General features: G+C 73.2%; 102 protein-coding genes and 1 pseudogene. 46 read left to right on the forward strand and 57 right to left on the reverse strand.

The window, feature by feature from the left end; genetic code table 11:
* The first annotated feature begins 301 nt into the window (after positions 1-301).
* Positions 302-1354, forward strand: a complete 1053-nt coding sequence (locus ABZX65_RS01855; RefSeq protein ID WP_355333274.1) for an ABC transporter permease — start codon at positions 302-304, stop codon at positions 1352-1354.
* Positions 1355-1521: 167 nt separating this feature from the next.
* Here the strand turns inward: ABZX65_RS01855 and ABZX65_RS01860 are convergent, their stop codons facing one another.
* The 8 genes from ABZX65_RS01860 to ABZX65_RS01895 form a co-directional block, all read right to left on the reverse strand.
* The gene (locus ABZX65_RS01860) at positions 1522-1839 is read right to left on the reverse strand and encodes a hypothetical protein (RefSeq protein WP_355333276.1); all 318 of its coding nucleotides are present in this window, start codon (positions 1837-1839) and stop codon (positions 1522-1524) included.
* A gap of 50 nt (positions 1840-1889) precedes the next feature.
* The gene (locus ABZX65_RS01865; RefSeq protein WP_355333279.1) at positions 1890-3275 is read right to left on the reverse strand and encodes an NAD(P)/FAD-dependent oxidoreductase; all 1386 of its coding nucleotides are present in this window, start codon (positions 3273-3275) and stop codon (positions 1890-1892) included.
* The gene (locus tag ABZX65_RS01870) at positions 3266-4897 is read right to left on the reverse strand and encodes a class I adenylate-forming enzyme family protein (RefSeq protein WP_355333281.1); all 1632 of its coding nucleotides are present in this window, start codon (positions 4895-4897) and stop codon (positions 3266-3268) included. Before ABZX65_RS01870 ends, ABZX65_RS01865 begins: the two co-directional genes overlap by 10 nt.
* A complete protein-coding gene (locus ABZX65_RS01875; protein ID WP_355333283.1) occupies positions 4894-5937 on the reverse strand; it encodes a UbiA family prenyltransferase in 1044 nt (347 codons plus the stop codon). Before ABZX65_RS01875 ends, ABZX65_RS01870 begins: the two co-directional genes overlap by 4 nt.
* A 43-nt stretch (positions 5938-5980) precedes the next feature.
* Positions 5981-7732, reverse strand: a complete 1752-nt coding sequence (locus tag ABZX65_RS01880) for a class I adenylate-forming enzyme family protein (protein ID WP_355333286.1) — start codon at positions 7730-7732, stop codon at positions 5981-5983.
* Positions 7729-9345: a CoA transferase gene (locus tag ABZX65_RS01885; RefSeq protein ID WP_355333288.1), complete on the reverse strand. Its 1617-nt coding sequence runs from the start codon at positions 9343-9345 to the stop codon at positions 7729-7731. The genes ABZX65_RS01880 and ABZX65_RS01885 overlap by 4 nt, the downstream gene beginning before the upstream one ends.
* The gene (locus tag ABZX65_RS01890) at positions 9342-10181 is read right to left on the reverse strand and encodes a methyltransferase domain-containing protein (RefSeq protein WP_355333290.1); all 840 of its coding nucleotides are present in this window, start codon (positions 10179-10181) and stop codon (positions 9342-9344) included. The genes ABZX65_RS01885 and ABZX65_RS01890 overlap by 4 nt, the downstream gene beginning before the upstream one ends.
* Positions 10182-10258: 77 nt before the next feature.
* Positions 10259-10765 (reverse strand): hypothetical protein, encoded by a 507-nt coding sequence (locus ABZX65_RS01895; RefSeq protein WP_355333292.1) that lies wholly within the window; start codon positions 10763-10765, stop codon positions 10259-10261.
* 364 nt (positions 10766-11129) lie between these two features.
* Here ABZX65_RS01895 and ABZX65_RS01900 point away from each other — a divergent pair, with 364 nt between their 5' ends.
* Complete coding sequence (locus tag ABZX65_RS01900; RefSeq protein ID WP_355333294.1) at positions 11130-12380, forward strand: nucleotide sugar dehydrogenase; 1251 nt, start codon at positions 11130-11132, stop codon at positions 12378-12380.
* Positions 12381-12403: 23 nt separating this feature from the next.
* On the opposite strand, the gene ABZX65_RS01905 is transcribed toward ABZX65_RS01900, so the two are convergent.
* Together ABZX65_RS01905 and ABZX65_RS01910 are read right to left on the reverse strand one after the other, a co-directional pair.
* Positions 12404-13567 (reverse strand): DegT/DnrJ/EryC1/StrS family aminotransferase, encoded by a 1164-nt coding sequence (locus ABZX65_RS01905; protein WP_355333296.1) that lies wholly within the window; start codon positions 13565-13567, stop codon positions 12404-12406.
* A gap of 92 nt (positions 13568-13659) precedes the next feature.
* Entirely contained in the window at positions 13660-14862 is a 1203-nt protein-coding gene (locus tag ABZX65_RS01910; RefSeq protein WP_355333299.1) for a DegT/DnrJ/EryC1/StrS family aminotransferase, read from the reverse strand.
* 348 nt (positions 14863-15210) lie between these two features.
* Between ABZX65_RS01910 and ABZX65_RS01915 the strand changes: the two genes are divergently transcribed.
* Genes ABZX65_RS01915 through ABZX65_RS01945 form a run of 7 tightly spaced genes read left to right on the forward strand, consistent with a single transcriptional unit; the run spans position 15211 to position 21652 of the window.
* The gene (locus ABZX65_RS01915; RefSeq protein ID WP_355333301.1) at positions 15211-16257 is read left to right on the forward strand and encodes a Gfo/Idh/MocA family oxidoreductase; all 1047 of its coding nucleotides are present in this window, start codon (positions 15211-15213) and stop codon (positions 16255-16257) included.
* Complete coding sequence (locus ABZX65_RS01920) at positions 16247-17194, forward strand: sugar phosphate isomerase/epimerase family protein (protein ID WP_355333304.1); 948 nt, start codon at positions 16247-16249, stop codon at positions 17192-17194. The genes ABZX65_RS01915 and ABZX65_RS01920 overlap by 11 nt, the downstream gene beginning before the upstream one ends.
* On the forward strand, positions 17191-18657 hold the full coding sequence (locus tag ABZX65_RS01925; protein ID WP_355333307.1) for a M20/M25/M40 family metallo-hydrolase: 1467 nt from the start codon (positions 17191-17193) through the stop codon (positions 18655-18657). The genes ABZX65_RS01920 and ABZX65_RS01925 overlap by 4 nt, the downstream gene beginning before the upstream one ends.
* Positions 18641-19747, forward strand: a complete 1107-nt coding sequence (locus ABZX65_RS01930) for an Ldh family oxidoreductase (protein WP_355333310.1) — start codon at positions 18641-18643, stop codon at positions 19745-19747. Before ABZX65_RS01925 ends, ABZX65_RS01930 begins: the two co-directional genes overlap by 17 nt.
* On the forward strand, positions 19744-20682 hold the full coding sequence (locus tag ABZX65_RS01935; RefSeq protein WP_355333313.1) for a Gfo/Idh/MocA family oxidoreductase: 939 nt from the start codon (positions 19744-19746) through the stop codon (positions 20680-20682). Before ABZX65_RS01930 ends, ABZX65_RS01935 begins: the two co-directional genes overlap by 4 nt.
* The gene (locus ABZX65_RS01940; RefSeq protein WP_355333315.1) at positions 20676-21185 is read left to right on the forward strand and encodes a hypothetical protein; all 510 of its coding nucleotides are present in this window, start codon (positions 20676-20678) and stop codon (positions 21183-21185) included. The genes ABZX65_RS01935 and ABZX65_RS01940 overlap by 7 nt, the downstream gene beginning before the upstream one ends.
* 11 nt (positions 21186-21196) lie before the next feature.
* The gene (locus tag ABZX65_RS01945) at positions 21197-21652 is read left to right on the forward strand and encodes a carboxymuconolactone decarboxylase family protein (protein WP_355333317.1); all 456 of its coding nucleotides are present in this window, start codon (positions 21197-21199) and stop codon (positions 21650-21652) included.
* Positions 21653-21664: 12 nt separating this feature from the next.
* Here ABZX65_RS01945 and ABZX65_RS01950 read toward each other — a convergent pair whose 3' ends face one another.
* The 5 genes from ABZX65_RS01950 to ABZX65_RS01970 form a co-directional block, all read right to left on the reverse strand.
* Entirely contained in the window at positions 21665-22432 is a 768-nt protein-coding gene (locus ABZX65_RS01950) for a methyltransferase domain-containing protein (protein WP_355333319.1), read from the reverse strand.
* Positions 22433-22527: 95 nt separating this feature from the next.
* Complete coding sequence (locus tag ABZX65_RS01955) at positions 22528-22890, reverse strand: DUF742 domain-containing protein (RefSeq protein ID WP_188283832.1); 363 nt, start codon at positions 22888-22890, stop codon at positions 22528-22530.
* A 49-nt stretch (positions 22891-22939) separates the two neighbouring features.
* Entirely contained in the window at positions 22940-23362 is a 423-nt protein-coding gene (locus ABZX65_RS01960) for a roadblock/LC7 domain-containing protein (protein WP_355333321.1), read from the reverse strand.
* Between the two features lie 99 nt (positions 23363-23461).
* Positions 23462-26326, reverse strand: coding sequence for a nitrate- and nitrite sensing domain-containing protein (locus ABZX65_RS01965; RefSeq protein ID WP_355333323.1), 2865 nt, complete (start codon positions 26324-26326; stop codon positions 23462-23464).
* A 285-nt stretch (positions 26327-26611) separates the two neighbouring features.
* Entirely contained in the window at positions 26612-27826 is a 1215-nt protein-coding gene (locus ABZX65_RS01970; RefSeq protein WP_355333325.1) for a transposase domain-containing protein, read from the reverse strand.
* A gap of 271 nt (positions 27827-28097) precedes the next feature.
* Here ABZX65_RS01970 and ABZX65_RS01975 point away from each other — a divergent pair, with 271 nt between their 5' ends.
* The 3 genes from ABZX65_RS01975 (at position 28098) to ABZX65_RS01985 (ending at position 31090) form a co-directional block, all read left to right on the forward strand.
* Positions 28098-28922 (forward strand): ABC transporter ATP-binding protein, encoded by an 825-nt coding sequence (locus ABZX65_RS01975; protein ID WP_355333327.1) that lies wholly within the window; start codon positions 28098-28100, stop codon positions 28920-28922.
* A 28-nt stretch (positions 28923-28950) separates the two neighbouring features.
* Entirely contained in the window at positions 28951-29856 is a 906-nt protein-coding gene (locus tag ABZX65_RS01980) for an ABC transporter permease (protein ID WP_355333329.1), read from the forward strand.
* Between the two features lie 172 nt (positions 29857-30028).
* Positions 30029-31090: an ABC transporter substrate-binding protein gene (locus tag ABZX65_RS01985; protein WP_355333331.1), complete on the forward strand. Its 1062-nt coding sequence runs from the start codon at positions 30029-30031 to the stop codon at positions 31088-31090.
* An 84-nt stretch (positions 31091-31174) separates the two neighbouring features.
* On the opposite strand, the gene ABZX65_RS01990 is transcribed toward ABZX65_RS01985, so the two are convergent.
* From ABZX65_RS01990 to ABZX65_RS02000, 3 genes are all read right to left on the reverse strand, one after another.
* The gene (locus ABZX65_RS01990) at positions 31175-32143 is read right to left on the reverse strand and encodes a pirin family protein (protein ID WP_355333333.1); all 969 of its coding nucleotides are present in this window, start codon (positions 32141-32143) and stop codon (positions 31175-31177) included.
* Positions 32144-32263: 120 nt separating this feature from the next.
* Positions 32264-32455 carry a hypothetical protein gene (locus tag ABZX65_RS01995; protein ID WP_188283824.1) on the reverse strand — a complete coding sequence of 64 codons (192 nt, stop codon included), beginning with the start codon at positions 32453-32455 and terminating at the stop codon, positions 32264-32266.
* Between the two features lie 69 nt (positions 32456-32524).
* A complete protein-coding gene (locus tag ABZX65_RS02000; RefSeq protein WP_355333335.1) occupies positions 32525-34447 on the reverse strand; it encodes an acyclic terpene utilization AtuA family protein in 1923 nt (640 codons plus the stop codon).
* Positions 34448-34573: 126 nt separating this feature from the next.
* On the opposite strand from ABZX65_RS02000, the gene ABZX65_RS02005 reads away from it, so the two are divergent.
* Entirely contained in the window at positions 34574-35116 is a 543-nt protein-coding gene (locus tag ABZX65_RS02005; protein WP_355333337.1) for an NUDIX domain-containing protein, read from the forward strand.
* Between the two features lie 12 nt (positions 35117-35128).
* Here ABZX65_RS02005 and ABZX65_RS02010 read toward each other — a convergent pair whose 3' ends face one another.
* Entirely contained in the window at positions 35129-35461 is a 333-nt protein-coding gene (locus tag ABZX65_RS02010; protein ID WP_355333339.1) for a hypothetical protein, read from the reverse strand.
* Positions 35462-35490: 29 nt separating this feature from the next.
* On the opposite strand from ABZX65_RS02010, the gene ABZX65_RS02015 reads away from it, so the two are divergent.
* From ABZX65_RS02015 to ABZX65_RS02030, 4 genes are all read left to right on the forward strand, one after another.
* Positions 35491-36651: a hypothetical protein gene (locus ABZX65_RS02015; RefSeq protein WP_355333341.1), complete on the forward strand. Its 1161-nt coding sequence runs from the start codon at positions 35491-35493 to the stop codon at positions 36649-36651.
* Positions 36638-36775 carry a hypothetical protein gene (locus ABZX65_RS02020; protein ID WP_355333343.1) on the forward strand — a complete coding sequence of 46 codons (138 nt, stop codon included), beginning with the start codon at positions 36638-36640 and terminating at the stop codon, positions 36773-36775. Before ABZX65_RS02015 ends, ABZX65_RS02020 begins: the two co-directional genes overlap by 14 nt.
* Before the next feature lie 74 nt (positions 36776-36849).
* Positions 36850-37245 carry a DUF202 domain-containing protein gene (locus ABZX65_RS02025; RefSeq protein ID WP_188283850.1) on the forward strand — a complete coding sequence of 132 codons (396 nt, stop codon included), beginning with the start codon at positions 36850-36852 and terminating at the stop codon, positions 37243-37245.
* Complete coding sequence (locus ABZX65_RS02030; protein WP_355333345.1) at positions 37242-37601, forward strand: DUF202 domain-containing protein; 360 nt, start codon at positions 37242-37244, stop codon at positions 37599-37601. The genes ABZX65_RS02025 and ABZX65_RS02030 overlap by 4 nt, the downstream gene beginning before the upstream one ends.
* Positions 37602-37678: 77 nt before the next feature.
* Here ABZX65_RS02030 and ABZX65_RS02035 read toward each other — a convergent pair whose 3' ends face one another.
* Positions 37679-38563 (reverse strand): hypothetical protein, encoded by an 885-nt coding sequence (locus tag ABZX65_RS02035; RefSeq protein WP_355333348.1) that lies wholly within the window; start codon positions 38561-38563, stop codon positions 37679-37681.
* 44 nt (positions 38564-38607) lie between these two features.
* Complete coding sequence (locus ABZX65_RS02040) at positions 38608-39327, reverse strand: FCD domain-containing protein (protein ID WP_355333351.1); 720 nt, start codon at positions 39325-39327, stop codon at positions 38608-38610.
* Positions 39328-39441: 114 nt separating this feature from the next.
* On the opposite strand from ABZX65_RS02040, the gene ABZX65_RS02045 reads away from it, so the two are divergent.
* Positions 39442-39960 carry a gluconokinase gene (locus ABZX65_RS02045; protein ID WP_355333353.1) on the forward strand — a complete coding sequence of 173 codons (519 nt, stop codon included), beginning with the start codon at positions 39442-39444 and terminating at the stop codon, positions 39958-39960.
* Between the two features lie 73 nt (positions 39961-40033).
* Positions 40034-41428: a gluconate:H+ symporter gene (locus ABZX65_RS02050; protein ID WP_355333356.1), complete on the forward strand. Its 1395-nt coding sequence runs from the start codon at positions 40034-40036 to the stop codon at positions 41426-41428.
* 64 nt (positions 41429-41492) lie between these two features.
* Here the strand turns inward: ABZX65_RS02050 and ABZX65_RS02055 are convergent, their stop codons facing one another.
* Complete coding sequence (locus tag ABZX65_RS02055; RefSeq protein WP_355333359.1) at positions 41493-42800, reverse strand: glucarate dehydratase family protein; 1308 nt, start codon at positions 42798-42800, stop codon at positions 41493-41495.
* A 175-nt stretch (positions 42801-42975) separates the two neighbouring features.
* Between ABZX65_RS02055 and ABZX65_RS02060 the strand changes: the two genes are divergently transcribed.
* Both ABZX65_RS02060 and ABZX65_RS02065 read left to right on the forward strand, forming a co-directional pair.
* The gene (locus ABZX65_RS02060) at positions 42976-44055 is read left to right on the forward strand and encodes a phosphotransferase family protein (protein ID WP_355333362.1); all 1080 of its coding nucleotides are present in this window, start codon (positions 42976-42978) and stop codon (positions 44053-44055) included.
* A gap of 6 nt (positions 44056-44061) precedes the next feature.
* Entirely contained in the window at positions 44062-45282 is a 1221-nt protein-coding gene (locus tag ABZX65_RS02065; protein ID WP_355333364.1) for an acyl-CoA dehydrogenase family protein, read from the forward strand.
* 108 nt (positions 45283-45390) lie between these two features.
* Here the strand turns inward: ABZX65_RS02065 and ABZX65_RS02070 are convergent, their stop codons facing one another.
* The 4 genes and pseudogenes from ABZX65_RS02070 to ABZX65_RS02085 form a co-directional block, all read right to left on the reverse strand.
* The gene (locus ABZX65_RS02070) at positions 45391-46374 is read right to left on the reverse strand and encodes an NADPH:quinone oxidoreductase family protein (RefSeq protein WP_355333366.1); all 984 of its coding nucleotides are present in this window, start codon (positions 46372-46374) and stop codon (positions 45391-45393) included.
* 18 nt (positions 46375-46392) lie between these two features.
* Positions 46393-47016 (reverse strand): TetR/AcrR family transcriptional regulator, encoded by a 624-nt coding sequence (locus ABZX65_RS02075; protein WP_355333369.1) that lies wholly within the window; start codon positions 47014-47016, stop codon positions 46393-46395.
* A gap of 112 nt (positions 47017-47128) precedes the next feature.
* A complete protein-coding gene (locus tag ABZX65_RS02080) occupies positions 47129-48793 on the reverse strand; it encodes an AMP-binding protein (protein WP_355333372.1) in 1665 nt (554 codons plus the stop codon).
* Between the two features lie 149 nt (positions 48794-48942).
* Positions 48943-49695, reverse strand: a pseudogene (locus ABZX65_RS02085) (SDR family oxidoreductase); the annotation flags it as partial.
* A 270-nt stretch (positions 49696-49965) separates the two neighbouring features.
* Here ABZX65_RS02085 and ABZX65_RS02090 point away from each other — a divergent pair.
* Complete coding sequence (locus ABZX65_RS02090; protein WP_355333375.1) at positions 49966-51432, forward strand: serine-threonine protein kinase; 1467 nt, start codon at positions 49966-49968, stop codon at positions 51430-51432.
* A gap of 60 nt (positions 51433-51492) precedes the next feature.
* Here ABZX65_RS02090 and ABZX65_RS02095 read toward each other — a convergent pair whose 3' ends face one another.
* Both ABZX65_RS02095 and ABZX65_RS02100 read right to left on the reverse strand, forming a co-directional pair.
* The gene (locus ABZX65_RS02095) at positions 51493-54267 is read right to left on the reverse strand and encodes a penicillin acylase family protein (RefSeq protein ID WP_355333377.1); all 2775 of its coding nucleotides are present in this window, start codon (positions 54265-54267) and stop codon (positions 51493-51495) included.
* 243 nt (positions 54268-54510) lie between these two features.
* Positions 54511-55254, reverse strand: a complete 744-nt coding sequence (locus ABZX65_RS02100) for a class I SAM-dependent methyltransferase (RefSeq protein WP_355333380.1) — start codon at positions 55252-55254, stop codon at positions 54511-54513.
* A 320-nt stretch (positions 55255-55574) separates the two neighbouring features.
* On the opposite strand from ABZX65_RS02100, the gene ABZX65_RS02105 reads away from it, so the two are divergent.
* Positions 55575-57014 carry an amidase gene (locus ABZX65_RS02105; RefSeq protein ID WP_355333382.1) on the forward strand — a complete coding sequence of 480 codons (1440 nt, stop codon included), beginning with the start codon at positions 55575-55577 and terminating at the stop codon, positions 57012-57014.
* 194 nt (positions 57015-57208) lie between these two features.
* A complete protein-coding gene (locus ABZX65_RS02110; protein ID WP_355333385.1) occupies positions 57209-57670 on the forward strand; it encodes a MaoC family dehydratase in 462 nt (153 codons plus the stop codon).
* A gap of 55 nt (positions 57671-57725) precedes the next feature.
* Here the strand turns inward: ABZX65_RS02110 and ABZX65_RS02115 are convergent, their stop codons facing one another.
* Positions 57726-58340 (reverse strand): TetR/AcrR family transcriptional regulator, encoded by a 615-nt coding sequence (locus tag ABZX65_RS02115; RefSeq protein WP_355333387.1) that lies wholly within the window; start codon positions 58338-58340, stop codon positions 57726-57728.
* Between the two features lie 259 nt (positions 58341-58599).
* Positions 58600-59754, reverse strand: coding sequence for an acyl-CoA dehydrogenase family protein (locus tag ABZX65_RS02120; protein ID WP_355333389.1), 1155 nt, complete (start codon positions 59752-59754; stop codon positions 58600-58602).
* An 89-nt stretch (positions 59755-59843) separates the two neighbouring features.
* Between ABZX65_RS02120 and ABZX65_RS02125 the strand changes: the two genes are divergently transcribed.
* Entirely contained in the window at positions 59844-60497 is a 654-nt protein-coding gene (locus ABZX65_RS02125) for a TetR/AcrR family transcriptional regulator C-terminal domain-containing protein (RefSeq protein ID WP_355333392.1), read from the forward strand.
* Positions 60498-60568: 71 nt separating this feature from the next.
* The gene (locus ABZX65_RS02130; protein ID WP_355333394.1) at positions 60569-61114 is read left to right on the forward strand and encodes a DUF402 domain-containing protein; all 546 of its coding nucleotides are present in this window, start codon (positions 60569-60571) and stop codon (positions 61112-61114) included.
* Positions 61115-61199: 85 nt separating this feature from the next.
* On the opposite strand, the gene ABZX65_RS02135 is transcribed toward ABZX65_RS02130, so the two are convergent.
* The 5 genes from ABZX65_RS02135 to ABZX65_RS02155 all read right to left on the reverse strand — a co-directional run bounded on the left by ABZX65_RS02135 (position 61200) and on the right by ABZX65_RS02155 (position 68009).
* Complete coding sequence (locus tag ABZX65_RS02135; RefSeq protein WP_355333396.1) at positions 61200-62282, reverse strand: zinc-binding dehydrogenase; 1083 nt, start codon at positions 62280-62282, stop codon at positions 61200-61202.
* 279 nt (positions 62283-62561) lie between these two features.
* Positions 62562-63962 (reverse strand): aldehyde dehydrogenase family protein, encoded by a 1401-nt coding sequence (locus tag ABZX65_RS02140; protein ID WP_355333606.1) that lies wholly within the window; start codon positions 63960-63962, stop codon positions 62562-62564.
* Positions 63963-64263: 301 nt separating this feature from the next.
* Positions 64264-66504 (reverse strand): molybdopterin-dependent oxidoreductase, encoded by a 2241-nt coding sequence (locus ABZX65_RS02145; RefSeq protein ID WP_355333398.1) that lies wholly within the window; start codon positions 66502-66504, stop codon positions 64264-64266.
* 238 nt (positions 66505-66742) lie between these two features.
* Positions 66743-67348 (reverse strand): TetR/AcrR family transcriptional regulator, encoded by a 606-nt coding sequence (locus tag ABZX65_RS02150; protein WP_355333401.1) that lies wholly within the window; start codon positions 67346-67348, stop codon positions 66743-66745.
* 7 nt (positions 67349-67355) lie between these two features.
* Entirely contained in the window at positions 67356-68009 is a 654-nt protein-coding gene (locus ABZX65_RS02155) for a helix-turn-helix domain-containing protein (protein ID WP_355333404.1), read from the reverse strand.
* A gap of 142 nt (positions 68010-68151) precedes the next feature.
* On the opposite strand from ABZX65_RS02155, the gene ABZX65_RS02160 reads away from it, so the two are divergent.
* The 5 genes from ABZX65_RS02160 (at position 68152) to ABZX65_RS02180 (ending at position 73824) form a co-directional block, all read left to right on the forward strand.
* On the forward strand, positions 68152-69567 hold the full coding sequence (locus tag ABZX65_RS02160; RefSeq protein ID WP_355333406.1) for a DHA2 family efflux MFS transporter permease subunit: 1416 nt from the start codon (positions 68152-68154) through the stop codon (positions 69565-69567).
* Position 69568: 1 nt separating this feature from the next.
* The gene (locus tag ABZX65_RS02165; protein WP_355333408.1) at positions 69569-70390 is read left to right on the forward strand and encodes an SGNH/GDSL hydrolase family protein; all 822 of its coding nucleotides are present in this window, start codon (positions 69569-69571) and stop codon (positions 70388-70390) included.
* Positions 70391-70457: 67 nt separating this feature from the next.
* Positions 70458-71798, forward strand: coding sequence for a homogentisate 1,2-dioxygenase (gene hmgA, locus ABZX65_RS02170; protein ID WP_355333410.1), 1341 nt, complete (start codon positions 70458-70460; stop codon positions 71796-71798).
* Positions 71795-72541 (forward strand): GntR family transcriptional regulator, encoded by a 747-nt coding sequence (locus tag ABZX65_RS02175; protein ID WP_355333412.1) that lies wholly within the window; start codon positions 71795-71797, stop codon positions 72539-72541. Before hmgA ends, ABZX65_RS02175 begins: the two co-directional genes overlap by 4 nt.
* A 14-nt stretch (positions 72542-72555) precedes the next feature.
* Complete coding sequence (locus tag ABZX65_RS02180; protein WP_355333414.1) at positions 72556-73824, forward strand: type ISP restriction/modification enzyme; 1269 nt, start codon at positions 72556-72558, stop codon at positions 73822-73824.
* 277 nt (positions 73825-74101) lie between these two features.
* On the opposite strand, the gene ABZX65_RS02185 is transcribed toward ABZX65_RS02180, so the two are convergent.
* The gene (locus tag ABZX65_RS02185) at positions 74102-74365 is read right to left on the reverse strand and encodes a hypothetical protein (protein ID WP_355333417.1); all 264 of its coding nucleotides are present in this window, start codon (positions 74363-74365) and stop codon (positions 74102-74104) included.
* Positions 74366-74755: 390 nt separating this feature from the next.
* Here ABZX65_RS02185 and ABZX65_RS02190 point away from each other — a divergent pair, with 390 nt between their 5' ends.
* The gene (locus ABZX65_RS02190) at positions 74756-75925 is read left to right on the forward strand and encodes a DUF5925 domain-containing protein (protein ID WP_355333418.1); all 1170 of its coding nucleotides are present in this window, start codon (positions 74756-74758) and stop codon (positions 75923-75925) included.
* 162 nt (positions 75926-76087) lie between these two features.
* On the forward strand, positions 76088-76666 hold the full coding sequence (locus ABZX65_RS02195; RefSeq protein ID WP_355333421.1) for a CoA transferase: 579 nt from the start codon (positions 76088-76090) through the stop codon (positions 76664-76666).
* Here ABZX65_RS02195 and ABZX65_RS02200 read toward each other — a convergent pair.
* The 4 genes from ABZX65_RS02200 to ABZX65_RS02215 all read right to left on the reverse strand — a co-directional run bounded on the left by ABZX65_RS02200 (position 76663) and on the right by ABZX65_RS02215 (position 80373).
* Positions 76663-77034, reverse strand: a complete 372-nt coding sequence (locus ABZX65_RS02200; protein ID WP_188283791.1) for a GntR family transcriptional regulator — start codon at positions 77032-77034, stop codon at positions 76663-76665. The genes ABZX65_RS02195 and ABZX65_RS02200 overlap by 4 nt on opposite strands.
* Positions 77031-78161, reverse strand: coding sequence for a methyltransferase domain-containing protein (locus ABZX65_RS02205; protein WP_355333424.1), 1131 nt, complete (start codon positions 78159-78161; stop codon positions 77031-77033). Before ABZX65_RS02205 ends, ABZX65_RS02200 begins: the two co-directional genes overlap by 4 nt.
* A gap of 36 nt (positions 78162-78197) precedes the next feature.
* The gene (locus ABZX65_RS02210; protein WP_355333427.1) at positions 78198-79859 is read right to left on the reverse strand and encodes a carboxyl transferase domain-containing protein; all 1662 of its coding nucleotides are present in this window, start codon (positions 79857-79859) and stop codon (positions 78198-78200) included.
* Positions 79860-79926: 67 nt separating this feature from the next.
* Positions 79927-80373 carry a MarR family transcriptional regulator gene (locus ABZX65_RS02215; protein WP_355333428.1) on the reverse strand — a complete coding sequence of 149 codons (447 nt, stop codon included), beginning with the start codon at positions 80371-80373 and terminating at the stop codon, positions 79927-79929.
* A gap of 86 nt (positions 80374-80459) precedes the next feature.
* Here ABZX65_RS02215 and ABZX65_RS02220 point away from each other — a divergent pair, with 86 nt between their 5' ends.
* Positions 80460-80834, forward strand: coding sequence for a cupin domain-containing protein (locus ABZX65_RS02220; RefSeq protein ID WP_355333430.1), 375 nt, complete (start codon positions 80460-80462; stop codon positions 80832-80834).
* Here the strand turns inward: ABZX65_RS02220 and ABZX65_RS02225 are convergent.
* Positions 80827-81687, reverse strand: coding sequence for an alpha/beta fold hydrolase (locus tag ABZX65_RS02225; protein ID WP_355333432.1), 861 nt, complete (start codon positions 81685-81687; stop codon positions 80827-80829). The genes ABZX65_RS02220 and ABZX65_RS02225 overlap by 8 nt on opposite strands.
* 435 nt (positions 81688-82122) lie before the next feature.
* Here ABZX65_RS02225 and ABZX65_RS02230 point away from each other — a divergent pair, with 435 nt between their 5' ends.
* From ABZX65_RS02230 to ABZX65_RS02250, 5 genes are all read left to right on the forward strand, one after another.
* Positions 82123-82821: a hypothetical protein gene (locus ABZX65_RS02230; RefSeq protein ID WP_355333434.1), complete on the forward strand. Its 699-nt coding sequence runs from the start codon at positions 82123-82125 to the stop codon at positions 82819-82821.
* A 6-nt stretch (positions 82822-82827) separates the two neighbouring features.
* On the forward strand, positions 82828-84369 hold the full coding sequence (locus tag ABZX65_RS02235) for a DNA polymerase Y family protein (RefSeq protein ID WP_355333437.1): 1542 nt from the start codon (positions 82828-82830) through the stop codon (positions 84367-84369).
* Between the two features lie 136 nt (positions 84370-84505).
* The gene (locus tag ABZX65_RS02240; RefSeq protein ID WP_355333439.1) at positions 84506-87679 is read left to right on the forward strand and encodes an error-prone DNA polymerase; all 3174 of its coding nucleotides are present in this window, start codon (positions 84506-84508) and stop codon (positions 87677-87679) included.
* 73 nt (positions 87680-87752) lie between these two features.
* Positions 87753-87956, forward strand: coding sequence for a hypothetical protein (locus tag ABZX65_RS02245; protein WP_355333442.1), 204 nt, complete (start codon positions 87753-87755; stop codon positions 87954-87956).
* A gap of 28 nt (positions 87957-87984) precedes the next feature.
* Positions 87985-88317: a 2'-5' RNA ligase family protein gene (locus tag ABZX65_RS02250; protein WP_355333444.1), complete on the forward strand. Its 333-nt coding sequence runs from the start codon at positions 87985-87987 to the stop codon at positions 88315-88317.
* On the opposite strand, the gene ABZX65_RS02255 is transcribed toward ABZX65_RS02250, so the two are convergent.
* Positions 88201-89592 carry an MFS transporter gene (locus ABZX65_RS02255; RefSeq protein WP_355333447.1) on the reverse strand — a complete coding sequence of 464 codons (1392 nt, stop codon included), beginning with the start codon at positions 89590-89592 and terminating at the stop codon, positions 88201-88203. The genes ABZX65_RS02250 and ABZX65_RS02255 overlap by 117 nt on opposite strands.
* A gap of 80 nt (positions 89593-89672) precedes the next feature.
* Here ABZX65_RS02255 and ABZX65_RS02260 point away from each other — a divergent pair, with 80 nt between their 5' ends.
* From ABZX65_RS02260 to ABZX65_RS02270, 3 genes are all read left to right on the forward strand, one after another.
* Positions 89673-90386: a winged helix-turn-helix domain-containing protein gene (locus tag ABZX65_RS02260; RefSeq protein WP_355333449.1), complete on the forward strand. Its 714-nt coding sequence runs from the start codon at positions 89673-89675 to the stop codon at positions 90384-90386.
* Positions 90386-90853 carry a PPOX class F420-dependent oxidoreductase gene (locus tag ABZX65_RS02265; protein ID WP_355333452.1) on the forward strand — a complete coding sequence of 156 codons (468 nt, stop codon included), beginning with the start codon at positions 90386-90388 and terminating at the stop codon, positions 90851-90853. The genes ABZX65_RS02260 and ABZX65_RS02265 overlap by 1 nt, the downstream gene beginning before the upstream one ends.
* Positions 90854-90946: 93 nt before the next feature.
* The gene (locus tag ABZX65_RS02270) at positions 90947-91870 is read left to right on the forward strand and encodes a transglutaminase domain-containing protein (RefSeq protein ID WP_355333454.1); all 924 of its coding nucleotides are present in this window, start codon (positions 90947-90949) and stop codon (positions 91868-91870) included.
* Positions 91871-91877: 7 nt separating this feature from the next.
* Here the strand turns inward: ABZX65_RS02270 and ABZX65_RS02275 are convergent, their stop codons facing one another.
* The 5 genes from ABZX65_RS02275 to ABZX65_RS02295 all read right to left on the reverse strand — a co-directional run bounded on the left by ABZX65_RS02275 (position 91878) and on the right by ABZX65_RS02295 (position 98168).
* Complete coding sequence (locus tag ABZX65_RS02275) at positions 91878-92867, reverse strand: YafY family protein (protein WP_355333457.1); 990 nt, start codon at positions 92865-92867, stop codon at positions 91878-91880.
* 173 nt (positions 92868-93040) lie between these two features.
* The gene (locus ABZX65_RS02280) at positions 93041-94066 is read right to left on the reverse strand and encodes a trypsin-like serine protease (protein WP_355333459.1); all 1026 of its coding nucleotides are present in this window, start codon (positions 94064-94066) and stop codon (positions 93041-93043) included.
* Between the two features lie 239 nt (positions 94067-94305).
* Entirely contained in the window at positions 94306-95049 is a 744-nt protein-coding gene (locus ABZX65_RS02285) for a DUF1684 domain-containing protein (RefSeq protein ID WP_355333461.1), read from the reverse strand.
* Positions 95050-95285: 236 nt separating this feature from the next.
* Positions 95286-96338, reverse strand: coding sequence for an FMNH2-dependent monooxygenase (locus ABZX65_RS02290; RefSeq protein WP_355333463.1), 1053 nt, complete (start codon positions 96336-96338; stop codon positions 95286-95288).
* A gap of 588 nt (positions 96339-96926) precedes the next feature.
* Positions 96927-98168, reverse strand: coding sequence for a DUF5685 family protein (locus tag ABZX65_RS02295; RefSeq protein ID WP_355333465.1), 1242 nt, complete (start codon positions 98166-98168; stop codon positions 96927-96929).
* A 457-nt stretch (positions 98169-98625) separates the two neighbouring features.
* Between ABZX65_RS02295 and ABZX65_RS02300 the strand changes: the two genes are divergently transcribed.
* Positions 98626-99069, forward strand: a complete 444-nt coding sequence (locus tag ABZX65_RS02300) for a cell division protein SepF (RefSeq protein WP_188283772.1) — start codon at positions 98626-98628, stop codon at positions 99067-99069.
* A 153-nt stretch (positions 99070-99222) separates the two neighbouring features.
* Here the strand turns inward: ABZX65_RS02300 and ABZX65_RS02305 are convergent, their stop codons facing one another.
* Positions 99223-100422: an acyl-CoA dehydrogenase family protein gene (locus tag ABZX65_RS02305; protein ID WP_355333468.1), complete on the reverse strand. Its 1200-nt coding sequence runs from the start codon at positions 100420-100422 to the stop codon at positions 99223-99225.
* Between the two features lie 243 nt (positions 100423-100665).
* Positions 100666-102252, reverse strand: coding sequence for an MFS transporter (locus ABZX65_RS02310; protein ID WP_355333471.1), 1587 nt, complete (start codon positions 102250-102252; stop codon positions 100666-100668).
* Between the two features lie 394 nt (positions 102253-102646).
* On the opposite strand from ABZX65_RS02310, the gene ABZX65_RS02315 reads away from it, so the two are divergent.
* Positions 102647-103717: a phosphatase PAP2 family protein gene (locus ABZX65_RS02315; RefSeq protein WP_355333473.1), complete on the forward strand. Its 1071-nt coding sequence runs from the start codon at positions 102647-102649 to the stop codon at positions 103715-103717.
* Between the two features lie 19 nt (positions 103718-103736).
* Here the strand turns inward: ABZX65_RS02315 and ABZX65_RS02320 are convergent, their stop codons facing one another.
* From ABZX65_RS02320 to ABZX65_RS02335, 4 genes are all read right to left on the reverse strand, one after another.
* A complete protein-coding gene (locus ABZX65_RS02320; RefSeq protein ID WP_188285797.1) occupies positions 103737-103970 on the reverse strand; it encodes an I78 family peptidase inhibitor in 234 nt (77 codons plus the stop codon).
* A 210-nt stretch (positions 103971-104180) separates the two neighbouring features.
* Positions 104181-105458, reverse strand: a complete 1278-nt coding sequence (locus ABZX65_RS02325; protein ID WP_355333476.1) for a glycosyltransferase family 4 protein — start codon at positions 105456-105458, stop codon at positions 104181-104183.
* A 137-nt stretch (positions 105459-105595) separates the two neighbouring features.
* Positions 105596-106297 (reverse strand): transglycosylase family protein, encoded by a 702-nt coding sequence (locus tag ABZX65_RS02330; protein WP_355333479.1) that lies wholly within the window; start codon positions 106295-106297, stop codon positions 105596-105598.
* A gap of 217 nt (positions 106298-106514) precedes the next feature.
* Complete coding sequence (locus tag ABZX65_RS02335) at positions 106515-107129, reverse strand: transglycosylase family protein (protein ID WP_355333481.1); 615 nt, start codon at positions 107127-107129, stop codon at positions 106515-106517.
* Positions 107130-107606: 477 nt separating this feature from the next.
* On the opposite strand from ABZX65_RS02335, the gene ABZX65_RS02340 reads away from it, so the two are divergent.
* Together ABZX65_RS02340 and ABZX65_RS02345 are read left to right on the forward strand one after the other, a co-directional pair.
* Entirely contained in the window at positions 107607-108419 is an 813-nt protein-coding gene (locus tag ABZX65_RS02340; RefSeq protein WP_355333484.1) for a hypothetical protein, read from the forward strand.
* Between the two features lie 196 nt (positions 108420-108615).
* Entirely contained in the window at positions 108616-108864 is a 249-nt protein-coding gene (locus tag ABZX65_RS02345) for a hypothetical protein (protein ID WP_355333486.1), read from the forward strand.
* Positions 108865-108903: 39 nt separating this feature from the next.
* Here the strand turns inward: ABZX65_RS02345 and der are convergent, their stop codons facing one another.
* The 4 genes from der to ABZX65_RS02365 form a co-directional block, all read right to left on the reverse strand.
* Entirely contained in the window at positions 108904-110370 is a 1467-nt protein-coding gene (gene der, locus ABZX65_RS02350) for a ribosome biogenesis GTPase Der (RefSeq protein ID WP_355333489.1), read from the reverse strand.
* 90 nt (positions 110371-110460) lie between these two features.
* Positions 110461-111117 (reverse strand): lysophospholipid acyltransferase family protein, encoded by a 657-nt coding sequence (locus tag ABZX65_RS02355; protein ID WP_317453018.1) that lies wholly within the window; start codon positions 111115-111117, stop codon positions 110461-110463.
* Positions 111114-111791, reverse strand: a complete 678-nt coding sequence (gene cmk, locus ABZX65_RS02360) for a (d)CMP kinase (RefSeq protein WP_355333492.1) — start codon at positions 111789-111791, stop codon at positions 111114-111116. The genes ABZX65_RS02355 and cmk overlap by 4 nt, the downstream gene beginning before the upstream one ends.
* Before the next feature lie 308 nt (positions 111792-112099).
* Positions 112100-113185 (reverse strand): prephenate dehydrogenase, encoded by a 1086-nt coding sequence (locus ABZX65_RS02365; RefSeq protein WP_355333494.1) that lies wholly within the window; start codon positions 113183-113185, stop codon positions 112100-112102.
* Positions 113186-113487: the final 302 nt, after the last annotated feature.

The raw sequence follows: 113487 nt of genomic DNA on the forward strand, positions 1-113487 counted from the left end.
TTACGCGAGCCCTGAGCGGCGGTGTCAACCGCCGTTGCCGTGATCAATCGAGTCTCCCCATCTCGCCGGTCGCACTATAGGAGAGTACGACCGCCCCAGCGGTTGCAGGTGCCGCATGACTGATACCCAACCCTTAGGCGGCGGTCGGGCGTACGCCGAACGGGTTGCCGGGACGGGCGCCGTGGGCGCGCCCCGGCGACGGACGCCGACGCGGAGCCGAGGATTTGACGACTTCGGCCGGGCTCATGGCCCCGGCGTACCAGAAGGGCGGACAGCGTTGACGGGCACGGGGAGCAGTCGGGTGGTACTCGACAGGCCGGGCAGGCACGGCATCGTGGAGGAGTTGCGGGACGCGATCACATTCAGGGCCGTCCTGGTCATGCTGGGCGTGCTCCTGCTGCAACTGGGCTTCGCGCTGTCCTACATGGGCGCCTTCCACTCGCCCAAGCCCCACCGGGTGCCGATCGTCGTGGTCGCACCGCAGGCCGCGGCGCGGGACGCGGTGGCCCGGCTCAACGCCCTTCCCGGTGAGCCGGTGCACGCCGTCGCGGTCGCCGACCGCGCCGAGGCAAGGGCCCGGCTGCTGGACCGGCGCACCGACGCCGCCGTCGTCGTCGACCCGCGCGGGACGACGGACACCGTGCTGGTCGCGTCCGCGGGCGGCCCCTCCGCCTCGGACGCGGCGACCCAGGTCGTGCGGCTGGCGGGACAGGCGCAGCACCGTGAGGTCGTCGTACGCGACATCCGCCCGCCGGTGAAGGGCGACTCGCGCGGCCTGTCGTCCTTCTACCTCGTCCTGAGCTGGACGATCGGCGGCTATCTGGCCGCGTCCGCGCTGAACATGGCGGCCGGGTCGGCGCGCCCCACCCTGCGCCGCGTCCTGGTGCGGCTGACCGCGATGCTGCCCTACGCCTTCGTCTCCGGCATCGGCGGCGCGGTGATCGTCGGTCCCGTCCTGCACTGCCTGCCCGGCGCCTTCTGGGACCTGGTCGGCATCGGCACCCTGATCGTGTTCGCCTCGGGCGCGGTGGGCGTCGCCCTCCAGTCGGTGGCGGGCACCATCGGCCTCGGCCTGACCATCCTGATCTTCACCGTCCTGGGCAATCCCAGCTCCGGCGGGGTCTATCCGGCCGCTCTCCTGCCGCCCTTCTGGCGGGCCATCGGCCAGATCCTGCCGCCGGGCGCCGGGACGACCGTGGTCCGCAACACCGTCTACTTCGACGGGCACGACATCACCAGGTCCCTGTGGATCCTGGGCGCCTGGGCCTTCGGCGGCATCGTCGTGTCGGTGCTGTCCGCCGCCCTGCGCGACCGTCGCCGCCCCACCCCCATGCCCCTCCCGGCGACGGTCTGACCCTCGGCCGCGTCCTCATGGCGATACTCGGCCTGGACTCGCTCCGCGGGACCATGTTCCTGTTCCGGGGGCCGAACCGCCTCACACCCTGACCGGGCCGGCCGCCCCGCCGTACCACCGCACCCCGACGGCGGTGGTACGGCGGGCGCGCGTGCCGCGACCGGTGGTCAGGCGGAGAAGCTGCCGACTCCGGTGACGTGAGTGCCGTAGCCGGCCGGAAGGACGCCGACGCCGGTGGTGGGAAGGGTCGCCGGGACCGTGCAGAAGGGGTCGGCGAAGACCTTGACCGGCTGGTCGGTGAGGTTGTCCAGCACATGCGCCGTCAACGGGAGTCGCTGACAGCCGGTGGGGTCCTGGTAGACCTTGAGCGGCCGGCCCTCGACGGAGAAGACGACGACCTGGCCGGTGGCGGCCTGGGCGGGAGTGGCCGCGAGGCCGACGACGGCCGCCGCGGCCATCGCGATCATGGTGGTGCTTCGACGCATGACAGGTGCCTCCAGTGCACGTGATTCGCGGGTGGGACATGTGCGCCGAATCACGCGGGTCGACCGGTGGGTGCCGGGCTCACCGCGCGCTTCGGACGAGAGGGGTGGGCCGTGCGCGCGGCGACGCGTCGCGCGGCCAGTTCCGCCGAGCGGACCGCGCCCTCGCTGCTGGGCCGCAGGAGAGTCCAGTCGCCGACGTAGTCGACGGGCCCCGCGGGCCGGGCGGCGAAGGCAGCGCGCAGGCCCAGCGCGGCGGGGGTGGCTTCGGGCAGGCCGTACCGGAAGCGGTGCACGAGCGTGCGGGTGGTGGCCTCGCCGAGCCCCGGCAGAAAGCGTTCTGCCTCGCCGACGAGCGTACGGGTGACCTCGGCGTCGTCGGCGTCCAGCAGGCGGGGGCCGATCGCGGGCGAGGCGAAGAGGCTGACCATCCCGCGGCCCTGCGGGACGCGCCCCTCGGCCTTGAGGTGGTCGAGGAGCAGCCCGCCGCAGATCCGGCTCTCGGTCGCGGGAACGGACAGGGCGTAGCTGGGGGCGCGGGTCGGGCTGGGCAGCGGCCGGTCGAGGAGGCAGACGGCCTTGAGCATGGGGGTGAAGGAACAGGCCGCCAGATAGGCGCGTTCGTCGGGCGACGGGTCGGCGTACAGGGACAGCGCGACCGGTGCCGGTACGGCGATCAGGATCTGACGCGCCGTCAAGATCCCGCCGTCGGCGAGGTGCAGTCGTGCCTCGTCCGCGCCGGCCCGCTCAACGGCCGTGACCGAGCTGCCGAGTTGTACGGGGACCCGTTCGGCCAGGGCGCGCGGGAGGGTGTCCATGCCGGTGGTGTAGGTGGTCCAGTGGGCTCCGGCGCCGCCGACCGCGAGCAGCGTGGCGAGCATGGGGGCGGCGGCCGAGCGTTCCGAGTGCCAGCCGAAGCAGTGGCCCGACAGCGGCTGGAGCAGGCGGTCGTGCACGTCGGGGTGGTAGGCGCGGGCGTACTCGGCGAGGGTGGCCGTGCCGGGCGGCGCGAGTTCGGGCCGGTCGGCGTCGAAGTCCCCGCGGCGGCGCAGCAGTCGGGCGGTGAAGCGCAGCCAGTCCAGCCGCCCGCGCCAGGACATGCCCGCGCCGGTGAGCAGCCCCGCCGGGTGGCCGAGCCGGGCGTGGGCGCGGCCCTCGTGCCAGAGGGCGAATCCGGCCCGCACCGGGGTGAGGTGTGCGGGCGGCACGGCGAGTTCGTCGATGAGGCGCCAGGTGGCCTGGTAGCCGCGGGTGGCGATGGTCTCCGCTCCCTCGTCGACGAGGCAGCCGTCGACGAGGGAGCTGGCCATGCGTCCGCCGACGCGCGGGGCGGCCTCGAAGACCCGCACGGACCGGCCCGCCCGTTGCAGCCGGTAGGCGGCGGCGAGGCCGCCGATGCCGCCGCCGACGACCGCGACGTCGAGGTCCGTCACGTCCATCTCCCGGTTCCGTGGGTGGCGGTGCCGGCGAGGTAGCGGTCGCGCAGCTCGTGGCGGCGGACCTTGCCGGTGGCGGTGCGCGGGACGGCGTCCCAGTCCACCGTGAGGGGTTCGGCGAGCGCGGGCAGGTCGCGTACGGCGTGCCGCCAACGGGCCGGGTCGATGGGCGCGTTGACGACCAGGACGGTCTGCGGGTCGCGGTCCACGACGCCGAGGACGACGGCCTCCTCGACCTCGGGCAGCCGGTCGTGCAGGACGTCCTCCAGTTCCACGCAGCTCAGCCCCGGGATCATGTCGACCTCCCGGTCCAGCAGGATCAGCGAGCCGCCGCGCGTGCGGACCGCGAGGTCTCCGGTGTTGAACCAGGGCCCGTGCGCCTTCTCGTCCCAGCGGTCCTGTTCGCCGAGGTAGCCGAGGCAGCGGGCCTTGGTCCGGGCGAGGACGAGGCCGACCTGTCCGCGCGGCATGGGCTGGAAGGTCCGCGGGTCCACCACCCGCAGGCCGACCCAGCCGGGGACCGGGCGGCCGAGGTCGCGGGTGGTGGGGTGGCGCTCCGCGCGCCGGGCCAGCGCCCCTCGGGTGAGGAAGCGGAAGGTGAGCGGCCCGGTCTCGGTCTGGCCCCAGCCCTGCATCCACAGCGGCCGGGCGCGCCGGCTGGCGTCGAGGAAGACCCGCACGGTCGGCGGGTGGACGGCGTCGAAGGTGGAGATGTACATGCGCACGTCCCGGAAGGGACTGTCGGGCTCGGCGGCCAGGCGCTGCCAGCGCACATACGTGGAGGGCAGCGCTTCCAGGACGGTGGGCGGGTGCGCGGTCAGGGTGCGGCGGGCCGCGTCGGGATCGGAGTCGGCGACGATCACGGCCTCGCGGGGCTGGTGCCACAGCGCGCTGACGGTCCAGGCGAGCGCGCGGCCGTGCGCGAAGGAGATGGCGCTGGCGACGGTGTCGCCGGCGCGCGGGGTGACCACGGGCCAGCGCCTGGCCTCGAATCCGGCGAGCCGCCGGATGAGCGTCGTGGTGGAGTGGACGACCAGCTTGGGCACGCCGGTGGTCCCCGAGGTGTGGTGCACGGCCAGCGGCTCGCCGTCACCGCGGCGGTGGATCGGGGCGAGCGGCCGTGCGGGCAGGTCGCGGAAGGAGCGGACCGGCTGGGGCGGCCGGGTGTCGTCCGGTACCGAGTCGTGCAGGCTCGCGCTGTCCAGGGTCAGCGTGCACGCGCTGTGGCGCGCCAGCTCGACATCGGCTCTGGCGGCCGTGCGCAGCAGGTGCGTCTGGGTGACCAGGACGGCGGGGCGCAGCCGTTCGAGCAGGGTGTCGAGCACCTCGGGGGCGAGGTGGTCGGAGAGCAGCGCGGGGACGGCGCCGATCCGGACGGCGGCGCAGGCGAGCAGGACGTAGTCCCAGTGGTTGCGCTTGACGACGGCCACGTGGTCGCCGGGGCCCGCTCCCGCCGCGGCGAGCCGGGCGGCGGTGTCCCGTACCAGGCCGGCCAGTTGGGGCACCGTCCACCGGGTGCCCTCCTCGGGCGCGAGGTCGAGGGGGCGGCTGAGGTGGACGACGGTCGGCGAGCCGCGGCGGGCGAGCGCGTCGAAGACGATGCCGGGGTCGAGGGGCTTGGTCACCGGGTCACCGCCAGCAGCAGGTTGGCCGCGATCATCAGCGCGGTGGCGAGGCGGTGCAGCCGGATGCCGCGGGTGCGGGCCCCCAGGACGTCACCGCGCCGATTGCCGCGTACCCACTGGCGGGCGCGCAGCACGAGGACGGGCGACATGAGCGGCGGGAACCACCACGGCGCGATCCCGGCGGCGGCGGGGACGACGATCAGCAGGGCCTCCAGCCCGGAGACCCCGGCGATGAAGGCGGAGTTGCCGCGCTCGGAGGCGACGGCGGCCACGGTCAGCCGCCCGACCGCGTGGTCCCCGTCCCGGTCGTTGATGTTGGAGTAGACGCCGAACAGCACGGGGCCGAGCCCGAAGATCAGCGCCTGCACGACGACGAAGCCGGGTGCGCTGCCGTTCAGCAGGCCGAAGAGCGGCAGCACATAGCCCCAGCCGAGCGCGGCCAGGAAGATCTCTTGGCCGCCGCGGTAGCTGAACTTCAGCCACCAGGAGTACTGGAACCCGAAGAGCGTGCAGGCCGCCGTGCCGAGCACCGCCCACAGCGGCCGGGCGGGAGCGGCGAGGACGGCCGCGCCCCAGAACAGCGCGCACAGCGCGACCGCCGCCCAGCCGAACCGGATCGCCTGCCGCTCGGTGAGCGTCCCGGCGACCAGCGGTTTACGGGCGAGGCGGCGGGCGGCGGCGTCCGGGCCGTAGTTGGCCGCGTCGCTGCCGTCGCGGTAGCCGGTCACGTCGTCGAAGGCGACCATCCCGGCCACCATGGTCAGTTCGCCCAGGAAGAACAGGACCAGCACGAGCGCGGCGCGTCCCGTGGTCTCGGGTCGGAGCCCGGCCCCGGTGACGAGCCCGGCCCCGGTGACGACGCCGAACGGGACGAGCATCGCGGCGGCCAGCGGGATGCTCAGGTAGTAGTCGAGGATGTCCAGCTTGGCCAGCTTGGCGTAGGCGCGCCAACTGCCGGGCGCGATCGGCGAGGTGTCGGCGGCGGGAACGGCGCCGACGGGGGGCCTGGCCGCGGTGTCGAGTACGGGCGCGGGTTCCATGGGCGGGTGCTCCTCCTGCGGTGCGGTGTGGCTCAGGCGCTGCTCAGCGCCGGGGGGCGCGTACCGGGTCTTCTGGCGGGCGGGCGAGGGCCGCGGCGGCGAGGGTGCGGCGGCAGACCTTGCCGGTGGCCCCGAGCGGCAACCGGTCCAGGTGCAGCACGAGTTCGGGCAGCTTGCGCCGGGCCAGACCGCGCTCGCCGGTCAGATACGCGGACAGCGCCGCGACGGTCAGCGGCTCCGTGCCCGGTCGCTGGACCAGGAAGGCGCACAGCCGCTCGCCGAGATCCGGGTCGGGGACGGGTACGCAGGCGGCCTCGGCGACGTGCGGGTGGGTGTGCAGCTCCTCCTCGACCTCGGCGGGGCTGATCGTCCAGCCGCCGCGGATCACGGTCTGCCTGATCCGGTCCAGGACGCGCAGCGAACCGTCGGCGTCGAAGACCCCGAGGTCACCGGTCCTGATCCAGCCGTCGTCGGTGCGGTAGCGCAGGTCGAGGTCGGGCGCGCCGACGTAGGCCAGCGGGCTCATCGGGCCGCGGGCCTGGATCTCGCCACTGTGCCCCGCGGGCAGCGGCCGGTCGTCGGCGCCGCAGACGCGCAGGTCGGTGACGCGCGGGTCCGGGTGTCCGACGCGGCGGACGTCGCCGTCAGGACCAGTCCAGGTGATACGGCAGTTCACGCCGTCGCTCGACCCGTAGACGTTGGTGACCGGGCGGCCGAAGCGGCGCAGCGCGGCGGCGAGGACGGTGGAGGTGAGCGGGGCGCCGCTGGAGACGACGGCCCGCAGCGAACCCAGGTCCTCGCCGGGCACGGTGGGGTGGTCGGCGATCCGGCCCAGCATGGTGGGTACGGCGACGACGTGGGTGGGCCGCCAGTCGGTGACGGCGCGCAGGGCGGCGCCGGGGTCGAAGCGGTCCAACAGGTGGAGGGTCGCGCCGCAGCGGGCGAGGGCGACCAGTCCGAAGGAGCCGAAGGAGGAGGCGAGCGGGACGAGGACGAGCGCGGCCGGGCCGCCGTCCTCGGCGCTTTCGCCGGTGCCGGGGTCGCCGCCTGGCGTGTCCTGGCGGGTGCCGGTGGCCGTGTCGTGTCCGGCGCCGCCGCCGCGCAGCACCGCGTCCACGTAACTGCCGCGTCCGCCGAGCAGCGCGTTGTGGCTGTAGGCGGTCATCTTGGGCGCGGCCTCGGAGCCCGAGGAGACCAGGACGCGCGCCGGGTCCTCGGGGTCCACGACGGCGGGGACGCATCCGTCGGGGTCGCCGTAGAGGAGTTCCCCGACCGTGGTGAGGCGTTCCAGGTACGGGAGCGGGCCGTGCCGGTGGTCCAGTGGGGTGTCGCTCACCATGTAGCGGGCGCGGGACAGCTCCAGCAGGGCGTGGCTCTCGCGGGTGCCCTGCCCCGTGGGCCAGGGAAGGGCGACCGCGCCGACGGCGGCGACGGCGAGGTCCGTGGCCAGCGCGGGCCAGCCGCCGTTCAGCCGGATGCCGACCACATCACCGGGGCCCGCGCCGAGCGCGCCCAGCGCCGACGCCATCCCGCGTACCCGCAGGTCGAGTTCGCGGTAGGTCAGCGCGAGGCCGGGAGTGCGTACGGCCGTCCGGTCGCCGTGGTCGCGTACGTGCTCGGCGAAGGCCGCGTACAGCCCCGTGTCGGGACACTCCTCGCGCAGGGCCCAGCGCCGCCGCAGCGGGGCCGGGACCGTGTCGCGCAGCACGAGGCCGTTGCGGGACCGCCAGGTGCGTCCGGTCGCCGCCCGTACGGGAGGTGTCGCGTCGGTCGGCGTCTCCACCGGAGTGGTCATCGGTGGAACTCCCAGGGGTTTGCGGCCCGCGTGCACAGGTCGCGGTCGAGGGCGGGCGCGAGGCGGGGGTCCGCCGCGAGGTCGGTCAGGTCGGCGCGGTCGGGGACCGTCGTCCGCGCGGGAGCCGAGCGGAACCGCGGCCCGCACAGCAGCCGGGCGGCGGACAGCAGCGAGGAGGTGACGGCCTGTCCGCGCCCGGTCCGCCGGGCCGCGAGCAGCCCCGCGACGGCGCCTTCCGCGCAGATCACTCCGCCGAGCACGTCGGTGAGGGTGAGCAGGGACGGTGTCGGCGGCAGTCCCGGCGGGGTGACCAGGGCGGCGAGGCCCGTCCACGCCTGTACGGGGAAGTCGGTGCCGACGGGAGGCCGGGAGCCGCGCTCGTCGCCCCAGCCGGAGGCGGCGGCGTGCACCAGGCCGGGGCGGTGGGCGGTCAGGGTGTCGGCGTCGAGCCCGAACCGCCGGTCCTTGCCGGGGGCCAGGCTGTGCAGGAACACCTCGGCCCCCGCGAGGAGTTCGCGGACCGCGGCGCGCCCGGACGCGGTGGTGAGATCCGCCTCCACCGTCTCCTTGCCGTCGTTCAGGGCCGTGAAGCGGGCCGATGTGCCGCCCGCCATGGGCGGCATGCCCCGCATCGGGTCGCCGCCCGGCGGCTCGACGCGGACGACGCGCGCGCCGAGCAGCCGCAGCAGGTGCCCGGCGAGCGGCCCCTGGACGCGGCGGCACACCTCGACGACGGTCACCCCGTCCAGCGGCGCCCCGGTGCCGGGCGCGGCCTGCGGCGCGGCCGTCGGGCCGGTGGGGCGCAGCCGCCAGGGCCGCTCGTCGCCGTCCGCCCACGGGGGCGGCCCCGCGGCGACCGGGGTCAGATCCACGCCGATCGCGTCGGCGAGGCGGCCGAGTTCGGGGAAGGGCAGCCGGGCGACGGCCTCGTGGAGGGCGGGCGGGAGCGGGCAGACCGCGGTGGCGTACCGCTGCTGGAAGGGGAGCCAGCCGCGTGCGGCGTCCGCGCGGTCCACGCCGAGCGCGGACCAGAAGCCGCGCCACGCCTCGGGGTCCAGGGTCTCCAGTTCGAACCGGACGCCGTCGGCGGCGGCGAAGGGCGGGCCGCCGGGGGCGTGGCGTTCCGGCCAGTCGTCGGCCGCCGTCGCGGCGGCCAGGTACTGGCCGACCGAGAGCAGCGCCGCCTGGGCGACCGAGGTGGTGACGCGGATCTCGCCGCCGTCGTCGGCGGGCCCGGCGGCCAGCGCGGCGAGGGTGCCGGTGGCGGCGAGCGCGCCCGCGACGCAGGAGGCGTAGTCGACGCCGAGCGGGGTCGGTGCACCGTAGCGGCGGCCGTGCACCTGCGTCAGACCGCACGCGGCCTGTACGTCGGCCTCGCTGGTCAGCGGGAGGTCCACGGGCCCGGCCCAGCTCACCTCGCAGCGCGCGCGGACCCGGCCGTAGTGCGCGGTGAACGCTCCCGACCTGTCGTGCTCGGTACCGCAGCCGAGCGCCCGCAGGTGGGCGACGGCGAGCCGGACGGCCGTGGCGGGCGCGCCGTCGCGCGCGGAAACCGGCGCCGTGCCGATACGCGGCGCCGCGGTGGTACGGGGGCCGGCCGCGGTGGCCGTCACTCCGGTCGCCTCGCCTGTACGCAGTACAGGACGCAGGAGGCGGCGCGGAAGTCCGGGTGGCGCATCGCGTCGCGCGCCGCGAGCAGTTCGTCCTCCGTCATCCCGTGCTCCAGGAGCGCGTCCCGCAGGTGGTAGGTGTGGTGCAGTTGCAGCCGCAGGCCCGGGGAGTCCGCCGCCCAGGGCACGAGGTGCGGTACGGGTTCGATGTCGGTGAATCCGGCGGCCCGCAGGTCGGCGGCGCAGGTGCGGCCCCACGCGGGGTCGGCCCCCGCGGCCCGCAGCACGCGGCCCTTGGCGGCCCGGAACGCCTCGTAGCCCGCGCGGGTGCGCTCGTCGGGGGCGAGGAGCACCGGCGCGTAGTCGATGTCGAACTCCTCCAACTGGAGGTGCCCGCCGGGCCGCAGGGCGCGCAGCAGCCGGCCGAGCACGGCCCGCCGCTGGGGCAGGTGGGTGAGCACCAGGCGGGAGTGGACGAGGTCGAAGGCCGCGTCGGGGAGCGGGTCGCGCACGATGTCGTGGCGGCGCTGTTCGAGACCGGGGCGGGCGGGGATGTGCTCGGGCTTGATGTCGGTGGCCAGCACGCTGCCGCCGGGCGCGGTGCGGTCGGCCAGCCACAGGGCGACGCTGCCGCCGCCCGCTCCCGCCTCCAGGCAGTCCCAGCCGGGGCCGACGCCGGTCTCCGCCAGCCGCGCGGTGGTGATCGCGTCGTGCGCGGCGGCCAGGCAGCGGTGCTGCTCGGTGGCGTACGGGCTGTCGTTGTCGAAGGCGTAGTCGCCTTCGGGGCGGTCGGCCGTCGCCGCCGTGGCGGTGGTCGTGCCGGGACTCGCGGCTGGCATGGACTCTCCGGTGCGTGGGCGGGGTGGCGGTGGGCCGCCGTCCGGACGGCGGCCCACCGGAAAGGACTTCAGATCCCTCAGGCGTCCCAGCTCACGGTGTAGACCGCGAGCGCGGTGTTGGTGAAGTGGGCCGCGCCGGTGAGGCCCTTGTAGGCGCCCGTGCCGCCGACGACGACGCCGTCGAAGGACTTCGGGTAGGTCGCGGTGAGCGGGTTCTGGATCGGGAAGACCACCGAGAGGGCGACCTGGTCACCGCCGTTGAAGACGATGTTCGCGTGGCAGAACGCGGTCACCTCCTTGGCGGAGATGGCGTCCTTGTCGCACATGTCGTAGGCGGTGCCGACCGGCTTCCCGGAGGAGTCCTTGACCGTGGCGCTGCCGCCGAAGCCCGCGCCCACGGTGCTGGCGGCGGCGCCCGCGCTGTTGTTGCCGCTGAAGTCCAGCGTCAGCGACGGCGGGGTGGCGCGTACCTGCGTGGCGGTCGCGGTGGCGGTGGCGGAGGAACCGGCCACCAGGGCGAGGGCTGCGGCGCCGGTGGCGGTGGCTGCGACAGCGGCACGCTTCGCCGTGACAAAACGGGTCATGAACTCTCCTCGAACGGTCCGGACCGAATGTCCGGGTTCGCACGAAGTGGACCATATCGGAAGAAGGTTCGCATATGACTGCGGGATGTGCCGCCGTCGCCGTGTCGCGGGGAGCCCGATGGCCCGATCGTGGCCCGGCCCGCTGCTCGTCGGCGCCGAACGCGGGTCGTCACCGGCCGCTCCCGGCTCCCGCGAAGGCCGGACCAGCGCCGACAGGGTGAAGAATTCACCCTCATGACCGCCGCCCGGCCGCCACACGCACGGGCCGGGCGGGGACTGGTTCAAGATCGCGGTGAGCGGGCCCCGGGGCGCCTTCCCGGACCGCCCGTCGCGCAGCGCCCACCGTCCCCGGGGAGTCTCGGTCATGTCCTTCGATCTGCTCGTGGTGGGCCTGGGATACGTGGGTCTGCCCCTCGCCCGCGCCGCCGCCGACGCCGGGCTCGCGGTGGCCGGATACGACATCGCGCCGTCGACCGTCGCCGCGCTGCGCGGCGGGCGGTCCCCGGTCCGTGACGTCACCGACGCGGACGTGACCCGGATGCTCGCCGCCGGTTTCGCCGTCGACACCGACCCCGCGCCGCTCACGCGGGCCCAGGCCGTCGCGATCTGCGTCCCCACCGGTCTGACCCGCGAAGGAGGCCCCGACCTCGGCCCGCTCACCGCCGCCTGTCGTACGGTCGCCGCGCATCTGCGGCCGGGAACGCTGGTCGTCGTCGAATCGACCTCGTTCCCCGGCACCACCGAGGAGTTGGCCAGACCGCTGCTGGAGGCGTCGGGGCTGGTCGCGGGGAGGGACTTCCACCTGGGCTACTCCCCCGAACGCGTCGATCCGGCCAACCAGTTCTTCGGCATCGGCAACACGCCCAAGGTGGTCTCCGGGGTGACGCAGGTGTGCGCCAAGCAGTGCGCGGCGCTGTACGAGCGTTTCGTGGACCGGGTGATCGTGGCCCGCGGCACGCGCGAGGCGGAGCTGGCGAAGCTGCTGGAGAACACCTACCGCAGCGTCAACATCGCCCTGGTCAACGAATTCGCCCGCTACTGCCACGACGTGGGCGCGGACGTGTGGGACGTGGTGGCGTGCGCGGCGACGAAGCCCTTCGGCTTCCAGTCGTTCCGCCCCGGCCCCGGCGTCGGCGGGCACTGCATCCCGGTCGACCCGGTCTACCTGCTGCAAGGCGCGCCCGCCGACGCGTTCCAGGTCGTACGGGCCGCCCTGCGCGCGAACCGCGTCATGCCCGGCCATGTCGTCGCGCGCGCCTCGCGGTTGCTCCAGGACCGCGGGGTGCCGCTGCCGGGCGCCCGCGTCGCGCTGCTCGGCGCCGCGTACAAGCCCGACACCGACGACCTGCGCGAGTCGCCCGCACTCGAGGTGGCGAGCGGGCTGCTCGACCTCGGCGCGCGGGTCGGCTGGCACGACCCGCACGCGGCGGACCTGCCGCTGGCGGACCCCCGGCTGCGGCGGTACGACGACGCGCTGTCGGCCGCGGCCGAGGCGGACCTGGTCGTCCTGCTCCAGGCCCACCGCGCCTACGACCTCGGCGCGATCACCAAGACGGCCCGGCTGCTCTTCGACACGACGGGCCGCCTGTCAGGGGAGCGCGTCGTACGGCTCTAGCGCCTGTCGGCGGACCGCGGGCGTCAGGGGGCCAGGGCGAACTCCCTGACGGCGTCGGCGATGTACTCCACCTGCGCGTCGCTCAGGTGCGGGTAGACGGGCAGGGAGAGGATCCGCTCGCCCGCGCGTTCCGCGGCGGGCCAGCTGTCGCCGGGGGCGGCGAAGCCGGAGAAGGCGGGCTGGCGGGGCAGCGGCAGCGGGTAGTAGACGTGCGAGTCGACACCGCGCTCGGCCAGGTGCGCCTTGAGCGCGTCGCGCCGGTCGCACTGGAGCGTGTAGACGTAATAGCAGCGGCCGTCGCGGCCGGGCGGCGGGGCGAGGACACCGCGCTCGGCGAGGTCGGCGAAGCGCTCGGTGTAGTGACCGGCGATCCGGGCGCGGCGCTCCAGACGGGCGGCCAGCCCCGGCAGGCGGTGGAGCTGGAAGGCGGCGAGCACCTCGTCGAACCGGCTGTTCCAGCCGATCCGGTGGTGGACGAAGCGGTGGACGCCGTCCTGCCCGTGGTTGCGCAGCATCCGTACCGTACGGCCCAGTTCCGCGTCGCGGGTGACGACCGCGCCGCCCTCCCCCGCCGTGCCGAAGGTCTTCACCTGGACGAAGGAGTAGACCCCCGCCTCGCCCGCCAGCCCCGCGGGAACCCCGCCCTGGACGCCGCCCTGCGCGACGGCGGAGTCCTCGACCAGCCGCAGCCCGCGGTCCCGCGCGAGCGCGGTCAGGCGCGGCATGTCCGCCATCACCGAGAACATGTGAGCGGGCATCAGGGCCTTGGTGCGCGGGGTGATCCGGCGTTCCATGTCGTCGGGGTCGACCACCATGGTCCAGGGGTCGATGTCGGCGAAGACCGGTGTCGCGCCGAGCGCCACGACCGAACCGGCCAGCGGCGCGCAGCCGAAGGCCGGGACCACGACCTCGTCGCCCGCGCCGACGTCCATCGCGGCCAGCACCAGGGTCAGCGCGCTGGTGCCGCTGCCGCAGGCGACGACGTCGGCGGCGCCGAGCTGTTCGCGCAGGGCCTGCTCGAAGCGGGTCGTGTGCTCGCCGAGGATGAACTTCTGGGCCGGTCCGGTGCCGGTCTCGCGCACGACGCGCAGCAGGTGCTCGCGGTCGGCCTCGAAGAGGTCGGGGGGGAAGAACGGCAGCCGCGGGCGGTCGCCCCGGGCCGTCGCGGGCGCGGGAGGCGCAGGCACGGTGGTGGGCGTCGGAGGCACGGGAGCGGTCGCGGGCGTCGGCGTGGTCCCGGGCATCGGCGTGGTCCCGGGCATCGGCGTGGTCGCGGGCGTCATGGGCGGGCTCCGGCTCCGGAGAAGAAGTCCTGGACCAGATCGCAGACCCGGTCCACGGCCTCGGTGGTCAGATCGGGGTAGAGCGGCAGCGCGAGGGTGCGCGCGCAGGCGGCCTCGGCCACGGGGAAGTCGCCCGGCTGGTGGCCGAGTTCGACGAAGCAGGGCTGGAGGTGCAGCGGGCTCGGGTAGTACGTCTCGGTGCTCACGCCGTGCGCGGCCAGGTGCCCGGCCAGCTCGTCACGGCGTTCGGCCTCGATCAGATAGACGTAGAAGACCGGATCGGCCGTGCCGCCGCGGGCCACGACCGTCGGCAGCCGCAGGATGCCCGGCGTTCCGGCCAGCCGCCGGCTGTACGCGTCGGCCAGCGCTTCCCTGCGGGCGATGTCCGCGTCCAGCCGGGTGAGCTTCGCGAGCAGTACGGACGCCTGCACGTCGTCCATCTTGCTGTTGCAGCCCGGCAGCGAACTGCTGGTGTTGATGGTGGTGAAGTCCGCGATGGTGCGCCCGAACCGGCCGTGGTGGCGCAGCGCGTCCACGGTACGGGCGATCTCGTCGTCGTCGGTGAGCACCGCCCCCGCGTCCCCGATCGCGCCCAGGGTCTTGGTCGGGAAGAACGACAGCACCCCTCCGGCGCCGAACAGCCCCGCGTGGACGCCCTCGCGGCGCATGCCGATCGCCTCGGCGCTGTCCTCGACCACGGTGAGCCCGTGCCGCCCGGCCAGTTCGCCGAGCCGTTCCACGTCCGCGAGCTGGCAGAAGAGGTGGACCGGCATCAGGAAGCGGCAGCGCGGGGTGAGCACGCGCTCCACCGAGGCGGGGTCGAGGGCGTACGTGACCGGGTCGATGTCCGCGAACACCGGCCGCCCGCCCGCCAGGACGACCGAGGAGGCGGAGGCCACGAAGCTGAAGGCCGGGACGACGACCTCGTCCCCCGGCCGCAGACCGGCCGCGCGCAGCAGCAGGACCAGGGCGTCGGTGCCGCTGTTGACCCCGATGACGTGCCGGGCGCCGGTGTAGGCGGCGAGCGCCCGTTCCAGCTCCGCCACCTTGCTGCCGTGGGAGAACTTCCCGTCCTCGAACATCTCCGACAGGTGCCGCTCGATCCGCGGCCAGAGGGCGGAGAAGGACTCGGCCTGGGTGAAGAACGGCACGTCGGCGGGGGCCGGTTCGCGCGGCTCGACGGTGTGCTGGAGGTCCATCTCCGCCTCTCTGCTGCCCGGATACGCCGGGTACGCCGAATGCGCTGGTCCATCCGGACGCGGTCGTTCGTCCCGGACGCGCTGGAGGCCGACGCTATGCCAGGCCCTCGGCCGGACGGGGGTCGGCGGCGCGGCCGACGGAGGGATTCACACAAAAGGGCGCTATCGGCGCGTTTGTTTGACTTCGCCCGGTTCGGGCGAGCAGGCTGACCGACGTCGTCGCGCCCTGCCCTCTTTTTTCCGCAACTCCCCCCGGCGCCCGGCGCTTTCCCCCCGCTGTCCCGTACCGCCCTGTTCCGCTTCGTTTCCCCCGCCCCCACCGAAGTCGACGGAAGGCTGACGCAGGAGATGCCGCTGCGCACGATGGTCCTCGGCCTCGGCCGCGCGGGGGCGGGTCTCCACCTGCCGGTCCTCGCCAAGGCGCGGGACCTGCGGCCCCGGCTCTTCGCGCCGGAGCCGGTGATCGCCTTCGACCGCGACCCGGCCGAACGGGCCCGGGCGGCGGGCGACACCAGTCTGAGCGTCGTGGACTCGCTCGCGCGGGCGCGGGAGTCGCTGGACCCGGAGCACACGGTCGTGCACATCTGCACCCCGCCGCTCGCCCGCGCCGAGGTCGTGGCCGAACTGCTCCGACTCGGCTTCCGCAGGCTGCTGTTGGAGAAGCCGCTCGCGGCGGGGCCGCGCGATCTCGCGCGGCTGGTGGAGCTGGTGGGGCGGCCCGGTGTCCAAGCCACCGTCGTGGCGCCCTGGTTGGCGAGCACGCTCACCGACCGGCTGATCGCCCTCGTGGAGGAGCGGCCCGGTCTCGGCGCGCTGCGGCAGATCTCGGTCGTGCAGGACAAGCCGCGCTTCCAGCGCACGCTCGCCACCTCGGGGCACCCCACGGCGTTCGACATCGAGATCCCGCACGCGCTCGGCGTCCTGCTGCGGCTGGCCGGGGACGCCGAAGTGGTCGGCGCCTCGTGCACCGACCTGGACGTGGACGGACGGCGGCTGCCCCGGCTCGGCGGCGCCGAGGTGCGCCTGGCCCACCGCGACGGCGTGCTCGCCGACATCCGCTCCGACCTCACCTCCCCGGTGCGCGAGCGCCGGATCACGCTCGGATTCGACGGCGGCACCGCCGTCGGCCACTACCCGGCCGACGCCGGCGACCACTACGCCCAACTGCGGCTGACCACACCGGAATGCCCGGCCGGGGACCGCGAGGTGTTCCGCGACGACGCCCTGACCGCGTTCATGCTCCGCGCCTACGCCGACTTCGCCGGGGACGACGGCCCCTGCCCCACGGACTTCGCGCGACAGGCGCGCGTGGTCGGCCTGCTCACCGACGCCAAGAATCTGGCGGCCCCGCCCGACGCCTCGGGCCCGCGAAGGGAGTTGGCCGGTGCCCACTGAACAGCAGACCGCCGTACGGGCGGACGAGCCGTTGCGCCTCACCGGGATCGGCGACGAGGCCGCGCTCGGCGTGGAGGGCCAGATCGCGGCCGTCAGCGCCTTGGGCTGGCGGTCGGTCGAGCTGCGGACCGTGGACGGCATGCCGGTCGCCGACCTGTCCCCTACCGCCTTCGACCGGGTCGCGGGGACGCTCGCGGACGCCGGGGTGTCGGTCGCCGCGGTGGACGCGAGGATCGGCGGCTGGGCCCGCCCGGTGACCGGTGACTTCGCCGCCGACCTGGCCGAACTCGCGGTCCTGGAACAGCGATGCGCCCGGCTCGGCACCCGCTTCGTCCGCGTGATGTCCTTCCCGAACGACGGGCTCGACGCCGATGCCTGGGAGCGTGAGGCGCTGCGCCGCGTCCGCGAACTCGCCCACCGCGCAGCCGAGTCGGGCCTGACGCTGCTGCACGAGAACTGCTCCGGCTGGGCGGGCGCCGACGCGACCCGTACGGTCCGCCTCCTGGAGACCGCGGGCCCGGGGCTCGCCCTGCTCTTCGACACCGGCAACGGCCCCGCGTACGGCTACGACGGCCACCGGCTGCTGACCGAACTGCTGCCGTACGCCGACCGAATCCTGCACGTCCACGTCAAGGACGCCGTCATCGCCCCCGACGGCCGCCCCGCCTACTGCGAGCCGGGCACCGGCGACCTGCGGATCGCCGACTGTCTGCGCGCCCTGCTGGCCCACGGCTACCGGGGCGCGCTGTCGATCGAACCGCACATCGCCGTACGGCCGCACGAGGACCACCGCGATCCGGAGGAGCGGTGCCACGCCGCCTTCGTCAGGAGCGGGGTGGCGCTGCGGAATCTGCTGGACGCGTGCGCGCGGGTGCCCGGCGGCACCATCGCGCACACCCCGCCGGACGGTGCGGCGTTGCGGGAGCCCGCTCAGTGAGCCCGCTCAGCCCCGCCGACCGCACCCTGCTGCTCGACCTGCTCGCCCTGCCGACGGCCGGCCCGCTCGAATGCGACCCCGACGCGCCCGCACCCGCGCTGTGGGAGGCGCAGCGCCGTTACGCGGAGGCCGCCGCCGAACTCGGTTTCACCGTCCTGCACCACGCGGCCCCGCCGCCCGCCTGCGTCGACCGCGACGACGTACCGCTCCTGGTACGTCAAGCCGCCGCCGAGCGGCCGGAGTTCCTGGCCTGCCAGCCCAGCCTGGTGCTCGCCCTCGGCCCGGCCGGGGCACCGCGCGACCGTACGGTGATGTTCAACGTCCACCTCGACACCGTCGCGGGCCTCGAACCGGTCTCGTTCGACGGTGACCGCTTCCACGGCAGGGGCGCGATCGACGCGAAGGGCCCGGCCGTCGCGCTGCTGGCCGGACTGCGGCGCGCCCTGCGGGAGCGGCCCGAACTCCCCCGCGACACCCGGATTCTGGTGCAGGCCGTCTCCGGCGAGGAGGGCGGCGCGCTCGGCGCCTTCGGCACCCGCCCCCTCGTGGACGCCGGGCACCACGGGCGGCTCAACGTCTTCTGCGAACCCACCGGCGGCCGGGCCCTGACCCGCAGCACCGCGGCCATGACCGCGCGGCTGAGCGTCCGCGGCCGTGACGCGATCGACGACCGGCCCGAGGCGGGGCACAACGCCACCGTCCTGCTCGGCCATCTCGCCCAGCACCTCGCCGCCGCGCTCGACCCGCGACTCGACCCGGCCGACGGGCAGGTGTGCGTGGCGGGCCTGCGCACCGGCGACCTGCACAACCGCGTCTACGGCAGCGGCGACCTGCTGCTCAACCTCTCCTACGGCTCGGCCGCCACCGGACGGCGGCTGGAGCGGCTGCTGGGCGACGCCGTCGCCGAGGGGCTGGAGTCCTTCTGCGCCGCCTTCCGGCACAGCCGGCGGTTCGCCCGCACCGCGGCCGACGCGGCGGACATCCTGCGGCTGGACTGGCTCAAGCGCGGCCTGCCCGCGCTCGACGGCGACCCGTCGTGGCTCGGTCCGCTGCTCGACCGCGCCGAGGTGCCGCGGTGGCCCGCCGCCGAACCCGCGTTCACCTGCGACGCGATCTGGATGTCCGGCGTGCCCGACGCCCACACCGTCGTCCTGGGCCCCGGCAGCCTGGACGCCAACCGCGCCCACGCCGCGGGTGAGTTCGCCGATCTGGCCGACCTGGACGCCTTCGCGGCCACGGTCCCGCGCCTCCTGGCCGCCTTCGACGCGGCCGCGTCGCCTGCCGTGCCCGCGCCCGCCGTACCGCTCGCGCCGTCCGCGCCGCCGTCACTTCCCGCGCCGTCCACGCCACTTGCGCCGTCCACGCCCGTCAGCAGGAGGAACGAGCCCCATGCCGTTGTCGAGCCCGCCGCAGTCGACCCTTCCGGCGCGGGCGCCGGACAGTACCGTGCGCCTCGCGTATGAGGAGTTGCTGACCTTCGTCACCGGCGTCTTCACGCGGTGCGGTCTCGCCGGGGAGCGGGCGGCCACGGCGGCCGAGGCGCTGTGTTACGGCGATCTGGCCGGGATGAGTTCCCATGGCGTGACGAATCTGACCCGGCTGTATCTGCCGCTGTTCGAGGAGCGCCGCGCCGACCCGGCGGCCGAGCCGGAGCGTGCCGTGGATCTCGGCGCCGCGGTCCGCCTGGACGCCCGGCGCGCGCTCGGCCTGTGGGCCGCGGCCGACGCGATGGACCTGGCCGTCGAGCGCGCGGAGCGCTTCGGCGTCGGCCTGGTCAGCGTCCACAACGCCACCCATCTGGGCTGCGCCGGGTACCACGCGGCCCGCGCGGCGCACCGCGGCATGGTCGGCCTGGTGGCCTCCAACTGCGGCCGTCAGCGCATCGCCCGGCCACCGGGCGGCCGGGTCACGATGCTCGGCACGAACCCGCTCGCCGTCGCGGCCCCCGCCGGGCCGCGCCACCCGTTCGTGCTCGACATGAGCACCACCGTCGTCCCCACCGGACGCGTGCGCGCCGCCGCCCGCGCGGGCCGGGCGGTGCCCGAGGGCTGGCTGACCGACGAGGCCGGGCTTCCGGTCACCGACCCGGCGGCCTTCGACCGCGGCCAGGCGTACCTCGGCTGGCTCGGCGGCGCACCGGAGACCGGCGCGTACAAGGGCTACGGACTCGGGCTCGCGGTGGAGGTGCTGGCCGGTCTGGTCAGCGGCTCCGGCCTCGGCCCGGCCCCCGAGGCGCTGGACGGGGACGGGCTCCCCTCGGGCCGCGACGACGACATCGGCACTCTGGTCGCCGCCATCGCCCCCGCCATGCTCCGCCCGCGGGAGGACGTCGCCTCGGACGCCGACTCGCTGTTCGGCAGCCTGCTCGCCTGCCCGCCGGTCGACCCCGCCTCCCCCGTCCGCTACCCCGGCTGGACCGAGGGCGCGACGGCCGACGCCCACCGTGCGGACGGTGTGCCGGTCACCGCCGGGCAGTACCGCGAACTCGGCGATGTGGCAGGGCGGTTCGGCCTGACCGCGCCCGTCCCGCTGGACGGGGGCCTTCGCCGATGACCCGGCACTCGATCGCCGTCGTCGGCCTGGGCGTCATCTCCCGCTTCTACCTGGCCGCCCTCGACGCCTCCCCGGCGGCCCGCCTCGCCGCCGTCTGCGACCGCGACCCGGCCGCGCTCGCCGCCAGGGGCGGACAGGACGCGTCCGGGGCCGTACCCGCCTACCGCGACCACCGCGAACTCCTCGCCGCCGGGCCGCCGCTCGACGGCGTGGTGATCACCGTCCCGAACGACGCCCACGCGGCGCTCTGCGCCGACTTCCTGCGCGCGGGCGTACCGGTGTGCGTGGAGAAGCCGCTGGCCCTCACCGGCGCGGAGGGCGCCGAACTGACCGCGCTCGCGCAGGCGTCCGGGGTGCCGCTGTTCACCGCCTTCCACCGGCGCTACAACGCGGCGGTCAGGGCGCTGGCCGCCGGGCTGCCGCGGGACGTGCCGGTCGAGCGGGTCACGGTCCGGTACTTCGAGCGGATCGAGGAGCACATCGGGCGGGACCGCTGGTATCTGGACCCGGCCCGGTGCGGTGGCGGCTGCGTCGCCGACAACGGGCCCAACGCGTTCGACCTGGTACGGCTGTTGCTGGGCGAGGTGACCGTCGAGACCGCCCGGATCGGCTACGACGGGACGGGGCTCGACCGCACCGCGACGATCGGGCTGCGCTCCGTCTCCGGCGCCGCGCGTGCCACGGTCGAGCTGGACTGGTCGTATCCGGGCGAGTTGAAGGACGTGACGGTCACGCTGGCCGACGGGTCCGTGCACCACGCCGACATGCTGGCCGGGCACCAGGGCTTCAAGTCCTCGCTCCGGCACGAGTACGCGGCGATCCTCGCGGACTTCACCGCCCGGCTCCGCGGTCCGTACCGCGTCGACCACGGCGGTACGGCGGCCCTGGAGCTGGTCGAGGCCGCGTACCGGCGTACGGAGGTGACGGCGTGCTGACCCCGCCCGCGGCGCACGAGCCCGCCACGCACGAGCCCACCGCTCAAGAACCCACCGCTCAAGAGCCGACCCCCGAAAGGGCTGCCGCCCGGTGCGAGGACGGGCTCAAGCGCACCGTCCACGGCTGTCTGGTCAAGGTCCTGATCCACCGCCGCGACGACCGCGGCATGGCCCTGGAACCCCACGCCAGCCGCTGCGTGCGCGCGGGCGAGGTCCATGAGCTGGTCACCACCGACCACACCGACAGCGCGCCGGGGGCGCGGATCGACCGCGTGGGCTTCCTCGGCTTCGTCGAACTGGACCGCGGCGGCGTCATCGACCGCGGCGACACCGTCCGTATCGGCGGACGGACCGTCGGCACGGTCCTCGGCTTTGACGCCTGCCACTTCCCCAACCACTACAACATCCTCATCCACGCCGACGCCCCGGTGACCGGCGCCGACCTGGAGCTCACCCCCGAGACACCGGTCAGCTTCGAACAGACCCCGCCCCCACACCCCTGAGAGCCACGCCCATGCCGCAGGTCAACCCCACCGCCGCCGCCCCCGACGCCCTCCAGGCGCTCACCGAGCTGACCCGGGTCTCCGCCGAGGGCCTGGCTCCCGAGATCGCCGAACTGGTCAGCCTGCACGTCTCGCAGATGAACGGCTGCGCCTACTGCACCGCCCTGCACCACGACGCCGCCCTCGCGGCGGGCCACCCTCCGCTCAAGCTCGCCGCTCTCCCCCAGTGGCCCGACTCCCCCGACTTCACGCCCGCCGAGCGCGCCGCCCTCGACCTGGCGCGGCACCTCACCCGCCCCGCCGACGGCGCCGTCCCGGCCGCCGTCCACGCCGAGGTCACCACCCTCCTCGGCCCCGAAGCCACGGCCCGCCTGATCTGGACCGTCGCGGCGACCAACGCCTGGAACCGGATCGGCATCGCCACCGCGACCCGGCCGGCGGAGGCCGAGGCGCCCCGCGCGAACTGACCGCCCGACGGATCAGGAGGCGGTCAGGCGGGTGCGCCAGCCGTGGCAGATCATGGGCATCACGACCAGGCCGTCCCGCATCTCGGCCGTCTCGCGGACCTTCGCCCCGATCAGGTCCGCGAGTTCGCGCTTCTGGCCGTCCGGCAGGGCGATGTACCTGCTGTAGGTGGCGAACATCGCGACGACCTCCTCGACGGTCAACTCGGCCGTCCAGGTGACGACATGAGCCTGCGGCGGCGCGAAGGGGACACCGTCGGGGAGCCACGGTCCGTCGGACATGCGCTGGATCAGGTCGCCGATCCAGTCGTCGTTGCCCATCTCGTCGTGGACGTAGGCGTCCAGCACGTCCACCCAGGGCACCCGCCGGTCGCGGCGGGTGTAGAGGATGCCGAGCGAGCCGCCCGGGGTGAGCACCCGGGCGATCTCGGGGAGCGTGAGGGCCGGGTCCATCCAGTGCCACGCCGAGGACACCGTGACCGCGGCGACCCGCGCGTCCGGCAGCGGAATGCGCTCGCCGAACCCGTGGAGCACCGTCGCCCGCGGGCAGACGCCGGTCAGCACCCGCCGCATGCGCGCGTCGGGTTCGACCGCCACGACGTCCTCGACCCGTTCGGCGAGCCACCGGGTCAGCAGCCCGGTCCCGGCGCCCAGGTCGAGCACCGAGGGGCAGTCCGCGGGCAGCAGCCAGTCGAGCATCCGGGCCGAGGGACCCACTCGGTAGCGGTCGTAGTCCCGTGCCGCGGCCCCGAAGGACAGGGCGAGGCTGGACAGTTCGGGCACGGCACTCCGTAGGTCGTCGGGCGCGGCCGTCGTACGGCCGGGAACAGGGCAGGACCGGCGCGGGACCGGACCTCGGGTACCGCGACCGCGCGGCCTCAGAGGCCGCGCAGCCCGGTGAGCACCCGCTCCAGCAGCGTGACGTCCGGCCGGCCCTCGGCGTACGTGGGCTGCTGGACGATGACGAAGCCGCTCTCGGCGAGGTCGCCCACCAGGACGCGGGTCACGCCGAGCGGGATGTTCATCAGCGCGGAGATCTCGGCCACCGATGTGAGGTTCATGCACAGCCGGCAGATCGCCTGCTGCTCGGGGAAGAACCGCACACCGCTCTCCCAGGCGAGAGCGGTCGTACCGACCAGGGCCTCCAGCGCGAAGTCGGTCCGCGCCGTCGTCCGGCCGCGGGTGACGGCGTACGGACGGACGAACGGCGAGTTGCGCCTTCGGTCTCGGTCTCCACTCACGAACGCACATCCTTCCGGGTGTGATTCGGACGGCCCATCGCGCCGGCCCTCAGCCGGCCAGCGCGTTCTGCAGTTCCCTGCGCACGTCGGGCGTGAGGACGTCGCCGGTCCGCTCGACCAGCAACGCCATCTCGTAACCGACGACCTTCATGTCGCAGGTCGGCGAGGCCAGCACCACCAGCACGGAGCCGTCGCTGACCGACATCAGGAAGAGGAATCCGTTCTCCATGTCGACGACGGTCTGCGTGACCACCCCGGCCTCGAAGAGCAGGGCCGCGCCCTGCGTCAGGCTCGCCAGGCCCGAGGCCATCGCGGCGAGTTGCTCGCCGCGGTCCCTGGGCAGGGACGCGGAGGCCAGGAGTTGAACGCCGTCCGAGGAGATCACGACCGCGTGCGCGACTCCCGGCACCTGCTTCACGAAGTTGGCGATGAGCCAGTTCAGGTTCTGTGCTTCGTTGCTCAGATCGCTCATGGGTGTAGCTGCTTCCTATGCTGCCGAGGACGTCGTCCGACGGCGCTACGGACAGGGGAAACACGGGAAACACGGAGGTCGTGGGAGCTGTGAGTCCGCTCATAGCGGACCCGATCCGCCCGGCGTCCGGCCGGGCCCCTCGCGGTCGGACCCATCCTTACCCTGTCTGACCCCTTGGTGGAAGTTCGACAGCCGATCCCTCATCAGGTTCGCCGCGCGCGGGGCGGTGGGCGCCGCGTTCGGCTGCGGCACCGGGCCGCGCGGGCGCGCCTCGGCCGAGAGGTTGTTCAGGGGCACCCGCCGGGGCAGACCCTGGGCGGTCGTGCCTCCGGTCGCCTGGCCGCCCGCGTCCTCGGGTCCCGGCCGGGCCCACGAGGGTGAGGGGTGACCGGGGTTGCCCGGCGGCTGGACCGGCGGGCGGGGTTGCGCCTGCGGCCGGAGCTGCGCCTGGGGTTGGGGCTGCGGCAGGGGCTGCGGACGCTGGGCCGGCGGCTGGACCCGCTGGTGGGGCAGCGCCTGCGGCTGCGGCGGGACCTGCGGACGTACGTGCCCCTGCGGGGGCCGCGCCTGCTGCGGTCCCTGCCCGGCCGGCCACTGCGACCTCATCGCGTCGAAGATCGGTAACCGGTCGGACCCGTGCCCTTCCAGGCGCGCGACCGCCTCGGCCTCCTCCTCTTCCGAGGCGAACCACGAGAAGTCGCCGTCGGGGCCGCCGCCCTCCTCCTGGTCGTGGAACCACGGGAAGCCGCCGTCGGGCTGACCGGAGTGGCGGCCCGCCGGAACGTCGTCGTACGACCGGCCGCGCGAGGGCGTGCCCGCGGGCCCGTAGGGGCCGTCGAAGCGCGGGTCGCCCGCCTGTCCGGCCGCGACCCCGCCGCCCGGCAGCCCGGCCGTCTCGCCGGTGTCGTACGGTCCGGGCCGCAGCGCCGACTGGTCGAAGACCTGCGGGCCGTCCACCTCCAACTCGCTCGCGGACACCAGCAAAGTCAGTGGGATCCGGATGAGCGCGTTCAGGCCGGTCCTGCCCGTACTGGTCAGCCGCACCTGGATGCCGTACTTGGCCGCCAGCCGGCCGACCACGAACAGGCCCATGCGGCGGGAGATCGCGACATCGAGGACCGGGGGCTCGGCGAGCCGCCGGTTGATCCGCTCCAGCTCCTCGGGCCGGATGCCGATGCCCGCGTCCGCGATGTCCAGGACCACATCGCCCGCGGTGAGCATCTTGGCGCCCACCAGCACCTGGGTCTCGGGGCCGGAGAACGTCGTGGCGTTCTCGATGATCTCGGCCATCAGGTGGACGACGTCGGTGGCGGCATGTCCGACCACCGCCACGTCGGGCAGTTCGTAGAGCACCACGCGCTCGTACTGCTCGACCTCGGCGGTTGCGGCGCGGACCAGGTCGAACAGCGACACCGGCTGGTCCCAGCGGCGGCTCTGCTCCTCGCCCGCGAGCACCAGCAGGTTCTCGTTGTTGCGGCGCATGCGGGTGGCGAGGTGGTCGAGCTGGAACAGGGCGGTGAGCTGGCCGGGGTCCTGCTCGCTGTTCTCCAGGTCGTCGATGAGCTGGAGTTGGCGCAGCACCAGGCTCTCACTGCGCCGCGAGAGGTTGGTGAAGATCGCGTTGACGTTGGAGCGCATCCGCGCCTGCTCGGTGGCGAGCCGGACCGCCTCGAAGTGCACGCGGTCGAAGGCGCGCGCGACCTGGCCGACCTCGTCCTGCGACTGCACCTCGATCGGCTCGACCCGTACCGGCCGGTCCGTCTCCGAGGGGTTCACGTCGCGCAGTCGGCGGACCGCGCCCGGCAGCCGGTTGTCGGCCACGTCCAGTGCGGACACCCGCAGTTGGCGCAGCGGCCGGACCACGGACCTGGCCAGGATCAGCGCGCCGAGGAAGGACAGCGCGACCACGGCGACGATGATGGCGATGTTCTGGTAGAGCTGGGTGCGCACGGCCGACAGCAGGTGCGAGGACCGGTCGTTGAGGTCCGCCACGGTCTGCCGTTCGACGGTGCGTACGGCGTCGAGCTTGTCGGTGATCTGCTGGAACGCGGTGGCCTTGGTGATGCCGAGGCTGTCGAGCGGGATGTCCTCCTGCGCGGCGGTGGCGACCACCTGGATGGTGCCGTCGGCCGCGCCGACTTTGTCGCCGCTGACCGTCGACTGGTACAGGTTGAGCAGCGAGGTCGACGCGTTGTTCGTGAAGGTGCCGTTGGCGGTCTCGAAGTGCGCCTGCTCGATGTTCTCCTTGAGCTCCAGTGTGAAGCCGCGGTCGAGCGCGTCGACGATGAAGCCGCGTTCGCTCGACGTCTGCTGCTCGATCTGCTCGATCGAGGCGAGCGTGGTGACCAGGCTGCCGAGCGTGTGGTCGGAGCCGACCGCCGCGAGCTGCTGGCTGAAGTCCAGCAGATTGCCGATGATCGTGCTGTAGGCGCTGAAGGTCGGCGTGTTGGCGCCGTGGGCGAGGCCCTTGGTCGAGGCGCGCAGCGGGGTCAGGTCACCGAGCCGGGCCTCGGCGCGCACGCCGATCAGGCGTACGGCGGCGGGCAGCGCGTCGACGCTGCTCCGGTGTTCGTCCAGGCTCTGGCCGAACGCCTTCACCTGCGCGTTGGTGGCCTGTTGCGCCGCCGCGAGCTTGTCGTCCTTGGCGGTACCCGACCCGGTGAGTGCCAACTGGGTGAGGTCGCGTTCGTCGTCGAGCGCGCTGACCAGCGTGGACACCTGCCGGGCGAGTTGCGCCTGCCCTTGGATATGGGCCGCGCTCCGGAGGTTGCCGACCGCGGAGAACACGCGCACGCCCGCCAGCGGAATGATCGCGATCAGCGGGACGAGCACGAGGAGCAGCATGCGATTGCGCAGCCGCCAGTCACCGAGCTTGCGTTTGGTCCAGAGCCTGGAGCCGAGCCCGGTGAGGGGGGAGATCCATTTCGGTGCGGGCGCGCGACCCCGTCTCCGCGCGCTCGTCATGCCGTCGCCGCATCGTGCTGTGTCAAGCGGTCCCCGCATGTCAACGGATTGCCGGCTCCGTGAGACCGCTGGTCTTCCATTCACTAACCCTTAACCCTCATAACGCCGCCGCATGGCGCGGCGACGCTTGATTATCCGGTTCACCGCGATGAGACGTTCGGCTCCGACCGCATACCACTGCGTACCAGGTCGGAGGCTCTTTGTGTCTGTTCACTTCCACGCCCTCTGCGGGAACTTTATTGCAGCACACGCGTGCCCGCAGGAGCAAAGGGTTGCGCTACTGACTTAACGCGGCCTCACCGCCGCCCACTCCCCCAGTCCAGTGGTCGGATCGGTCGAAATCGGACCCACCGAAAGCGGCGGCGATACGAGGTGTCCGACGGCATGATAGGTGCACAGGAGGGCATATATTTCCTGCTGCACGAGTTCAGGGCTTTTCGACCGTAATAGCACCCGTGGCCCGGTGATCTGCTCGACGAAGTGGGCGACCCCGTCACCGCTCGCGACGGCCGCCTGTTCGTAGCGGGCCCTGATCTCGTCGGCCGGCACCGTGCTGTCGAGTACCGAGGTGACCAGCAGCGGAGCGCCCAGCACCGGTCCCGCGGCGGCGGCTCGCGCGGCCGTGCGGTCGCCGCACGGCACCACCCGGACCGCGGTCCCAGGCCCCGGACCTTCGCCGGGACCGGCGTCCGCCGCCAGTTCCGACAGGTAGGAGCCGTCGGGGAGTTCGCGCATCACCGGCAGTGAGTACGGGGCGGGTCCGAGGCCGCCGGAGCGCCAGATCTGGTCGGCGCCGGTCTCGGCCAGCGCCGACCACAGCGCGACCGGGATCAGTTCCTCGTCGCCGACCACCAGCGCCCGCTTGTCGAGAAGGTCTTCCGGCCACTGCGCGAGCAGACCCTCGGCGCCTTCCTCGGCCCGGGGCGTGATGGCCGCGACCGCCGAGACGCGCAGCCGGCAGTCGGTGAGCGAGGACACCCACACGTCGAGCGACCGGTGCTTGTCCAACCGCGGCGCCGTGGTGTCGGGGGAGCCGTAACCTGCCCTGTTCGCGGGGGTGTCCGGCACTTCCATCGCGACGCTCTCGTAGACGAAGACCCGCTCGCCGTCCAGCCGGGTCCCGTGGCCCGCGGCGTCGGCGAGGTGGCCGCAGAGCGCCTTGAGGGGTTCGACGCCGAGCCGCATGCGGGCCCGCGCGATGGCGGCCGCGCTGGCCACGTCGCCCGAGCCGCCGACGCCTGCGCCCGGGAACATCTCGGGCAGACCGCCGGTGAGTTTGGCGAGCACCTCCTCATAAGAGGAGGCCCCGAAGAGCCACATCGCCAGAACGAAATACATCATGAGCTGTGCGGGCAGGAGACGCCTGCGGCGCTCTCGGCGCTCGGTTTTGTCCACGAGCCGGTCCATCACATCCGGCCGGAAAGTCTCCACGAGCATGCGCAGTGCGAGCCGGTCGGGAAGATGCGTTTCAGGCGATATGTCGAGATGGCGAAACGTCATTCGCCAGAAGCTACCCCCGGAGAACCCTCCGCGTCTAACCCACTATGGATAGTCGGGAGAAAGAGGCACTAGACGGAATTTCTCCGGACAACGACGTCGACGGAGAGTGAGGTCAGCGGCCTCCGGACGCTTAAGTCAATGCACCCTTGTTCGACGAGGTTGGTGTCTGCCCGTCGGTTCTGGCAGCCTCACTCGCGTGGCAAGCGAATCCCAGCACGGGCACAGCAATGGTCTAGTCAAATCGCCGCAACCGACGACATCGCCTATCGCGATGCGCGACGTGTGCAAGTCCTTCAGTACCCCGCAGGGCGGAAATCATGACGTCCTGCGCAACATCGATTTCACCGTCAGGCCCGGAGAGTTCACCGCGGTCGTGGGTCCCACCGGATGCGGGAAATCGACGACTCTCTCGTTGATCTCCGGCATGGAACGTCCGGACAGCGGTGAGGTGCTCGTCGACGGGCGCCCGGTGGAGGGCATTGGCAAGGACGTCGGGTTCGTCTTCCAGACGGACGCGGTGTTCCCCTGGAAGACCGTCATCGGCAACGTCGCGGCGGGTCCGCGCTTCCGGGGCGCGTCCCGCAAGGAGGCGCACGCCGCCGCGGCCGAGTGGATCCGCCGGGTGGGCCTCGCCGGGTTCGAGCGGTACCACCCGCACCAGCTCTCCGGCGGAATGCGCAAGAGGGTGGCGCTCGCGCAGACGATGATCAACGAGCCGCGGGTGCTGCTGATGGACGAGCCCTTCTCCGGGCTCGATGTGCAGACCCGTCAGATCATGTCCGACGAACTGCTCTCGCTCTGGGACCTGACCCGGCCCTCGGTCGTGTTCGTCACGCACGACCTGGAGGAGGCGATCTCGCTCGCCGACAAGGTCGTGGTGCTGACGGCGGGACCGGCCACCGTGAAGGAGGAGTTCGAGATCGATCTCCCCCGGCCGCGCAATCCCCGCGAGATCCGGCACACTCCCGAATTCGTCAAGCTCCACGAACGGGTCTGGCAGGCGCTGCGGGACGAGGTGCAGCTCGCGTACTCCCGCACGGCCGCGCGGCCCGAGACCGTGTCGGCCGAGACCGTGACGCCCGAATCGGCGGCCTGAACCATCCGTACGGAAGAGGCATGAGCCTATGAAGACCGACACCGCGACCGGGTCGGCGACCGACGAGATCCTCGCGCGACCCGAACCGCCGAAGAGTGACGCCGGAGCGGCCCGCGCCGCGCTGGCCAGGCGACAACGGGCCAGGCGCCGCGTGTGGGTCAACGTTGTCAGGGCCGCCGTCCTCGCCGCGTTCATCGGCCTGTGGCAGGTGCTCGCCTCGACGGAGGTCGTCGACCCGTTCTATTCCGGCAAGCCGTCGGGCATCTGCTCGAAGCTGTGGGACTGGGTGCGCGACGGTACGTCGCAGGGACCGCTGTGGGACCAGGTGTGGGTGACGTTGCAGGAGACCCTGATGGGCTTCGGCATCGGGGTCACCCTGGGTGTCGTCCTCGGCATCGTGCTGGGCCGGCTGCGCTTCCTGGCCGATGTCTTCGCCCCCTACATCAAGACCCTGAACTCGATCCCGCGCATCCTGCTGGGCTCGGTGTTCGCGATCTGGTTCGGTCTCGGCATCAGCTCCAAGGTCATGCTGGCCGCCGTACTGGTCTTCTTCGGCGTGTTCTTCAACGCCTTCCAGGGCGCCCGCGAGGTGGACCGCAATCTCCTCGCCAACGCCCGCATCCTCGGCGCGAGCAACACCCGGGTGACCTTGCACGTGGTCGTCCCGTCCGCGCTGAGCTGGATCACCACCAGCCTGCACGTGGCCTTCGGCTTCGCCATCACCGGCGCGATCGTGGGCGAACTGCTCGGGGCGCAGCAGGGCCTCGGGCTGCTCATCTTCCAGGCGCAGGCCAACTTCGATCCCAACGGGGTCTACGCGGGACTCGTCATCACCGCCGCGTTCGCGCTGGCGGCCGAGGGACTGATCTCGCTGCTGGAGCGGTGGCTGCTGAGCTGGCAGCCGCGTCCGCAGAAGTCCGGAGCGCAGGCGTGACCGCCGTGACCGGCGACAGCACCGCCGGGACCGGGGCCGCCTCCGGCACTCCCGCCATCCCCGCCCATTCCGCCATCCCCCCGACGGTCAACCGCCCCGCGGCGACTCGCGGCCCGCGGCACGACCCGAGACGGCGCACGACCCACCCGCTTCCGAGGAGAAGACAACGCACATGTGGCACAAGAAGATCGTTCTCGCAGCCGCGACGGTAGTCCTGGCGACAGGCGTGACGGCCTGCTCGGACAGCAAGTCCGACAAGACCACCGACGCGGCGAGCGCGGGGTCGCTGGAGACGGTGACGATCGCCCTGTCGAACCAGGCGAACCAGAGTTACCTCCCGCTGATCCTGGCGCAGCGGATGGGCTACTTCACGAAGCAGGGTCTGAACGTGAAGATCGCCAACCTCCAGGGCACGCCGCAGGTCTCCGACGCGCTGCTCAAGGGTGACGCCCAGGGCATGATCGGCTTCTACGACTCGAACCTCAAGCTCCAGCTCAAGGGCAAGAACACCCAGGCGGTCGTCCAGCTCCTCCAGGCACCCGGCATGGTCGAGATGGCCCGTACGAACGCGCCGTCGATCAAGTCGCCCGCGGACCTCAAGGGCAAGAACGTCGGCGTCACCTCGCTCGGTTCCGCCAGTTCCACCATCGCCTCGTACCTCGCGATCCACAACAACATCGCGGTGGCCGACACCCACTTGGTGGCGGTGGCGGCCGGTGCCACTTTCGTGGCGGCCTTCGAGCACAACCGGATCGACGCGGGTGTCACCACCGAGCCGACCATTTCGACGCTGCTCAAGAAGCAGCTCGGGACGATCATCGCGGACATGCGCACCGCGGCGGGCACCAAGGCCGCGCTCGGCGGCCCGTACCCCGGCACCGCGCTGACCGTCCAGACGGCGTGGGCCAACAGCCACAAGGAGACCGTCCAGAAGATGGTCAACGCCGTCTACCAGACGCTCCAGTGGATGGAGGCCCACTCGGCCGCGGAGATCACCGAGCAGGTCCCGGCCGACTTCTACGCCGGCAGCGGCAAGGACCAGTACGTCCAGGCGCTGGCCAACGAGATGGGCATGTACAACCCGACCGGCCAGATGCCGGCCGACGCCCCGCAGACGGTGCTCCGCGTCCTGACCGCGGTCGACCCGACCGTGAAGGGCAAGACGATCGACCTGTCGAAGACGTACACCGACGAGTACGTCCAGAAGGCGGCCCAGGACCACTCCGCGTCCTGACCCCCGCTCCCCCCAGGGCCCCTGCCCGGCGCGCACCCGCCGCCCAGGGGCCCTGCGTCGTTCCCCGCCGCGCCCCCCGCCCGGTCAGCGCTCCCGGCCGCGCGCCTTCAGCGGGCCCGGCGGGAGGGCGGGGGCGGACAGGCGGTCGCCGTCGTAGCCGTGGACGTCGCCGAAGCGGGTGGCGGACTGCCAGGCGGTACGGGCCTCGGTGATCTCCTCGCTGGTGCGGGCGACGAAGTTCCACCACATGATGATGCGTTCGGCGAAGGGCTCGCCGCCCAGCAGCATGAGGGAGGCGGGGGTGTCGGCGCGCAGGGGGAGTTCGCGGCGGCCACAGCCGAGGTAGAGCAGGGAGCCGGGGGTGAGGGGGACACCGTCGACGTGGGATTCGCCGGACATGGTGAGGACGGCGTACTCGAAGTCGGGGTCGAGCGGGAGCCGGGCGTCGGTACCGGCGGCGAGGGTGAGGTCGGCGCCGACGAGCGGGGTGTGGATCGTGCCGGGCGAGGCGGCGCCGTCGAGTTCGCCGAGGATGACGGTGGCGTGGAGTCCGCCGCCGCCGGTGACCTCGGGGAGTACGGGGTGGTGCTCGAAGGAGGGCGCGGTGTCGCGGGTGGCGTCGGGCAGGGCGACCCAGAGCTGGGCGCCGTGCAGGTAGCGGGCGTGGTCGCGCGGTGATTCCTCGGAGTGGGCGATGGCCCGGCCCGAGGTCATCAGGCCCAGCTCGCGGGGGCGCACCGTCTGGAGGCTGCCGAGGCTGTCGCGGTGCAGGACCTCGCCGTCGTGCAGCCAGCTGACGGTCTGCAAGCCCATGTGCGGATGGGGCGGCACCTGCATGCCGGGCTCGTCGGCGATGTCGTCGGGCCCGTAATGGTCAACAAAGCACCAAGCGCCGACCATGCGCCGTCCGAGGTTGGGGAGCAGCCGCCGTACCTCGGTGCTCTCGCCGAGCTGGACGGTGCGGCCGGCGAGCAGGTCGCGGACCGGGGCGGCGGAGACGTCGGCGCGCCCGCCGCAGCGGGTGGCGGCGGGCGTCGTGTCGAGATTGCTCATGGTGCCGATCATGCCGCGCGCGACCGCCCGAAGCGAGGAGGGGACCGGGCGGTCGCGCGGGTCAGGGGGTCCGTCGGTCCCGGGCGGCGGGAATCCCGAGGCCAGGGGCCGGGCGGGCGGTTACCGGGCGGGCGGCGCGGAGTGGGCGGGGTGGATGCCGTGCACGAGGTCGCGGGCCTCGCTGACGTACATCTCCCGGTCGCCGAGCGTCAGGCCGGGGAAGTAGTCCTTGAGCCTGGTCACGACCTGCTGCTCCGACTCGTGGCACTCACGCAGCAGAAAGATCGCCTTGCGCAGGATGTCGCCGTCCATGGGGACCGCCCTTCACTACCCCCGCGGGCCCGTCGCCCTCGGACGATTCCCATCATGACTCCACGAATGTCACCTCTTGGGCAACGGCGTGTACTGGCTCTGCAAAAGATCCACCAGCTTTTCCGGCACGTCCGCGAGGCATCCCCGAAGCCGCTCCCCCAGCGCCTTGGCCTGCGGATCGGCCCTGGTGGAAGCGGCGACGCCGTCGCCGAGCAGCCCGTGCACGACGAAGTTCACCGCGCGCAGATTCGGCAGTTCCCAGCGGCTCACCGGCAGCGTCGCGGTCTCCGGCAGCAGGGCCCGCAGCCGGGGTACGTCCAGATACGCGCGCAGCCACGCGTACCCCTCGTCGTCCCGCGCCCACAGCCCGACGTTCGCGTCGCCGCCCTTGTCCCCCGAGCGCGCCCCGACGACGGTCCCGAGCGGCAGCCGTACCGTCCGGCCGAAGGGCTCGGGCGGCCCGGTCCGCGCCTGGCGCGGCGCGGGTCCGGTGACCGGCGACACCAGCGGCGGCGGTACGGGGCCGGAGTCGGGCACCGGACCCGGCCGTCCCTCGCGGAGGTCGGTGGCGCCGTGCGGCGGGCGCGGTACGGGCAGCCGGGTGCCGTCGGCGAGCACGGTCACGGCGGTGACCTCGTCGGCGGCCACCAGCGCGGGCCAGTACACGCCGTACTCGGTGGGGCGCGGCGAGGCGTGCTCCAGGTAGAGCCCGGGGTAGCCAGCCAGCGCGGAGCCCGCGACGTCGGTGAAGAAGCCGCGGCCGACGGTGTCGAGGTCCGGGTCCTTGACGGTGAGCGTCAACCGGTCGGCTTCGCCGCCGTGTTCGCGCCGCAGGTCGTACCCGGCGAAGCGGCCCGGCCCGCCGGTCGCGTCGCGCAGGGTGGCCTCGGCGAAGTCCGCCTTCGCGTCGAGGTCGAGGCCGGTGAGCACGAAGGTCGCGGAATTGCGGTAGCCGCCGCGGTGGTTGAGGCAGACCTTGAGGGTGTCGGGCGCGGGCTCGCCCGCGACCGGGCCGACGGAGACCCGGTCGGGGCCCTGCTGGATGAGCCGGACGGTGTCGAAGCGGGCCACGACGTCGGTGTTGAGGTAGCCGGGTCCGCCGATCTCGTACAGGAGTTGGGCGGTGACGGTGCCGATGGTGACGGCGCCGCCGGTGCCGGGGTGCTTGGTGATGACGCTGGAGCCGTCGGCGTGGATCTCGGCGATCGGGAAGCCGGGGTGCACCGGGTCGGGGATCTCGGTGAAGAAGGAGTAGTTGCCGCCGGTGGCCTGGGTGCCGCACTCGATGATGTGGCCCGCGGTGACGGCGCCCGCCAGCCGGTCCCAGTCGTCGAGCGCCCACTCGAAGGCCCAGGCGGCGGGCCCGACGACCAGCGAGGCGTCGGTGACCCGGCCGCAGATCACCACGTCGGCGCCGCCGCGCAGCGCCTGCGCGATGCCCCAGCCGCCGAGGTACGCGTTGGCGGTGACCGGCTCGACGCCGGAGCCCGCCAGCGGGCGGCCGGTGGCCAGGTGCGCGAAGTCGTGGCCGCGGGACTGGAGTTCGGGCAGCCGGTCCAGCAGGTCGTCGCCCTCGACGTACGCCACGGACGGGTGCAGGCCGCCGACCGCGGCCAACTCGGCGAGTTTGGCGGCCAGTCCCGCCGGGTTGAGGCCGCCCGCGTTGACGACGATCTTGATGCCGCGCTCCAGGCAGGTGCCGAGCACCTCGCGCATCTGGGCGAGGAAGGAGACCGCGTAGCCGCCGTCCGGGTCGCGCTGCCGCGCCTTCCACAGCAGCAGCATGGTCAGTTCGGCCAGGTAGTCGCCGGTGAGGACGTCGATGGGGCCGCCCTCGACCATCTCGCGGGCGGCCGACAGCCGGTCACCGTAGTAGCCGGAGCAGTTCGCGATCCGCAGCGGCGCCCCGCGCTCCCGCTGCGCCCGCGGTGCCCGCCGGTCCTGTCGCGTCTGGGGCGCCTGCGGTACCTGGGGCGCCTGGTGTGCCGTCATCCCACACTCCCGTCACTCCCCCGTCTCACCGAACCGGGACGATCATCTTGCCGGTGTCCGCGCCGCGCAAGACCACCAGGGGGCGCGCCCGGGGCGGGTCCGGCGGCCGGTGGTTGAATCGGCTCCATGAACGAGCCCACACCGCGACCCCCGCTGTCCGCCGACGAGATCATCGACATCGTGGACGAGCACGACCGGGTCGTCGGCAGGTCGCCGCGCGGCGAGGCGTACGCCAGGGGCCTGCGGCACCGCTGCGTCTTCATCCTGGCCAGGGACGCCGAGGACCGGATCTTCGTGCACCGCCGCACCGCGGAGAAGCTGGTCTTCCCCTCCCTCTACGACATGTTCGTCGGCGGTGTCGTCGGCGCGGGCGAGTCCTACGAGGAGGCGGCGCTGCGCGAGGCGGAGGAGGAACTGGGGGTGAGCGGACTGCCGCGCCCCGAGCCGCTGTTCCGATTCCTCTACGAGGACGGGCCGCGGACGTGGTGGTCGTCGGTCTACCAGGTGCGGTGCACACAGCCGGTCGCCCCGCAGGCCGAGGAGGTGGCCTGGCACACCTTCCTCACGGAGGAGGAGCTGGCCGCCAGGCTCACCGAGTGGGAGTGGGTGCCGGACGGCCTCGACGGCTACCGCAGGCTGCTCGAATGGCGTGCGAAGCACGGGAGTTGACCGCCCGGCGGCTCAACCGGCCACCAGGAGACCGGCGATGACCGAGGCGCAGTTGGCGGCGACCGAGGCCGCGTACGGCAACGGGCCCCGCAGCCGCAGCAGTCGGCCGAGCAGCAGACCCTCCACGAGGCAGACCGCGCTCTCCGCGACGGCGAATGCGGGCCAGTACGCGGCGCCGTGCGTCTGCCGCAGGAACCACCACAGCGGCGGGTGCGTCACACAGTTGACCATGACGGCCGCGAGAGCGGTCCGCGTCGGTCGGACGGCGGACGCCGCGGTGACCGCCGCGACGTAGCAGGGCACCTCGACGAGCAGGGTGAGGACGAGGGCCAGCGGATACGGCACGGGCGGATCGTGCCACGGGGAGGGGACGAGTGGCCAGCGCGGTGGGGGCGCCCCTGGCGGGCGGTGCGGGCACGGGCGATACGGGCACGGCCGATACGGGACGCGCGGGGCCTACGCTGCCGGTCGCCGGTTTCGTCCTGGCGGCGGCGGTGGCGCTCGCCGTCTCGCTGCGGCTGCCCGCGGGCACGGCCGTGGTGGGCCTCGCGGTCTTCGGCATTCTGCACAATGTGCTCGAACTGCGGTACGTGACCGGCCGGTTCGAAGGCGTCCTGCACGGCCCGTTCCTGCGGCTGCTGGGCGCGCTCATCACCGGCATCGTCGTGTGCCGCCTGCTGCCGCCGTCCTCCGGCACCCGTACCGCCGAGATCCTGCTCGCGTACGTGCTGCTCGCCGCGGCCTGCGTGCACGCGCTGCGGACCAGGCCCGTACCGCTGGCCGCCTCCTGCGCGCTGCTGGCGGGCGCCGCCATGGCGTCGCTGGCCTTCCCCGCCTACCACTTCGTGGTGCTGGCCCATCTGCACAATGTGGTGCCGCTGCTCTTCTTGTGGGAGTGGTCGCGCGCCATGCCGCGCGGCCGTGCCGCCTTCCGGGCGGTGCAGTGCGGGTGGGTGCTGGTGATCCCCGCGCTGCTGCTGTCCGGCGCCCTCGACGGTCTGCTCGGCGCGGGCTCGGGCTGGACGGACCGGCTGGCGCTGTCGTACACCCCGCCCGCCTGGCAGCACACGCACGCCGGGCTGCGCTTCGTCGCGGTCTTCGCCTTCCTCCAGACCATGCATTACGTGGTGTGGGTGTGGTTCATGCCGCGGTACGCGCCGGACGCGACCGAGGCGTTCGAGCGCCGCGCGCCCGTGCTGCGCGGTGTCCGGGCCTGGGCGCTGGGGCTCGGCGGGGCGGCGGCCCTGTCGGTGCTGTTCGTCAGCGACTACACGCGGGGCAGGTCGCTGTACGCGGCGGTGGCCAGCTACCACGCGTATCTGGAGTTCCCGGTGCTGCTGATGCTGGTGCTGGGGCTCGGGGAGCGGGGCCGGGCGGCCGGGGCGGACCTGACCGGGACGAGGCCGACCGGGACGAGCGCGACCGAAAAGAGGCCGCCCGAGAAGAGCCCGCCCGCAATGGGCGTGCCCGAAGAGAGCGCGACCGACGCGCGTGCGACCGACGGAAGGAAGGAGTCCTCCGATGCTGCTCGCTGACGTCGCGCCGCCGCAGGACGGTGGCGGCGGCTCCGCAGGCCATGTGGTGATCGCCGTGGTCGGCGTGGTGCTGCTGGCCGCGGTGCTCGCCGTGATCATCGCGGCGGTCTCCCGCCGGAAGTGACCGCCCGCGCCCGCTTCCGACCTGGTCGTTAGTGTGGACGCGTGAGCGCTTTCGCCCAGGAGCTGCCCGCGCGGCTGCGTGCCGCGCGGGATTCCGTACGTCTGTGGTTCGCCCCCGCCCGCGTGCGGGACGAGGGCACGACCCCCGACTACCGCTTCTCGCTGGCCAACGAGCGGACCTTCCTCGCCTGGATCCGCACCGCGCTCGCCCTGATCGGCGGCGGTTTCGCCGTCGACCAGTTCCTCACCGACCACCTCGCGCACTGGGTACGGGTCTCGCTGGCGCTCGTCCTGCTGGCCGGTGGCGTCGCCTGCACGCTGCGCGCGGTCAACCACTGGGCCCGCTGCGAACGCGCCATGCGCCGCGGCGCCGACCTGCCCGTCTCCCGCTTCCCCGCGCTGCTCGCGGTCGCCATCGCGGTGATCGCCGTCGCGATGGTGTGCGTGGTGCTCTTCGGCTGGGCCGGATGAGCCACGACCGCCAGGACGGCGGCCCGTCGGGAGTCGGCGGCCGACCCGGTGACGACCGGGATCCGGGGCTCCAGCCGGAGCGAACGCGGCTGGCGTGGCGGCGTACGACGCTGTCCTGCGCGGTGACGGCCGTGCTGGCCGGGCGGCAGGTGCTGCATCACGAGGGCGGGGCGCTCCCCGCGGTGGCCATCGGTCTGACCGCGCTCGCGTTCCTGGCCTTCCTCCGGCTGGCGCACCGCAGGATTCAGCAGCTCGGCGGCGCGCCGCACCCGGCGGTGATGGCGCCGGGCGCCGCCGTCGCGGTGGTGGGCTGCACGGTGGCGCTCGCGGTGTTCGGCGCGGCGCTGGTGTGGTGAGGCGCGCCCAGCTGTGGTGACGCGCGCCCTCGTGTGGTGAAGCGCCCAGCTGTGGTGAGGCGCGCCGGCCGCGTCCCTCAGCGTCGTCGCAGCGCGCTCACCAGCGCCCGGACCTCCCGGTCGGCGAAGCCCGGCTCGCCCGCGACAGTCCGCACGAGTCCGTCCCGCACGGTACGGCTTCGGCCGGCCTCCACCAGCGCCAGCGACTCGGCCAGCGCCTGCGGGAGCGCCTGGTGGTACCAGGGTGTGTCCGCGTCCTCGTCGAACCAGCGGCTCGGCGGAAAGGTGCCGTTGAGCTTGGGCTGCGCATTGCCGTACCAGCCCCATTCGGGCCAGGGCAGCGACACGTTGACCACGTGTCCCGCGGGCAGTGTCCGCACCCAGCGGGCGGAATCGGGCGACTGCTGCCAGCGGTCGGCGTTCGGGCCGCTCTTGCCGCGGGGCGTCACCCCGACGTAGCGCAGCTTGCGGCGGATCACCGACCAGGGTTCGCGGCTCTCGGCGATCCACGCGGCCAGTTCGCGGTGGAGCGCGTCGAAGGTGGAGCCGCTGTGGACCACGTCGACCACGGCCAGCGGGCGCTTGCGGCGGGCCAGGGCGCGCGGTTCGAGACCCGCCGCGGCCAGGTGCTCGCGCAAGCGCTCCCGCTGGGGCTGCGGGAGGCGGGCGGAGCGGCGGATCGACAGGGGGAGCCGCAGGAGTCCGCCAGGGCGGTCCGCGTGTTCCAGCGCGCCGGTGAGCAGGTCGTACATGCTGTCCAGCGAGCGGCCGACGAAGCGGAGGTCGGCGGCGCGGGAGCGGGCCAGCACCTTGCCCGTGCACTGTGTGAGCGCCGGAAGGTGCCACAGCCGTACGGGTTCCGAGCCGTCCGCGAGCGTGCCGAGGCGGTCCGGCGGGCGGCCCTCGTACGAGGACAGCGCCCAGCGGAAGGGCTGCGGCGGGGCGGGTTGACGAGCGGTCACGCGTAACAGTGCAGCACTGCCGGGCCGTGCGGGTAAACGGATTTTCAGGGCGCCAGGATGTCCAGCTCGTGCAGGGCGCCCACGCAGATCTCGCGCATCAGGTCCTCGGCGGCGGCGGCCTCGCGGGAGCGGATCGCCTCGGCGACGCGGACGTGGAGGGTGACGGCGGCGGGGTCGGGCTCGGCGAACATCACATGGTGTTCGGTGCGGCCGGTGAGGACTTCGGCGACGACGTCCCCGAGGCGGGCGAACATCTCGTTGCCCGAGGCGTCGAGGACGACGCGGTGGAAGGCGACGTCGTGCACGAGGTACGCGTCGAGGTCGGCGGCGCGGGCGGCGGCGGCCATCTCGGCGGCCAGCACGGTGAGTTCGCGGCACTGGGCGGGACCGGCGGCGGTCGCGGCGAGTCCCGCGGCGACCGGTTCGACGGCGGTGCGCAAGGTGGTGAGGGAGCGCAGTTGGCGGGGGCGGTCGGCGCCGGCCAGGCGCCAGCGGATGACGGCCGGGTCGAAGACGTTCCACTCCTCGCTGCGCAGCACGGTGACGCCGACGCGGCGGCGGGACTCCACGAGGTGCATCGCCTCCAGCACCCGGACCGCCTCACGGACGACGGTGCGCGAGACGCCGTAGCGCGTTTCCAGTTCGTCGATGCGCAGAACCGTCCCCGGCGGGTAGTCGCCCGAGGCGATGGCGGGGCCGAGTTCGGCCAGAACACGGGCGTGCAGACCCCCGGCGTCGTCCCGCGGTGCTTCCTGCTGAGGCATGAGGACAGCTTATGCGGCAGCACAGTCATGTGACTTTTACATCACAGACTCTTGAATAAGTAGTACCTATGGCGTTGAGTGTCCCCGACCGCTTGCACAAGGAGGTTCGAGCGCATGACCAGCTCCCCGCGCCCACCGCACTCCCCCGTCGTCGTCGTGATGGGGGTCTCCGGTTCGGGCAAGTCGACCGTCGGCGGCCTGCTGGCGGATCGGCTGGGCGTCCCGTACGCCGAGGCCGACGACTTCCACCCGGCGGCCAACATCGCCAAGATGTCGGCCGGTCACCCGCTGGACGACGCCGACCGGGCGCCCTGGCTGGACGCCATCGGCGCGTGGATCGCGCAACGCGAGGGCAAGGGCGGGGTGGTGAGCTGTTCCGCCCTGCGCCGTCGCTACCGCGACCACCTGCGTCAGAGCGCGCCCGACCTGTTCTTCCTGCACCTGGACGGGTCCCCGGAGCTGATCGCCTCCCGACTGGCCGCGCGGATGCAGCACTTCATGCCGTCCGAGTTGCTGCGCTCGCAGTTCGCGACGCTGGAGCCGCTGGAGCCGGACGAGGCGGGCGCGGTCGTGACGATCGAGGGCGGCCCGCGGGAGATCGCGGACCGCGCGCTCGCCGCCGTACCCCGCTGACGTCGCAGGGCTGAGCCGCCCCACCTGTTCGAACCCCCTCCCCCTGTCCCCGTCCTTCCCCCTGGAGTCCTCCGTGTCCGCACTCAGCGTGGAGCTGCTGGCCGCCGATCCGTCCCCGATCACCGACGCGGGCAACACCCGCCTGGCACTGGCCGCCCTGGCCGGTATCGCCGTCATCGTGCTGCTGATCACCCGCTGGAAGGTGCACGCCTTCCTCGCCCTGACCATCGGCTCCGGTGTGCTCGGCTCCGTCGCGGGCGCGCCGCTGGCCAAGACGATCACCAGTTTCTCGACCGGCCTCGGCTCGACCGTGGCGAGCGTCGGCACCCTGATCGCGCTCGGCGCGATACTCGGCAAACTGCTCGCCGACTCCGGCGGCGCGGACCAGATCGTCGACACGATCCTGGCCCGTACCAGCGAGAAACGGCTGCCGTGGGCGATGGCCCTGATCGCGGGTCTCGTCGGCCTGCCGCTCTTCTTCGAGATCGGCATCGTGATCCTCATCCCGGTGGTGCTGCTGGTCGCCAAGCGCAGCGGCCAGTCGCTGATCCGGCTGGGCATCCCGGCGCTGGCCGGTCTGTCGGTGATGCACGGTCTGGTGCCGCCGCACCCCGGCCCACTGGCCGCGATCAGCGCCATCCACGCCGACATGGGCATCACGCTCGCGCTCGGCGTGCTGGTCGCGATACCCACGCTCGCCATCGCGGGTCCGCTCTTCGGCCGGGTGGCCGCGGGCTGGGTGGACGTGACGCCGCCGGAGCGGATGACGCCCGCGCGCGCCTCCGACGACCTGGAGCGGCGGCCGAGCTTCGCCGCGACGACCTGCACGATGCTGCTGCCGGTGGTGCTGATGCTGGCCAAGGCCCTGGTCGACGTGATCGTGGACGACCAGAGCAGCCTGACGTACCGGATCTTCGACGTCATCGGCACGCCGCTGGTGGCGCTGCTGGCCGCGGTGATCGTGGCGATGTTCACCCTCGGGCGAGCCGCGGGCTTCAGCAAGGACCGCGTCTCCTCGACCGTGGACGCCTCGCTCGGCCCGATCGCGGGCATCCTGCTGATCGTCGGCGCGGGCGGCGGCTTCAAGCAGACCCTGATCGACTGCGGGGTCGGTCAGATGATCCTCGACTGGTCCAAGAGCTGGCACATCTCGGCGCTGCTGCTCGCCTGGCTGATCGCGGTGCTGATCCGGGTCGCGACCGGTTCCGCGACGGTGGCGATCATCTCGGCCGCCGGTCTCGTCGCGCCGCTCGCCGAGGGCATGTCGTCCTCGCACACCGCGCTGCTGGTGCTGTCGGTGGGCGCCGGTTCGCTGTTCTTCTCGCACGTCAACGACGCCGGATTCTGGCTGGTGAAGGAGTACTTCGGGATGGACGTCCCGCAGACCCTCAAGACCTGGTCGGTGATGGAGACGGTGATCTCGGTGGTGGCGCTGGGCTTCGTCATGCTGCTGTCGCTGGTGCTGTGAGGCGCTGACGTCGTGAGGCGTGTGGGGCGGCGGGCCGTGGGGTCCGCCGCCCCACACGCGTGTGTCACCAGCGCGGCACGGGCGGCGTCCGCCAGTCCGGGTCCGCCTTGCGCATCGCGGCGGCGTCGTCGCGGTCGCGCATGGCGCCGTCGTCGTCGAGCCAGCGCTGGTGCAGCGCCTTGAGCGCGTCCTGGTCGAGTTCGACGCCGAGGCCGGGGAGGTCGCTGACGGCGAGGCGGCCGTCCTCGAAGACATGGCGGCGGGTGATGACGTCCTCGGTCTGCCACGGGTAGTGCGAGTCGCAGGCGTAGTCGAGGTTGGGCACGGTGGCCGCGACATGGGTCATGGCGGCGAGGCTGATGCCGAGGTGGGTGTTGGAGTGCATGGACAGGCCCACGCCGAACGTCCGGCAGATCGCGGCGAGTTGCTGCGTGTTGCGCAGGCCGCCCCAGTAGTGGTGGTCGGAGAGCACCACCTGGACGGCGCCGCGCGTGAAGGCGTCCTGGATCTCGGCGAAGGTCGTCACGCACATGTTGGTCGCCAGCGGCACGGAGGTGCCGCTGGCGACCCGGGCCATGCGGTCGGTGGTGCTGGCCGGGTCCTCCAGGTACTCCAGCACCTCGCCCAGTTCGCGGGCCACGTACAGCGAGGTCTCCACCGACCAGGCGCCGTTGGGGTCGAGGCGCAGCGGCCGGCCGGGGAAGGCGGCGGCCAGGGCGCGTACGGCGGCGATCTCCTCGTCGGGCGGGAAGACACCGCCCTTGAGCTTGAAGGAGCCGAAGCCGTACGTGTCGGCGAAGCGGCGGGCCTGGGCGACGACGCCTTCCGGGTCGAGGGCGGGACCCCAGTCGTCGGCCTCGCCCTGCCCCTCGGGGTGGGCGGCGAGCCGGTAGAAGAGGTAGGCGCTGTAGTCGACGGCGTCGCGGACCTTGCCGCCGAGCAGCGCGTGCACCGGCAGGCCGAGGTGCTTGCCGAGGGCGTCGAGACAGGCCACCTCGAAGCCGGAGATGACCGACAGCCGCAGCTTGTCGGCGGTCTGCACACCGCGCAGCCCGCCGACGTCGACGGAGTCGGAGACGTCGGCGGGGTCGCCGCAGACCTCTTCCGCGAGGGTGAACAGCCCGTTCAGATCGCTGACCGTGTGGCCGGGCAGCGCGCGGGCCAGGGGCGCGGCGAGGTCGAGATAGCGGGTGTCGCCGTAGGTCTCGCCCACCCCGGCCGTACCGTCGGCGGTGACGACCTCGATGATGAGGCGGGGCGTGTAGGGCTGGTGGACACCCTGGGTGTTGAGCAGCGGCGGATCGGCGATGAGGATGGGGGTCAGCCGCACCTCGGTGATCACGAGTCCGGCGGAGCGATCTGCTGTCTGCATATGTGAATTACGTTCACCCATAAGTCCAGAGCGTAGGTGCGGCGACCACGGCCGTCAATGCGGCCTCCCGAGCGCGGATGTGACGGACGGGACGCGACGGGGAGAGCGAAGAGCTGGACGACATACCGACTGGTCGGTACGATTTCTGAAGCCACGACGGTGACGAGGAGACGGCATGAGCGATACCGACAACCCCCCGGGTCTCGATCTGGGCCGGCTGCGCGCCCATCTCGACCGGGAGCGGCCGGGGCTGGTCGGCGGCGGCCTGCGCGGCAAGCTCATCGAGGGCGGCCGGTCCAACCTCACGTACTGGGTCACCGACGGCGGCACCGAATGGGTCGTCCGCAGACCGCCGCTCGGGCACGTCCTGGCCACCGCGCACGACATGACGCGCGAGCACCGGGTGATCAGCGCGCTCGCCGCCACCCCGGTGCCGGTGCCCGGCACGGTGCTGCTGTGCGAGGACGGCGAGGTGATCGGCGCGCCGTTCTACGTCATGGAATTCGTCGAGGGCACCCCCTTCCGCACCGAGAGCCAGCTCAGGGAGCTGGGCGCCGAGCGGACCCGCGAGGTCGTGTTCGCGCTGGTCGACACGCTGGTCGACCTGCACGCGGTGGACCCGGCGGCGGTCGGCCTCGGCGACTTCGGCCGCCCCGAGGGCTATCTGGAACGGCAGTTGCGCCGCTGGGGCAAGCAGCTCGACGCCTCCCGCAGCCGTGAACTGCCCGGCATCGACGCGCTGCACGCCGCGCTCGGCGCGGCCCTGCCCGACTCCCCCGGCGGCGCCGTCATCCACGGCGACTACAAGCTGGACAACGTCCTGGTGGACACCGCCGACCGGCTCACCGCCGTGCTGGACTGGGAGATGTCCACCCTCGGCGACCCGCTCACCGACCTCGGGCTGCTGCTGGTCTACAGCGAGCCGCAGATCGCGTCCGACTTCCCCATCCAGGCGGCGGGCGGCGCGCCCGGCCACCCCTCGGAGGCGGAACTCCTCCAGCGGTACGCCGAGCGGTCCGGCCGCGACGTGTCGACCGTCGACTGGTACACGGCCTTCGCCTGCTACAAGCTCGCCGTCATCTCCGAGGGCATCCACTACCGCTACACCCTCGGGCAGACGATCGGCGCCGGATTCGACCGGATCGGCGGCATCGTCCCCCACTTCGTCGAACGCGGCCTCGACCGGCTCCGGCGGCACGCCGAGCGGCAGGGCCGGCCGCGCCCCTCGCAGGACTCCCCCCGGAAGGAAGGCTGAGCAGCCATGGAATTCGCCTTCGACACCCGTACCGAGGAGCTGCGGTCGCGGCTGACCGCGTTCCTCGACGAGCACGTCTACCCCGCCGAGCCGGTCTTCGCCGAGCAGCGCGCCGAGGCCACGGGGGACGACCGGTGGACCGCGCCGCCCGTGGTGGAGGACCTCAAGGCCGAGGCCAGGCGGCAGGGCCTGTGGAATCTCTTCCTGCCCGGCGAGCACGGCGCGGGACTGACCAATCTCCAGTACGCGCCGCTCGCCGAACTCACCGGCCGCAGCCCCCACTTGGCCCCGCCCGCCCTCAACTGCGCCGCTCCCGACACCGGCAACATGGAAGTCCTCAGCGAATTCGGCACCCCCGCCCAGCGCAAGGAGTGGCTGGAGCCGCTGCTCGCCGGGGAGATCAGGTCCGCCTTCGCGATGACCGAGCCGGACGTCGCCTCCTCCGACGCCACCAACATCGAGACGCGGATCGTACGGGACGGCGACTCGTACGTGATCAACGGCCGCAAGTGGTACATCTCCGGGGCGATGAACCCCAAGTGCGCGGTCTTCATCGTCATGGGCAAGACCGACCCGGACGCCGAACGGCACCGCCAGCAGAGCCAGATCCTCGTGCCGCGCGACGCCCCCGGCATCGAAGTACGGCGCGGCATGCGGGTGTTCGGCTTCGACGACGGCGACCACGGCGGTCACGCCGAGATCGTCTTCCACGACGTGCGCGTGCCCGCCGGGAATCTGATCGGCGAGGAGGGCGGCGGCTTCGCCATCGCCCAGGCCCGGCTCGGCCCCGGCCGCATCCACCACTGCATGCGGCTGATCGGCATGGCCGAGCGCGCGCTTGAACTCATGTGCCGCCGCGCCGCCTCCCGTGTCGCCTTCGGCAAGCCGCTCGCCGCCCAGGGCGTGGTCCAGGAGTGGATCGCCGAAGCCCGGGTCGAGATCGAGCAGTTGCGGCTTCTCGTCCTCAAGACGGCCTGGCTCATGGACACCGTCGGCAACCAGGGCGCCCACACCGAGATCCAGTCCATCAAGATCGCCACCCCCGTCGCCGTCCAGCGCATCGTCGACCGCGCCATCCAGGTCCACGGCGCCGGCGGCGTCAGCCAGGACTTCCCCCTGTCCCAACTCTTCGCCGCCGCCCGTAGCCTGCGGCTCGCGGACGGACCCGACGAGGTCCACAAGCGCTCGCTCGCCCGCCGCGAGCTGAAGAAGTACCTGACCCCGTAAGGGGACCGCGCCCGCGCTGGGCGATACGCCGGTGTCTTGAGCGGCCCACCGCGGAGGGGTACCTCCGCGGTGGGCGGCGCGCCGGTCTTTTCAGGGGCGCTGAGGGCGTTACGGCTGGACGACCAGCCGGCCGATCGTCGTGCCGTCCGCGACGCGTTGAACGGCCTCGGCGGCGCCGTCGAAAGCCACCCGCTCGCTCACGAGGGGGCGGACGGCCCCGGAAGCCGCCAGCTCGCAGAGCGCCTCGTGGGCCTGGCGGACCGCCACCGGATCGTGGGTGTTGTAGAGCCCCCAGTGGAGACCGAGGATGGCGTAGTTCTTGACGAGGGCGTGGCTGAGCGCGGGCGCGGGGACGGTGCCGCCGGCGAAGCCGACGACGACGATGCGCCCTTCGAAGGCGACGCACTTGGTGGACTTGGTGTAGGAGTCGCCGCCGACGGGGTCGAAGACGACGTTGGCACCGCGTCCGGCGGTCGCTTCCTTGACGACCGCGACGAAGTCCTCCGCGTGCCGGTCCAGGACGATGTCGGCGCCGAGCTCACGGGCGGCCTTGGCCTTGTCGGGGCCGCCGACGACACCGATGACGGTGGCGCCCGCGGCCTTGCCGAGCTGGACGGCGGCGCTGCCGACACCGCCCGCGGCGGCGTGCACGAGCAGCGTCTCGCCGGGCCTGAGGGCGGCGCGGCGGTGCAGGGCGAACCAGCCGGTCTGGTAGCCGATGTGGAGGGCGGCGGCCTCGGCGTCGTCCAGGGCCTCGGGCGCGGGCAGCACCCCGGCGGCGGGGACGACGGCGTATTCGGCGAAGGCGCCGCGCGGCAGGGCGGCGGGCGTGATGACGCGGGCGCCGGTGTCCAGGTCCGTGACCCCTTCACCGACGGCGACGACCTCGCCGCAGAATTCCACGCCGGGCGTGAACGGCAGCGGCGGCCGGATCTGGTAGGTGCCCCGGCAGAGCATCGCGTCGGGGAAGTTGACCCCGGCGGCGCGTACCCGCAGCAGCACCTCGCCGGGACCCGGCTCGGGGGTGGGGACCTCGTCGAGGCGCATCGCCTCGCGCGGCTCGCCGTTCTCGTGCACGCGCCATGCCTTCACGTCAAAGCTCCCAGCGGGTCAGTGCCGCCGCACCGAGTGCAGCAGCAGGTCGGAGAATTCGGTGGCGACCTGCTCGGCGGAGAGCGGGCCCTCCGCGTGGTACCAGGTGCCGAGGTGGTGCACGGAGCCGAAGAAGAAGTCGACCACGAGGTCGGGCCGCAGGTCGGCGCGGAAGTGGCCGCCGCGCTGGCCCTCCTCGATCAGGGAGCGGAACTTCTCGTGGTAGCGGCGGCGCTCGGCACGTACCGCCTTCTGCTTCTCCGGGGCGAGCTGGTGGATGGAGCGGAAGAAGATCTTGGTGTCGTCCAGGTTCTGGATGCTGGTGACGACGACATCGGCGGCGGCCTCGGCGAGCCGGTCGGGCACGGCGGTGTCGCGGGCGGCGATGGCGTCGAGACGTTCGGTCTGGAGCCGCAGCACCCGGCCGTAGATCTCGTGCAGCAGATCGTCCTTGGAGCCGAAGTAGTGGTAGAGCGCGCCCTTGGTGACTCCGGCGGCCTCCACGATCTCCTGGACGGAGGTGCGGTCGTAGCCGCGCTCGGCGAAGAGCCGGGTGGCCTCGGCGAGCAGCCGCTCGGGTACCGCGGCGGTGCCGCCCTCGCCGGAGCCGCCGCTGCCGCCGCCCGTCGCATTGCGTGCCATGGCCTGACCTCTTTCCGTACCCACGTGCCCACGTATCCCCGTACCGACCTGCCGGTGAACCGATGTGGCGCCGTACCGACAAAGCGACGCGCGTTCCGGCCGGTAGGGAACCCTATCCGGCCCGGACCTTGAGTTCGCGCCGGAGGATCTTCCCGGTGGCCGTCTTGGGGAGGTCGCCGAGCACCTCGACCTCGCGCGGGTATTTGAAGGCGGCGAGCCGGTCCTTGCAGTAGGCGACGATCTCCTCGGGTCCCGCGGTGGCGCCGGGCCGCAGGCTGACGTACGCCTTGACGCTCTCGCCGCGGTAGGCGTCGGGGACGCCGACGACGGCCGCCTCGCGGACCGCGGGGTGGGTGTAGAGGACGTCCTCGACCTCGCGCGGCCAGACCTTGAAGCCGGACGCGTTGATCATGTCCTTCTTGCGGTCGACGACATAGAGCCAGCCGTCCTCGTCCATGAAGCCGATGTCGCCGGTCAGCAGCTCGCCGCCGGGCAGGGCCGCCGCGGACTCCTCCGGCCGGTTCCAGTAGCCCGGTACGACCATCGGTCCGGTGACGGCGATCTCACCGGATTCGCCGAAGGGCACCTCGGCGCCCGTGTCGTCCAGGATCCGGACCATCGTGCCGGGACCCGGAACGCCGACGGCGAGGGTGCCGGACGCGGGGTCGACGGGGGCCTCGGTGCCGGGCGGGACGCTGGCGCAGGGGGCCGTGCACTCGGTGAGGCCGTAGCCGTTGGCGAGGTAGAGGCCGCCGGAGCGGGCGCGGAAGCCCTCCACCACGGCGGGCGGCAGCGGCGCGCCGCCCGAGGAGATCAGCCGGAAGGACGCGAAGTCCGCGGCGTCGGCGTCGGGCCTGGCCAGCAGCGCCATGAAGGCGGTGGACGGGCCGACGGTGTACGTCGGGCGGTGCTCGCGGAAGGCGTCGAGCACCACGCCCGGCTCGAAGCGGTACGCGAGGACGACGGTGTGTCCGCCCGCCAGCCCCGCCGAGAGCTGGCAGACCATGCCGGTGATGTGGAAGAGCGGCGCGAGCGCGAAGATGACGGCGTCGTCGGCGAAGCCCTGGACGCGTACCTGCCGGTGGGCGTTGAAGGAGATGTTGCCGTGTGTGTTGAGCGCCCCCTTGGGCTTGCCGCTGGTGCCCGAGGTGTAGCTGATCAGCGCGATGTCGCGGGCGGCGGGCAGGGGGACGTCGGGGCGCGGTCCGGCCGCGGCGCGGGCGGCGGTGAGCACGTCGTCCGCGCCCTCACCGGCCTGCGCGGGCGGCCGTTCCCCGGTCAGTACGCGGCTGTCGTCGCGCGTCTGGAGGTCGAATTCGCTGGCGGTCAGCGCGATACGGACCGGCGAGTCCACGACGGTGGCGCGGACGTATCCCTGCCAGGCGCGCTCCGAGCAGAGGATCGCGGCGGCCCCGGCGTCGGTCAGGATGTGCGCCAACTCGCCCTGCTTGTACATGGGGTTGACCGGGATGACGGTGCCGCCCGCCTTCCACGCGGCGAGCAGGCCGACGACGAACTGCGGCACATTTTGCAGCATGACCGCGAGGCGGTCGCCGGGGGCGAAGCCGCGCGCGGCCAGATGCCGGGCCAACCCGTCGGAGAGGGCGTCGAGTTCGCGGTAGCTCAGCGCGCCGTCGAAGTAGGCGAGCGCGCGGTGGTCGGGTATCCGCGCGGCGACGTCGTGGAAGGTGTGCAGGACGGACGGCGGGTGCTCGACGTCCTCGCGCTGCTCGTCGGTGAAGTGCTTGAGCCAGGGCTGGTCGGCGTAGGTGGTCATGCCGGTTCCCCTTCCCGCGCGGGGGCGTTGGCGGATTCCGTGGTCTGCCCGGCTCTCCCTGTGTCCTCGGCTTTCCCGGTGTCGTCGGCTCTCCCGGCGTCCCCGGCCTTCCCCGCGCCCTCGGCCTGTCCGGCTTCCTTCGCCCGCAACTCCTCGTAGGTGCGCTGGAGTTTGTTCATGCCGCGGAGCCAGCGGTCGGGTTCCGCGGCGCGGGCCGCGTAATAACCGGCGACCTCGGGGTGCGGCAGGATCAGGAAGCGGTCGGCCGCGATGCCGTCGAGCACCGCCTGGGCGACGTCCTCGGGCTCGATGGCGTTCGGCGCGAGCACGAGGTCGCCCGCGACCCCGGTGGAGCGGAGCATCGCGGTGCGCACGCCCTGCGGGCACACCGCGTGCACGTGGACGCCGCGGTGCCGGTAGGTGAGCGAGAGCCATTCGGCGAAGGCGAGCGCGCCGTGCTTGGTGACCGAGTACGGGGCCGCGCCGATCATCGTCAGCAGTCCGGCGGCCGAGACGGTGGACACGAAGCGCCCCTGCCCGCGCTCCAGCCATTCGGGGAGCAGCGCGCGGGCGGCGCGGACGTGGCTCATGACGTTGACGTCCCAGGCCAGCTCCCAGGCGGCGTCGTCCGCCTCGGGGCCGCCGCCGGTGCCGACCCCGGCGTTGGCGCAGAAGATGTCGACGCCGCCGCCGAGCGCGGTGCGGGCGGCGGGCACGATGCCGGAGGCGTCGCCGGGGACGACGGCCGCGCCGATCTCGTCGGCGACCGCGCGGGCGGCGTCGGCGTCCAGGTCGTTCACCACGACCCGGGCGCCCTCGGCGGCGAATCTGCGGGCGAGGGCGGCTCCGATGCCGCCGCCCGCCCCGGTGACGACCACCCGGGCGCCGCGCACTGCTTCCACGACCACGATCGTGTCTCCTTCGACTCGACTCGGCTCCTTCGCATACTAAGCGGTCGGTCACACAATCCGGTAGTGCCGGGCCGGGCGCCGGGGGCGGACCCCGGACGCCGGGGCCTGGGGTCCGCCCGCGCGCCATGTACGTAGCCGGTGCCGCCGCGTACGTAGCCGGTGCGTATTCAGCCGTCCGGGGGATGGACGACACCCGGCCCTGTCGGGATGATGCGGGCGAACCACACCATCACGGCGTATTTCCAGGGGGGCACCATGGCCGTGACCGGCACCTCAGTGACCAGCACCTCAGTGACCAGCGTCCGGCCGTACTGGGACCTGACCTTCGACGCGGACGGCGACCCCGACCCCCGGCAGCGGGACGCGCTGCTGGAGGCGGTCGGGGACCGGACCGATCTGGTGGTCTTCTCGCACGGCTGGAACAACGACATCGCCACCGCGACCGCGCTCTACGACGGCTTCTTCGGCCACTTCCCCGGCCTGCTGGCCGCCGCGCCGGACCTCCGCTTCGGCTACGTCGGCGTGCACTGGCCGTCGATGCGCTTCAGCGACGAGCCCATCCCCGATTTCCCACGCACCTCCCCGACGCTCGCCGCGCCCGTGGCGGACGGCGCCGCCGCGTCGGGCGCCGCGCTCGACCCCCTGACCAGGGCCGCGCTCGGCGAGGTCTTCCCCGGCAGCGGACCTACGCTCGACCGGATCGCGGAACTGCTGGCCGAGCGGCCGGAAGCGCCCGAGCGGCTGGACGAATTCGCCGCGCTGGTCCGTACGCTCACCGGACTGCCGCCGAGTCCGGGCGCCGCCGCACAGGGTCCGGCCGCACAGATTCCCGCCGCACGGGGTCCCGGCGCACAAGGCGTCGCCGCCCAGAGCCTCCTCGCCGAGGACATGGGCACCGCGCCGGGCGCCGAGCCGCTCCTCTTCACCCAGGACCCCGTCACCACCTGCCTCTCACTGGCCGACGCCCTGGCGACAGCGGGCGCCGAGGTCGCCCCGGCCCAACCCGTCTCCGGCGAGGCGGTGTTCGGCGGGCTCGGCCGGCGCGTGTGGGACGGCGCCAAGGAGTTGCTGCGGCAGGCCACGTACTACGCGATGAAGCGGCGCGCGGGGACCGTCGGGCAGCGCGGGCTCGGGCCGCTGCTCGGGGTGCTGGCGCGCCGGGCGCCCTCGGTCCGGGTCCACCTGATCGGGCACAGCTTCGGCGCGCGGCTGGTGTCCTTCGCGCTGGACGGCATGCCGTCCAGCGTCCGGGTCTCGTCGGTGACCCTGCTCCAAGGGGCCCTCTCGCACTACGCGTTCAGCGGCCCGCAGCCCTTCGACGCGCGGGGCGGGGCACTGCACGGCAGACAACAGCGGGTCACCGGGCCCCTGGTGGCCTGCCATTCGCGGCACGACCAGGCGCTCGGCGTGTTCTACCCGCTGGCCTCGCGGCTCGCGGGTGAGGACGAGTCGCTGCTCGGCGACATCGCCCACGCGGGAGCGGATCTGCTCGGCTTCGGCGAACGCTGGGGAGCGCTGGGCCACGACGGCTTCCAAGCTCTGGACGGCGCACCGGAGTTGACCCTGGAGCGGGCCCTGGCCGGTGGGCTGCCGAGGACCGGCTGCGTCAGCGTGGACGCGTCCTCGGTGGTGTGCTCGGGCGGGCCGCCGTCCGGCGCGCACAGCGACATCTGCCACGAGGAGCTGGCCCGCCTGGTGCTGCGCGCCGCGGGCCGGGTCCCCGGCTGAGGACCCGGCCCGCGACTGTCACCGCGGACCGCTCAAGGGCTCACCCCTGAGCGGAACGCGTCACCTGTGTGACGGGAATTCCACCACCTGCTGGAAGGTGGGCCGGTTCTGCCACGCGATCCGGTCGTCCGTGACTCCGCCCAGCGGACGCTGGACGATCGAGTCGGCGCACCACTGGTCACCGGCGGAGCAGCCGCTGTCGTCGGCCGGGTAGACGGTGGCCGCCGGGACGGCCGCCGCCTGCTTCAGCGTGGACAGCAACATGTCGCGGCAGGCGGTCAGTTGGCCGCCGCCGCAGTACGTCTGGTCGAGCGCGCCCTGCACCGGCTTGCCGAGCACCTTGCGCAGATCCTTGTCGGCGTACGACCACCAGCCGTACTGGAAGGCGCTGCCCGCGTGCGAGCCGGTCGGCCCGTGTCCCGCGGACGGCGACTCGTCGATCGCGAGGTTCGCGGCCAGCGCGTTGTAGAGGTCGCTGCCGAGGCCGGGCTGGAACTCGCCCGCGATCAGCAGCGGCCACCACGCGTCCATCACCCGTACCGCGTCCGCGTTGGCGTACGTGTGCGAGCCGGGCGAGGTCTCGTGCCGCTTGGTGCCCGCCGTGCTCCACGCCTCCAACTGCTGTACGGCGGTGGCCTCCTGGGGATCGGTGACCGGTGCGCTGTGGATCACCTGGAGCAGGTCGGGCAGGACGTCCTCACCGCGCAGGTCGGTGAGCGCCGCGTCCGCCATGGCCTTGGTGAGCGCGGCGCGGGTGACGCCGCCCGCCTGGGTGAGCGCCTTCACCCGGTCCTCCAGCAGGTCGGCGCGGTGCACGGAGCCGTTGCCGAAGCCCGCCGAGGTGTACCCCTTGGCCTGCTTGTTGTTCCACGACACGTAGTAGTCCTGGTCGACGGACTGCGGATGCTGCGCGGGCGGGGTGTAGGAGGCGGTGTTGGTCACCGGGTCCCAGCCGCGCCAGTCGTAGGCGGCCTGCGCCCACACCGGGAACGACGGGTCCACGCCGTCCGCCCTGACCGGGTTGGTGCCGCTGTTGTAGTACGCGGTGTGCTGGGAGTCCGCGTAGAACCAGTTGAAGGTGTAGTTGATGTCCTGCGTCGCCCGCTGGAACGAGGCGGCGTCGTGCACGAATCCGGGGTCGTTCAGCTCCTGGAAGCCCAGGATCGAGTCGGCCTCGTGCCGGTACGAACTGCGCAGCGCCGTATAGGCGACGGCCTTGCCGCCGACGGTCGCCCGGTACTGCACCGGGCCGTACGCCGTGCGCCAGACCTGCATGCGGTACGAGCCCGCCGCCGTGGAGTCGGCGACGGTCGGCGACCAGGAGTTGGTGCGTTCCAGCTTCTCCATCGGCACGCACGCGCCGTGCAGCACATAGTGCGTGGAGTCCTGGCACAGCTCCACGGCGTAGGTGTCGGTGACGTCCTGGCTCGCGGAGGTCGCGCTCCAGGCGTAGTCCTGGCCCCGGCCGAGTTCCACGTACATGCCCAGGCCCGCGAAGGACGCGCCGCGCGCGCTGATGCCGGGGCCCTGCAACTCCTGGAGCATCAGCAACTGTGGCGCGAAATAGCCGGTTTGCGGACCGAAGACGGCGACCGGGTGGCCGCTGGCGGTGTGCGCGCCGCTGACCACGAGAGCGTTGGACATTCCCTTCTTCGTGGCGTCGCCGGAGAAGAGGTTGCTCGGCAGCACTCCGGGGCTCTTGGTGGTGGCCTGCTTGGCGCCGCCGGTCGCGTCGTAGACCAGCGGTTCCGGTACGACCGAGCCGGCGTCGGGCAGCGCCTGGCCCTTGGCCTGCGCGGGCTTGCCGGCGTACGGGAAGCTGCTGCCGTCGTGCACGGTGGGCGTGGCCTCGGGGTCGTCCCGCTCGCGGAAGGACTCCCAGACCTTGGTGCCCTCGGCGACCCCGTACTTCTGCTGCGCCGCCAGCAGCGACAGCGCGGACTCCACCTCTCCGCCGCCGCCGGTGCCGAACAGCGCGCCGATCACCGAGGCGAGCGCGATCATGTCGGTGAGCTGGAACGGGTCGATCGTGCCCGCGTTGGTGATCGCGTCCATGTGCCCGGTGAGGACGTACTCGCCGGGGAAGTAACGGCCGTTCTTGGACTGCGTGATGTAGGCGTTGATGCCGTCGACGTACGCCTGCGCGTCGGCGAGCGCCTGTTGGCCGCGGGCGCCGCCGCTGTTCGCCAGCCGGGTGACCTGGTCCTGGAGGTCGGCCTCGGTGTACGGGGCCTGCCGCCAGAACTCCTGCTCCAGGCCGCGGTTGGCCGCCGCGCCGCCCGCGAACGACGACAGTTCGCCGCGTCCGACGTGCCGGAAGAGGTCCATCAGCCACAGCCGGTCCTGCGCCGCCGCGTATCCGGCGCCGTACTCCGTGCCCTGCCTGGTCGTGCCCTTGATGTGGGGGACGCCCGTCGCCTTGTCACGGGTGATCGTCACGTCCGAGCGCGGGCTGATCACCGAGGCGACCTGGCCCGAAGGGACGCCGAAGGACGAGCTGTTGAAGAAGTTGCTGATGGTCGCGTCGGTCAGCCCTGGGTATCCGTCGGCGAGCGACGAATACGGTCCGAGCTGGTCAGAGGTGTGCGCGGGGCGTGTCCCGAGCACCTTGTTCGCCAGAATGTCCGCGAGCGTGGCGTTGCCGTTCTCGCCGGGCGGCAGAATGTCAGAGCACTGTCCCGCGCAGTAGTCGCCCGAGTTGTCCGCGGCGTGCGCCGCCAGCGGCAACGGGGCCACCAAGGTGGCCCCGAGCGCCAGCAGCGCCGCGGCTGTCGCCGTTCTCCACTTGCCGATCCTGCCCAGCTTGCCGATCCGTCGTGGGGTCCGCAGCGGCATGTCTGCTCCTTCCGGATACCAGTCCCCGGACGTTACCGCCGGTACCTCCTTCCCGGAAGATGAACATGCGTCAGCTTTTCACTTCCCCCACATCCCGCCGCCCCCGACTCCCGCAGCCGCGAGGGTGGGTGGGGGCGCGTTGGGGTGGGTGGGGGCGCGTTGGGGTGAGCGGGCGCGGGTTGGGTCAGCGGGCGCGCGTCGCGGTCAGCGGGGGCACACCGGGATCAGCGGCGCGCGTCGCGGTCAGCGGGGGCGCAGGACGAAGACGCCCCAGCCGAAGTAGCGCTTGCCGTAGGTGAGATGGCCGCGCCGCTGGTGGTCGAGGAATTCGCGCATGGCCGGTACGTCGGGGTGGTCGGCGGGGGTGCGGCGGAGCCATTCGGAGATCGCGAACCACTGGGGCGCGTAGTAGCGGTCCCAGTTGTCGCCGTCGGCCAGCACCATTTCGACCAGGTCGACGCCCGCCGCCTCGAAGCGGTCCAGGGTGCCGCTGAGCGACACGAAGTCGTCCGGCTCGGTGCCGAGGGCCTCGTACGCCTCCTCCGGAGGTGTCTCGTGCCAGTACGGCTCGCCGATCAGCATGAGTCCGCCGGGGCGCAGGGCGGGCCGCAGCAGCTCGATCGTGCCCGCGAGGCCGTCCCCGATCCAGGTGGCGCCGAGGCACGAGGCGATGTCGAAGGCGGCGGGCTCCGGCTGGTATTTCCCGGCGTCGCCGCGCTCGAAGGTCACGCTCTCCGAAACGCCGAATTCCGCGGCCCGCTCGCGCGCCGCCGTCAGGAAGACCTCGCTGAGGTCGACGCCGACACCGCCCGTGCCGTACCGCTTCGCCCAGCCGGCCAGCATCTCGCCCTTCCCGCAGGCGAGGTCGAGGTGCCGCTGCCCCTCCTTCAACCGGCAGATCTCACCGAGCAGCCGCAGCTTCTCCTGGCTGAGGGGGTTGAGGATGCGGTTGTCCGCCTCGGCGATCTCGTGGTGGCGCAGGCTCATGTGGCTCCTTGGCGGTGCTGGTCGTTCACAGGCGGGCTCGGGCGTTCGCGATGGTCCCCGATCGGGATGGCGGGTGCCACTCGTTTTGGCCCGTCGGCTCGGCTCCATAGTGGCCGACGGCGGGGCGACGGCCGTCACCGGTCGGCGGCGTCACCGGCCGACGGGCGTCACCGCCACGGAGCCGCGGTCATCAGGCGTGACGGGTTCCGGGCGGTGACCGAGTCCGCCGAGGGGCTGGTCGCTACCCGCCGGTAGTGCGAGGATCGCGGCGCACGACGCGTGGCGCACGGCGGTACGAGCGGCGGAAGGCGGGAGCGGGCATGGCCCAGTTGCACGATCTGACGGCGGTGGAGCAGGCGGCTGCGGTACGTGAGGGGGCGGTGTCGCCGGTCGAGTTGACCGAGCACTATCTGGAGCGGATCGACCGGCTCGACGCGACGCTCGGCGCGTTCATCACCGTGACGCCGGAGGTCGCCCGCAAGCAGGCGGCGGAGGCCGAGGCGTGGGCGCTGGCCGCGCGGCGCGAGGGCGCGGCCGACGAACTGCCCGTGCTGCACGGCGTCCCGGTGCCGGTCAAGGACCTGAATCTGGTGGCGGGTGTGCGCTGCACCTTCGGTTCCGCGGCCTTCGCGGAGCACGTACCCGACGCCGAGGACCATGTGGCGGCCCGGCTGCGCAAGGCGGGCACGATCCTGCTCGGCAAGACCAACACCCCCGAGTTCGGGCTGCCCTGCTACACCGAGAACCGGCTGGCGCCGCCCGCCCGCACGCCCTGGGACCTGGAGCGGTCGGCGGGCGGTTCGAGCGGTGGCGCCGGGGCGGCGGTGGCGGGCGGCCTCGCGCCGGTCGCGCAGGGCAGCGACGGCGGCGGCTCGATCCGTATCCCGTCCTCGGTTTGCGGGCTGTTCGGCATAAAACCGAGCCGCGGCCGGGTGAGCGGCGGTCCCGTCCTGCACGACGTGAGCGGGCTCAGCACGTCGGGCCCGATCGCCCGTACCGTCGCCGACGCGGCGGCGCTGCTCGACATCCTCGCGGGCCCCGAGGCCGGCGCCCCGTACGGGGCGCCCTCGCTGCCGCCCGGCGAGACCTTCCTCTCCCACGCCCGCCGCGAGCCGGGGCCGCTGCGCGTGGTGGCGCTCGCCGATCCGCCGGTGCCCGGCGTCGCGCTGCACCCCGACTGCCGGGCCGCGCTCGACGGCGCGGCGGGGCTGCTGCGCGAACTGGGCCACGACGTGGACGAGATGGCGCTGCCGGTGGACGACTCGGTGCGGCAGGCGTTCAACGCGGTCTGGTCGGTGATGGCCGCGGCCCGGCCGGTCGCGCCGGGCGACGAGCACTTGCTGATGCCGCTGACCCGGCATCTGCGGGCGGCGGGCGGCAAGGTGTCGGGGCTGGACTTCGCGGGCGCCCTCTACGTCTTCCGCATGCTCGGCCAGCTCATCGCGGACGCGCTCCTGACGTCGTACGACGTGATCCTGACGCCGACGCTCGCGCAGCCGCCCGCCCTGGTCGGGGGCATGCGCGACGACGCGGACCCGACGGCCGAATTCGACGCGATGGCCGCCTTCACGCCCTTCACCCCGCTGTACAACGCGACGGGCCAGCCCGCGGTCAGCGTCCCGCTGCACTGGACGGACGCGGGGCTGCCGATCGGCGTGATGCTGGGCGGGCGGTACGGCGACGAGGCGACGCTGGTGTCGCTGTCGGCGCAGTTGGAACGGGCCAGGCCCTGGGCGGGGCGGCGGCCGGAGCTCTGGTAGCGGCGCGGGAGCCGGGGGTACGGGATCGGCGCGGGAGCCGGGGGTACGGGATCGGCGGCCGGGCGGCGCGAGGGGCGGCCGACCGCGCGGCGGCGATTGACACCCGGCGGCCCCCGAACCATGCTGAGAGTCGCTGAGCAAGCGCTTAGAAACCCCGTAGCGCGCCGTACCGGACCGCCCCTGGAGGCCACCCCATGTCGCAGCCCCGCATCTTCGCTTCGCCGGACGAACTGCGCGCCGCCGTCGGCGAACAGCTCGGCTGGACCGAGTGGCAGGAGATCGACCAGAAGCGGATCGACCTGTTCGCCGAGGCCACCGGGGACCACCAGTGGATCCACGTCGACGCGGAGAAGGCGGCGCTCGGCCCGTTCGGCACGACCATCGCGCACGGCTATCTGACGCTCTCCCTGATCCCGTCCCTCACCCCGCGGCTCCTGCTGGTCGAGGGCGTGAAGATGGGCGTCAACTACGGCGTGAACAAGGTGCGTTTCCCCGCTCCCGTACCGGTCGGCTCCCGGCTCCGCGCGACCGCCGAGGTCGCGGAGGTCACCGAGGTGGGCGGCGGCATCCAGCTCGTGACGAAGGTGACCATCGAGCGCGAGGGCGGCGACAAGCCGGTGTGCGTGGCGGAGACGGTGGCCCGCTTCTATCTGTAGCTCTGCGGACGCGTTCGGGCGGCTGTCCGTGGACGCGTTCGCGCGGGTCGCGCCCTCAGGCCGTGGGCCGCACCATGCGCAGCACGAGGTCGGCGTAGAGCGCGCCGACCTCGTCCGGGGTCCTGCGGCCCTCGGGGTTGAACCAGCGGGCCACGTCGATGCAGAGCGACAGCACGGCGAGCGTGGTCCCGGAGACCTCGGGGACGTCGAATTCGCCCGCCGTCACGCCGTCCTTGATGATCGTGCGGATCGCGTCCTCGCTCTGCCGCCGCAGCGCCACGATCTCCGCGTGGTGCTCGGGGGCGAGCGCGCCCAGCTCGTACTGCACGACCCGCCCGGTCGTGTGGTGCTCGGCGTGCCAGCGGACGAAGGCGCGTACGGCGCTCTCCAGCCGTTCGGCCGGGCTGCCGTCGCCGTCCCTGGCCTCGGAGAGCATGGCGAGCGAGCGCAGGTGGCCGACCTTGCTGATCTGGTAGAGCAGTTCCTCTTTGGTCTTGTAGTGGATGTAGAGCGCGGCGGGGCTCATGCCCGCGCGCCCGGCGATGTCGCGGGTGGTCGTGGCGTGGTAGCCGCGCTCGGCGAACGCCTGCACCGCCGCGATCACCAGCCGCCTCGCGGCGTCGGGGCTGATGTCCCCCCACGCCTCGCCGGTTGTCGCCTCGACGCTCATCGCACGCTCCTCACCGCCGGTCACAGCCGCCACCCTATCGCGGGGCTGAGCAAGCGCTTAGATACTAAGCGGTCGCTCGTCACTTGTCGTGACCAGGGCAGGGGGACGTCGAGACAGGACGTCGAAGCGGTAGGGGGGCGCGGTGCGTGGAAGCGGTACCGGTGCCGTACGGGGAGTGCGGTACGGGGGCGCGGTGCGTGGAAGCAGTACGGGTGTCCGGGGAGTGCGGTACGGGCGCGTACAGGCGCGCGGCCTGCGGTCAGAACGCCGATACGCCGGTCAGCGCCCGTCCGATCAGCAGCTTGTGTATCTGGCTGGTGCCTTCGTACAGCGTCATGACCCGCGCGTCCCGCAGCAGCTTGCCCGCCGGGTACTCGTCGATGTAGCCGTAGCCGCCGAAGACCTGGAGGGCGTTGTTGGCACAGCGCACGGCGGCCTCGCTCGCGTAGAGCTTGGCGACCGAGGACTCGGTGGCGAAGGGCAGCCCGCGGTCGATCAGGTCGGCGACCCGCCAGGTGAGCAGCCGGGCCGCGTCCACGTCCACCGCGATGTCGGCGAGCAGCTCCTGGACGAGCTGACGCCCGGCGATCGGCGCGCCGAACTGCTCGCGCTCCCCCGCGTACGCCACCGCCGCGTCCAGGCACGCCTGGGCGATGCCGACGCAGCCCGCCGCGACCGACATCCGGCCCTTGGCCAGCGCGGACATCGCCACGGAGAAGCCCTTGCCCTCGGGCGCGAGCATCGCGGAGGCCGGGACGCGGACGCCGTCGAGGACCAGCTCGGCCGTCGCCTGCCCGCGCAGCCCGAGCTTGCCGTGGATCTCGCGGCGGGTCAGGCCCGCCGTGTCGGTCGGCACCAGGAAGGCGCTGACGCCCTTGTGCCCCTCGTCGGCGCGGCCGGTGCGGGCGAAGAGCAGGACGACATCGGCCCAGGTGCCGTTGGTGATGAACATCTTGCTGCCGGTGATCATGTACGAGTCGCCGTCCCGTACCGCGCGGGTGGTGAGATTCGCGGCGTCCGAACCGGTGCCCGGCTCGGTCAGCCCGAAGCAGCCGACCGCGTCGCCCGCGGTGAGCCGGGGCAGCCACGCGCGCTTGTGCTCCTCGCTCCCCCAGCGCGCGATCGACTTGGCGACCAGGCCGAGCGAGACCGAGACGATGCCGCGCACGGAGGAGTCGCCGCGGCCCAGCTCCTCGGTCACCAGGCAGTAGGCGAGGTGGTCGCCGCCGGAGCCGCCGTACTCCTCGTCGACGGTCAGCCCCAGGAAACCGAGAGCGCCGAGCTTCTTCACGATGGCGCGGTCCACGCTCTCGGCGCGGTCCCACGCCACCGCGTTCGGCGTGATCTCGCGCTCGGTGAAGTCCCTGGCCAGCTCCTTGACGGCGGCCTGCTCCTCGGTCAGCTCAAGGTTCACTGCGTCGTCACCGCATCCCACGATCGTCCGGACGATCCTTCGAAACTACCACCGCTAGTTTTCGGGCGGCAGGCTCTACTATGTGCCGCATGGCCCGCCCCCGCAAGCCCCTGCTCAGCCGCGACCGGATCGTCACGGCGGCCCTCGCCCTCATCGACGAGGAGGGTCTGGCGGCCCTGTCCACCCGGCGGCTCGCGGCCGAACTGGGCGTGAGCGGGCCCTCCCTCTACAACCACTTCGCCACCAAGGAAGCCATCCTCGACGCGGCGGCCGACACCGTCGTCACCCAGGTCGACCTGTCGATGTTCGGTGACGGCAGGGACTGGCGGCAGGCGCTGCTCGACTGGGGCCGCTCCTACCGCGCCGCCCTCACCGACCACCCGCACATCGTGCCGTTCCTCGCCGTCGGGCCCGGCCTGCGGCCCGCCGGGCTCCGGATGGCCGACGCCGTCTTCGGCGGCATGGTCGAGGCGGGCTGGCCGCCCGCCCACGCCACCCGGATCGGCGCCCTCATGCGCTACTTCGTCACCGGCTCCGCGCTCGGCTCCTTCGCGGGCGGCTTCGTCGGCGAGGCGGACGTCTACGACCCCGCCGACTATCCGCACCTCGGCCAGGCCCACCTCCTCGCCAAGCACCAGCGGCAGATCGACAGCGGCGCCTTCGAGACGGGGCTGCGCGCGCTGATCGACGGTCTGGCCGTCCAGTTCGAGGCGCTCGCGGGCCCGGGAACCGCCCCGGCGTGAGCCCGGCAAGGGTGGCCTCCCGGCGGGAAATCCGGGGGCGGACCTGCCGCGCCTGCTGACAGGATGGCGCCATGTCAGAATCGGTCCCGCAGGGCCCCGAGCCCGACTTCGTCCAGGTCAACTACCGCAAATACGACGGCACTCTGCACTGGAATCTGCGGATGCGGCGGCTCGGCGAGGACGAGCACGGCGTATGGCTCGGCCTCCCCGGCTTCGGCCTGGTGCGCAAGGGCCACAACCCCCACGTCCCGATCCCCGAGGCGCACATCATCCTCTTCCCGCGCGACGCCTGGTGGACGGCGACCTTCAACGCCGCGCCCCGCCGCACCGAGATCTACTGCGACATCACCACCCCGCCGCGGTGGCCGTCCCCCGCCGAGGTCACCATGGTCGACCTCGACCTGGACGTCCTGCTCAAGCGCGGCGCCGAACTGCCGATCCTGGTCGACGAGGACGAATTCGCCGAGCACCAGGTGCGGTACGGCTACCCCGCCGATGTGATCGGCGCCGCCGAATCCGCCGCCGCGTGGCTGATGACGGCGGTGGCGGAGGGCACCGGTCCCTTCGACGGCACTCACCGGCACTGGCTGGCGATGGTCGACGGCGCGCAGGCGTAGACGTACGCCTAGACGTACGCCTAGGGACGCGCCCGCTGACAGCGGCGGGTGCGCGGTCCCGCGGGAATCCGGCCCGACCGACCGGTCAGAAGACCACCAGCGCCCGGCCGCCGCGCCCGGCGGTCATCGCCTCGAAGGCCGCCGGGATGCCGTCGAGCGTGATGCGGTCGGTGACCATGGCGGACAGGTCGAGGCGGCCCGCCCGTACGTGCTCGGCGAGCACCGGCAGATCCACGGCCGGGTCGCAGTTTCCGTACACGCAGCCGGAGAGCGTGCGGCCGAAGTAGAAGAGTTCCAGCGCGGTGAAGGTGACCTGCTGGTCCTGGCCGCCGATGCCGACCACCGTCGTACGGCCGCCGCGGCGCGTGGAGGACCAGGCGGTGCGGATGGTGTCGGCGCGGCCCACGCACTCGATGGCCGCGTCGGCGCCGAAGCCGTCGGTGAGCTTGCGGATCCGCTTGGCCGTGTCGTCCCCGGAGACGACGAAGTCGGTGGCGCCGGCCGCCCGCGCCAGCTCCTCCTTGGCGGGCGCGACATCGACCGCGATGATCCGCTCGGCGCCCGCGATCCGCGCCGACTGGAGCACGGCGAGCCCCACGCCGCCGACCCCGTAGACGGCGACGCTCTCGCCGGTACGGATCCGCGCCGAGTGGTGCACCGCGCCGTAGCCGGTGAGTACGGCGCAGCCGAGCAGCGCGGCGTCGGTGAGCGGGACGCCGTCGGGGAGCGGCAGGACCGCGCCCGCGGCGACCACGGTCTCCTCGGCGAAGACGGCGGTGCCCAGGCCCGGGTAGAGCGGGCTGCCGTCGGCGGCCAGCGTGGCGTACGGACTGGCGGCTGCCGTGGCGGAGTTGGCACACAGCCAGGGCTCGGCGAGGCCGCAGAAGTGGCAGTCGCCGCAAGCGGGCGCCCAGTTGAGGACCACGGGGTCACCGGGGGCGAGATGGGCGACGCCGTCTCCGACCGCCACCACCGTGCCCGCGCCCTCATGGCCGAGGACGGCGGGTACCGGCTGGCGCAGCGTCCCGTTGGACAGCGACAGGTCGGAGTGGCACACGCCCGCCGCCGCCAGCCGGACCCGGACCTGTCCGGGTCCGGGGTCGGGCAGCTCGATGTCGGCGACGGCCAGCGGCGCGTTGACGGCGGGCAGGACGGCTGCGCGTACCACGAGGTCTCCTGGGTGCGGGGCTGCGAGCGGATCCGGATGCGGACGGATGCGGTCGGGGGCTGACGGATGCGGACGGGTGCGGATGCGGACGGACGCGGGTGCGGGTGCGGGTGCGGACGAGCGGGCGTGAGCGGGGTGGGGCAACGGGCCGGTCGGACCGGGTCGGCCGGGGTGATCCCGGTCGACCGAGTCGGCCCGAACGGGTCGGGAGGGGCGGGCGGTTCAGCCGGGTCGGGCGGTCCTGCGGTCCTGCGGTCCTGCGGTCCTGCGGTCCTGCGGTCAGAACTGGAGGGACTTGGTCTGGAGGTACTCCGCCAGCCCGTGCGCGCCCAGCTCGCGGCCGACTCCGGACTGCTTGTAACCGCCGAAGGGCGCCAGCGGGTTGAACCGGCCGCCGTTGATGTCGACCTGTCCGGTGTCCATCCGGCGGGCGAAGGCGACGGCCTCCGCGTCGTCGGCGCCCCAGACCGCGCCCGCGAGCCCGTAGACCGTGCCGTTGGCGATGCGCAGGGCGTCGTCCTCGTCCTCGTACCTGATCAGGGCGACGACCGGGCCGAAGATCTCCTCCTGGGCGATCGTCATACCGGGGTCGACGTCGGCGAAGACGGTGGGGCGTACGTAGTAGCCGGTCTCCAGTCCGTCCGGCGCGTCGGGGCCGCCGACGACGATCCGCGCGCCTTCCGCGGCGCCGCGCCGGATGTAGCCGCGCACCCGCTCGCGCTGCTTGGCGTTGACGACCGGGCCGAGCCGTTCGCCGGGTACGTACTTGGCGGCTGCCGCGGTGGCCGCCTCGACGGCTTCGTCGTAGCGCGCGGAGTCGACGAGGATCCGGGTCCAGGCGCTGCATGTCTGGCCGGAGTTGGCGAAGACGTTGGCGATGCCGACGTTGACGGCGCGGGCGAGGTCGGCGCCGGGGAGGATGACGTTCGCGGACTTTCCGCCCAGTTCGAGCGCGACGCGCTTGACGGCGGCGCCCGCTGTGGCGCCGATCTGCCGTCCGACCGCGGTGGAACCGGTGAAGGAGACCATGTCCACGCCTGGGTGCTCGGCGAGCGCCTGTCCGGCGACCGGGCCGAGGCCGGTGACCAGGTTGAAGACTCCGGCGGGGAGCCCGGCCTCGTCGAGGATCGCGGCGAAGAGCTGGGCGACCAGCGGGGTGTCCTCCGCGGGCTTGAGCACCACGGTGCAGCCCGCGGCCAGCGCGGGGGCGGCCTTGGCGACGACCTGGTGCAGCGGGTAGTTCCACGGCGTGATCGCGCCGACGACGCCGACCGGCTCCTGGAACACCCGTGAGTTGCCGACCTGTTCCTCGAAGCCATACCCGGCGGCGAGCGCGGCGAAGCTGCCCATGACGGCGGTGGGCATGTCGGTGTGGACGGCGGCGGCGAAGGCGGGCGGGGCGCCCAGCTCGGCGGCGACGGTCGCGGCGATCTCCTCGCGGCGCGCCGCCATCAGGTCGCGTACCGCGCCGAGTATCGCGCCGCGTTCCGCGGGCGGGGTGGCCGCCCAGCCGGGCAGGGCGGCGCGCGCGGCGCGTACGGCCTCGTCCACGTCCTCCGCGGTGCCCGCGGGCACCTGTCCGATGACCTTCTCGGTCACCGGGTTGACGACGTCGATCCGGCCGCCGCCCGCGGCGGGGCGCCACTTCCCGCCGATGTACTGGGCGTCGCGCGATGTCACCAGGTCCTGTGCGCCCTCTGCCGTACCGTCCACCGTTGCTGCCCTCCGGGGTCACCGCTCTGCGTCCGACGCCCAAACTAGCGCCGTTAGTTTTTTGTGGCCAGGGTATGTCGCGTGCCGTCAGTCACGTCGCGCCGGGAACACCCGACGACCCGGGCTCCGCGCGGGGCCGGGCCGGGCCCGTGACGTCCGGCCGCCCTCCCCGGGCGACCCGCGCCCAGGGGTCCCGTGCCCCGCTGTCCGGGTGTCACACCACTCGGCGGCGCCGTGTCACCCGGTCGTGTCACGGGCGCGGCGCGGGTCAGCGGACGGCCTCCATCCGTATCGGGAATCCGTTGAGCACGGCCGTGCCGGAGAGCGGGTCGAGCCGCGTGCCGTCGAGCAACTGATTGACGTTGACGCCCGGCTCGCGGGCCGCCTCGGTCAGCCGGGTGCCCTCGCGGTCGTGACCCCAGCCGTGCGGCACGCTGACCACTCCGGGGCGCAGCGCGTCGGTGATCTCGACGGCCGCGGTGATCTCCCCGCCGTCGCCCTTGATCAGGGCGAGCGCCCCGTCGGCCAGCCCGAGCCGGGCCGCGTCGACGGGGTGTATCTGCGCCGTGCAGCGGTTGGTGCCGCCGGTGAGCGCGGGCACATTGTGCATCCAGGAGTTGTTGGACCGCAGATGGCGGCGCCCGATGAGGACCAGCCCTTCGCCGTCCGCACCGCGCGTCACCGCGGCCCGCAGCCGCGGCAGATCGGCGGCAACGGCCTCGGGCGCCAGCTCGACCGTGCCGGACGGTGTCCGCAGCACCTCGGGCACGCGCGGGCGCAGCGGGCCGAGGTCGATGCCGTGCGGCCGGTCCAGGACCCTCGCCAGGGTGAGGCCGTCGGGGTCGGCGCCGAAGCCGTCGCCGTACGGGCCGAGGCGCAGCATCATGTCGAGCCGCCGCTCGTATCCGGTGCTCCCGCCGAGCGCGGCGGACAGTCCCGCGACGTCCCGGCCGTGGACCGGCGAGTGCGGGTCGCCGGTCTCGGCGGTGAGCTTGCGGACCACCGCCTGTTCGTCCACGAGCGCGGGGTCGGCTCCCTGCTCCCGGGTCTGTCCCAGGACGGCGAGGATCAGCCGGGCGTGGATATCCGGTTCGTCCAGCAGTCCGTCCTCCAGCGGCACCGCGGGCGGGCTGTAGCGGACGGTGTTGCGGACCGCGAGCGTGCTGAAGGCGAAGTCGTAGTGCGCGCTCTGCGCGGGCGGGGGCGGGGGCAGCACCACATCGGCATGGCGCGAGGTCTCGTTGAGATACGGATCGACGCTGACCATGAAGGCCAGGCCGTCCAGGGCGCGGTCGAGCCGCAGGCCGTCGGGGGCGGACAGCACCGGGTTGGCCGCGACCACGACGAGGGCGCGCAGGCGGCCGTCCCCGGGGGTGTCGATCTCCTCGGCGAGGGCGGCGGCGGGCAGTTCGCCCTTGACCTCGGGGTGTCCCGAGACCCGGCTGTGCCAGCGGCCGACGCGGAATCCCTTGCCGGGGCCGGGAGGTCGGGGCGCCCGCGCGGTGGCCGCGAGCGGGAACATGGCGCCGCCCGGCCGGTCCAGATTGCCGGTCAGCGCGTTGAGCACGTCGACCGCCCAGCTCGCCAGGGTGCCGAATTCCACGGCGGTGCTGCCGAGCCGCCCGTAGACCACGGCGCGCTCGGCCGCCGCCAACTCGCGTGCCAGGGCCCGGATGTCGTCGGCCGGGACGTCGCAATACGCGGCGACCGCCTCCGGCGCGAAATCCGTCACCAGGTCGCGTACTTCGGCCACGCCGCTGAGCCACGGGGTCAGTTCGCCGGGATCCGCGAGCCCTTCGGCGAACAGTGTCCTGACCATGGCGAGCAGCAGGGCCGCGTCGGTGCCGGGCCTGGGCGCCACATGGCGGTCGGCGGCGCGGGCGGTCCTGGTGCGGTGCGGGTCGATGACGACGAGTCTGCCGCCGCGCCGCCGCAGCGCCTTGAGCTTGCCGGGGAAGTCGGCGGCGGTGGCCAGACTGCCGTTGGACACCAGCGGGTTCGCGCCGATGAGCAGCAGATGGTCGGTGCGGTCCAGGTCGGGCACCGGGATCGCGTTCGGGTCGCCGAAGAGGTAGCCGCAGGACACGTGCTTGGGCATCTGGTCGAGCGTGCTCGCGGTGAAGACGCGGCGGGTGCGCAGCGCGCCGATGAGCTGCGCGGGGTAGAGGCCGCCCGCCATCGTGTGCACATTGGGGTTGCCGAGGACGACGCCGACCGCGTCACCGCCGTGCGCGCCGGTGACCGCGCCGATCCCGGCGGCGACGGCCGCGTACGCCTCGTCCCACGTCGCCTCGGTCAGCCGGCCCTCGCGGCGCACCAGGGGGCGCCGCAGCCGGTCGGGGTCGGCGTCGAGCGCGCCGAAAGCGGCGCCCTTGGGGCAGATGAAGCCCGCGCTGAACACGTCGTCCCGGTCGCCGCGGGCATGCGTCACCCGTCCGTCGTCGACGGACAGCGTGAGGCCGCAGGTGGCCTCGCAGAGCGGACAGATGCGCAGGGCGGTTCGGGTCATCGGGGACTCCCCTGGACGGGCGGCGACGTTGGCGCGCGGTCGTCTTCGACATTACCCGGCGGTACTGACAACGACCCCTGGAGCGGGCATCGGGCCTCGCGAGGGCGGGTGCGGAGGCGCCGCGGGAGCGGGGGCCCGGGCCGGCTCGTGGCCGAGGCGGGAGGCCGGGGAGGCCCGCGGAGGTGCGGGGAGATCCGGGAAGGGGCGGGGAGGCCAGGGGACCTGGGGGCCTGGGAGATCAGTCCAGGACGGTCGCGAGATAGGCCCGGATCAGCTCCTTCGTCTCGGAGATCACCCCGGGGTCGCCCGACGGGTCGGTGCGGAAGGCGAGTTGCAGCGCGGCGTCCGCCGTCTCGACGGCGATCACCAGGGCCAGCCGCAGCCGGGGTTCCGAGGGGTCGACCGAGAGCCGTTCCCCGAGCAGCGCGGGCAGCCGGTCGGCGAGGTCGTGGTTGGTCTCGCCCGGCACGCCGAAGTCGACCAGTGCGAAACCGGGCGCGGTGCGCTTCATGGCGGTGTACTCGTCGACCAGGATGTTCACCGCCGTGCGCCAGTCGGGGTCGGTGCCGGGCTCCGCGAGACGCGCGGCCGTACGGTCGAGGAATTCGTCGAGGTTGCGGTGGGCGAGGGCGTCCGCGAGGGCGCGCTTGTCGGAGAAGAAACGGTAGACCGACCCGATGGGGACGCCCGCGCGGGCGGCGACGGCGCGGGTGCTGAGACGCTCGTAACCGCCCTCGTCCAACAGCCGGGCGCAGGCGTCGAGGATGCGTTCCAGGCGTTCGGTGCTGCGCTGCTGCACCGGTGCGCGGCGCAGTCCGCTGTCGGCGCCCACGGCCCGTGGCACGGCTCCCTCAGCCCTTCGCGGCGAGCGCGTCGAAGAGCTTGCGCAGGTCGGCGAGGGCTTCCGCCAGGGCGGCCGGCGGGTCGTCGGCCCTGACGATCGCCATCGCGCTCTCGCTGAGTCCGCCGTAGAGCATCGACGTCAGCGGGTCGGCGGGGCGCTGCGAGATCGCGCCCGCCTTGATGGCGTACTTCACGCCGCGCAGGGTGAGTTGGCGGCAGTTGACGCCGAGGTCGCGCATCGCCTCCCAGCCGAGCGCGCCCGGAGCGTCGAAGAGCGTGATGCGCTGCACCTCGGGGTCCAAGGACGCCTCCAGATAGGCGCGGCTGCCCTCGTAGACCGCCTCCCACGGGTCGGCGACCTGGAGATACGCGGTCGAGATCCGGTGGGCGAGACGTTCCTGCTCGCGGGTGTAGACGGCACTGAAGAGCTGCCTCTTGCCGGAGAAGTGGTGGTACAGGGCGCCTTTGGTGACGCCCGCCCGCTCGCAGACCGCGTCCAGCGAGGTGGCCGCGTAGCCCTCGGCGGCGAACAGCGCGCGGGCCGCGGTGAGCAGGTCCTCGACGGTGGCGTCCGACCGCTCGCGCTGCGTGGGGCGTGCCGCCGTCCTGCGGGCCGGGACGGTGCCCGTCCCGCTTCCGGTGCCTGTGCGCGGTGCTGCCACGGCGGCGCCCTCCTGTCGTTCGCGATGCCCTCCCCACCCTAGGGCCTGCCCACTCTTGACACGCACATACCTTCGGTATGTATTTTCATACCGCCAGTATGTACTCCCAGTATGTTTCTCGCTGCCCAGGCAAGGACGGCCCATGTCCTCCCCCGCTTCCACCCTCCCCGCACCGCCCGGCTCAGGACGGACCCCGGACGTCAGACCGGGGCTCGTCCTGCTGCTCAGCGCGGGCGCCACCTTCATCGCGTTCCTCGACGCCACCGTGGTCAACGTCGCTTTCCCCGACCTGGCCGAGAGCTTCCCCGCCGACCGCGTGTCCGACCTGTCGTGGGTCGTGAGCAGCTACGCGGTGCTCTTCGCCGCGCTGCTCACCCCCGCGGGACGGATAGCCGACGCCTTCGGCCGCAAGCGCGTCTTCCTGCTGTCGCTCACCGGCTTCACGGTCGCCTCCGCCTTGTGCGCCGCCGCGCCCGGCCTGCCCTGGCTGATCGCCGCCCGCGCCCTCCAGGGCGCCGCCGCGGCCGGGATGATCCCGGCCGCACTCGGGCTGCTGCTCGCCACCACGCCCCCCGCCGGGCTCGCGGCGGCGATCGGCGTCTGGGGCGCCGCGGGCTCGATGGCCAGCGCCGCCGGGCCGAGCCTGGGCGGTCTGCTGGTCGACGCCTTCGGCTGGCGCTCCGTTTTCCTCATCAATGTGCCGGTGGGCATCCTCCTGGTGGCCGCGGGACTGCGCGGCCTGCCGGAACGCGTCGGCGCGGAACGGCGGTTGCCCGACCCGCTGGGCACGCTCGCCGTCACCCTGGGCATCGGCCTGCTGGCGCTCGGCCTCAGCAAGGGCAGCGACTGGGGCTGGGCGTCCGCGGCCACTGTGGGCAGCGCATTGTGCGGCGCGGCACTGCTCGTCGTGGCGCTCGTCCGTTCCACGCACCAGGTGACGCCCGCCGTCGAGACCGGCCTGTTCCGCGACAGCGCCTTCGCCGTCGCCTCCGCCGCAGCCGCTTTCGCCGGGGCCGCGCTCTTCGCCTGGATGCTCTGCGGACCGCTGTTCCTCACCACCGTGTGGCACTACTCGGTCCTCAAGGCGGGCTTCGCCCTCACACCCGGCGCGCTCACCTCCGCGGTGGCCGCCCTGGTGGTCGGCAAGCGCGCCCGGCCGCACCATCTGCCCGCCGTCGTCGCCGTGTCCATGGCCGCCTTCGCCGCGGTGAGCGTCTGGACCTGGTGCCAACTCGGCGCCGACACCCGTTTCCTGGCGCTGTGGCTGCCCATGGGCCTGATCGGCGGCGCCGCCTTCGGGGCCACGCTCACCGCCCTGTCCACCGCCGCCGCGACATCGCTGCCGCCCCGGCAGTTCGCCTCGGGCGTCGGCATGACCACCACCGCGCGGCAGTTGGGCGGCGCGCTCGGCGTCGCCGCGACCGCCTCGGTCATCGCCGCCCACGGTTTGGACGGGACGCGGGCGTTCCGCGAGGTGTTCCTCGTCTGCGCCGCGCTTGCCGCCGTCGCCGCCGTGGTCGGCCTCGGCCTGACCCGCACTCTTGCCAAGGAGTCCTGAGATGACGCAGCACGGCGACGCCGTTCCCGTTCCCCTCCCCGCTCCCGCTCCCGATCCCGCTCAGAGTCCCGTCCCCGCTCCCGGTCCCGATCCCGTCCCCGGTCCCGTCCGCAGCGCGGTCAGCGCCTTCTCCGCCACCTATGCGGCCAATCACCCGGCGGAGGCCGCCGACCCCCACTGCCTGTCACCCGAGGAGAGCGACCGGCTGCTGCGCGGCGCGCCCTGGAAGCGCTTCGCGGTCGTCGGCGACAGCATCGCCGAGGGCCTGGGCGACCCCGTGCCCGGATACCGCACCGTGCCCTGGGCCGACCGCACCGCGGAGGCCCTGCGCCGGGTCGTGCCGGAGCTGACGTATCTCAACCTCGGCATGCGCGGTCTCACCGCGGGCCAGGTACGCGCCGACCAGGCCGAGCGCGCCGCGCGCTTCACGCCCGACCTGGTCGCGATCGTCTGCGGCGGCAACGACCTGCTGCTGCCCGGCTTCTCCCCCGAGGTGCTGGAGAAGGAGCTCGCCCTGCTCTTCGCCCGGCTGGCCGCGCCCGGCAGGACCCTGTTCGCGTACGCGCTGATGAATGTCGCGGCGGCCGTGCCGGAACTGCGCGGCGGCCCGCTGGAGACCGGCGTCGCCGTCCTCAATCAGGTGACCCGGACGGTCGCGGAGCGCTACGGCGCGGTGGTCGTCGAGATGTACGACCATCCCGCCGTCGCCGACCGCGACCTGTACAGCGCCGACCTGGTGCACGCCTCGGCGCGCGGCCACGCGGTCTCGGCCGCGGCCACCGTCCGGGCCCTGGCAGCGGAGTTTTCCACAGGCTCGGGCTGAGGGTTGCCGCCGTGATTCCTATGGTTCAGCATAGGAATCACGGACGAGACCCCACCGGGAGCAGACCATGAACGCCACGAACGCCGTGAACGGGCCGGGCGGCGCCGACGCCGAGGACGGCAAGGACCTGCCGTACTCCTCGGGCTTCGGCAACGAGCACAGCAGCGAAGCCGTGGCGGGCGCGCTCCCGGAGGGGCGCAACTCACCGCAGCGCGCCCCCTTCGGGCTCTACGCGGAACAGCTCAGCGGCACCGCGTTCACCGAGCCGCGCGCCCGGAACCGACGGAGCTGGCTCTACCGGATCCGGCCCTCGGCCGCCCATCCGCCCTTCCGCCGGGTCCCCAACGGCCAGGTGCGCAGCGCCCCGTTCCTGGACGTGGAGCCCGACCCCAACCGGCTGCGCTGGGGCCCGCTGCCGATGCCGCAGGAGCCGACGGATTTCGTGACCGGCCTGGTCACGGTCGGTGGCAACGGCGATGTGCTGCGCCGCGAGGGCATCGGCATCCACTGGTACGCGGCCAACCTCTCGATGCACGACCGGGTGTTCTCCTCCTCTGACGGCGAGTTCCTGATCGTGCCGCAGCGGGGCGCCCTGCTGCTGCGGACCGAGTTGGGGCTGATCCGCGCCGATCCGGGCGAGGTCGCGCTGATCCCGCGGGGCGTGCGCTTCCGCGTCGAACTGCCGGACGGCACGGCGAGCGGCTACGTCTGCGAGAACTACGGCCAGCCCTTCCAGCTCCCCGAGTTGGGCCCGATCGGTGCGAACGGACTCGCCAACGCGCGGGACTTCCGCGCCCCGGTCGCCGCCTACGAGGACCGGGACGAGCAGACGGAGGTGGTCAACAAATTCGGCGGCAATCTCTGGGCCGCGGTCTACGACCACTCGCCGCTCGACGTGGTCGCCTGGCACGGCAGCCATGTGCCGTACGTGTACGACCTGCACCGCTTCAACGTGCTGGGGTCGCTCAGCTACGACCACCCCGACCCGTCGATCTTCACGGTGCTCACCTCGCCCTCGGACACGCCGGGGCTCGCGGGCGCGGACTTCGTGGTCTTCGCCCCCCGCTGGCTGGTCGGCGAGGACACCTTCAGGCCGCCGTACTTCCACCGCAATGTGATGACCGAGTTCATGGGCCTGATCGAGGGGGCGTACGACGCGAAGGCCGAGGGCTTCGTGCCCGGCGGCGCCTCGCTGCACAACATGATGTCGGCGCACGGACCTGACCGGGCCACCTTCGACAAGGCGAGCGCCGCCGAACTGGCGCCGCAGCGCGTGGACGACGGGCTGGCGTTCATGTTCGAGACCCGTTGGCCGGTCGTGCCCACCGAGTTCGCGCTGAACGGGAGGCACCGGCAGGGGGGCTACGACCGGGTGTGGGAGGGGCTTGCGAGAAACTTCCGGCCGTGACGTCCTTCGCCCCCGACTCCCTCGTCCTGAACCGCAAGCTGCCGCTGTGGTACCAGGTCTCGCAGTCGTTGCGCGCCTCGATACTGGGCCGCCACGCGCAGGCCCCGCTGCGGCTGCCCACCGAGGACGAGTTGGCCGGGCACTACGGGGTGAGCGTCCTCACCATGCGGCAGGCGCTCAAGGAGCTGGAGGACGAGGGCCTGATCAGCCGGCACCGCAGGCGTGGCACCTTCATCGAGCCGACGGCGCTGCGCGGGGCGCCGGTGAAGCTGCTCGGCTCGGTGGACGCGATCGTGGCGCAGCAGTCCGGCGGCCGTACGGCGGTGCTGCGCTACGGTTCCGAGCCGCTCCCGCCGGGGGCCGCCGAGCACTTCCCCGACCTCGACCGGGCCATGGCCTACCGCAGGCTGCGCTGCGACGAGAGCGGTGAGCCCACCAACTGGGCGGAGAATTTCGTACGTCCGGAACTCGGCGCCCGGATCGACCTCGCCGACCTGGAGCGGTGGCCGATGACGAAGGTGCTGCGGGACGTGCTCGGCGTGCGGATCAGCCGGATCACCGACACCGTGGAGGCGCGGCTGGCCGATCCCGAGACGGCGCGGCTGCTGCAAGTGCCGCTGTTGAGCCCGATATTGCACTACACCGGGGTGACCTACGACGAGTCGGGCCGGGCGGTGGACGTGGTGCGCATCCATTACCGGGGTGACCGCTTCTCGTTCACGGTGACGATGGAGGCGCCCTGAGGGTCGTCAGTAGCATGCGTGCGGTGAGCAATGACGCGCCTTTGCTGCACGACGTGATGCCGTGGTCCGTACGCCCGCTGCGGATCGGCCGCGGCTGGCCGATGGCCGCGGAGCCTTCCTGTCTGCGTGCCCGGTGGGCGCTGTTCACCGGCACCGCGGACCAGGACGCCCGGTCGGCGCTGCTGCATCCGACGCGGGCCAGGAATCTGCACACGCCCGTCGCGCAGTTGCCGGGCCACCGCACCCCGACCACCGCGCTGGCCGGCGAGACCGGTCGCTGCCCCGAGCCGGTGCGGGTGCAGCACGGCCCGTACGACCGGCAGTGGCTGATACCCGACCACCGGCTGATCGACGTGGCGCGGGCCGAGATATGGCGGACGGCCGACGACCGGCAGGTCTTCGCGCTGGAACAGGCGTATCAGGCGCGGGCCGCGTCGGTGGCGGAGTCCGGGGCGCCGGAGCCCGCCGTGGTGTTCTGCGCGCTGCTGCCCGACGGGCGCTCCCCTGCCGGGCGGCCGGGCTGGATACGGCCGCTGTTCCGGCAGCCGGGCGGCCGGGACCCCAACATCGCGCCGGGGCTGACCGCCCTGCTCTCCGCGCGGCTGGGCACCGAGGTCGCCGCCGCGGACGTGCTGGCCTGGATCGGCGCGGCGGCGCGGCCGGGCCCCGGCGGCGCCCTCGTACCGCTGCCCCGTGATCCCGCGCTCTGGCAGGAGGGGCTGGCGCTCGGGCGCCGGACGCTGTGGCTCCAGACCCACGGGGCGCGGTTCGCCGATCCCGCCGAGGGACGCGACGCCGGTCGGCTCCGGCTGCCCGGAGGAAGCCGCCCTTACGTCCGCTCGCCGCTGCCGGACACCCCGGCCGCCGGGGAGTTGTCGTACGACCCGGACGAGCGGGCGCTGCTGATCGGTGACGGCCGGATCTCGCCGGTCTCACCGGCCGCCTGGGAGGTCACCGCGGGTGGGGTGCGGGTGATCGAGGCGTGGTTCGAGCGGCGTACGGCGCCGGGTGCGCCGGGGACCCTGGAGGCGCTGCGACCCGCCGCCTGGACGCGGGCCACCACGTCGGAACTGCTGGAACTGATCAGTGTGCTGACGCTGCTGGCCGGTCTGCGCGCGGACCGCGAGGGTCTGGCGCGCCGCCTGGCGGTGCGCGGCGAGACGATCACGACGGCCGAACTGCGGACCGGCGGCGTACTGCCGGTACCCGCCGCCAGGCGCAGGCCCGCCTCCGTGCTGGAACACCACGAGGAAGGGCCGGACGGGCAGTTCGCCCTGCTGTGACCAGCCGTTGTGACCAGCCGTGCCGTGAACGACCTTGCCGTAAGCGGTCCTGCTGCGGCCGGGTGAAGGGTGTCCGCGCGACCTGGTGTCGCGGCGGACCGTCCGGTGGGGAGGGACGGCCGCGGCGGGCACACACCGAAGCGCCGCGCGAAGCAGCGCCGAGCCGGGACGGTGTGGCCGCCGGACGATCCGAGCACCTGGCCGGTCCGCGGCCCCGACCGAGGTCAGGGGACGGCGGGACCTGGGAGTCCGAGTCCTGGGAGAGGGCGGAGCGGACTCAGCCTCGGTTGCCGAACAGCGATCTCCGCAGCCGTCGCAGCGGCGCGAAGAGCGACACCCTCGCACCGCGGTTGGCCTTGGTGTGCACGGTGTTGCGCGAGGTCAGCTCCTGCATCAGCACAGTCGCCTCCTCTGTGTCGCGCTGGGGCAGGGCAGGCCCGGCCAGTATCGCGAGGTGCCGGTCGAGGCGCGCACTGGACGCGCCTGTACCGCAGTTGATGGCAGGCACTCGTGGCCTGCTGTGCGTCGCTATCTGTTCCATTACTCTCCCCACCCTTACGAGGGCACCCGGCTCGGGCAGGCTAACCCTATCGCCCCGCCACGTCACGTGCGCATCCTGGACTCATTCGCGACGCCGTATTCACCTTCTCCTCAAGGGCGTTGACATTCCAAGGGCATGTGCCCAGCTCGGCCGCCCGATCGGCGGCGACCGCTGTGACCTGGCAACAGTGCCGTTCCCCTGGGTCTCCCCCGCCGCCCCGCCGGGGACACCCACGAGCGTGGACGTACGCTTGTACGAGAAGTTCAAGCCGCCCGACACCTCGCTCGCCAAATACTGACAAGACGGTATGAATCCACCAACGGCGTGGTGGGAGGCCCGGCATGGAAAAAGACTGGGCGAATCGGGCCCGCGTGCCGGATCATGGGCCGCATGTCCGCGACACCCAGTGAACCGAGGAGGCAAGTGCCGCCCACCACCGGAACCGGCAAGGGACCGGCCGCCAAGCCGACCGCCGCCACCGCCCCGCACCAGGCGCTCCCCGTCCATCTGCGACTGGACGACAGCGACTCCCCGTCCGATGTCGTGGACGCCCTCTTCCTGGGCCGGTTCACCTCGGGCGAGCAGCCGTTCTCGCGCGGCGCCTCGCTGGAGAATGTGAAGTCCGGCCTCACACTGCTGCCGCCGGACGCGGTGGTACTGCGCCAGGCCCGCGACAAGGACCGCAGCGCCACCCTCGCCGAGGGCGACGGCTGGACCGTCCTCATCTCCCGCTGGAACCGGGGCGCCGACGTCACCGTGGCCGCCGTCACGGACGAACTGGCCGAGCAGGTGCTGAAGTCCTCCGTCGACGACGCCGAGGACGAGCCGGAGCCGCAGCCCGAGAACGTCACCATGGGCTTCTGGTACGTCTCGCCGCGCCGCGGACCGCACCGCACCACCCGGCAGATCTCCGCCGCCACGTGGGAGGAGCTGCGCGGGAACTACACCGCGCCGGTCGCCGACTCGATGGACGGCCTGATGAAGCTCACGGCCGACGACATCACCGGCCGCCTGCTGCTGCTCCACGGCCCGCCCGGCACCGGCAAGACCTCGGCGCTGCGCACCCTGGCCCGGTCCTGGCGCGACTGGTGCCAAGTCGACTGCGTGCTCGACCCCGAGCGGCTCTTCAACGACGTCGGCTATCTGATGGACATCGCCATCGGCGAGGACGACGGCACGGCGGGCGGTCGCTGGCGGCTCCTGCTGCTGGAGGACTGCGACGAGCTGATCCGGGGCCAGGCCAAGCACCAGACCGGCCAGGCGCTGTCCCGGCTGCTCAATCTCACGGACGGGCTGCTCGGCCAGGGCCGCAATGTGCTGGTCGGCATCACCACCAACGAGGATCTGGAACGCCTGCACCCCGCGGTGGTCCGGCCGGGCCGCTGCCTGGCCAGGATCGAGGTCGGCCCGCTGACCCGTGACGAGGCCGTCAACTGGCTGGGCACTCCCGAGGGCATCGGCCGCGAAGGCGCCACCCTCGCCGAGCTGTATGCGCTCCGCCGCGGCAGCACGGCCGCCCTGCCCGTCCCCGCCCAGGCGTCGGACGGCCTCTACCTCTAGCAGCTCCGGCGGTTTCCCCGCCCCGGACGCCGCCAAGGCCGATGAGGCGTCCGGGAACCGCGCGGCCCGCGGGTGAGAAGACGCACGAGGAGACGCGCGAGTACCGGACGCCGCCTTGCAGACGTCCGCTGTTGTCATGACTCCGACAGCACCGACGCCCTCGTGGCCCGAGTGGCGGAGGAACTCGCGGCAGCGCCTGGCGAACGCTCCGAGCAGACGGTGTACGCGGCGGGCGGTCTCTCCGTGGCCGTCCGTACCGCGTCGGCCTGGGCGGCGAGCGAACCCGGCCGGGCGGCGGCTGCCCAGCCGATCGTCCAGCGCCGACCGGCCGCCACGGCGTCGGCCCGCGGCCTCACGCTGCCGCCCGCCGCACTGCCCGCCCAGTTCCTCGACCACGGCACCGGCTACCTGATCGCCGCTGCCGTACTGCGCGCCCTCACCGACCGGCTCACCGCGGGCACCGGCGCCGGCTGCCGTCTGCGTCTGGCCCTCGCCACCACGGCCGCCTGGCTCCTCGACAGCATCCCGGCGACCGACCCTCCACCACCTGCGGACCATCGCGATCACTCCCCCCGTCTCGCCGAAGCCGACTCCCCCATGGGCCGACTCCGTTACGCACTCCCGCCGATCCACTACGACGGCTCCCCCACCACCTGGTCACGCCCGCCCGGCCCCCCGGCCGCCGACCTGCCACGCTGGCGCCCCTCCGAGAGCGAGAACCTCCGGGGTCCGGGGCTCTAGGTCTCGTCGACGGCGCGCAGCGCCTCGTCCACCGCGGCCCGCGCGGCGTCCCGGTCGAGCCCGAGGCGGCGCGTGCGTGCCACGTACTCCGCCGCCGCGGCGGCCACTTCCCGTGCGCGGGCGTCGGCTGCGGCGATGTAGGTGCCGTGCCTGCCGCGGGTCTCGATCACCCCGTCGGCCTCCAGCGCGCGGTACGCCTTGGCGACCGTGTTGGCCGCAAGCCCCAACTGCTCGGCGAGTCCCCGTACGGTGGGCAGCTTGTAGCCGACCGGAAGGCGTCCCTCGCGGGCCTCTTCCGCGATCTGCCCGCGCAGTTGCTCGTACGGGGCGGTGGCCGCGTCCGCGTCTACGGTGATCTTCAGGCTCATATCCGGGATCCTGGCACAGCGGACGGCGGCAGCGGCACCGCTCGGCCGCTGCCGGCCGGGTCGTGGGCGATCGGGTCCCCGCTCTCGTGCAGGTGGAGCAGGAACGGCTGCCCGCCCCGGTAGGCGTCGATCCCCGCTCGGCAGTACGCGACCATGTCGTCGGGCAGGGCGTCCAGCGGGTACCAGCCCAGCTCGGAGCACTTGTCGGGCTCGCGGTTGACGGGCTCGCCGCCGCTGCCGTATTCGGCCGTGAAGAACCAGCCGATCCTGGCCGCGCCGTCCGGTGCGCGGTGCTGCATGACCAGGGCGACCGCCAACTCCTCCGACGCCAACTCGATGCCGATCTCCTCGCGGGCCTCGCGGATCATGCCGCTTCTGACGTCCTCGCCGTCCTCCAGGTGTCCGGACGGCGCGTTCAGCAGACCGTCCGCGTAGCCGGTGCCCGAGCGGCGGGCGAGCAGCACCTCGTCGCCGCGGAGCAGCAGCAGATGGACGTCGACGATCTCCTTGTGCCGTTGGGGCGCGGGCGGCCGGAGCACCGCCGCGTACCGCTCGTCCTCGACCTCACGGCCCCACAACGCGGCGTCGTGCCCGAGCTGTTCGATCACCAGTCGGCCGCCGAGCGGTGCGGTCAGCTCGACGAGTTCCGCGGCCCCGATGCCGACCGGGCTGATCGCGCCCCAGCGTCCTTCGACCAGTACGAGCCTGCCGCCCGGCCGCAACAACCCCACCCAGTGCCGCAGTACGGCCGCCGGATCCGGCAGGGTCCACAGCACGTGCCGGACGAGGACGACATCGAATCCGGCAGGGCCGACCGGCGGCCGGGCGGCGTCGCCGACCAGCACCCGCGCCCCCGTACCCGCCAGCTTCTCCTCGGCCCGCGCGACCATCTTTGTCGATGAGTCGACAGCGGTGATCCGGTGTCCCGCCTCGGCCGCGAGCAACGCCAGGCTTCCCGTGCCGCAGCCGAGGTCGAGCACGTCGGACGGCGTCCCGGGCAGCCACGAGCGCAGCCGTATGGCCCAGGCGTCCCTGACCCTCGGGTCGCGCAGGCCGTGGTCGGGCTCGTCGTCGAAGCGGTCGGCTTCGCCGTCCCAGAAGTCGCGGTTGTCCGTCTCGGTGCTCATGGGAAAAGCCTGCCACCCACCACTGACAATGGCCCCTCAGACCCCGCCCAGCCTGCGATAACGCGCTCTGCGGGCGGCAGTTCGCCGCTCGGGGTCCATCGCGCGGAGGTCCGCGAGACGCGCGCCGAGGACGTGGGCGAGACGAGTGAGGAAGGCGTCCGGGTCGTCGGCGGCGTCCGGGTCCTCCGGGACGACGGCGTCCGCGATGCCGTGGGCGAGCAGCGCGGCCGAGCCGATGCCCTGCTGTTCGGCGAGTTCGACGGCGCGGTCCGTCGTGCGGTGGAGGATCGCGGAGGCGCCTTCGGGCGGGAGCGGGGACAGCCAGGCGTGCCGGGCGACGAGCACCTGATCGGCGGGCAGCAGAGCGAGCGCGCCGCCGCCCGCCCCTTGGCCGAGGAGCAGGCACAGCGTGGGCGCGGGGAGCGTGACGAGGTCGGCGAGGCTGCGGGCGATCTCGGCGGCGAGACCGCCTTCCTCCGCCTCGCGGGAGAGCGCGGCGCCCGCCGTGTCGACAACGGTGAGGAGGGGCAGGCCGAGTTCGGCGGCGATCCGCATCCCGCGCCGTGCCTCGCGCAGCCCGGCGGGTCCCAGCGGCGCGGGTCCGGCTTCCGCGGGGCGGCGGTCGTGGCCGAGCACCACGCACGGCGAGGGTCCGAAGCGGGCGAGTGCCAGCAGCAGACCGGGGTCACGCTCTCCCGCGCCGGTGCCGCTCAGCGGTGTCACATCGGTGGCACGGGCCAACAGGTCGTGCAGTCCGGGGCGTTCGGGTCGGCGGCTGCGGCGCAGCGAGTCGGCGGTGTCGGCGGTGTCGGCGGGAAGTGACGCGCTCGTGGGAAGCGACGCGTCCACGGGTAGCGGCGTGTCCTCTCCTTGTCCTCTCTCTTCCTGCCCTGCGGGCGCGGGCGGAGATAGGAGTGCGGGCGGAGATAGGAGTGCGGGCGTGGACACGGACGGAGACGCGGTCAGGGGCCGGGGCGTGGTCAGGGGCCGGTGCGAGAGCGGGCCCTGCTCGCCGCAGAGCACGTCGAGCGCCGTGGCCGCCGCCGCGGCGAGCGCGCCCGCGGGCAGCACCGCGTCGATCAGACCGTGGGCAAGCAGATTCTCGGAGGTCTGCACTCCGGCGGGGAACTCCTCGCCGTAGAGCGCCAGGTGCACCCGTGGTCCCAGGAAGCCGATGAGCGCGCCGGGTTCCGCCGAGGTGACATGGCCGAGCGATCCCCAGGACGCGAGCACCCCGCCGGTCGTGGGGTGCCGCAGGTGGACCAGGTAAGGGAGTCCGGCGGCTTTGTGGTCGGCGATGGCGGCGGTGACCTTGACCATCTGGAGGAAGGCGATGGTCCCTTCCTGCATGCGGGTGCCGCCGGAGGCGGGCGTGGCCAGCAGCGGGAGCCGTTCGCGGGTGGCGCGTTCGACCGCCGTGACCAGCCGGGTGCCCGCGGCGACTCCGATGGACCCGCCGAGGAAGCCGAACTCCCCTGCCATCAGCGCCACTCGGCGCCCCCGGATCCGCCCCTCCCCCGTCACCACCGACTCATCCAGGCCGGTACGGGCGCGGGCGGCGAGCAGATCCGCCCGGTAGTCGCCCGCTTCGGGCAGGTCGGCCTCGGCCACCGGTTCGTCCCAGCGGCGCCAGGTGCCGGGGTCGAGGACGGTCCCGATGATCCGGAGGGCGGTGGGCCGGCGGTCTGGGTCGCTCATGGCGCCACCCTGCCACGGCCGGTGCGGCCGGGCCGCGTTCTCCTCCGGCGGTCGGCCGCGTGCCGCGCTACCAGCTCGGACGGATGGGGCCGGTGGGCGCGAGGCGGACGAGTTCGTCGCGCAGCGCGAGCAGCCGCTCCTCGCCGAGGAGTTCGATCCAGGGCTGGACGGCTTCCGCGGCGGACTCCTCGGCGGCGCGGGTGCACCGCCACCCTTGCGGGGTGAGCACGACCAGCCGGGCCCGCGCGTCGTCGGGGTGCGGGCGGCGTTCGACGTACCCCTTGCGCTCCAGCTCGTCCACGATCTGACTGGCCGCCTGGCGGGTGACGCCGAGGTGTTCGGCGATCTCGGTGACGGTCGCGCCGGACGGGGCCAGCCGGGAGAAGACGAAGCCGTGCGTGGGGCGCAGGTCGGTGTAGCCGAGGGCCACGACGCCGTTGTGGATGTCCTCGACGAGCGAGCCGGTGGCGGCGAGGAGCGCCGCGCTCAGGCTCATGGCATCGGAATTCTTCACAGGAACACCTTGACACAGTGCGCAAGCTGCTTGAACATATAGGCAAGGAGCTTACGCAAGCTACTTGCCTAATACCGGAGGTTGTCATGCCTTTCATCACCGCGGCCGACGCCGTCGCACATGAGATCCACGGGGTGCGCTTCGTGTCCTACGCGGCGCCCGCACTCGGCAGCGAGGAACTGTGCGCCTGGCGCAGCGAGATCCCGGCCGGGACGTCGGGACCTCCGCACACCATCACTCGCGAGGAGGTGTTCCTGGTCCTGTCCGGGTCGGTGGAGCTGTCCGTCGACGGGGAGACGCGCTCCCTGACAACGGGAGATGCCGCCATCGCACGGCCCGGCTCCTCCATAGGTCTGTCCAACCGCACGGAGGAGCCGGCCACCTTGTGGGTCACCACGAGCATCGGCCTGCAAGCCACGCTGGCCGACGGCTCGCGCATATCACCGCCATGGGCTAACTGAACGCCGACAGGCAGGTGGTCGGGGTCGCGTGCGCCGGATCGAGCGCGTTCGCCGCCTCGTGGAAGGCGATGCGGTCGGTCAGGCCGATGGCCACATGCTCGGACACGTCGACCGGGCACAGGTTCTGGAGCACGACGTTGTGCACGTCGGGCCCGGACAGCGCCTGGGTCGTATACGGCGTGACGACCTCGTCGTAGATGGTCGAGATCACCGTGTAGTGCACGCCGGGCACGGTGTCGCCGCCCGCGTTCAGGTGCTGCTGGAAGGGCGATCCGGCCACCTGGTCGGCGAGTCCGGGGGTGATCCCGTGGAGCGCGTCGGCCGCGCCGGGGAAGTACGGGAGCAGCTTGGTGAGTCCGTCGAGCGTGGTCCCGTGGTTGTCGGGGGCCAGTGCGACCAGGGCGTTCACCTTCGCCGCGCCGCCGAGGAAGCGCAGGTAGTAACGCGGCATCATGCCGCCCTGCGAGTGCCCGACGATGTCGACCTTGGAGGTGCCGGAGGCGGCGAGCACCCGGTCGGTGAAGTCGGAGAGCTGCTGCGCGGAGTCCGCGATCGGACCGAGGCCGCCGATCAACGGCACACCGGGCAGCATCCCGTAGTCGAACGAGTAGACGCAGTAGCCGCGCTGCACCAGGTAGGGGGCGAAGGCGAGCCAGTTGTCGGTGCCGTTGCCGAAGGTGCCGTGGACCAGGACGACAGGACGGGGGTGTTGGGCCGAGGGGCGGCAGGAGAAGTTGTTCCACCCGCTTGACGGTGCCGAGTTGGCAGATGCGGAGGCGGTGGCAGCGGGCGCCACAACCATCGCGGCAGCCAGCGAAAGCGCGGCCAAGAGCCGTCGCCAGGGCAGCCTCATGTGATCTCCTCGCAGTTCGGGAAAATGGACACACGCAGGCCCTGTGATCCGGATCACGAGGTTGCTGAACACCCGTTAAATTACGCGCGAGTAAGTACGGGCGGCTAGTTACGCGTGAGTAAAAAGTCGGCGCGTCGTTATCCGCCGGTCACAAAACCCACGCCCCTCCACGGCATCTCGGCGGAAGTGACGGCCTCCACCGGCGTCCACGAGTACGGCAGGCGGCGGGCGGACGTCGGCCACCGGAGTGACGACGGCCGAGCGGGCCGAGAACGGCGTCGCGACCACCCCCGCCGGGGCGGCCAGGGGCGGGCCGAGCGGCCGCGGTCGAGCGGATGCAGAGGACATGCGTATCGACCGTACGACACCCCTCACGTGCAGTGATGGTGGTGCGCCGACTTGCCTTGTTCGAACGCGCGTGCGAATGTCGGGGGCATGGGTGCAGTGCTGGCGGCAGACGGTCGGGCGGGACACGGGACGGTCGCCGGACCGGGGTCCGTGTGGGGTCCGCTGCTGCCCGAAGGGCGGCTGCGGGCGGGCACGGTGACCGCTGTCGGCGGGGACAAGGGGCTGCTGCTGGCGTTGGCGGCGCAGGCGGTGGGACGGCGTCCCGGGGCCGGCTGGGCCGTGGTGGGGCTGCCGTCCTTGGGGGCGCTGGCCGCGCGGGACGCGGGGCTGGACGCCGGGGCGGGCCTGTGGGTGGACGCGCCGGGGGGCCGGTGGGCTCAGGTGGTGTCGTTGCTGGTGTCGACGGTGCCGGTGATCCTGCTCGGCGCGCCGGGGTCGGCGCCGGGGCGAGTGGTGCGACGGGTGGCAGGACAGGTGCGGGCCCACGGGGCCGTGTTGCTCGTGGCCGGTCCGTGGGACGGCGCCGATCTGCGGCTGCGGGTGACCGAGGCGCGGTGGGACGGGCTCGGTGCGGGCCACGGTGTGCTGCGTCATCGCCGCGTGGTGGTGGAGGTGTCCGGGCGCGGCGCCGCGGGCGGTGCCCCGCGCCGGGCGGAGCTGTTGCTGCCCGGCCCGACCGGGATGGCGATGCCCGTGGCGGAGCCCGAACCGGTCTCTCCGCCCGCGGATCAGGTGCGGGCCGGGGCCGCGCCGGGCCGGGGCCGGGCGCTGCGCGTGGTGGGGTGAGCGGGCGTGCGAGTGCTGGTGTCGTGGGTCCCGGACTGGCCGCTGATCACCACGGGGCTGCCGGACGGGGAGCCGGTGGCGGTCGTGTCGGGGGACGGACGGGTGGTGGCGTGTTCGGCCGCGGCGCGGGCGGCCGGGGTACGCCGGGGAATGCGGGTGCGGCAGGCGCAGTCCCGCTGCCCCGGGCTGCGGGTCGTCGAACGGGATCAGGCGGCCGAGACGCGCGGGTTCGAGCCGGTGGTACGCCGGTTGGAGGCGGAGGTGATGCCGCGGCTGGAGGTGATCCGTCCGGGCATGGTGGCCGCCCCGGCCCGCGGTCCCGCGCGGTACTGGGGCGGCGAGGCGGAGCTGGCCGCGCGGGTCGCCGCGGCGCTCTCCCGGCTCGGCCACCCCGTGCAGAGCGGGGCCGCGGATACGACGTTCGCCGCGGCGCTGGCGGCCCGCGCCCGGTCCGGGGTCCTGGTTCCGGCCGGGGAGACGGCCGGTTTACTCGCCCCCTATCCGGTGGGCGTGCTCGGTCGGCCCCGGCTGGCCGAACTGCTGGTCAGGCTCGGGATCGGCACGCTGGGCGGTTTCGCGGCGCTGCCCTCGGACCAGGTGTCGGCCCGCTTCGGCGCCGACGGGGCGGCGGCGCACCGCACCGCGTCCGGGCGTGAGCCGCGGCTTCTGAACGCCTCGGGCGCGGAGCCCGACCACGCGGTGCGGTGGGGCTTCGACCCTGCCGAGGAACGCACCGAGCCGTTGGCGTTCGCGGGGAAGGCACTGGCCGAACGGTTGCAGGAGCGGCTGACGTCAGCGGGCGTCGTCGGAGCACGAGTGGAGGTGGAGGTGGGCCTGGCCGACGGCCGCAAGTTGCGGCGGGCGTGGCGGCACGAGGGACGGCTGTCGTCGTTGGCGGTCGCGGAGCGGGTGCGCTGGCAGGTGCAGGCGTGGACCGATGCCGGGGATCTCGCCCCGGCCGCCGACGGGGCCGGGGGCGCGGTCGGAGTGGTGGAGCTGGTGCTGCGGCCCCGGCAGCTCAGCGCGGCCACCGGCCGTCAGACGGTGCTGTTCGGCGGGGGCGCCACGCTGGACGATCTGGAGCGTGCGGCCGGTCAGGTGCAGGCGCTGCTCGGGCACCGGGCGGTCACGCGGGTGGAGTTGACCGGGGGCCGCGGCCCGGCCGACCGGGTCCGCAAGGTCCCGGTCGGCGACATCGCCACGCCCCCGGCCGGTGGCGGGCCGTGGCCCGGCAGGCTGCCCGCCCCGCACCCGGCCACGGTGTACCAGCCGCTGCTGCCCGCCCGGTTGCTGGACGGCGCCGGGCAGGTGGTGGGCGTCTCGGGACGGCTGGCGGTCTCCGCGCCTCCGGTCCGGCTGACCGTGGACGGGCTCCCCGGCGTGCTGGAGGTGACCGCGTGGAGTGCGCCGTGGCCCGCGCTGGAACAGTGGTGGGACCGGGACCGTGCGCGGCGGATCGCCCGGATGCAGATCACCACCGCCGCGGGCGGGGCATGGCTGTTGCAGATCTCCGCGGGCCGGTGGTGGGCCGAGGCCCACTATGGCTGACCGCCGCACCGGTCGTCTGCTGCGCCTGCCCGCCGCCGCTCCGCGCACGGCGCGCCCAGCGGATCCGGCACACGCGGCGGACCCGGCGGACCCGGCACACGCGGCACACACCGAATACCGGGAAGAGCGGAGCCGGTTGCCGTGGGCGGAGCTGCATGTGCACAGTTCGCTGTCGTTCCTCCAGGGGGCCAGTGATCCGGGGGCGCTGGTCACGGAGGCCGTGCGGCTGGGCATCGAGGTGCTGGCGCTCACCGACCGGGACGGGCTGTACGGGGCCCGGCGGGTTGCCGAGGCCGCCCGCGGTACCGGGCTGCGGACCGTGTTCGGCGCCGAACTCACCCTCACCGCTCACGGGCTCGGCCACCCCGTCGTCCTCGCCCGGAACCTCGACGGGTTCCACCGCCTGTCCGCGGCGATCACCGCGGCCCAGCTCGCCGGGTCCAAAGGCCGTCCGGTGTACGACCTCGACGTGCTCGCCCGCGCCGCCGCCGGCGGCGACTGGGCGGTCCTGACCGGCTGCCCGCCCGCCGACGCGGGCGAGGACGGTACGGAGATCGGACAGCTCGCCTTCCACCTCGACCGGCTCGGCGAGGTGTTCGGCAGCGGCAGCGTGCACGCGGAACTCATCGACTGGAATCTTCCCGTCGACAGCGTGCGCGCCGACGCCCTGGTGGTGGCCGCTCACCGCACCGGCACCCCCGTGGTCGCCACCAACGCCGTCCACTACGCCGCGCCCGCGCAGGCCCGGCTCGCCCAGGCCCTCACCGCACTGCGACGGATCGAGACCCTCGACCAGGCCACCGGGCATCTGATGGCCGCGCCGACCGCGCACCTGCGGACCGGGGCGGAGATGGAGGAGCGGCTGGCCCGCTACCCCGGAGCGTACGAATCGACCATCGCCCTGGGCCAGTCGTGCGTCCTCGACCTCGCCGAGCTGCGGCCCGAACTGCCGCGCTTCCCCGTACCGCCCGGTCACGACGACAGCTCCTGGCTGCGGCGACTGGCCGAGCGGGGCTGCGCCGCCCGCTACGGGGCCCGTGACGATCCGGCGGCGGCGACCGCGTGGCGGCAGCTCGACCACGAACTGGGGGTGATCGGCGATCTGGGCATGGCCGGGTACTTCCTGATCGTCCACGACATCGTGCGCTTCTCGCAGGAGCAGGGCATCTGGTGCCAGGGCCGGGGCAGCGCCGCCAGCAGCGTGGTCTGCTACGTCCTGGGCATCACGGCGGTGGACGCGCTCAAGCACGGGTTGCTCTTCGAACGGTTCCTGTCGATGGAGAAGTCGGGGCCGCCGGACATCGACATCGACTTCGAGAACCACCGCCGCGAAGAGGTCATCCAGTACGTCTACACCCGCTACGGCCGTGACCACGCCGCGCAGGTCGCCAACCTCATCAGCTACCAGCCGAAGCTGGCGGTCAGGGACGCGGCCCGAGTGCTCGGTTACCCGGCCGCCGCCGTCAACGCCATGACCCGGTCCCTGCACCACCGGCCCGGCCGCCCCCACACCCCCGACGGCGCGAGCAGCGACACAAACACGGCCACGAGCACGGCCACAAACACAAACACGGGCACGGGCACGGGCACGGGCACGACAGCCGATCCGGACATCCCCGCCGACGTCACCGACCTGGCCGCTCAGCTCAAAGGTCTGCCACGGCACCTGGGGGTGCACTCCGGCGGCATGGTGCTGACCGCGCAGCCGATCGGCGAGGTCATGCCGGTCGAATGGGCCACCATGCCCGGCCGGTCCGTCCTCCAGGGCGACAAGGACGACGTCGCCGCCGCCCATCTGGTCAAGATCGATCTGCTGGGTCTCGGCATGCTCGCGGCTCTGCACACCGCCTGTGACCTGATCGCCGGACACCACGGCGTACACCTCGACATGGCGACGATCCCGCAGGACGACCCGCGGGTTTACGCGATGATCGCCCGCGCCGACACCATAGGGGTCTACCAGGCCGAGAGCCGCGCCCAGATCAGCACCCTGCCGCAGCTGAAACCGGCCTGCTTCGAGGACCTCACCGTCGCCGCCTCGATCATCCGCCCCGGGCCGATCCAGGCCGGGAGCAAGCACCCGTATCTGCGGCGCAGGGCGGGCGAGGAACCCGTCACCTACCCCCACCCGCTGGCCGAAGCGGCGCTGAAGAAGTCCCTGGGGGTGGTGTTGTGGCAGGAGCAGGCGATCCGGCTCGCCACCGACTGCGCCGGGTTCACCCCCGGCGAGGCCGACCGGCTCCGCAAGGACCTCGCCGCCAAACACGCCACCGAGAAGGTCGCCCGGCTGCGCGACCGGCTGCTGACCGGCATGGCGCGGCGCGGGATCGGCCCGGACGCCGCGGAGCGGATCATCACCATGATCTCGTCGCTGAGCAGTTACGGCTTCCCCGAGTCCCACGCGCAGTCCATGGCGGGCATCATCTACGCGTCCGCCTGGATCAAGCACTACTACCCCGCGGCCCTGATCGCCGGGATCATGGCCCACCTGCCGATGGGCTTCTACGACTCCCAGACCCTCATCCAGGACGCCCGCCACCACGGCATCGCCGTCCGGGGCGTCGACATCAACGCCTCCGGCGTGCACGCCACCCTCGAACCCGACTCCGCGCGCCCCGACGGACATCCGGCGATCCGCCGCGGGCTCACCAGCGTCCGCGGACTGTCGCAGGACGCCGCCACGACCCTCCTCACGGCCCGCGCCGAGCGGCCGTTCCGGGACCTGGACGACGTCGCCCGACGCGGCGGCCTGGGCGCCCGGCTCCTCGAACAGCTCGCCACCGCCGGCGCCTTCGCGTCCCTGGGCACCGGCCGCCGCACCGCGATCTGGCGCTCCGGCGCCCACACTGCGCACCAGCAGCCGGTCCTGCCCGGCTTCGACGCCCTGCCCGACGCCCCCGAACTCCCCGCCATGACCGCGGGCGAGACCACCCTGGCCGACCTCACCGCCACCGGCGCCACCGCGGGACCGCACCCCGTCCACCACCTGCGCCCCTACCTCGACCACCTCGGCGCACAGCCCACCAAGGCCATCCGCACCTGGCCCGCACAGCGCCGCATCCGCGTCGGCGGCATCGTCAAATACCTCCAACGCCCCCCGACCGCCAACGGCATGGCCTTCGCCGTCGTCGAGGACGAGACCGCCATGGCCAACCTCGTCATCACCCCACCGGTCTGGGCCCTCATCCGCCGCACCATCCTCGACGCCCCCGCCGTCCTGCTCGACGGCCACATCGAACGCGAACACGACGTCACCAACCTCGTCGTCCACACCGCCCGCCCCCTCGGCGAGGGCGAGCCGAAGGCGTAGGGCCGCGAAGGGTGTTGGGTGACGGTGGGTGTTGGGTGGCGGTGCGAGGGACGGACGGGGGACGATGCCAGGTATGGGTCAGAAGGGAACGTCGGGACGCGCGGCGGGTACGACCGCGTTGGTGGCTGTGGTGCCGGAGGCGGAGAAGGTGGTGGGCGCGGCGCGGGAGCGGTACGACCCGGCCGCGGCGGAGGGGGTGCCCGCGCACCTCACGGTGCTGTATCCGTTCCTTCCGGCCGAGCGGATCGACACGGGGGGGGCGGGCTGCGCTGGGTGAACTCTTCGCGGGCCACGCGCCGTTCGAGATGCGCTTCCCCCGCTTCGGGCGGTTCCCGGATCTGCTGTGGCTGGCGCCCGAGCCCGAAGGACCCGTGCGGGCGCTGACCGCGGCAGTGGCGACCCGGTGGCCGGAAGCCCCGCCGTACGGAGGCGCGTTCGGTGATCCGGCCCCCCATCTGACTGTCGCGCAGGGGCAGTCGGACGAGGTGTACGCCGCGGTGGAGGCGGAGTGCGTCCCGGCGCTAGCGCTGCTGCGGACGCGGATCGCGGAGGTCCGGCTGGTGGTCTTCGACGGCGTCCGCTGGACGCAGGACGCCGTGTTCCCCCTGGGCGGAGCCCCCCACGGCGGGGCTCGCTGAAACAGAGCCCACTGAAACGGCGTCCGCCGGAACGCACTGCGCTGAACCGGCATCCGCCAAACCCGCAGCCCTCACCGAACCCGCGTCCGCCGAACCCGCGCTCCCGCCACGCAGCAGCAGAAGCCACGCGGCCAGCAGCCCGAGGACCCCGACGGCGGCGAGTTGGAGCCGGAAGTCGACCAGGGCGACCAGCCCCGCGCCGAGGGCGGCGGCCAGCGCCGTGGGTCCGAAGATCACCGTGCTCGCGGTCGCCGCGACCCGGCCGACCAGTTCGGGAGCGGTGCGCTGCTGGACGGCGGTGAAGGCCGCGACGATGACCCAGGGCAGCCCGACCCCGATGGCGAGGGTCGCGACGAGCACGACGGGCAGTGAGGGGACGGCGCGCAGGGCGGCGCCGGTGGTGAAGAGCAGCAGGCCGACGGCGGCGAAGACCCGTTCCGGCAGGCGGCGCATGACCGCGCCCGCGACCACTCCGGCGACGATCGACCCGGCGCCCTGCACCACGTAGAGCACCGCCACGAAGGCGGGCGGACGGTGCAGCCCGGCCTCGGTCATCTCGTAGATCGCGGAGCTGCTGAGCCCGGACAGCACCATCGCGACCGCTCCGACGGTCACCAGCGGGCGCAGCAGGGGGTGGTCGCGCAGGCAGCGGATGCCCTCCGCGGTCTGTTCGCGCCAGCCCTCGGCCGGTGGGACCGGCGGGAGTTCACGGGTGCGCAGCATCGCGAAGGCCGCCGCCGCGAGGACGAAGGTGACGGCGTCGAGGACGGCGACGGCCCCGCCGCCGTAGCGCAGGAAGAGGCCCGCGCCGACGAGCGGGGCGAGCAGCTTCATGGCCTCGTTGACGGTCATCCGCAGGCCGTTGAAGTCGCCGCGCAGGTCGACGGGGACGGCGGCGGTGACGAGACCGGCCTCGGCGGCGTCCGACAGCACGGAGGCGGCGCCGACCACCGCGAGGACCACGAACAGCAGCCATGCCTCGCGGCCGGACCGTACGGCGAGAAGGACCAGGAGCAGGACGGCCAGGGCCGCGTTGGTCCAGATCAGCAGCGAGCGGCGGCGCACCCGGTCGGCGAGGGTGCCGAGCACCGGCCCGGCCAGGGCGGGCGCCCACACGCAGAAGGTCACGGCCGCCGCGAGGCTGCTGGAGCCGGTCAGCGTCTTCACCCAGATACCGGCGACGAGCAGCATCGCCGAGTCGCCGAAACCGGAGACCAGGACACCGCCCAGATACGTCGCCGCGTCACGGTCCCCCAGGACCTTGCGCACCGTCATGACTCCCAACATATTGCTTGGGAGTCAGCGGCGGCAACCGCCTGCCCGCTTCCCGCGCCCGTGGACGGTCTAATGGGCACATGACGGCGACCGATCCCCTCCTCAGAGCCCTCGCCCACCCGGTGCGGCTGCGCATCGTGTCCCTGGTCTGGAACGCGCCGCTGTCCGCCGCGGAACTCGCCCGCGAACTGGGCGTCTCGCACGCCCTGGCCAGTCAGCATCTGCGCAGGCTGGACGCGGTCGGCCTGGTGGAACTCGCCGAGGTGCGCGCCAACCGCGGCGGCAGGGAACGCCGTTACCGCGCGGTGCACGGCTCCCCGCTCTCCGATCAGCGGGACGAGGGGGCGCTGCTGATCGCCGAGGCGCTGGCCCACAATCTGCGCGACCGGGCGGGCCGCCGCGCGCCGGGCGCCGCGGGGGTGACCTCGGACGCGGAGCTATGGGTGGCGCCCGAGGTCTGGGACACCTTCCGTGTCCGACTGGCCGCGCTCTTCGACGAGCTGCACGACGCGGCGCGAGCGCCGCATTCGCCGGGCACGGTCGGAATCGGCGCGACGGTGATGGCGTTTCCCCTCACTGAGCCCGACGCCGGACCGGGACCCGCACAGCCCGACCACAAGCACGAGCCCGCCCGCGAGCGCGACCACGACGAGCACCAGCACCAGCACCAGCACCAGCACCAGCACCAGCACCAGCACCAGCACCAGCACCAGCATGACCACGCACCCGCGCCCGAGGCCGCACCGGCCACCGGCCACCACCCCGAAGCCCCACGATCAGAACCGGAGCGATGATGAGCCGTCAGGAAACCTCCGCCCACCCGCTGTTCGACCTCCTCCAGCGGCAGCTCAACGGCGTCCTCGTCACGCTGAAGCGGGACGGCCGGCCGCAGTTGTCCAACGTGACCTTCCACTACGACGACTCGACCCGCACCATCCGCGTCTCGGCGACCGACGACCGCGCGAAGACCCGCAATCTGCGCCGCGACCCGCGGGCCAGCTTCTACGTCTCCACGCCCGACCTCGGCGCGTACCTGGTCGCCGAGGGCGACGCCGAACTCACCCCGGTGGCCGCCGATCCGCACGACGCGACCGTGGAGGAGCTGGTCGACCTGTACCGCGCGCTCCGGGGCGAGCACCCGGACTGGGACGAGTACCGCGCCGCGATGGTCGCCGACCACCGCCTGGTGATCAAGCTGCGCGCCGACCGCGCCTATGGCTGGGGCCGCGAAGAGGGCGCCACCAGCGGCCCGTTGACCTGAGGCCCCCTGAGGCCCGGCGCCGCGACACCGATTGATACGGCCAGCCGGCCGAACAGGTTGAATTCCGGCGGGAATTCCCGGCAGAGTTCCCTCATGGACGAAAATGAGTTCGATTTCTACCGGACGCAGAGCGTGGCCAGCGACCCGGGCGGCACGGACGTCTTCGCCGGGCTGCCCGCCGACCCGGGGGTCCTCGCCGAGACGGTGCGCAGTCTGCTCGTCCACCGGGAGGAGACGCACCTGTTCGGGTACGAGCTGCCGCGCGACCGCAAGGACGCCGAGGCGGAGACCCGTTACGCCGCGGACATCCTCGCGGTGGCGCGCGGCCTGTGCGACGCGCCGCTCGACCGCCCGCGCCGCCCGGAGGAGCGATTCGCCGGTACCTGCCGGGACTTCGCGCTGCTGCTGTGCTCCGCGCTGCGCGAGAAGGGCGTCCCCGCCAGGGTCCGCGGCGGCTACGCCACGTACTTCACACCGGGTTTCCACGACGACCACTGGATCACCGAGTACTGGGACGCGGACCGCGCGAGCTGGCGGCTGGTCGACGCGCAGATGGCCGCGCCCGAGCTGATCAGCGCGCACGGCATCGACTTCGACCCGCTCGACGTGCCGCGCGACCGGTTCGTGGTGGCGGGCCGGGCGTGGCAGGACTGCCGGTCGGGCACGGCGGACCCGCGGACGTACGGGGTCGAACTCCTCGGTCTGCAAGGGTGGTGGTTCGTGCAGCACAATCTGCTGCTCGACCTGGCGATGCTCAACAGCACCGAACTGCTGGTGTGGGACGGCTGGGGGCTGGCCGACCCGCCGATGGACCAGCCGTTCGACGCGCTCGGCGCCGACGACGTGGCGCTGCTCGACGCGGTCGCCGAACTCAGCGCCGCGGGCGGCCCCTTCACCGGAATCCGCCGTCTCCCGCGCGAGCACGAGGCGCTGCGGGTGCCGCTGGTGGTCAGCTCGCACACCACCTACCTGGGCGAACGGACTGTGACGCTCCGTCAAGCGGTCGCTTTCGACTGAGCCTTGCTCACCCCGGCCCCGAGGACGCCTCCGTCCCGTCGGCCACCCCGCGGTCCGCCGCCCGCGTCAGCCGCCCCGCCACCACCCGCAGATACTCGGCGAGTTCGGGCGGCTCCCGCACTTCGAAGTCCACCCCGAGCATGCCGACGAACATCGCCAGCGCGTCCAACGACTCGAAGCCGGTGGTCAGTTCGCAGGTGTCGGCGTCGAGCGGGTCGACCGCTCCGAAACCCGCCCAGATCTGCCGGACGGTCGAGGCGGGCGCGTGCAGCACCACGCGCGCCTGGAAGCGGTACGCGTGCGAGGTGACGCCCTTGGCCACGTACTCCGCCGCGTCCTCGGGCAGTTCGCGGGGCGTGAAGCGCGGGCCGGTGGGCGGCTTGGGCTCCATCCGGTCGACGCGGAAGGTCCGCCAGTCCGCGCGGTCGACGTCGTAGGCGAGCAGGTACCAGCGCCATCCGTGGTGGACGAGCCGGTACGGTTCCACGGCCCGGCGGCTGGCCTTGCCCGCGTAGTCGCGGTAGTCGAAGCGCAGCAACTCCCGGTCCCGGCACGCGGCGCCGATCACGGTCAGCACCTCCTGGCCGACCGTCGGACCGGCGGCGCGCGGCCGTACGGTGACCGCCTGCATCGCCTGGACGCGGTGCCGCAGCCGGGACGGCAGCACCTGCTCCAGCTTGGTCAGCGCGCGTACCGACGTCTCCTGGATCCCCTCGACGCTGCTGCCCGCCCCGGTGCGCAGGCAGAGCGCGACCGCCACCGCCTCCTCGTCGTCGAGCAGCAGCGGCGGCAGCGCGGCGCCCGCGCCCAGCCGGTAGCCGCCCGCGGTGCCGGGCGCCGCGTGCACGGGATAGCCGAGCGCCCGCAGCCGCTCGACGTCACGGCGGACCGTGCGCGCGGTGACGTCCAGCCGCTCGGCGAGGTCGGGCCCCGTCCAGTCGCGGCGTGACTGGAGCAGCGAGAGCAGGCGCAACAGCCGCGCCGAGGTTTCCAGCATGCCGTCCAGTCTGTACGAACCGGCGCCCCCACCGCGCGGGGTGCGGTGGGGGCGCCGGACGGTGGAGCTGTTGAGCGGGTGAACTGCCTTTGCTCGCAAGGCTTCCGCCCACTCGGCCGATTCACGCCGACTCGCGCGGGCCTCGCTTACTCGCGCGGGTTTCGGCGGACGGCTCAGTAGACGCTGACCCCGTACGCGCTCAGCGCCTCCGTGACGGGCTGGAAGTACGTGGTCCCGCCGGAGGAGCAGTTGCCGCTGCCGCCGGAGGTCAGGCCGATGGCCTTGGTGCCGTCGTAGAGGGAGCCGCCGCTGTCGCCGGGCTCGGCGCAGACGTTGGTCTTGATCAGACCGTAGACGATCTCGCCGTTGCCGTAGTTGACGGTGGCGTTGAGGGCCTGGACGGTGCCGCTGTGGATGCCGGTGGTCGAGCCGCGACGCGTGACGGACTCGCCGACGTAGGCGTTGGCGGCGCTGGTGATGTCCTGGCTGCCGACGGTGCCGTCATGGGCGACCGTCGAGTCGTAGCGGACGATGCCGTAGTCGTTGGTCGGGAAGCTGGTGCCCGTCGTCGGGCCGATGTAGGTGCCGGAGGTGGTGTAGTACGCGGGCTTGCCCTCGGTGCAGTGACCCGCGGTCAGGAAGTAGTACGTGCTGCCGCTGCGGACGTTGAAGCCCACCGAGCAGCGCCACTGGGTGGTCTGCACCGCGTCGCCGCCGGAGAGCAGCGTGTTGAAGGTGCCCTCGACCCGGTTGATGCGCACGGCGTCGCCGAAGCCGGCCGTGGACTTCTTGAGCTGGTCGAGCTGGGAGGCGGTGACCCGGCTGTCGATGCTGACTTCCAGGGTGTTGCTGCGCGGGTCGACGGACCAGGCGGTGCCCGCGACGTCGGCCGCCTTGGTCGCGTCGCCCGCCTTGGCGAGCTGCGCGGCGCTGTGGGTGACCAGGCGCGGGGTGGCGCCCGCGGCGCGGACGCTGTCGGCCGCGGCCTGGGTGGTGACGTTGACGACGGTGGTCTTGCTCGCCGCGTCGTAGTAGGTGCCCGCGGTGCTGTTCGCGCCGAGGTGGGTCGCGAGGGTGGCGGCCGCGTCGGGCGTGGCCTTGGGGGTGGGGGTGGCGCTCGCCGACGGGAGTGCGATGGCGGTGGCGGCGATCAGGCCGGAGGTGACGGCCAGAAGCTGTATGCGCCGGGTGGTCTTCACTCGTTTCCTCCTGTGGGGGTGGGAGGTTGCGGGGGTATTTGTCGGTGTACTGTCAGACTCGATCCGATATTCGAACGCCTCATACGCCTGACAAGCACTCACAGGAGTATTCAGATCCCACAGGCAACACACAAGGGGGCCTTTCGGCCGGGTAGTTCGGCCGAAAGGCCGTACGGCGCCTGACACAGCGCTGCCCCGGCGGTCCAAAAACCGCCGGGGCAACCGGATGTGACGCCGTCTCAGTTGGTGAGAACTGCCCGCTCCCCCGCTTCCAGCGCGAAGGCCAGGGTGTTGCCCGGCGGCGGGAACGGGCAGATGAAGGCGTCCGCGAAAGCGCACGGCGGCAGCGTCGTACGGTTCAGGTCCAGCGTCAGCGAACCGTCGGCGTCCGGCGCGGGCGCGTGCAGGAAACGGAACCGGAATGTGCTGGTTCCGCTGGTCGCGTCCGCGATGACGCCCCACAGCCTGCCGTCATCCTCGACCGTCACGGCGAGCGTGTGCTCGGTCCCGTCCACCGTGAACGCCAGCTCGCCGCCGAGGCCGAGACCGCGCTCACGGCCGTCCGCGTTCGGTACCCGGACGGTGCGGTCGGCCTCGAACGGGCGGAAGACCGCGGGCAGCACCCAGCGCTCGTCGGGGTCGAAGGCCGCGATCCCGGCGAAGGCCCGACGGGCGGGCGACCGCGGGTCCCAGACCCGTACGGCGAGCAGGCCCTCGCGGACGATCGCCAGCAGTTTCCTGCCGTCCGGCAGGAACACCGGCTCGCCCTCGGCCTCCAGCACGGTCGACACGCCGTCCGCCTCGTGCACCACCGCCCCGCCGTCCTGCCGCCACCGGCCCGGCAGTCCGGGGATCGTCCCGTCCCCTGCCACGTCGTCGAGCCAGTACGTACCGATCAGGGCCAGCGGACCGTACGGCGCCGCGACGGTCTCGGCCCGCCGCTCGTGCCACCGCTTCCAAGCAAGAACCGTTTCTGCGCTCATGCCGACCAAGCCTTCCATACGGGCCGCGCGAGCCGGGTGCGCTCGCACGGCGGTGACCTGCGGGGAGTGTGCCGTGAGGGGGTACGGGGAGTGTCGCGGGAGAGGGCGCGCGGAGTCATGGGACAGGACGTGCGAAGCCTCGGAAGGAGGCGCGCGGAGCCTCGGAAGGAGGCGCGCGGAGTCTCGGGAGGAGGCGCGCGGCGACGCACCGCCGTCCGACTGGTGAGACGGGCGGTTCACCGGAGGTCCGGTAACGGGCGGTGCAGGCCCAGGTGTTCGCGCAGTGTCGCGCCCGGGTGGAAGGAGCGGAACAGACCCCGGTGCTGGAGCAGCGCGGTGGTCCCGTTCACGAAGCGCTCCAGATCGCGTCGGGGCTCCACCGGCCGGACGCGGAAGCCGTCGACCGCGCCCGCCTGCTGCCACGCGGCGATCAGCTCGGCCAGGTCGACGGGGCCGCCGCAGAACAGCACGCCGCCCGCGCCGTCCGGCACCAGGGTGATCTCGGCGCCCGGCTCCGGGCCGATCTCGCCGCCGCCGAGGTCGACGGAGAGTTCGGCGAGCACCAGCAGCCGGTCCGGGTCCCGCCCCGCTCCGACCGCCAGCCGCCGCAGTTCGTCCCGTACCAGCCCGGCGGTCTCGGGACCCGCGGCGCGGACGAAGGCGAGGTCGGCGTACCGGGCCGCGACCGCGCGGGCGGCGGGTTCGGTCGCGTCCACCGCCGTGACCGGCCGCCCCTGCCGCACCCGCGGGCCGGGCGCGCCGCCGTCCCACTCCCGCGCGACCGCCTCGGCGACGGCCGCCGTCTCCCGCCACATCGCCTCGGCTCTCGCTTTCGGCGTGAGCGCGGATCTCGGACCGGATCTCAGGTCGGCCGTCCCCCCGGCCGTCCCCCCGGCCCTCGACTCGGACCTCCGACCGGACGCCGGACCGGACGCCGACTCTGGCACCGCCCGGGGCGTCCAGCCGGCCCGGCCCCGGCTGGCCGAATCCAGGGCGCCGACCGCCGCCGCGACACCACGCGGCCCGGCGCGGGTGACGGGCACCGCGGGGACGAGCCCGATCCGGCCGGTCTCGGCGGCCACCGCGGTGAGTACGGCGAGCGGATCGGCGTCGGCCGCGCCGTCCAGGGTGACGAAGTCCAGCGCGCCGCCCTCCGCGAGCCGGGCCAACTCCCCGTACGAGGCCACCTCGTAGCGGTCGGGGACGTCGATCGCGGCGGCGAGATGCAGCGAGCGCGTACGGCGCCGGACGGCGGGTGCGGGCGGCGCGGCGGCAGCGGCGGCGGTCACGGAGGCACCCCGCGACGCGGAGGCGGGGGAAGAAGAGGAAGAAGGCGAGGGAGAAGAAGGGGAGAAGGCAGCAGGCATGCGAAGGCTCCGTGGACACGCGGAAGGGGCACGGGAGTCGTCTTCACACAGGCCGCCGCGTCCCTCAACGCGGCTGGGCCCGTCAAGGGCCTTGACACGAGGCTATGCCGACGCCGTCACCCGCTGTCAAGCATGTCCAGGTGCTGGACCACGCGTCTCAGCGTGGTTGACGGATGCCCTGATGGGCTGCTGCACTGTGGGCATGCGTAGCTGTCGGCTCGTCACTCGCGGCCACATCGACTTCGGTCGGGTGTGGTCGGCGTCGTGTTGTTGTAGCTGACCTTTCTCCGACGGATCGTCCCGTCCTCACACACGCGCGCACGCAGCCCCGCCGTTTGGCCGCCCTCCCTCGGGCGCTCCCCTCGCAGGTCACCCCCGCAGGCCGTCCCGCCCACCGGGCTCCCGCTACGGGCCCGACCTCATTCGCAGAGTTCATTCGTAGAGCTCATTCGTACAGCTCACCCGAACACCTCACCCGTACAGCTCACCCGCACGCCCCGCCGTACAGCCTCAGCAGTCGCACCCGCAGTCGCAGCAGTCACAGCAATCGCAACAATCACCGCAGTCCGAGCAGCCGTCGCAGTCGCAGTCGCAGTTGCTGCACCAGGAGTCGCGGCGCTGCCCGCTCCACGGGTCGTCGTGCTCGCGGCAGCACAGCTCACAGGTGCAGCACATCCCGGCGTAGACCAGGCAGCCCATGATCAGTCCGCGCCTGCGCGGCGGCTCGGGCGGCGGGAAGCCGCCGGGAAAACCGGGGCCGCCGGGCGCGTTCGGCCGCTGGCCCGGACCGTGCGGAGTGCCGCCGGGCGCGCCCGGCGCGTAGGGGTTGCCCGGCGGGGGCGAGGCGGCGGACGGCGCCGCGCCCTGGTGCGCGCAACCGCCGGTGCCGAAGGCCCTGTCCACCGACCGTCCCAATTCGTGGACGAGCAGGACATGGGTGAGCTTGCCCGAGGCGGACCCGGCGAAGTCGGTGTCGCGGAGCGCGAGCCGTATGCCGTGCAGCGCGTCGTCGCACAGCCGCCGCGCCTCGGCGAGGTCGGTGCCGGTCGCGGTGAGCGGGTTCCAGGCGCCGGAGCGGGTGTCCTCGGCCAGGTCCTCGACCGCGTCCAGGAGGTGGGCGAGCCGTCCGAAGAGCCGTCCGGCCTCCGCCAGCGGTTCCCGGTTGGCGGGCCGCCCGGCGAGTACGGCGGTGTGCGCGAAGGCCGCGGCGGTCGCCGTCTCGGTGGGCTCGGTGACGGTCAGCAGCGAGGTGCCGAGTCCGGCCGCCGCCTCGATCCCGCCCTGCCGCCCGACCGCGTCGAGCAGCACCGCGGTGTCGAAGCCCAGGCTGTCACCGGTACGCGCCCCGGCCCGGTCCCAGCGGCGGGCGACCGTACGGGCCGCCGCGGCGACCGGCCGCCGGGCGAACGCCCCGTCGGCGTCCTCCACATGGTCGCGCATCTTCGCCGAGGCGAGCACCAGCGAGACGGCCGCGGCCAGCCGCGCGCCCTCCCCCATGGCGACCGGCGCCGTCCGCATCCCGCGCAGCGGGCACGGCCCGGCCTTGCGGCGCAGGCTGTCGGCGTCACCGGACACGGCCGTCTGCGCCTCGACGAGCACCGACACGACGAGTCCGTCGTAGTTGGTGGCGATTCTCGCGAACTGGCCGTGCCCGTCCCGCAACGCGAGACACAGGCCGCACAAGTGGGCCGTCCAGGAGGCCGCGAGCCCCTCGGACATGCGGTGCCGACACGGCCTGATGATCCCGAACATCGCGTGCTCCCCCGTTGAACTCGCCCGCCCGCAGGGCCGACCCCTGCGACCGGCGGACATATTATCCGCAGCCGGGGACAGGGGTCAGTCGTCGGCGGCAGCCGTACGGGTCCGTCCGGGCCCACGGTCGGCCGCTCACACGACGCGCGGATCGCGTACGACGGTTCGGGGCCGACCGGTCGGCGCCGGATACGAGCGGACTTACGACGACACGTACGGCCGTGCCTACGAGCGCGCGTACGGCCGGACGGCCCCGCGTGTCACCCGGAAGTGGGGAGCGCTCCCAACGAAGTGTCAGGGGCCATATCCCTGGGCCTGCCTGACGATCCGCCACTATCGTGTGCACCAGTACCGTCACAAGACGCCTGACTGGCGGCAATCCGCTTGGCACATCATCCACATCATGGACGACCATAGGACTGCGGACGGTACTGACCGTGTGAGAGAGGAGGCGTCCATGGGATCGGTTCGACGGGCGAGTGCTTGGCTGGGCCTCGTTGACGACAACGGCGGCGAGGGTTACTACGACGAGGAGTACGCCGACTACGGCGAGGGCTCCGAGCGGGCTGACACGTGGGTGACCGACCCGCGGGTGCGGGTGGCCACCGAGACCGCCGAAGAGCAGGGCCGCAGGATCGCCACCGTGACCCCGGACGGCTTCCGGGACGCGCGCGGCATCGGGGAGCTGTTCCGCGAGGGCGTCCCGGTCATCGTCAACCTCACCGGCATGGAGCCGAGCGACGCCAAGCGCGTCGTCGACTTCGCCGCCGGTCTCACGTTCGGGCTGCGCGGCTCCATCGAGCGCGTCGCCACCAGGGTGTTCCTGCTGACTCCCGCCGACTACATGGTCATGAACGCCGACGCCAAGCGCGGCGGCGACGGCTTCTTCAACCAGAACTGACACGCTGGTTCGACCAGACCTGACACTCTGGCCGCCGCTCTCTCACCAGCCCGCCGGTCCCGCCCCTGCCGGGGGCCGGGGGTTGTCTCCCCGGGGACAACCCCCGATCAGGACCGGGCAGGGCGCTCACCGGGCGGGTACGGCCGCACCGCGTCATCCGCGGAAGGCGTCGAGTCCGGTGAGCGCCTTGCCCAGGACGAGCTGGTGCATCTCGACCGTGCCCTCATAGGTGAGCACGGACTCCAGGTTGGTGGCGTGCCGCATCACCGGGTACTCCAGTGAGATCCCGTTGGCGCCCAGGATCGTCCGGGCGGTGCGGCAGATCTCGATCGCCTCGCGGACGTTGTTGAGCTTGCCGAAGCTCACCTGTTCCGGCCGCAGCCGTCCGGCGTCCATCCGCTGTCCCAGGTGGTGGGCGAGCAGGATGCCCTTGTGCAGTTCGACCGCCATGTCGGCGAGTTTGGCCTGGGTGAGCTGGAAGCCGCCGATCGGCCTGCCGAACTGCTCGCGCGTCGTCGCGTACGACAGCGCGGCCTCGAAGCTGCTGCGCGCGGCACCCATCGCGCCCCACACGATTCCGTAGCGCGCGTGGCTGAGGCAGCTCAGCGGTCCGCGCAGGCCGGTGACCTCGGGGAGCACGGCGTCGGCGGGCAACCGGACGTCGTCCATGACGAGTTCGCTGGTGACCGAGGCGCGCAGGCTCCACTTGTGGTGGATCTCCGGCGCGGAGAAGCCGGGGGTGTCGGTGGGGACGACGAAGCCGCGGATGCCGCCGGGCGCGTCCGTCGTCTGGGCCCAGACGACGGCGACACCGGCCACCGAGCCGTTGGTGATCCACATCTTGCGGCCGCTGAGCACCCAGTCGGAGCCGTCCCGCCTGGCGTGGGTGGTCATGGCGGCCGGGTCGGAGCCGTGGTCGGGTTCGGTGAGGCCGAAGCAGCCGATCACCTCGCCCGCGGCCATCAACGGGAGCCAGCGCTGCTTTTGTTCCTCGGAGCCGTAGCGGTGGACGGCGTACATCGCGAGCGAGCCCTGGACCGAGACCAGCGACCGGATGCCGGAGTCGGCGGCCTCCAGTTCCAGACAGGCCAGGCCGTACTGGACGGCGCTCGCGCCCGCGCAGCCGTAGCCGGTCAGCGGCATGCCGAGGGCGCCGATCGCGCCCAGCTCGCGGGCGAGTTCCCTGATGACGGGCAGTTCGCCGCGCTCGTACCAGTCGGCGACATGCGGCAGCACGCGGTCGGCGGCCCATTTCCGTACGGTGTCGCGGACCGCGCGGTCCTCGGGCGTCAGCAGGTCGTCGAGGCCCAGCGGGTCGTACGGGTCGAAGGGCGGGGTTGCGGCTCCGGGCATGACGGGGGACCTCCGGCACAGAAGGACACGGAAACTAGCGGCGGTAACCTACGGCTCGGCGCCGACGTTACGTTTCAGTCTGCCGTGCGTCCAGACCGCTCGGCCCGCCGCGCGCCGGGAGCGTCGGGAGCCGGACGTCCCGGCCGGCGGGAGCCCGATCTCATGGCCAAAGGCAGCGGGTGGGAGCCGCGCGCCGGGACCTTCGCGCACCCCGTGGCCCGGCCGCCGGGGGCCGGACGCGGCTCACTCCCCCGGCGCGCCGGACCGTACGGCCGCCGCGGGCTCCTGGCGGGCCGGGAGCACCAGATCGCAGGTGGCCTGCCCCTTGTCCGCGCCGCATTCCATGACCCGCGGCAGCCGCAGCGCGGCCAGCGCCCCGGTGAGCAGCAGCCCCGCGCTCACCAGCAGGGTCATGTGCAGCCCGGTGACGAAGGAGTGCCGGGCCGCGTGCCGCAGCGCCGCGCCCGACCCGCCGCCGAGCCGATCGGCGACGTCGTACGCCTCACCGAGCGAGTGGCCCGCGGCGGTGCTGTCGGCGGCGCTCACTCCCGGGGTGCGGGCGACGCCCGGCGCGTAGGCGGCGTTCATCACACTGCCGAGCAGCGCGATGCCCATCCCGGCGCCCAGTTGGTACGAGGTCTCGCCGATCGCCGCCGCGCCGCCCGCCTGGTGCGCGGGGGATTCGCTGAGCATGGACTCGTAGGCGCCGAAGAGGGTGGCCTCCAGGCCGAAGCCGAGCAGGACGAAGGCGGTGGTGAGCAGGACCGGCCGGTCGCTCTGGCCCATGGCGGTCAGCGCGAGTACGGCGACGGCGGTGAGCACGAATCCGCCGCAGACCATGCGGCGCGGACCGAAGCCGCGCAGCATGCGGGAGCCGGTGAGCCCCGCGGCCATGGCGGCGAAGGTGAGCGGCAGCAGGCGCAGTCCGGTCTGGAGCGGGCTGAGGCCGAGGACCAGTTGCAGGTACTGCACCGCGATCAGTTCCAGGCCGACCAGGGCGAGCATGGCGAGCACGATGCAGCCGACCGAGGTGGAGAAGGCGGGCTGGGAGAACATCCGGACGTCGATCAGCGGATGCTCGCGGCGGCGCTGGCGGCGTATGAACCAGACCAGCAGGCCCACTCCGGCCAGCAGCGGGACGAAGGCGGAGGCGTCCAGCGGGCTCGCGCCGCCGCCGAGCCGCTTCATGCCGAGGACCACGCCGAGGACGCCGAGGGCGGCGGTGACCGCGCCGAGCACGTCCCACGGGCCGTCGGTGCTGCCCCGGGACTCCGGCAGGAGTATCCGGCCGAGCGGCAGCATCACGGCCATCAGCGGGATGTTGATCAGGAAGACCGAGCCCCACCAGAAGTGCTCGACGAGGAAGCCGCCGAGCACCGGGCCGACGGCGGCGCCCACCGCGGCGACCGCGCTCCACACGCCGATCGCCGTCGCGCGCTCGCGGCGGTCGGGGAAGACCTGTCGAAGTATCGACAAAGTGGCAGGCATGATCATCGCGCCGCCGGCGCCGAGCAGCGCGCGGGCGGCGATCAGTACGTGAGGTGTCGGCGCGAAGGCGGCGAGGGCGGAGGCCACGCCGAAGAGGGCGTAGCCGATCAGCAGGACCTTGCGGCGGCCGATGCGGTCGCCGAGTGTCCCGAAAAGGATCAGCAGAGAGGCGGCGATCAGCGGATAGGCGTCCACGATCCACAGCAGGTCCTGGGCGCCGGGCCGCAGATCCTCGGTGAGGGCGGGGACGGCCACGTGCAGCACCGTCGCGTCGAGAGCGACGATCAGCAGGCTGACGCAGAGGACGAACAGAATGGTCCACCTGCTGACCGGCCTCGTCATACGCATACCTCCACGAACGAGTGAGTCGTCAGCGTACGCGAGACCACTCGCTGGTCACGGGCTCACAACACCCGGTCACCGCCCCCGCGGGACCCCCTCGGACACCCGTCGCGCGCCCCGGCGCCGCCCGTGCGCGGCCCCGTTCGATCACGTCGGCCCGGGTATGGACGGGGAAACTGCGGAGAAAGGTGAGGGAAATAAGCAATAAATAAGAAGGCCGCACCTTGCCGACCCTGTGAGTATCAACACCCGAACATAAACTCCAGCCACTCCCGCATTCCGCCCGAATCACCGGCCGCCAAAGGGCTCCCTGAGACGCACTCCACATCACATCGTCATTACAAAGCAGCTCGTACGGCCGAACTATGCCGTCACACGCTGTAACGTCGATTGAGTGCGAACCGATGAGAAGCGCCTCCGTACGGCGGAGCGCCCGACCACCCGCGACCTGCCGCGGATGAGCCGAACACGCGTGTGGCTGTTCGGTTCGACGCTGGCGGTCTACGTGGCGATCGTCGTGGGCGTCCTCACCACTTCCAAACTGGTGACGCTGGACTGGCAGGTCATGCTCTGGCGTCCTTACAAACAATGGCCGCAAATCCACGCGTTCCTGGATTATTTCGTCGTCCTCGGCCAACGAGGTCCCACCGCGGTGATGGTGCTCGCGTGGCTGGGGTGGCGCGCGTGGCGCCACCGCACGCTGCACCCGCTGCTGGTCCTCGGCACCTCACTGCTGTTGCTGAACATCACCGTGGGAGCCGTGAAATACGGTCTCGGGCGGCTCGGTCCGCACTACGCGACGACCGTCGGCTCCGCCGAGATGTTCGCCGGCGGCGATATATTTCCCTCGGGTCACACCGCCAACGCGGTCGTGACCTGGGGCGTTCTGGCGTATCTGGCCACGACTCCGCGCGCCCGCAGGCTGGGGTCCGTGGTGAGCGCGCTGCTCGCGCTCGGCGTGGGCGCCACGACGGTCTACCTCGGTACGCACTGGGTGAGCGACGTGCTGCTCGGCTGGGCGGCCGGTCTGCTGATCCTGCTGGCGCTGCCGTGGTTCGAGCCCGCGATGGCACGGGCCGAGGACTTCCTGGCCTACGCCTGGGCCCGGATGCGCACCGGTTCCGCCGAAGCGGTCCTCCGTCCGGAGGCCGTGAGCCCGGTGCTGGTCGCCCAGCGCTCCCCGGCCTCCGCGCAGGACCAGGACCCGGACGCGGAGCAGGAGGAGCACGCGCCGAGCCGCGCGACGGTCGGCGCGGTCGCCCGGGGCGCCACCGCGGCGGTCACGGCCACCACGACCACTCCGGTCGCCGCCGCCCCGCACGCGCCCGGCAGGCCGCCCACCGGACGCAACGAACGCACACCGCTCACCCCGGTCGGCAGCCGCCGTCCGCCCGTCGAGCGCCCGGCCAGGCCCACGACCCCGCTCGCGCACCAGCAGGTGCGCGGCCGGGGCATCGCGGGCTGAGCCGGGCGGCTTCGGCCCGTCAGCCGACCCAGCAGCGCTGGACGCGGCCCCCTTCCACGGTGAAGTTCAGCCGCCCGACGACGTACTCCATGGTCACGATCGCGCCGGGCGGCAGGCTGCGCACCGTCTGCCAGCCCCGCTGCTCGGCCAGGCGCTCGGCCTCCCGCGCGTCGAGGCCGGTGTAGGCGTCGGGGTCGTCGGCCGGGCTCCGTGGGGGCCGCGGATCCTGTGGGGTCTGAGGGTTGTGAGGCATACCTTCACGGTAGGCGTCCCCGGGCCGGAACGACCTTGATCATCACGTTTCTGTCACAGATCGTGCCCTACGGTTCGCTCCGTCCCCGTGAATACCCGCAGGTCACTGAATTACCTGTCCACACAACTCCCGCACAGCATCTTCGCAATGCCTCCGGTTACTCGCGGGTCCATGAGCATGAAGAGATAGGAATTGGGTAGACGGTCGTCTTTAACTGACGATGTGTTGCCTTCGGCGTCCGGCCTTCCTGACCGCGGCCCCCGTCATGTCCCCCGCGGACAGCAGGGCGCCCATCGTCCGCCCGACCGACGCGCGGACCGCGGCGCGCGACCGGGCGCCGCCGCGCGCCCGGTCGTCCAGCAGCCGCTGGAAGAGGTCCACATGGCGCCGGGCGATGACCGAGGGGTCGTAGTGCGCCGAGGAGGCCAGCGCGGCGCGGCCCATCTCCCGGCGGCGCTCGTCGTCCTCGATGAGCGACAGCAGCGCGCCGGCGATCGCGTCGATGTCGCGCGGCGGCACCAGCAGACCGTTCACGCCGTCGTCGACGATCTCCCGCGGCCCGAGCGGGCAGTCGGTGGAGACCACGGGAAGCCCCGCGCACATGCCCTCCACCAGCGTCATGCCGAAGGACTCCAGGGTCGAGGTGACGGCGAGCACCGACGCCTTGGCCAGCTCCGGTTCGATCGGCGAGACCGCGCCCATCAGCTTCACGTTGTCGCGCACGCCCAGTTCGGTGACGAGCGCGTCGAGCTTCGCGCGCTCGCGGCCCGAGCCGTACAGCCGCAGCGTCCAGTCGGGGCGGCGGTCGCGGACGACGGCGAAGGCGCGGATCAGGTCGTCGTAGCGCTTGGCGGGGGCGAGCCGTCCGGCGGCGACCACGACGGGCGCGGTGCAGTCGGAGGGTGCGGCGCCGGTGGGCGGCACGCTGTTGGGGACGGCGGCGACCCGGACGCCCGGCATACGGCGGCGGTAGACGGCCGCGTCGGCCTCCGTGGTGGTGGTGACGGCGTCCAGGCCCGGGTAGTGGCGGCGCAGGGTCAGCACGAGCCGCGTGGAGTGCGTGTCGAGCGTCAGGTGCTCCTGGGCGACCCGGACGAGGCCGCGCGGCGCCTGGCGGGCGAGGTGCACGTTGAGGCCCGGCCGGGTGCCGACCACCACGTCGGTGTCGAGTTCCGCCAGGCACGCGCCGATGCGTTCGTCGGTGATCGGGCTGTAGAGGGCGTGCCGCCGGTCGGTGGACGGGAAGATCGCCGACGGCCGCTGGTGGCGCGGGTCGTCGAGGACGCCGTCCTGGGCGCCTTTGCGGATGTCGACCAGATATCTCAGCCGAATCCGGGGGTCGTACGTGAACTCGGGCCGGTCGCGGTCGCGGAAGACCGAGACGATCTCGACCTCGTGTTCGTCGGCCAGCCGCGCCGCCAGATTGCGCACCGTGCGAATGGTGCCGCCGATGCCGTACGTGGTGTGTATCAGGAAGGTGATGCGCATGGGCGTGCCCGTGTTCCTGTTCCCCCGCTGGACGCGGGTCGGTCGGCCCGCGCGACCGACCGTAGCAACCGTGGCGCGTCCCTTTGCCGGACGCGCCACGGACGGGTGAACGGGGTTGACTCGGGTGGGCCGCCGCGTCAGTTGACGGTGAGGACGGTTCCCGCGATCAGCCGGTCGGGGTCGGGGCCGATGAGGTCCTTGTTGAGCTGGTAGAGGTACTGCCAGCCCCCTTGGGTTCCATAGGAACGGGCAATGGCCGACAAGGTCTCGCCGCTCTTGACGGTGTGCACGATGTGGCGGTGGCCGGTGAAGCCGTTGCGCCGCGCGCAGACCGGCCAGGCGTTCCAGCCCTGCACCTTCAGCACTTCCTCCGCGACCGAGATCTGCTCGGCGGGGGTGGCGAGGTCGGCGCGCCGGGCATAGGCGCGACCGCCGAACAGCTCCCAGGTGGGCTGCCAGAACTGGAGGCCGCCGTAGTAGCTGTTGCCGGTGTTGATGTGCCAGTTCCCGCTGCTCTCGCACATGGCGATCCGGTCCCAGACGGTCGGGGACCCGGCGGCGGCCCGCGCGGCCTGGAAGGCGATGGCCGCCTGTACCGACGGCACCGACTGCGGGGACCCGCCGGACCGCTCGGGCTGCTGCGGCTGTCCCGGCCGCTCCACGGGCGGTGGGACGGCCGGCGCGCCCTGGGCGGCCGTCGCGGGTGGCGCGGCGGCCACCGGCAGCAGCACGGCCGCACCGAGCGCGGCCAGCGTGGCGGCGGCGCGTGCGACGGCCACGGCGACGCGCACCGAGGCACGCGGGGAGACGATATGACGATAAGACGACTGATCGCTCATCGGGCCACGCTAAGCACGGCCGCACCCCGGATCGGGGGCATCGCGTCCGTACGTCGCGCGTACCCCACCCGGTCGGACCACAACGGGGTGGGGCACACGGGGGAACGCGGCGGGTCCGGTTTACGGCGGCCTTACGACGCTCCGGCACCGAACGAGCGCGGTCCCGGGGCGCCCCGGCCGGGCGGGCGCCCGAACCGCCCCGCCGGCGGACGGTCCGTCACCAGTGCGGCCACCACGCCGGAACGACCGGGCCCTGCCCCCGCTCCGCCGGGCCGCGCACGACGGCGATCAGGGCGGTGCGTGTCGCGTTGCGGTCGGCCCGGCCCTCGGCGGCCGACTCGTAGCGCGGCATGGTCCGCCGTACGACCTTCGCCGGTTCCCGCTTCTTCGGCTCGGCGGCGGGCTTGACGGTCTTCCTGACGGGCTTGTCGAGGGACTTGCCCGTCGACTTCGCGGACGGCGTGCCCGCGGACGGCGCGTCCCCGTAGGCTCCCGCGCGGCGCGAGCAGACGGGCCAGGCGCCCCAGCCGCTGGCGCGCTGGAGCTTTGTCGCTATGGCGATCTGCTGCTCGCGGCTGGCGAGGTCCGCGGTCGGCGCGTACGCGGTGCCGCCGTAGGACCGCCAGGTGCCGGGGGCGAACTGGAGACCGCCGTAGTAGCCGTTGTGGGTGTTGATGTGCCAGTTCCCGCCGCTCTCGCACTGCGCGATACGGTCCCACACCCCGTTGTCGGCCGCCGACGCCTCTCCCGCGGCGGCCAGCACGCCCAGCGGCGCCAGTGCGGCGACGCCGGTCAGGAGCGCGGTGTGCCGGTACTTGCAGTTCAAGACCATGGATTCCCTCTCCACGGACCCGGGTGTCCCCCCTGCTGCGTCACGACGGGCGCCGCTCCCCCACGGATGCGGCGCCCGTCCGAACCCGGGCGGTGCGATTTGCACACGGCGGGCGAATCTAGGCAGCCGCACCCCCTCGCACCAAACAATTGCCGTCCGCCGCAGGCCAGTTGAGGGTTACCGGCGGTAAGAAGACGAGGTTTACGGGTGATTGGCGCGTACGTATCGTCGTAAATGAGGATCTAAACGGCGCGCTCCGTGAGTAGCCTCACAGGCCCAACTTTCGTCACCCACACGGCCGTTCGACGCTGCGTGAGCGATTCGCCGGGAATCTCACCCTCGGCGACCGGTAACGGAATACATCCCCCCGCAAAGCGTGACTCCCACCACAGATCATCCGTTGTCACTATGCGCCGGGACAGGTCCGGCGTTCCGGCCGGATTCGTGACCGCACCACCGCACTTCAAGGAGACTCCCGTGCCGCCCATGCTCGACGTGAGTGACGAGGTACGAGCCGAGATCGGCGACGAGGAGACCCAGCGGCTCCTCAACGGCGCCAACGCTCCTGGCACGTACGACTGCACCTCCTGTCGCACCCCCGGGGACACCGGGCAGGAGCGGACCAGCACCGTGCTCTTCGTGGGCGACGAGACGGCGGTCCTCGCCTTCGCGCACGCCGCCTGCATCCCCTCGCAGGTCGTCCCGGTCACCGAGGAGCAGTTGCAGGGCGCCGTCCGCAGCATCGGCGGCCCCGAGACGGCGGCGGGGCCCTCGATCGGCGGCCAGGCCGACGCGCCGCCCGTGGAGACCGCGCCCCGGCAGGCGGTGCTCGGCATCACCTGCGGTCTGATCATCGTCGAGGAGACGCTGCGCCCGGCGCTCGTGATCGAGCCCACCGGGCCGGTCGCACGAGTCGGCGCCACCGGCGCGGGCGACGACTTCCTGCCGCTCCTGATCGAGCAGGGCTTCATGCCGCAGCTCGACCTGGAGGTGCCGCCGTCGCCGCTGTCGGGCTGGTCGGTGCTGCTGGCCACCGGGCGGCTGCACGCCGTGCTCCAGCCCGGCGCGGGCGGCACCCCCGGCACCGCGTGGTGGCAGGCGCACCAGCCGCTCCAGGTCAGCGACGGCTGGCGGAACGCCGTCAACCGGACCAACGAGGTGTACGTCTACGCCGCCCCGGCCGGTTCCATCGGCCGTCAGCCGCGCGAGGACCTGATGCGGGACGCCCTGGCCAGGGCGTGCTCGCGGGGCCTGCTGGTGGCCGCGACGATGCCGCTGTCGGGGACCTGAGCCACCCGCTTCACCGGAAACGAGGGGCGTGTACGGGACACCGTGCGCGCCCCTTCCGCGCGCCCACTGCCGCCCGGGTCAAAGATCTGCAATTCAACCGACTGGCCCGCATCCCGGACAACACCGGCTCGTTGGCACATACGTGCACACCTTTGACACCTCCTCCCGGGCCCCTTTCCAGCGCTACATCCCGTCCATGCGCAGCGCGCTGGACGCGACCGGGGGCGGTGCCACAGAAACACCCATCTACGACGCGCTCTACTCGGAGTACCAGCGGCTCTTCCGCACGCTGCCCGGCGACCGGACCGGCGAGGAGGCGTTGCAGTTCAACGGCTTCACCACCTGGCACGCGGAGCAGCCGGCGTACGCCCCCGGCAGGCACCGCGGCAACGGCCCGGCGGCACTGCCGCCGGGCCGTCCCGACAATCGGATGCCCGGGCTCTGACCCCGGGAGCCCCCGGCTCGCGGGGGCCCGTGCGCGCCGCTACTTCTTGCGCCCGCGCTTCTCGCGGACCCGCACCGACACCTGGATCGGCGTACCGGCGAAGCCGAACTCCTCGCGCAGCCGACGCTCGATGAAGCGCCGGTAGCCCGCCTCCAGGAAGCCCGAGGCGAACAGCACGAACCGCGGCGGCTTGATGCCCGCCTGCGTCCCGAACAGGATGCGGGGCTGCTTTCCGCCGCGGATCGGGTGCGGGTGCGCGGCGACCAGCTCGCCCAGGAACGCGTTGAGGCGGCCGGTCGGCACCCGGGTCTCCCAGCCCGCGATGGCCGTCTCGATCGCCGGGACCAGCCGCTCCATGTGCCGCCCGGTGCGCGCCGAGACGTTGACCCGCGGCGCCCACTGCACCTGCACGAGGTCCTTCTCGATCTCGCGCTCCAGGTAGTAGCGCCGCTCCTCGTCCAGCAGGTCCCACTTGTTGTACGCGATCACGACCGCGCGGCCCGCCTCGACGGCCATGGTGATGATCCGGGTGTCCTGCTCGGCCAGCGTCTCACTGGCGTCCACCAGGATGACCGCGACCTCGGCCTTCTCCAGCGCCGCCGCCGTACGCAGCGAGGCGTAGTAGTCCGCGCCCTCGGTGAGGTGGACGCGGCGGCGGATGCCCGCGGTGTCGATGAACTTCCAGGTGACACCGCCGAGCTGGATCAGCTCGTCCACCGGGTCGCGGGTGGTGCCCGCGACCTCGTTGACGACCACCCGGTCCTCGTTGGCCACCTTGTTCAGCAGGGACGACTTGCCGACGTTCGGGCGGCCGATGAGCGCGATCCGGCGCGGGCCGCCGACGACGTCGCCGAAGGTCAGCGCGGGCGCCTCGGGCAGCACCCCGATGATGGCGTCGAGCAGATCGCCGGTGCCGCGGCCGTGCAGCGAGGAGACCGGGTAGGGCTCGCCGAGGCCGAGGTTCCACAGCGCGGCCGCGTCGGCCTCGCCGGACGGTCCGTCGACCTTGTTGGCGGCCAGCACGACCGGCTTGCCCGCGCGGCGCAGCAGCCGTACGACCGCCGCGTCGGTGTCGGTGGCGCCGACGGTGGAGTCCACGACGAAGACCACCGCGTCGGACGCCTCGATGGCGAACTCGGCCTGCGCCGCCACGGAGGCGTCGATGCCGAGGACGTCCTGCTCCCAGCCGCCGGTGTCCACGATCTTGAAGCGGCGGCCGTTCCAGTTCGCCTCGTACGTGACGCGGTCGCGGGTGACGCCCGGCTTGTCCTCCACGACCGCCTCGCGGCGGCCGATGATCCGGTTGACCAGTGTCGACTTGCCGACGTTGGGACGGCCGACCACGGCGAGCACCGGCAGCGGGCCGTGCCCGGCCTCGGCCAGGTCGTCGGCCACCTCTTCGAGGTCGAAGCCCTCCTCGGCGGCAAGCTCCATGAACTCGGCGTATTCGGCGTCGCCGAGCGCGCCGGTCCCGCCGTGCTCGGTCTGCTCGTCTGCGTGGTCCATGAGGTATCTCCGTCGATCAACTGTGGCGGCTGCGGTAACCAGTGTGGTGCAGCCGGTGCGGTTCGGCCTGCGCGTTTTCCGTCTGCGCGGTCAGCGGCCGGTGGCTTGCTTGGCGTGCGCCAGGTGGGCGGTGAGCCGCTCCTGGATGCGCAGCGTGGCGGCGTCCATCGCGCTGCGGGTGCGGCGCCCGCTGCCGTCGCCCGCCTCGAAGGGCTCCCCGAAGACGACGTCGATCCGCGAGCGCAGCGGCGGCAGCGCCGGGACCGCCCGGCCCTTGGCGGTGCTGCCGAGGACGGCGACCGGCACGACGGGCGCGCCGGAGCGCACCGCGAAGTACGCCAGACCCGAGCGCAGCTCGGCGAAGTCGCCGTCGCCCCGGGTGCCCTCGGGGAAGATGCCGAGCATCCCGCCGCGCTCCAGGACGCCGAGCGCGGCGGTTATCGCCGTACGGTCGGCGGTCTCGCGGTCGACCTTGAGCTGCCCGATGGAGCGCAGGAACGGGTCGAGCGGCCCGACGAAGGCTTCCTTCTTCACCAGGAAGTGCAGCGGGCGCGGCGAGATGCCGATCAGCATCGGGCCGTCGATGTTGTGCGAGTGGTTGCCCGCCAGGATGACCGGGCCGTGCGCCGGTACCCGCCAGGCGCCGAGCACCCGGGGCCGCCACAGGCCGTTCATCAAGACGATGCCGATCCGGCGTCCGACGGCCGCTCCGCGCGGTCCCGGCGCCGTGCCCTGCTCTGCGGTCACCTGGGCGCCCGCTTCTCCTCGACCAGAGTGACGATGCACTCGATGACCTGGTCGAGGGTGAGGTCGGTGGTGTCGACCTCGACCGCGTCGGCGGCCTTGGCCAGCGGGGAGGTCTTGCGGCCCGAGTCGGCCGCGTCCCGCTTGATGAGCGCGGCCCGGGTGTCCGCGACGCTCAGCGCGCCGTTCAGCTCGCCGCTGCGGCGGGCGGCGCGGGCCTCGGCGGACGCGGTGAGGAAGATCTTGACGGTGGCGTCAGGGAAGACGGTCGTGCCGATGTCCCGGCCCTCGACCACGATGCCGCCGGGGGACGCGGTGGCGGCGGCGCGCTGCAACTCGACCATCCTGGCCCGTACCTCGGGGACCGCGCTGACGGCGCTGACCGCGGCGGTGACCTCCTGGGTGCGGATCGGGCCCGAGGCGTCCACGCCGTCCACGGTGATGCCGGGGGCCGCCGGGTCGTGGCCCGCGACGATGGCGGGCTTGCCCGCGCAGTCGGCGACGGCCACCGGGTCGTTGACGTCGATGCCGTTGCTCAGCATCCACCAGGTGATCGCGCGGTACTGCGCCCCGGTGTCGAGGTAGCTCAGCCCCAGCTTCGCCGCGACCGCCCTGGACGTGCTGGACTTGCCGGTACCGGAAGGGCCGTCGATGGCGACGATCACCGGATTTTCCACAGCGGGTGGCCTTCCTCGTGCGCGGAGCGGGGGGCGGGCGGGCCGGCCGAGGGGCCGGATGCCATTCCCCCAAGGTTACCGGCCGCCCGCGCGCCGGAACGCCACGGGTTTTCCCTGCCGGGACGGGCACGGGGCCGGGGTGCCGGGCCGGGTGCCCGTCACGCTCGCGCCCGGGTGCGCCGGGTGAGCCCTGTGCGCCCTGTGCGCGCGTACGGTCCTGCGGCTGACCCGTCCGGCACGCGTCCGATCCGTACCGCCGGAGCCCGGCCGCGCCCTGACCGTGCCACCGCCCGGCCCGCGCCGTACGTCTACTGCCGGATCGACCAGCCGCGTTCGCGCAGTGCCACGGTCAGGGCGGGCGCGGTGCGCGGCTCGACCATGAGGTGCACCAGACCGGCCTGCTGTCCGGTGGAGTGTTCGATGCGGACGTCCTCGATGTTGACGCCCGCCGCGCCCGCGTCGGCGAAGAGGCGGGCCAGCTCGCCCGGCTGGTCGCCGATGAGGACGGCCACGATCTCGTACGCCTTGGGCGCCGTGCCGTGCTTGCCGGGGACCTTGGCGCGGCCCGCGTTGCCGCGCCGCAGGATGTCCTCGATGCCCGCCGCGCCGCCGCGCCGCTTGTCCTCGTCGGCGGACTGGAGGGCGCGCAGCGCCGCGACCGTCTCGGTCAGGTCGACGGCGACGTCGGCGAGGACGTCGGCGACCGGTCCGGGGTTGGCGGCCAGGATGTCCATCCACATGCCGGGCTCGGAGCCCGCGATCCGCGTGACGTCGAGGATGCCCTGGCCGCACAGGCGTACGGCGGTGTCCTCGGCGTGCTCCAGGCGGGCCGCGACCATGCTGGAGACGAGCTGCGGGGTGTGCGAGACCAGGGCGACGGCCCGGTCGTGGGCGTCGGCGTCCATGACGACGGGGACGGCGCGGCACAGCGCGACCAGTTCGAGGGCGAGGTTGAGCACCTCGGTGTCGGTGGCCGGGGTCGGGGTGAGCACCCAGGGGCGGCCCTCGAAGAGGTCGGCGGTCGCGGCCAGCGGCCCGGAGCGCTCGCGGCCCGCCATGGGGTGGGTGCCGATGTAGTGGGTGAGGTCGCAGCCCAGCGCCTCCAGGTCGCGGCGCGGGCCGCCCTTGACGCTGGCGATGTCGAGGTAGCCGCGGCCGAGGCCGCGGGTCAGCGCGTCGGCGAGGGTGGCCGCGACGTGGGCGGGCGGCACGGCGACGATCACGAGGTCGACCGGGCCCTCGGGCTCCCCCGTGGTGCCCGCGCCGAGCGAGGCCGCGGTGCGCGCGGTGCCCGGGTCGTGGTCGGTGAGGTGGACGTCCACACCGCGCGCGGTGAGCGCGAGGGCGGCGGAGGTGCCCATCAGGCCGCTGCCGACGACCAGGGCGGTCCTCACTGGGCGACGCTCCCGGAGGCGTCCCGCTCGGGTCGGCCGCTCCCGCGGACCGTTCGTACCGCCACGTCACTGCTCCCTCGGCTGCTCACGTACCTGCCGACCAGGGTAGTCACCGGGGGCGGGGCGCGAGACGGACGCCCGCACTGCGAGACGCACGCCGCGGACGTACGGGCGGCGCGGACGTACGGGCGCCGCGGGCGTACGGGCGCCGCGGGCGTACGGGCGTACCGGCGGCGCGGGCGTACGGGCAAGGCCCCCGGGGCGGCCGGGTACGCGAGCCGGACCGCCACGGGGGCGGGGAC

The sequence above is a fragment of the Streptomyces sp. NPDC003300 genome, assembly GCF_040610915.1.
In the GTDB taxonomy this organism is placed as follows: Bacteria; Actinomycetota; Actinomycetes; order Streptomycetales; family Streptomycetaceae; genus Actinacidiphila.

Coding starts and splice junctions, on each gene's coding strand:
- ABZX65_RS02305 (WP_355333468.1), bottom strand. CDS start 100,422: ATGCCCGGAGCCGCAACCCCGCCCTTCGACCCGTACGACCCGCTGGGC.
- ABZX65_RS01875 (WP_355333283.1), bottom strand. CDS start 5,937: ATGGAACCCGCGCCCGTACTCGACACCGCGGCCAGGCCCCCCGTCGGC.
- ABZX65_RS01945 (WP_355333317.1), top strand. CDS start 21,197: ATGCCGCAGGTCAACCCCACCGCCGCCGCCCCCGACGCCCTCCAGGCG.
- ABZX65_RS01960 (WP_355333321.1), bottom strand. CDS start 23,362: ATGAGCGATCTGAGCAACGAAGCACAGAACCTGAACTGGCTCATCGCC.
- ABZX65_RS02285 (WP_355333461.1), bottom strand. CDS start 95,049: ATGAGCGCAGAAACGGTTCTTGCTTGGAAGCGGTGGCACGAGCGGCGG.
- ABZX65_RS01985 (WP_355333331.1), top strand. CDS start 30,029: ATGTGGCACAAGAAGATCGTTCTCGCAGCCGCGACGGTAGTCCTGGCG.
- ABZX65_RS02005 (WP_355333337.1), top strand. CDS start 34,574: ATGAACGAGCCCACACCGCGACCCCCGCTGTCCGCCGACGAGATCATC.
- ABZX65_RS02230 (WP_355333434.1), top strand. CDS start 82,123: ATGGGTGCAGTGCTGGCGGCAGACGGTCGGGCGGGACACGGGACGGTC.
- ABZX65_RS02310 (WP_355333471.1), bottom strand. CDS start 102,252: ATGACGAGGCCGGTCAGCAGGTGGACCATTCTGTTCGTCCTCTGCGTC.
- ABZX65_RS01880 (WP_355333286.1), bottom strand. CDS start 7,732: ATGACCACTCCGGTGGAGACGCCGACCGACGCGACACCTCCCGTACGG.
- ABZX65_RS02275 (WP_355333457.1), bottom strand. CDS start 92,867: ATGCTGGAAACCTCGGCGCGGCTGTTGCGCCTGCTCTCGCTGCTCCAG.
- ABZX65_RS02080 (WP_355333372.1), bottom strand. CDS start 48,793: ATGACCACCTACGCCGACCAGCCCTGGCTCAAGCACTTCACCGACGAG.
- ABZX65_RS01915 (WP_355333301.1), top strand. CDS start 15,211: ATGCCGCTGCGCACGATGGTCCTCGGCCTCGGCCGCGCGGGGGCGGGT.
- ABZX65_RS02300 (WP_188283772.1), top strand. CDS start 98,626: ATGGGATCGGTTCGACGGGCGAGTGCTTGGCTGGGCCTCGTTGACGAC.
- ABZX65_RS02065 (WP_355333364.1), top strand. CDS start 44,062: ATGGAATTCGCCTTCGACACCCGTACCGAGGAGCTGCGGTCGCGGCTG.
- ABZX65_RS02210 (WP_355333427.1), bottom strand. CDS start 79,859: ATGAGCGACCCAGACCGCCGGCCCACCGCCCTCCGGATCATCGGGACC.
- ABZX65_RS02320 (WP_188285797.1), bottom strand. CDS start 103,970: ATGCCTCACAACCCTCAGACCCCACAGGATCCGCGGCCCCCACGGAGC.
- ABZX65_RS01965 (WP_355333323.1), bottom strand. CDS start 26,326: ATGACGAGCGCGCGGAGACGGGGTCGCGCGCCCGCACCGAAATGGATC.
- ABZX65_RS02200 (WP_188283791.1), bottom strand. CDS start 77,034: ATGAGCCTGAAGATCACCGTAGACGCGGACGCGGCCACCGCCCCGTAC.
- ABZX65_RS02245 (WP_355333442.1), top strand. CDS start 87,753: ATGGGTCAGAAGGGAACGTCGGGACGCGCGGCGGGTACGACCGCGTTG.
- der (WP_355333489.1), bottom strand. CDS start 110,370: ATGGACCACGCAGACGAGCAGACCGAGCACGGCGGGACCGGCGCGCTC.
- ABZX65_RS02115 (WP_355333387.1), bottom strand. CDS start 58,340: ATGAGCGTCGAGGCGACAACCGGCGAGGCGTGGGGGGACATCAGCCCC.
- ABZX65_RS02160 (WP_355333406.1), top strand. CDS start 68,152: ATGTCCTCCCCCGCTTCCACCCTCCCCGCACCGCCCGGCTCAGGACGG.
- ABZX65_RS02075 (WP_355333369.1), bottom strand. CDS start 47,016: ATGGCACGCAATGCGACGGGCGGCGGCAGCGGCGGCTCCGGCGAGGGC.
- ABZX65_RS02250 (WP_355333444.1), top strand. CDS start 87,985: ATGCGCTTCCCCCGCTTCGGGCGGTTCCCGGATCTGCTGTGGCTGGCG.
- ABZX65_RS02190 (WP_355333418.1), top strand. CDS start 74,756: ATGTCCGCGACACCCAGTGAACCGAGGAGGCAAGTGCCGCCCACCACC.
- ABZX65_RS02130 (WP_355333394.1), top strand. CDS start 60,569: ATGTCAGAATCGGTCCCGCAGGGCCCCGAGCCCGACTTCGTCCAGGTC.
- ABZX65_RS02110 (WP_355333385.1), top strand. CDS start 57,209: ATGTCGCAGCCCCGCATCTTCGCTTCGCCGGACGAACTGCGCGCCGCC.
- ABZX65_RS02095 (WP_355333377.1), bottom strand. CDS start 54,267: ATGCCGCTGCGGACCCCACGACGGATCGGCAAGCTGGGCAGGATCGGC.
- hmgA (WP_355333410.1), top strand. CDS start 70,458: ATGAACGCCACGAACGCCGTGAACGGGCCGGGCGGCGCCGACGCCGAG.
- ABZX65_RS02225 (WP_355333432.1), bottom strand. CDS start 81,687: ATGAGGCTGCCCTGGCGACGGCTCTTGGCCGCGCTTTCGCTGGCTGCC.
- ABZX65_RS02020 (WP_355333343.1), top strand. CDS start 36,638: ATGCTGCTCGCTGACGTCGCGCCGCCGCAGGACGGTGGCGGCGGCTCC.
- ABZX65_RS02295 (WP_355333465.1), bottom strand. CDS start 98,168: ATGTTCGGGATCATCAGGCCGTGTCGGCACCGCATGTCCGAGGGGCTC.
- ABZX65_RS02255 (WP_355333447.1), bottom strand. CDS start 89,592: ATGACGGTGCGCAAGGTCCTGGGGGACCGTGACGCGGCGACGTATCTG.
- ABZX65_RS02335 (WP_355333481.1), bottom strand. CDS start 107,129: ATGGTCTTGAACTGCAAGTACCGGCACACCGCGCTCCTGACCGGCGTC.
- ABZX65_RS02100 (WP_355333380.1), bottom strand. CDS start 55,254: ATGAGCCTGCGCCACCACGAGATCGCCGAGGCGGACAACCGCATCCTC.
- ABZX65_RS02055 (WP_355333359.1), bottom strand. CDS start 42,800: ATGCAGACAGCAGATCGCTCCGCCGGACTCGTGATCACCGAGGTGCGG.
- ABZX65_RS02060 (WP_355333362.1), top strand. CDS start 42,976: ATGAGCGATACCGACAACCCCCCGGGTCTCGATCTGGGCCGGCTGCGC.
- ABZX65_RS02125 (WP_355333392.1), top strand. CDS start 59,844: ATGGCCCGCCCCCGCAAGCCCCTGCTCAGCCGCGACCGGATCGTCACG.
- ABZX65_RS02000 (WP_355333335.1), bottom strand. CDS start 34,447: ATGACGGCACACCAGGCGCCCCAGGTACCGCAGGCGCCCCAGACGCGA.
- ABZX65_RS01935 (WP_355333313.1), top strand. CDS start 19,744: ATGACCCGGCACTCGATCGCCGTCGTCGGCCTGGGCGTCATCTCCCGC.
- ABZX65_RS02205 (WP_355333424.1), bottom strand. CDS start 78,161: ATGAGCACCGAGACGGACAACCGCGACTTCTGGGACGGCGAAGCCGAC.
- ABZX65_RS02105 (WP_355333382.1), top strand. CDS start 55,575: ATGGCCCAGTTGCACGATCTGACGGCGGTGGAGCAGGCGGCTGCGGTA.
- ABZX65_RS01900 (WP_355333294.1), top strand. CDS start 11,130: ATGTCCTTCGATCTGCTCGTGGTGGGCCTGGGATACGTGGGTCTGCCC.
- ABZX65_RS01860 (WP_355333276.1), bottom strand. CDS start 1,839: ATGCGTCGAAGCACCACCATGATCGCGATGGCCGCGGCGGCCGTCGTC.
- ABZX65_RS01995 (WP_188283824.1), bottom strand. CDS start 32,455: ATGGACGGCGACATCCTGCGCAAGGCGATCTTTCTGCTGCGTGAGTGC.
- ABZX65_RS02330 (WP_355333479.1), bottom strand. CDS start 106,297: ATGAGCGATCAGTCGTCTTATCGTCATATCGTCTCCCCGCGTGCCTCG.
- ABZX65_RS01970 (WP_355333325.1), bottom strand. CDS start 27,826: ATGACGTTTCGCCATCTCGACATATCGCCTGAAACGCATCTTCCCGAC.
- ABZX65_RS02265 (WP_355333452.1), top strand. CDS start 90,386: ATGAGCCGTCAGGAAACCTCCGCCCACCCGCTGTTCGACCTCCTCCAG.
- ABZX65_RS02045 (WP_355333353.1), top strand. CDS start 39,442: ATGACCAGCTCCCCGCGCCCACCGCACTCCCCCGTCGTCGTCGTGATG.
- ABZX65_RS01990 (WP_355333333.1), bottom strand. CDS start 32,143: ATGAGCAATCTCGACACGACGCCCGCCGCCACCCGCTGCGGCGGGCGC.
- ABZX65_RS02325 (WP_355333476.1), bottom strand. CDS start 105,458: ATGCGCATCACCTTCCTGATACACACCACGTACGGCATCGGCGGCACC.
- ABZX65_RS02270 (WP_355333454.1), top strand. CDS start 90,947: ATGGACGAAAATGAGTTCGATTTCTACCGGACGCAGAGCGTGGCCAGC.
- ABZX65_RS02180 (WP_355333414.1), top strand. CDS start 72,556: ATGCGTGCGGTGAGCAATGACGCGCCTTTGCTGCACGACGTGATGCCG.
- ABZX65_RS01865 (WP_355333279.1), bottom strand. CDS start 3,275: ATGGACGTGACGGACCTCGACGTCGCGGTCGTCGGCGGCGGCATCGGC.
- ABZX65_RS01910 (WP_355333299.1), bottom strand. CDS start 14,862: ATGGACCTCCAGCACACCGTCGAGCCGCGCGAACCGGCCCCCGCCGAC.
- ABZX65_RS02220 (WP_355333430.1), top strand. CDS start 80,460: ATGCCTTTCATCACCGCGGCCGACGCCGTCGCACATGAGATCCACGGG.
- ABZX65_RS02165 (WP_355333408.1), top strand. CDS start 69,569: ATGACGCAGCACGGCGACGCCGTTCCCGTTCCCCTCCCCGCTCCCGCT.
- ABZX65_RS02145 (WP_355333398.1), bottom strand. CDS start 66,504: ATGACCCGAACCGCCCTGCGCATCTGTCCGCTCTGCGAGGCCACCTGC.
- ABZX65_RS02040 (WP_355333351.1), bottom strand. CDS start 39,327: ATGCCTCAGCAGGAAGCACCGCGGGACGACGCCGGGGGTCTGCACGCC.
- ABZX65_RS01980 (WP_355333329.1), top strand. CDS start 28,951: ATGAAGACCGACACCGCGACCGGGTCGGCGACCGACGAGATCCTCGCG.
- ABZX65_RS01895 (WP_355333292.1), bottom strand. CDS start 10,765: ATGACCCGTTTTGTCACGGCGAAGCGTGCCGCTGTCGCAGCCACCGCC.
- ABZX65_RS01975 (WP_355333327.1), top strand. CDS start 28,098: ATGCGCGACGTGTGCAAGTCCTTCAGTACCCCGCAGGGCGGAAATCAT.
- ABZX65_RS02030 (WP_355333345.1), top strand. CDS start 37,242: ATGAGCCACGACCGCCAGGACGGCGGCCCGTCGGGAGTCGGCGGCCGA.
- ABZX65_RS02345 (WP_355333486.1), top strand. CDS start 108,616: ATGCGCAGCGCGCTGGACGCGACCGGGGGCGGTGCCACAGAAACACCC.
- ABZX65_RS01890 (WP_355333290.1), bottom strand. CDS start 10,181: ATGCCAGCCGCGAGTCCCGGCACGACCACCGCCACGGCGGCGACGGCC.
- ABZX65_RS02185 (WP_355333417.1), bottom strand. CDS start 74,365: ATGGAACAGATAGCGACGCACAGCAGGCCACGAGTGCCTGCCATCAAC.
- ABZX65_RS02260 (WP_355333449.1), top strand. CDS start 89,673: ATGACGGCGACCGATCCCCTCCTCAGAGCCCTCGCCCACCCGGTGCGG.